We start from the raw sequence: 115343 nt of genomic DNA, 5'->3' as shown, positions 1-115343 counted from the left end.
GCCGGAAGAGAGTGCCGGGGTATACCACTGGCCGTCATCGAGGCGCAGATAGACATTGCTGCGGCTGCCTTCGCACAGCTCGCCGCGCTGGTTGAAAAATAGGACGTCGAACAGGCCGGGATGCCGGGCCAGCCAGGTGCCTGCCGGGGAATAGACAGGCCGTTGCGTGGTTTTGTGGCGCAGATAGGGTTCGTCGGAGTCCAGCGGGACATTGGCCAGGCCGACCTGCAGGCGCGGTTCCTGGGGCGGCAGCGGAGATGATTCTATGGTGTAGAGGCCGCTGCGCCAGAGCAGCAGCCGCAGGCGGTGGACTTCGCCGGGCAGGGACTGGGCGCAGCGCTTGAGCGCGCCGCCGATGTCACAGACCGGACAGACGTAGCCCAGCGCCTCGGCGGAAGTCCGCAGGCGCCGCATGTGCAGCGCCAGCAGCGGAATGCTGCCGTCAGGTTCCGTGCGCAGAGTCTCTATCAGTTGCGGCATGTCGTGGGCCCGGCGTAGGGGTTGTACGCGCCGACCAGCGCGACAAAACGCTGTCGTCGCGGCAGGCATCCAGGAGCAGGCGGGCCTTCCACAGGCACTCTTCCCATTCCATGGCGGCATCCGAATCATGCACGATGCCGCCGCCTACATGATAGGCGCCTTTGCCGGGCTCCGTCGATACCAGCGTGCGGATGGCCACGTTCAGCGAAAAATCGCCGCCGGGCGCAATCCAGCCGATGCTGCCGCAGTATTGCCCGCGCGGCCAGGGCTCCAGCGCCCGGATGCGCTGCATGGCGGCAATCTTGGGCGCACCGGTGATGGAGCCGCAGGGGAACAGGGCGCGCAGCACGCGGCCCAGCGGCAGGCGGGGGGCACTGGCGTGGACGGTGGAGGTCAACGTCCAGACCGAGGGGTAGCGTTCCAGTTCGAACAGCGGATCGACCTGTACCGAGCCGGTGCGGGCCAGCCGCCCCAGATCGTTGCGCAGCAGGTCGACGATCATCAGGTTTTCGGCCAGGTTCTTGGCGCTGGCGCGCAGTTCCTGGCCCAGCGCGAAATCGGTGGCCGGGTCGGGGTGGCGTGGCGCCGTGCCTTTCATGGGGCGGCAGGTCAGGGCGTCGCCGGTACGCGCCACGAACAGTTCGGGCGAGAAGGATAGCAGGCGATAGTCGCCGTCCTCGATATAGGCGGCGTGGGCGCAGGGGTGGCGGCTGGCCAGCTGGCGGTAGAGGGTTTCCGTGTGGCCCTCGAACGTGACGTCCAGCGGCATGGTGTAGTTGATCTGGTAGACGTCGCCCTGCGCGATATGGGCGCGTACCGCTTCGATGCGCTTCAGGTAGTCGGCGCGTGCCTGCCGGGGCGTGATGGCCGTGATACCGGCGGCGCGCCCGGTGTCGGGCTGCCATGGCTCCTCGCGCCTGGCGGAATCGAACACCCAGGCCCGCAGCCTGGGGGCGGGCGGCTGGCGTGGTGCAGGCTGGACGGCACCGGGCAGCAGGCTGGGTTCCAGCCATTCTCCCAGTTCGTATTCCAGGGCCAGCGCTATCCATTTTCCATCGGCGCTGGCGGCATCCAGCATGGCCAGGGTGTCGTCCAGGGTTGCCGGGCTGGAGACGGCGAGCCTGGTAGGCTCGCCTTCCATGACGAGCGCACCGCCACCCAGGCGGTCTTCGAAACGGCAGTGCATCAATGCGTCTCCCGGTGCTGCGCCAGGACCCTGCCGGTATGGGAGTAGGCCTGGGCGGCCACCAACTGCGAAGGCATGCCCTGCACCACCAGTTCGCCGCCCTGGTCGCCGCCTTCGGGGCCCAGGTCCAGCACCCAGTCCGCCTGGGCGATCACGTCGAGGTTGTGTTCGATGACCACGACCGTATTGCCGGCATCGACCAGGCGGTGCAGGACGTCGATCAGCTTTTCCACGTCGGCGGTGGATAGCCCGACCGTCGGTTCGTCCAGCACATACAAGGTATGCGGCGCACGCGACGCCCGGCCGGTGCGGATGACGCCGGCGTCCATGCGGGCCTTGGCCAGTTCGGTCACCAGCTTGATGCGTTGCGCCTCGCCGCCCGAGAGCGTGGGTGAAGGCTGCCCCAGCGTCAGGTAGCCCAGACCAACGTCCTGCATCAGTTGCAGCGGCCGGGCGATGCGCGGGTGCGCGGCGAAGTAGCCTATGGCGTCATCGACTTCCAGCGACAGGACTTCGCCGATATGCTTGCCCCGTGCCTGCACTGACAGCGTATCGTGGTTGAAGCGCTGGCCGCCGCAGGCGTCGCAAGGCACCTTGATGTCCGGCAGGAAGCTCATTTCGATGGTGCGCATGCCCTGGCCTTCGCAGACCGGGCAGCGGCCGTCGCCAGTATTGAAGCTGAAGCGGCTGGCGTTCCAGCCGCGCAGGCGCGCCTCGCGGGTATCGGCGAACAGCTTGCGGACCTCATCCCAGAAACCCACGTAGGTAGCGGGGCAGGAGCGCGGAGTCTTGCCGATGGGGGTCTGGTCGACTTCCAGCACGCGGTCGATCTGCTGCCAGCCGTCTATCCCCTGGCAGTGGCGCCAGGCCTGGTAGTCCGGGTTGGCGGCGGCGAGCGCCAGCGCCAGGTTGTCGCGCAGGACGTCACGGGCAAGCGAGGACTTGCCGGAGCCCGACACACCGGTGACGACGTTCAGGCGGCCCAGCGGGAAGCGGGCGTTGACGCCTTTCAGGTTGTGCAGCCGAGCATCGCGCACGATCAGCGCCGGGGTGGCGCCGTCTACCGGCCGGCGGGCTTCGGCGGGGGCGGGCAGTGGCCGGGAGAGGAATCGTCCGGTGACCGAATCGGGGGCCGCCATGATGTCTTCCAGGGTGCCGGTGGCAACGACGCTGCCGCCGCGCACGCCGGCACCGGGGCCAATGTCGATGACGTGGGCGGCGCGCCGGATGGTGTCTTCATCGTGTTCGACGACCACCAGCGTGTTGCCGTTGCCTTCCAGGCGTTGCAGGGCATCGAGCAGGATATGGTTGTCGCGTGGATGCAGGCCGATGGTGGGTTCGTCGAGGATGTAGCACACGCCTTGCATGTTGGAGCCCAGCTGGGCTGCCAGCCGGATGCGTTGCGCTTCGCCGCCGGATAACGTGGGTGCGCTGCGGTCCAGTGTCAGGTAGCCCAGGCCGACCTCGCGCATGAAGCGCAGGCGAGCCCGGATTTCCGCCATGATGTCGCGGGCGACTTCGGCATCGCGGCCCGTCAGGTTCAATTGCTGGAAGAACTGGTGCGCTTCGTTGACCGACAGGGCTGCGATATCGGCGATGTTGCGGTCCTGCCAGCGCACCGCCAGCGCGATGCGGTTCAGGCGCTTGCCGTGGCAGTCCGGGCAAGTGACGGCCTCGCCGTCGGCTTCGGTCCAGGCAAGTTCTTCGCCGGTAGCTTCGGCATCGAAACCCTTGACGATCACGCCGGTGCCGAAACAAGTGGGGCACCAGCCGTGCTTGGAGTTGTAGGAGAACAGCCGCGGGTCGAGTTCCGGGAAACTGACGCCGCTGATAGGGCAGGTACGCTTGGTGGAGAAAACCGCCTGTTGCAGCGGCCGGGCGATATCGCGCCGCGCCGGGTCCAGCGGCCACACCAGCGTCATGGTGCCCTTGCCGTGCTCCAGTGCTTCCTGCACCGCTGCGCGCAGCCGGGCTTCGGCCGAGGCATCGACCTGCAGGTCGGCCACCGGCAGTTCGATGGTGTGTTCCTTGTAGCGATCCAGGCGCGGCCACGGCCGCACCGGGGTGAATTCGCCGTCCACGCGCAGGTGGGTATAGCCCTTGCCTGAGGCCCATTTGGCGAGATCGGTGTAGTAGCCCTTGCGCGCCTGCACCAGCGGCGCCAGCAGTCCGACCTGCTGGCCGCCGTGTTCCTGGAGGATGCGGGCGACGATCTGTTGCGGGCTTTGCGGCACGACCGGCACGTTGTAGTCGGGCGAGTACTGCACGCCGAGCTTGACGTACAGCAGGCGCAGGAAGTGATGGATCTCCGTCATGGTGGCGACGGTGGACTTCAGGCCGCCACGGCTGGTGCGCTGGGCGATGGCGACAGTCGGGGGAATGCCGAAAATGGCATCGACGTCAGGCTTGCCTGCGGGCTGAACCACGGCGCGTGCATAGGCGTTGAGCGATTCCAGGTAGCGCCGCTGGCCTTCGTTGAAGAGGATGTCGAAGGCCAGGGTGGATTTGCCTGAGCCGGAAACGCCGGTAATGACGGTGAAGCGGTCACGCGGGATGTCGACGCTGATGTCCTTGAGGTTGTGCTCGCGCGCGTGGTGGATCTCGATGGCGGCATGTGCGGGAGCGGCCTGGTAGCGTGCCATGGGCTCGGCCACGGCCAGTGCGGCGCCGGGTGATGGCACCGGCGCCAGCGGTACGGGCACCAGCGCCTGCTGGTCTTCGCGCAGCGCGGTGCCGGTGTGCGAGCGCGGGTTGTCCATGAGCTGGGCGGGCGTGCCTACACCCACGACTTCGCCGCCCAGGTCGCCCCCCTCGGGGCCGAGGTCGATGAGCCAGTCGGCGGCGCGGATGACATCCAGGTTGTGCTCGATGACCAGCAGCGTGTGGCCGGCGTCGAGCAGCTTGCGGAAGGCGCGCATCAGGCGGGCCACGTCGTCGAAGTGCAGGCCGGTGGTGGGTTCGTCGAACAGGAACAGGCTGCCTTTCTTGGCAACCTTGGCCGTGCTGATGCCGCCGCGCGCGGCCTGCGCCAGGTGGCCGGCCAGCTTGAGGCGCTGGGCTTCGCCGCCGGACAGTGTGGGGACGGGTTGGCCCAGCTTGACGTATTCCAGGCCCACGTCCACCAGCGGCGCCAGCCCGGTCTGCACGTCGCGCAGTCCCTTGAAGAACTGGCTGGCTTCGTGCACGGTCATGTCCAGCACTTCGTCGATGGAGGCTTCCCGTCCCAGGTGCGACAGCGTGACTTCGCGGACTTCCGGGCGGAAGCGCTTGCCGTCGCAATCCGGACAGCGCAGATAAACGTCCGACAGGAATTGCATTTCCACGTGTTCGAAACCGGTGCCGCCGCAGGTCGGGCAGCGTCCGTCGCCGCTGTTGAAGCTGAACATGCCCGGCGTATAGCCGCGCTCGCGCGATAGCGGCGCCAGCGCGAACAGCTTGCGGATGGCGTCGAAGGCGCCGACATAGCTGGCCGGATTGGAGCGGGCTGTCTTGCCGATGGGGGTCTGATCCACCATAACGACGTCGGCGAGCTGTTCCGCGCCCAGCAACCGGTCATGTTCGCCGGGGGCCTCGGTGGGGCGGCCGAAATGCTTGAGCAAGGCAGGGTACAGCACGTCCTGGACCAGCGTGGACTTGCCCGAACCCGATACCCCGGTGATGCATACCAAGCGGCCCAGGGGAATATCCACGGAAATATCGCGCAGGTTGTGGGCGCGCGCGCCCTCCAGCAGCAGCCTGGGCGTGTTAGCGGCCACCGGCATGGGACGCGGCGCTTCCACGCGGCGCCGGCCGCCGAGGTAATCGCCGGTCAGGGTGGCGGCCCCGCGCAGGGCATCGGGCGAGCCATCGAAGACGATGTTGCCGCCGCGTTCGCCCGGGCCGGGTCCGATGTCGACGATGCGGTCGGCGGCCATCATGACCAGCGGGTCGTGTTCGACGACGGCCAGCGTATTGCCGGCATTGCGCAGCCGGTGCATGACTTCGACGATGCGGTGCATGTCGCGCGGATGCAGGCCGATGGATGGTTCATCGAGCACGAACAGCGTATTCACCAGTGACGTGCCCAGCGCTGTCGTCAGGTTGATGCGCTGTACTTCGCCGCCCGAGAGCGTGCGGCTCTGGCGGTCGAGGGTGAGGTAGCCCAGGCCGACATCACAGAGGAAACGCAGGCGCGCGTTGATCTCGTCCATCAGCAATTCCATGGCGGCATCCAGCCCGCCCTCGAAACGCAGGTCGAGGAAGAATTGCCGTACCCGGCTGATGGGCAGGCGCATCAGGTCATGGATGGACAGGCCGGGCAGGGCATCGAGCTGCGCCTGGCTCCAGCAGGCATGCGTGGGCAGGAAACGGCGGTAGCGCGTGTCGTTGCCGGGCAGGACGGCCTGCCCGTCGGCGGCGCTGCCCACGCGCCAGAGCAGGGCGTCCTGCTTGAGCCGCGAGCCCTTGCAGGCCGGGCAGGTGGAGTAGCTGCGGTACTTGGACAGCAGCACGCGCACGTGCATCTTGTAGGCGCGCGATTCCAGCCAGTCGAAAAAGCGCTGGACGCCATACCACTGGTGTTTCCAGGCCTGGTTGCCGCCCTTCCAGGCCGGGTCGCCATGCAACACCCAATGGCGCTCGGCGTCCGTCAGGGCCTTCCAGGGTACGCCCAGGCGTACGCCGGCAGCAGGCGCGTATTTTTCCAGGTCGTCCTGGCATTCTTTGTAGCTGGCGGTCTGCCAGGGGCGCACGGCGCCTTCGCGTAGCGTCTTGTTGCCGTCCGGAATCACCAGGTCGTGGTCGATGCCGATGACGCGGCCGAAGCCACGACAGCTTTCGCAGGCGCCCAGCGGCGAGTTGAAGGAAAAGGTGCTGGGCAGCGGGTCGCTGTACTCGATGCCGCTGTCCGGGTCGCTGAGGCGGTCGCTGTAGCGCCAGACTGCGGCATCTTCGCCGTTATCATCCAGCGCGTGCACGGCCACGTGGCCACGGCCCATGCGCAGCGCGGTTTCCAGGGCTTCGGCGATACGTTCGGGTTCCGCGCCCGACAGGCGGAAGCGATCCTGCACGACTTGCAGGATGCGTTGCGCCTCTGTGGCCTGGGCGCGCTTGCCCTTGGCGCCCTGAGCGGCTTTGGCGGCCTTGGGCGGTTCGGCCAGGGGCGCGGCCTCGGGGGCTGGCACCTGGCCATGTACCCGCGTGTAACCCTGGCCTTCCAGGAAGGCGCGGACTTCTTCTTCTGAGAAATTCGCGGGCACCGGCAAGGCGAAGGTAATCACCAGGCGAGGATCGCCGGCGGTGGCGGTACGCTCGCGCAGCGACGCCAGGATGGTCGTGGGGTTGTCACGGACGACCGGACGGGCGGTGACCCTGTCGAACAGCCGGCTGGCACGGGCGAACAGCAGTTTCAGGTGGTCGTTCAGCTCGGTCATGGTGCCGACCGTGCTGCGCGAATTACGGACCGGATTGGTCTGGTCTATGGCAATCGCCGGCAGGATGCCTTCGATGCGGTCGACCTGAGGCTTGTCCATGCGGTCCAGGAACTGGCGCGCATAGGGAGAGAAAGTTTCGACATAGCGCCGCTGGCCTTCCGCATACAGCGTGTCGAAGGCCAGCGAGGATTTGCCGGAGCCGGATACCCCCGTGAACACCGTCAGTTCGCCGGTGTGCAGCACGAGGTCGAGATTCTTCAGGTTGTTCTGGCGTGCGCCAGTGATGCGGATGTCGGAGCTCATGGCAGGACGAGGGTAAGGGATCGTGCCAGTTTACAGCGAGATGGGCGCTTTTGACTGTAAAAATAAACAGTAATCCGGCGGGACCGGCGAACGCTTCACATACAGCTATAGATTTCTTGCCAAAGTTGAGCCATGGCTAAATGTCACAAGCTCGCGGGCCTGACTACAATCGCTGCGCAACCGCCAGGCCGCCCGTATCGACCGTATCATACGGAAACGGCGGCATGGACGGACATAGGCGCCCGACCACTGATGGCGCGCCGGTTTTCCCATCATCTTTCACGTCTTAAGGGTTCGATATGAAATGCAGCCGTCTCTGGTTTGTGCTGTCCGCCATCGCGGGAGTTCTGGGAGTGCTCATGGGCTCCATCAAGGCGCACGGGCTGGCTTCCTTTGTGCCTGAGGAAAGCCTGCAGGCCGCTATCGTTTCCATGAGCTCCGCAGTGGAATACAACATGTTCCACGCCTTGGCCCTGTTCGGCGTGGCGCTCTGGTTCCGCCTGGGCAACCCCGGCAAGCTTGCCGGCATCGCCGGCATCTGCTTCGCGCTGGGCATCCTGCTGTTCTCCGGCCTGATTTATTTCAACACGCTGAACCAGGCCCGTTTCCTGCCCAACATGGTGCCGGTCGGCGGCATGTTCTACCTGATCGGCTGGATTTTCATCGGCCTGGCCGGCCTGCGCGGCGGCAACGAAGCCAAGGCCAGCTGATCCGGTGGCTGCCCCGCATCCGGGGCGGCCGGCGCAGGTTCAGGCACGCGAAGCCCCTGGCCGCGATAGAATGCCTGACCACGCGCCTGAGCGCTGCCCCGGTTCGCGAACCGGCAAGCAGCGTGGCGGTGTCCATACGGCGCCGAAGGCGCTACCGTATGGTGGCGCCAGGCGCCGGCATGATGGCCGGCGTTTTCGCGCCATTGCCCTGACAGAACGCCTCCTGGGGTAGCGCTGGAGGCGGTTTACCCTGGTGCCGCCGAATGACCATCAATAAAAGAGTGAGTCGCTTCAACCCCGTCAGCGAGGAATTCGTCAAGGAAGACTTTCCTTTCTACTGGGTCGCACGCCTGAATAACCTGTACGTGCAGCGCATGGAAAAGGCCCTGCGCAAGGTAGGGGCCGACGTGCCCACGTGGCGCGTCCTGTTCATCCTGAAAGAGAACGGCACCTCCAGCATGTCGGAAATCGCCCTGCATGCCGTGGCCAAGCTTTCCACCATTACCAAAATTGTCTACCGCATGAAGGCCGATGGCCTGGTGGATACCATGACGTCCGCCCAGGACGGGCGCGTGACCATCGTGGCGCTGACCGAACGCGGCCAGCAGATGATTACCGAGATGCGCGACGCCACGGCGCAGGTCTTTGCCCAGGGCTTCAGTGGCTTGTCTTCGGTCAAGATTGCCCGCCTGAACCAGATGCTCGAACAGATGTTCAACAACCTGCACGATGCCTGAAAGCCGGGTCGGCAGGCGGCCGGACTTGTTGCCGCAGCGCTTGTGTTGCAGAATTTCTCCCTGTCCGTTGATTGGCGGCCGGCGTCCGTGGGCCACGGGCATGGCAGAATGACGGGCTTAGCTTGAAAATCCGGCAACCGGCCATGGGGCTGCTGCCTGCCTATCGGAGAATGAAGATGAAAAAGCAACGCATGCTGTGCGGCCTGCTGGCCGGGCTGTTTCTGGCAGCGGGGGCGCAGGCCCAGGTCAAGGTCGGTGTGGTGACGTCTTCCTCGGGGCCTGTGGCGATGGTGGGCATTCCCCAGAAGAACACGATAGACCTGATGCCGACCCAGGCAGGCGATCTCAGCATTGAATACATTTCGCTGGATGACGCCAGCAATCCCACGGCGGCCGTGACGGCCTACAAGAAGCTGATCGCCGACGGCGTGGATGCCATCATTGGTACCAGCGGCACGCCCAGCTCCCTGGCCGTCATTCCGGTCGTGGCCGAGGCCGGCGTACCCATGCTGGCCCCGGTGGGCAGCGCTTCGGTGATCCAGCCGATGACGGAACAGAAGAAGTGGGTGTTCAAGACCACGCAGAACGACGACGTGATCGCGTCGGCGCTGGTGGACCATATGGTGCGCACCGGCGTCAAGACGCTGGGCTTCATTGGCACGGCCGATCCCTATGGTGAAAGCTGGCTGGCGGTGATCAAGGACCAGGCAGGCAAGGCCGGTATCGAGATCGTTGCCACCGAAAGCTTCCAGCGCCAGGATACCTCGCTGACCGCGCAGGCGATCAAGCTGATTTCGGCCAAGCCCGATGCCATCCTGGTGGGCGCGCCGGGCAGTTCTTCCGTGCTGCCCCAGACCACGCTGGCCGACCAGCGCTACCGCGGCCAGATCTACCAGACCCACGGCGCCGCGCTGAACGATTTCCTCAAGCTGGGCGGCAAGAAAGTGGAGGGCACCATCCTGGCCGCCAGCCTGATGCTGGTGATGGACGAAGTGCCGGACACGCATCCGTCCAAGGCGGTGGCCCGTCAGTACATCGACGCCTACAAGGCGAAGTACGGCCAGGAGCCCGCAACGTTCGGCGCCAATGTCTATGATGCCGGCCTGTTGCTGCAGGCGGCGATTCCAGTGGCGGCGCAAGCCGGCCAGCCGGGCACGGCGGAGTTCCGCCAGGCGTTGCGTGACGCGCTCGAACAGATCCGTGAATTGCCGGCCACCCAGGGGGTGTACAACATGACGCCGCAGGATCACAGCGGCTTTGACGAACGCGGCCGCGAACTGATCACGGTCAAGGACGGCGCCTGGCACCTGGTGCGGGAATAAGGCGTGCAGCAAGACGCCGGGCCGTGTTCCAGGCCCGGCCGTCCGTGAAACCCCGCGCGTCCGCCCGGGCTGTCGCAAGCAGCGGCGGGCGCGCCATCAGTCTACCGATATGTTGAATCCGCAAATCATCGTCCTGCTGGGCCAGGACGGTATCAGCAATGGGGCGATCTACGCCCTGGTGGCGCTGTCCATCATCCTGGTGTTCTCCGTGACACGGGTGCTGCTGATCCCCCTGGGCGAATTCGTCGCCTTCAGCGCACTGACCATGGCCGCCATTCAGTCTGGCCAGGTTGCCATCGGCTGGCTGGTTCTGGCCTTGGCATTGCTGGGAGCGGCGGCTGATGGCTGGGATTTGTGGAAGCGGGCGCGCCGCCGCCAGCGCCGTGTACCCCTGGGCCGCGCCCTGTTGCGGCTCTGTACTATGCCGGCCTATGCGGTGGCGCTGGTGATACTGCTGGCCTGGCTGCCGCTGGCGTCCCTGCCCATGGGCGTGCAGGCGTTGCTGACCCTGGCCGCCATCACGCCGCTGGGCCCCTTGATGTATCGCCTGTTTTTTCAACCCGTGGCCCATGCGTCCGGCTTGCTGCTGATGATTATCGCGATTGCGGTGCACGTCAGTCTGGTTGGCGTCGGACTGCTGGTCTTCGGGCCGGAAGGAATGCGCACCGAGCCGTTCTCCGAGGAAGGCCTGGAGCTGGGCATGGTCTATATCAATAGCCAGACTCTGTGGGTGCTGGGCCTGTCCTGCGTCGCCATTTGCGCGCTCTACCTGCTTTCCACCCGTACGCTGTATGGCAAGGCCCTGCGCGCCACGGCGGTGAACCGTATGGGCGCGCAGCTCATGGGCATTTCGCCGATGCTGGCGGGCCGCATCAGTTTTGGGCTGGCCGCTTTCCTGTGCGCACTTTCCGGCATCATGGTCGCGCCGCTGACCACGCTCTACTACGACTCCGGTTTCCTGATCAGCCTGAAGGGATTCGTCGGCGCCATTATCGGCGGCCTGGCAAGCTATCCGGTGGCCGCTGCCGGCGCCATCATTGTTGGCCTGGCCGAAGCCTTTTCCACCTTCTGGGCCAGCAATTACAAGGAAGTGATCGTATTTACACTGATCCTGCCGTTCCTGCTGTGGCGGTCGCTCAATAGCCGCCAGGAAGAGGAACACTGACATGCGCAAGTTTTCTCCCTGGTTGCCTGCCGGCCTGCTGGTGCTGCTGGTGCTGCCGCTGCTGGTGCCCGCCTTCTATGTGACGCTGCTCAACAATATCGGCATGTTCGCGCTGGCGACGCTCGGCCTGGTGCTTCTGACCGGCGTGGCCGGCATGACCAGTTTCGGCCAGGCTGCTTTCGTGGGCGTGGGGGCCTATGCGACGGCTGTGCTGGTCGCGCCTTCGACGCTGGACCTTGGGGCGCGGCTCGGTTCACCCTGGCTGGCGCTGCTGGCCGGCATCGCCGTGACGCTGCTGCTGGCGTTCGTGCTGGGGCAACTGACGCTTAGGTTGTCGGGCCACTATCTGCCGCTGGGAACCATTGCCTGGGGCATGTCCTTCTATTACCTGTTCGGGACGCTGGACGGCCTGGGCGGGCATTCCGGGATTCCCGACCTGCCGCCCTTGCGGATCGCCGGCTTCGAGTTCGGCGACGGGCCACGCATGTATTACCTGATATGGGTCTGTGTGCTGCTGGCCATCTGGCTGGCGCGGAACCTGCTGGCTTCGCGCACCGGGCGGGCGATTCGTGCGCTGCGTGGCGGGCAGGACATGGCGGCGTCCATGGGCGTAGATATCTTTCACGCCAAAATGACGGTGTTCCTGGTGTCGGCAGGCCTCGCGGCCCTATCGGGCTGGCTGTACGCCTATACCCAACGGTTCGTCAGCCCGGCGCCATTCAGCGTCCAGGCCGGCATCGACTACCTGTTCATGGCCCTGCTGGGCGGCGTGGGCAGCCTGTGGGGCGCCGTGGCAGGGTCTGCCGCAGTGGTCCTGCTGCGCGAATGGCTGCAGGACTGGTTGCCGCAATTGCTGGGCCGCAGCGGCAATTTCGAGAGCATTGTCTTCGGTCTGCTGATCGTGCTGGTCATCCAGCGCTGGCCTGGCGGCATTTGGTCCGCGCTGGCGCGGCGCCTGGGGCGGAAGCAACCGTCCGCGCCCGGCCTGGAGCGCCTGCCGGCTGCGAGCGCCGCCACGCCTGCCTTGCCTAGGCGGCCGCACCCCGAGCCCGGCGAGCTTATCCTGGACGTGCGGGGCGTGACGCGCCGCTTTGGCGGCCTGGTGGCCAACCGGAACATGTCGCTGCGCATTGCCTCCGGTGAAATCCTGGCGGTGATCGGGCCCAACGGCGCCGGCAAGAGCACGCTTTTCAACCTGGTGTCCGGCGTGGATACGCCGGATGAAGGCGAAGTGATGTTCCGTGGCCGCCGCATCAACGGCCAGCGGCCGCCCGCGCTTGCTGCGGCGGGGCTGGCGCGAACCTTTCAACACGTGAAGCTGTTGCCGGACATGACGGTGCTGGAAAATACCGCGTTGGGCGCACATTTGCGCGGCAGCAAGGGTGTCTTTGCGTCGGCGCTGCGCTTGGACGGCGCGGACGAGGCCGCCTTGCTCAACGAAGCCAGGCAGCAGCTTGAACGCGTGGGCCTGGGTGAATTCCTGGGCCGGCCGGCAGGCAGCCTGGCGCTGGGCCAGCAGCGTATCCTGGAAATTGCCCGTGCGCTGTGCGCCGACCCCTGCCTGCTGTTGCTGGATGAACCGGCAGCGGGCTTGCGCCACAAGGAAAAGGAAGCGCTGGCGGTCTTGCTGCGCAAGCTGCGCGCCGAAGGCGTGGCGGTGCTGCTGGTCGAGCACGATATGGATTTCGTGATGGGCCTGGTGGACCGCGTGGTAGTGATGGAGTTCGGGCAGCGGATTGCCGAAGGCCTGCCCGAAGAGGTGCAGCGCGATCCGGCGGTACTGCGCGCATACCTGGGAGGAGTGGAGGAATGAACACACCGGAAGCACAGGATGCAACGAACGCCGCCCTGCTGAGCGTGCGCGGCCTGGGCGCCGCATATGGGCATATCGCAGCAGTTTCGGATGTCAGCCTGGAGGTGCGCCAGGGCCAGATCGTGACGGTGATAGGCCCGAACGGCGCAGGCAAGACGACCACACTGGCCGCCCTGATGGGCGTGCTGCCGGCCACCGGCAGCGTGTGCTTCGAGGGCGAGGAACTGCTGGATGAGGGCGTGGAGCAGCATGTGGCGCGGGGGATCGCCCTGGTGCCGGAAACGCGTGCGCTGTTCGCCAGCATGAGCGTCGAGGACAACCTCGAACTGGGGACGTTCCGCTTCCGCCGTCAGGCTCGTCAGGAACGCATGCAGGCGCTGGAGGAAGTCTATGCCCTGTTCCCGCGTCTGAAGGAGCGCCGCCAGCAGGAAGCCGGGACGCTGTCCGGCGGTGAGCGCCAGATGCTGGCGGTAGGGCGGGCCTTGATGGGGCGCCCGCGCCTGCTGATGCTCGACGAACCCAGCCTGGGGCTGGCGCCCCTCATCGTGCGCGATATCTTCCGTATTCTGGTGGAACTGCGCCAGCGCGGTGTTTCCATTCTGCTGGTGGAGCAGAACGCGCGCGCCGCACTGAACGTGGCGGACTACGCTTATGTGCTGGAACTGGGGCGAGTCGCGATGCACGGTCCGGCCAGTGAGCTGGCGCATGATCCGCGCATCGTGGAAACGTATCTGGGCGCGGCCGGCAGGCACCAGCGCGCCCTGGTGTCGGGCTGAGACGGCCAGGCGCCGGGACCATTCCCCGGCACCCGGCCGTGGCTGGTGTCAGCCGATGTGCTGGTTGACGTAGCGCTGTCCGCCGGACTTGAACAGTACCGAGAACAGCAGGCCGAGCAGGGCGCCCGCCAGCGCTACGACGATCCAGCCCAGGCCGTTGTCATACAGCGGCAGGTTTTGGCGCAGGGTTTCTGCCACATGGGCAGGCAGCAGCTTGATGTCGTTCAGGCCGTCGATGAGGCCCATGATGGCCGCGCCCGTGACTGCGCCGATGTAGACCGCCTGGCGGCCGCCGAACCATTTGTTGGCGAACACCAGCACGATCAGCGTGATGGCGATCGGGTACAGGAACAGCAGGACGGGCGAGGCGAAGGTCAGGATGGTGGTCAGGCCGAAGTTGGTGATCACCAGGCTCAGCAGGCCCAACAGGATGACCCAGGCACGATAGGTCAGGCTGGGGAAAATACGACTGAAGTATTCGGCGACGGAAGCCAGGCAGGCGATGGCCGTCGTCAGGCCCGTGAGGAAAATGACGGTTGCGAGCATCACGACGCCCAGGCGGCCCATCAGCAGGTCAACGATACGCGTCAGCGCTTCGCCGCCGTTGCTGGAGACACCCAGCACGCTGGCGCTGCTGGCGCCCATGCCGGCCAGGGACAGCTGGATCAGGGCGAGTGCCACCACGGCGAAAATGCCGGAGCGCACGAACAGGCCGGTCATGTGCTTGGCGTCGATGCCGGCGTAATGCGCGGCGTCCAGGAAGATCTTGCCGAACACGAAGGCGGCCAGCACATCCATGGTGTAGTAGCCCTGCGTGAAGCCCTTGCTGAAGGCAAAGTCGATATACGGGCCGGAAGGTTCGCGGAAATCGCCGATGGGGTCGAAGTAGGCGACCAGCACAATGACCAGCAGCAGGATAAGGAAGATGGGCGTCAGGATATTGCCGATGCGCTTGACGAACTTCTTGGGTTCCAGCGACAGGTAGATCGTGGCCCAGATGAACAGCACGGAAAACACCAGCAAGGCCCATTGCATGTAATTGGCGACGATATTTTCCGAGAGGAAGGGCGTCACGGTGATTTCATACACCACGGCTGCGGTACGGGGCACCACGTAAATCGGGCCCAGCGTCATGAACAGCAGGATGGAAAAGAACACGGCAAAGCCTGGGCTGACCCGGCCCGACAGTTTCTCGACGCTGCCGCCGGAAATCGAGAGCGCCATGATGGCCAGCAAGACCAGGCCCACGCCGGTGATCAGGAAGCCCGACATGGCGACCCAGGTATTGGTGCCGGCGGCCTGGCCCAGCGGAGGGGCGAAGATGATGTTGCCTGCGCCCAGGAACATGGAAAACAGGAAAAACGATAGTGCAAGGAACTGCCGGAAGCTGATGGGTTGGGACATGTTCGGTGTACCTGTTTTTATTGGAAAGGCCGCATGAGCGGCCGGATACGGCGGGCAGTGCCGGAGCCGGACTCAGCGACTGGTGTGCAGCAAGCTTGCGGTTTGAAAGACGGGAATGCCGCTGTGGCAGGGCGCTTCAGGAGAAGCTGCCGGCCATCTTGAAGCGGGTGACGGCGTAGGGGGAAAGCTCCTTGGGAGAGGTGCCGGCGCTCATCTTCTGGCTGATGAGCTGAGCGGAGATGGCGGCCAGCGTGATGCCCATGTGCTGGTGGCCGAAGGCAAAACCGATATTGGGGTGGTGCGGGTGCGTGTCGATGACCGGCAGCGAATCGGGCAACGTCGGGCGTCGGCCCATCCATTCGTCGGCGGCGGGTAGCGCGGTGCGGGTCTGGGGCAGAATGCCGCCCAGGTGATGGCGCAGCGAATCGAAGCGGGCCGGCTGGGGCGGCAGGTCCACGCCGCCCAGTTCGCTGAAACCCACGATGCGCAGGCCGCTGTCGAGTTGGCTGATGAAGACATTGCGGTCTGCCGAGCAGATCGGCCCCTGCAGCAGGTCTCGTGTTTCAGGCAGGTGCAGGTGGTAGCCGCGTTCGGCCATCAGGGGAATGCTGACGCCGAACTGGCGCAGCAGGCGGGCGCTGTAGGCACCGGCGCATACCAGGGCCTGCCCGGCCAGAATGTCCTGTCCAGCGCTGACTCGGACCTGGCCGTTTTCGGCGCGTATGCGGCTGACGGCATGCTTGATGAAGTTGCCGCCACGCTGGCGGAAGGCCGCGAACAGCGCCTGGGCCAGCCAGTAGGGGTCCTGCAGGCGATGGGCATGGGGCAGTACGACCGCATGATTGATGGTTTCGCGCAAAGCCGGCTCCACGCTGGCGGTTTCTTCCTTGCCGATCAGCCGGGCCTCTATGCCCCATTTCTGGTAGAACTCGGCTTCCTGCGCTGCGGCCGCCTGTCCCGAGGCGTTTTCCCAGACGCGCAGATAATGCGAAGCCACCAGATGCCCGGCCAGGTTTTCGTCGGCCAGAATGCGTTGCCAGGCCGGTACGGCCTGGCGGTTGATCCAGGCCAGCGCCGAACGGGCATGGGCCACCTGGGCCGGGCGGGCTGCCAGTGCGAAGCGCGTCATCCAGGGCAGACTGTTGCCCAGGTTGGCGGCTGGCACGGCCAGTGCGCCATGGCGGCGCATCAGCAGGGCCGGAGCGCTCTTGATGGTGCTCCAGGTAGAAAGCGGGTCCACCAGTTCGGTGGCGATGAAACCGGCATTGCCGAAGGTGGCGCCCAGGCCGGGCTCGTCCTGGTCGACCAGGGTGACCTGGTAGCCGCGCTTGAGGAACTCCAGCGCGGAGCACAGGCCGAGCATCCCGGCACCGACGATGATGCAGGTCTTGTCATTTTTCATACATGCTTCCGAAGAAAGCGCCGGAGTGTAAGGGATGGCCGGCGCCAGGCAGGGCGTACAGGAAGGAAAACCGCTGTATCAGCGTGCTTCCCGCATGTAGGAGTCAAATGCGAGGGAGGCGGCGGCGATGTCTTCCAACGCGGTGCCGACAGCCTTGTATACGGTGATTTCCTGGGCATCGCGGCGGCCGGGATGCTGGCCGCGGCACAGTTCTTCCAGGTTGGCTGCCACGGCTTCGGGCTTGAGCGTGCCGGCCTTGATGGCTTCGAGCAGGTCGCCGGCCTTCATCAGCGCTTCAGGCGTATCGACGAAGGTGGTGGCGTGACGGAAGCATTCCGGATCGCTTTCGATCATGGTGGGCGTGAAGCTGCCGATGAGGTCCAGGTGCGTGCCGGGTTGCAGCCAGGCGCCGTGAATGAGTGGCGCATTGGACAGGGTGGCGCAAGTGACGATGTCGGCTTCCCGCACCGCACTTTCCAGGTCGGTGGCGACGCTGGCCCGCAGGCCGCTGGCTTCGAGCTGGCTGACCAGGCGGGCGGCGGCCTCGGCGTTGATGTCCCAGACCTGTACGGTATCTATGGGACGTACGCAGCGGTAGGCGTCGGCGAGCAGGCTGGCCACGCGGCCCGCGCCTACGACCAGCAGGCGGTGGGCATCGGGGCGGCTGAGCCAGCGCGCCGCCAGGGCGGACGCGGCGGCAGTGCGGCGCGAGGTGATGACGTCACCGTCGAGGATGGACAGCGGCTTGCCGGTGGCGGCGTCATACAGGATGAAGACCGAATGCAGGCCGGGCAGGCCTTTTGCCTGGTTGCCGGGGAAGATGGAGACGGTCTTGATGCCCAGGCGCTTGCCGCTTTGCCATGCGGGCATCAGCAACATGATCCCGCCGTTGTCGCCATCGGCACCTTCGACGCTATGGTTGTGGCGCAGGGGAACCGTGCATCCTTCGATGAACATCTGCTCGATGGCATCAATCAGGCCCGGGAAAGGCAGGTGTTGAAGAGTCTGGGCTTGATTTAAGGTTTGCACGTGATCTACCATCGTTGACGCGGTTCAATGCGCTTTGGGCGCATTTAAATTTTCGTATCAGAAATATATTTTCGTATCGGAAAAAACCATATAGGGGTTTTCCCATGGGTTCCTGTGTGCGCCTGGGCTGCATACTTCGGGTGAGTGAGATGGCTTTACAGAACAAGAATGTCGCCCCTGTTTTCCGTCAGGAGCCGGAAATCAGTGTCCTGGCAGGCAAGCTGCGCAGCCTGCGCCGGTCGGCCAAGCTGACGCTGCAGCAGCTCAGCGAGCGCTCTGGAATTTCGATCTCGGCCCTGTCGAAAATAGAAAACGGGCAGTTGTCCCCCACCTACGAGAAAATCGCCGCGCTGGCCAACGGGCTGGCGGTGAATGTCAGCGAGCTGTTCAGCAGCGAGCTGGCCGGGCAGGAGACGACCCGGCCGGGTCGGCGCAGCGTGACCTACCGGGGCCAGGGCGTCATTCATGATGCCCCCCAGTACATCTACGAAATTCTCAATGCCGACCTCGCGGACAAGCGCTTCATCCCCTTGCTGACTACCATCAAGGCGCGGGATTCGGCCGAATTCCCGGAACTGTTGCGGCACGATGGCGAGGAATTCATCTACGTGCTGGACGGCTGTGTGGTGCTGCATACCGACAGTTATGCGCCGCTGACGCTGCAGGCCGGGGATTCCTGTTATTTCGACAGCACGATGGGGCACGTCTGCGTCTCCAGCGGGGATGCAGATGCCACGATATTGTGGGTCTGTTCGCACCCGACGCTGCGCTGAAGCCGGCATGCAGCGTCGGGATATATGTTGCTGCCGGGCCGCATATTTGTCAGCAGCCCCCATTTGACGATAAAATGCCAGATTAGCCCTGGAAATGGGCCTGGTTTGGTTGCCGGTTGCCGTCCGTCGAATCTGGATTGTTCGGATGCGCGGGGGCTGCCGTGTCGATTTTTCTTTTGCCTTGAACTGCCAAGGGCGCAAGCCTGGGCCGGGAGAGGCTGACTGCTTACTACCGGAGTTTCTATCATGGCAGAACGTAAACGCGTACGCCGCAACACCCTGGAGCGTCGTTGCCTGGGCAAGGCTTTCAAGCGTCTTTTCATCAAGTCGCCCAAGAGCGTGTTCAAGATGCTGGAAAAGGTGAAGCGCGTCTAATCGACGGCTTCTGCCTGGTTGTCCACTGCTACGGCAAGCGGACGACACCTGAAAAAGCGGGCTTCATGCCCGCTTTTTTGCGTCTGCGGCCAAGGGGGCGTGCCAGTGTCTGCGGCAAGTGGCCGCGCAGCCATGCCGCCAGGTGCGGCCGGATTGATTTTTTACAAAAACAACGCAGAAAAAAAGACTGGGGAAGGCGGGGCCAGGAGCGGGAAGGGGCATAATGTTGCCATCAAAAGCGAATGTTTTTCATTTGCTTTAAGGTGTATGTAAGGATTGCCTGATGCTGGTCCCTTTTCTCATTATGCTGCGCGAAGGCCTGGAGGCGGCGCTGATCGTTGGCATCGTCGCCAATTATCTGCATCACACGGGTCGGCGCGCCCTATTGCCCGCGGTACTGCTGGGCATCTTGCTGGCAGTGGCACTCTCTTTGCTGGCAGGCGCTGGCCTGCAGTGGGCGGCCGCCGAGTTCCCGCAGAAACAGCAGGAACTGTTCGAAGGCTGCGTGGGCCTGATTGCTGTCGGCGTGCTGACTGGCATGGTGTTCTGGATGCGCAATGCCGCTGCCGCCGTCAAGCGCGGCCTGGAGTCCTCGGTGGAGCATGCCGTGGCCCGGGGCATGGGCGGCTGGGCGTTGGTGGGAATGGTCTTTCTGGCCGTGGCCCGGGAAGGCCTGGAATCGGTGTTCTTCCTGCTGGCCGTGTTCCAGCAAAGCCAGGATTGGCAGGCGCCGGTCGGCGCGTTGGCCGGCATCCTGGTATCGGTCGTCCTGGGCTGGGGAATCTATGCGGGCGGGTTACGGCTGAATTTACGTCGCTTTTTCCGCTATACGGGGCTTTTCGTCCTGGTGGTGGCGGCGGGGCTGCTGGCGGGTTCGCTGCGCAAGTTCCACGAGGCAGGCGTGTGGAATATTGGCCAGCAGGTGCTGTTCGATATTGGCGAGTGGCTGCCCATGGACAGCCCGCTGGGCACCATTCTGGCGGGCGTCCTGGGCTATCTGTCTGCTCCTGTATTGAGCGAAGTGCTGGTCTATGTCGTGTATCTGGTGGTGGCGCTGTGGCTGTTCCTGCGGCCGGTTGCCCGTCCCGCCGCTGCACCGGTAGCGGCGCCGGGGGACGCCATGCAGCCGGCCGTCAATGCAAGCGTACCCGTGGCGGGCAATCTGCCGGCATGGCGGCCCTGGATCATCCTGGGCGCCTTGCTGGTGCTGGCCAGCGGCGCGGCGTTCTATGCCGCTACCCTCGCGGTACGGGCGCGGCCGGCTGCGCCCCAGGGTACGCAAGTCACCATTACCATCGCCGGGCGCGAATGCACGCCCAATACCGTCGAAGTTCCCGCCGGGCTGACCACGTTCACCATCATCAACCAGACCGCGCGTGCGCTGGAGTGGGAAATCCTGGATGGTGTGATGGTCGTGGACGAGCGCGAGAACATTGCGCCGGGCTTTACACAGACACTTCGGACGCGGCTCAAGCCGGGTAGCTATCAAATGACTTGCGGCCTGCTTAGCAACCCCAGGGGCACGCTGGTCGTGGTGCCGTCCGAGGCGTCACGCGCGGCGGCAGCCCGGCCGGAGTTGGTGCAGTACGTGGGCATGCTGGCCGAGTACCAGGTGTTCCAGCGCCTGTCGCTGCGCCAGGCGCAGCGCGAACTGGCGGCGGCCGGCGAGGCGCTGGCCGGTGGCGATGCGGCCATGGCGTTGCAACATGCCGCCACGGCGCGCGCGGCCTATGCGCATCTGCGGCCGCTGGTGGCGCAGTTTGCCGGGATTGATGCCGTACTGGAGCCGGGCCTGGATGCGGATACGGGTTTTGCCGGCCTGATGTCGCGCTTGCGTGATGAAGCGGCGTCTCCCGGGGCGGCGGCACTGCTGCCGCCGCTGGAACAGGCGCTGGCGGCTTTGCAATCGCAAGCTGCCGGGCTTGAGGCGACCCCGGCGCGTCTGGTGCGGCGCACTGCAGCCGATTTGCGTGCCTGGGCCGATATGGCGGAAAACGCGTCGGCCTGGGTGCCGCTGCAGGGGGCGTATGCAGGCGGGCAGCGGGTTGCCACCTTGTTGCTGCCCTTGCTGGCGGACGCCGATCCCGAGCAGGGAATGGCCTTGAAACGGGCCTTCGAAGAGGCTGGGGAAGCCTTGTGCGATGCGGGCCAGTGCCGCGGCATCAGCCTGGATGCACCCGATACGCTGGCTTTGTCGCGCGCTGGCGGTTTCATGCGTGCGGCGACTGAGCAATTGACCAGGGCGGCGACATCCCTGGGCCTGGAGGAAGAGCAGTAATGAGTGATCACGGAGGTTGCAAACAGGACGACCGGCAGCCGGAAGGGGGCTCGCCCAGCGCGCCGGGACGGCGGGACATGCTGCGCCGCCTGGGGCTGGCGGGGATGGCGGGTGTGGCAGGTTCGGCGGCGCCGGCTTTTGCGGCGGCGCAGTCCGGCGGTACCACCGCCCATGCGAACCCGCACGACGCGGATGCCTTTGCGCAGCGCCATGACTGGCGCGGTCCGCATCAAGCGGGCATCGCCACGCCTCGTCCACTGGCCGGCATGGTGGCCGCATTCCATGTGCTGGCAGAGGATCGCACCGAGCTGGCGCGCCTGTTTCGCACGCTGAGTGAACGCATCGCCTTCCTGACGCAGGGAGGCGTGCCGCCAGCGCTGAACACGCGCCTGCCGCCTGCGGATTCGGGCATCCTCGGGCCAGTGATACGGCCGGATGCCCTGACGATCACCGTGGCGGTCGGGGATTCGCTATTCGATGAGCGCTACGGGCTGGCCGCTGCCAAGCCCCGGCATCTGCAACGCATGGCGCGTCATCCCAATGATGCCCTCAATGCCAGCCTGTGCCATGGCGACCTGGCGCTGCAGATTTGCGCGAATACGCCCGACACCATCATTCACGCCCTGCGCGACATCATCAAGAACATGCCCGACCTGCTGGTGTTGTCCTGGAAACAGGAGGGCAGCGTGGCGCCTACGGTGCCGGACCCTGGGCATACCGAGCCGGCCAGCGCCCGCAACTTTCTGGGCTTCCGGGATGGTTCGGCCAATCCGGGCGCCGGGGATGCGTCAGAGATGGAGCGCGTGGTCTGGGTGCAGGCCGGCCAGGGCGAGCCGGTCTGGGCCGTAGGTGGCAGCTATATGGCGGTGCGCATCATCCGCAATTTCGTGGAGCGCTGGGACCGCACCCCGCTGGGCGAACAGGAGGCCATCATCGGCCGCCGGCGCGACAGCGGCGCGCCGCTCGACGCAGCGGCGGGCGCATCGGAATTCGGTTCACCGGATTACCGGCACGATCCCGACGGCGAGCGGACGCCGTTGGATGCGCATATTCGCCTGGCCAATCCCGCAACCCGCGCCCATGCCGGGCAGGGCAATCTGATGCTGCGCCGTGGCTACAACTACTCCAACGGTGTGACCCGTTCCGGCCAGCTGGACATGGGGTTGTTGTTCATCTGTTTCCAGTCCAACCTGGAGCAAGGCTTCCTGGCCGTGCAGCGGCGCCTTGATGGCGAGCCGCTGGAGGAATACATCAAGCCCATCGGCGGCGGCTTCTTCTTCGTTCTGCCCGGCGTGACGGAGCCGGGCGACTGGCTGGGCCGCAGCCTGCTGGAGGCTGGCGCATGAGGTGGAGGAGGCCCGCGCCTGGCATGGCCTGTATCCGGCTGCCTGCCACATGGCAATACGTGGCAGGCAGCCCTGGTGTCCTGTTTTCTTTCCATTGAAACCAAAAGGGGTCGCAACCCATGAACTACCGACGTTTTTTCATTTCCGCATGCGTGGCCGGTGTGGCCGGCCTGACATCCCTGGGCGCCAGCGCCGAAGTGGCGCCGCTGCAACTGGTGCAGCCGGTGGCCGAGTACAAGCTGTACGTCATCGAAAATGCCGGCGACCTCGTCAAGCAGACCAAGGCGTTTACGGACGCGGTCAAGAGTGGTGATGTCGAGAAGGCCAAGGCGCTGTATGCCCCGACGCGTACTTACTACGAGAAGATCGAGCCGGTTGCCGAACTGTTCAGCGACCTGGATTTCGCCATTGACTCGCGCGCCGACGACCACGAAAAGGAGGAACAGGACCCGGCATTCGGTGGCTTCCACCGCATCGAATACGGTCTGTGGTCACAGCAATCGGCCGCTGGCCTGGCACCGGTCGCCGCCAAGCTGCAAGCCGATGTCGAAGCGCTGGAACAACGCCTGGTCGACCTGACCTTCCCGCCGGAAAAAGTCGTGGGCGGCGCGGCGGCGCTGATGGAAGAAGTGGCGGCCACCAAGATTTCCGGAGAGGAAAACCGTTATAGCCAGACTGACCTGTGGGACTTCCAGGCCAATTTCGAAGGCGCCTACAAGATCGTGGACCTGCTGCGTCCGCTGGTTGCCAAGGAAGATGCGGCTTTCCTGGCCAAGACTGATGCCAATTTCAAGGTCGTGTTCGATACGCTGGCGAAGTACCGTACTGCTGATGGCGGCTTCGAGAGCTATGGCAAGCTGAGCGATACCGACCGCAAGGTGTTGGCGGCGCGCGTCAATACGCTGGCCGAAGACCTGTCGCAATTGCGCGGCCTGCTCGGCCTGGATTGAGGTCGGCAGTGCCCGGCGGCGCAGCCTGCCGGGCTGCCGCCGTCATGGTCTCACGGCCTGCCGGGTTTCAGTGCAGGGTGACGCCCGGCGGGAGCGCATCGTCGTCCTCGTCGTCGTCATCCTCTTCATCGTCGTCCGGCAATTCGGCTTCGGTGAAGCCGAAGGGCAGCAGTTCCGCCAGGTCGTCGGAAACATCGGCGACATCGCCTTCCTGGTCCAGTTTCACGAAACGGGCGCCTTCCTCATCACTGATCTGGATAGCCCACAGGAACACGCAGTCATAGAGCGCATGGGGGTCGTCTTCCACGCCACCCCGGGAGCCCAGCCACTGGGCTTGCTCGCCCCCCATCTGGATATGCATGGTTTCCTCGTCGGCCTCTTCCTCGGGCGCCAGGGGGATGCCGAAGGCCACCCATTCCATGCCGTTTTCGGCAATGCCCGTCTCGGCGAAGACTGGCTTGCCGCTGTAGGCCGTCAGGGCGTCTGCGGTCTTGGCCAGCAGCTCGCGTTCTTCTTCGGTAAAGCGGAAAGCGTCGTTGTCATGCATGGTGGAAACTCTTGTCTGGGACGAAACTCGTTCTTGGCAGGCGCCATCATAGCGCGGCTGGCTGGTGCGCGCGTGGCGCAGGAAAAGACTGCGGCCCCGGCAGCCAGGCAATGGCCTGGCCAGCGGGGCCGGCGGGCAGGGCGCTGGCGTTTTACTTCAGGGCCTTGTAGCGCAGGCGCCGGGGCTGGGCATCTTCGCCCAGGCGGCGCTTCTTGTCCGCTTCATATTCCTGGTAGTTGCCATCGAAGAACTCGACATGCGAATCGCCCTCGAAGGCCAGGATATGCGTGGCGATGCGGTCCAGGAACCAACGATCGTGGCTGATCACCAGTACGCTGCCAGGGAATTCCAGCAAGGCATCTTCCAGGGCGCGCAGGGTTTCCACGTCGAGGTCGTTGGACGGTTCATCCAGCAGCAGCACGTTACCGCCGGCGATCAGCGTCTTGGCCAGGTGCAGCCGGCCGCGTTCACCGCCGGATAGTTGGCCGACCTGCTTGTTCTGGTCGCCACCCTTGAAGTTGAAGCGGCCCAGGTAGGCACGCGCCGCCATTTCGAATTTGCCGACCGTGAGGATATCCGCACCGTTGGAAACGGCGTCGAACACGGTCTTGCCGTCTTCCAGCGAGCCGCGCGACTGGTCGACGTAGGCCAGGCGTACTGTCTGGCCGATATTCACGTCGCCGCTGTCGGGCTTTTCCTGGCCGGCGATCATGCGGAACAGCGTGGATTTACCCGCGCCGTTGGGGCCGATGATGCCGACGATGGCGCCGGCTGGAATCTTGAAGCTCAAGTTCTCGATCAGCAGGCGGTCGCCATAGCCCTTGTTGACGTTGTTGAACTCGATGACTTCATTGCCCAGGCGCTCGCCCACGGGAATGAAAATTTCCTGGGTTTCGTTGCGCTTCTGGTACTCATGCGAGGACAGTTCCTCGAAGCGGGCCAGGCGCGCTTTGGCCTTGGCCTGGCGGCCCTTGGGGTTCTGGCGCACCCATTCCAGTTCCTTGCGTATGGTTTTCTGGCGTGCCGATTCGGTGGCCTCTTCCTGCTCCAGGCGCTTTTCCTTCTGTTCCAGCCAGGAGCTGTAGTTGCCTTTCCAGGGAATGCCATGGCCGCGGTCCAGTTCGAGGATCCATTCGGCGGCGTTGTCGAGGAAGTAACGGTCGTGGGTGACGGCAACCACGGTGCCGGGGAACTTGTGCAGGAACTGTTCCAGCCATTCGACGCTTTCGGCATCCAGGTGGTTGGTCGGTTCGTCGAGCAGCAGCATGTCGGGCTTGGACAGCAGCAGGCGGCACAGCGCCACGCGGCGTTTTTCACCGCCGGACAGCTTGCCGACATTGGCATCCCAGGGCGGCAGGCGCAGCGCATCGGCGGCGATTTCCATCTGGGTTTCGATATCGTCGGAGCCGCTGGTGGCGGCTGCAGCGATGATCGCTTCCAGCTCGGCCTGTTCGGCGGCCAGCTTGTCGAAATCGGCGTCTTCGTCGGCGTAGGCGGCATAGACTTCGTCCAGACGGCGGCGGGCCTGGAACACGGCGCCCAGGCCTTCTTCGACGGACTGGCGAACGTTGTGTTCTGGGTTGAGCTGCGGTTCCTGGGGCAGGTAGCCGATGTTCAGCCCCGGCATGGGAATGGCTTCGCCTTCGATATCCTTATCGAGGCCGGCCATGATGCGCAGCAGCGTCGATTTGCCGGAGCCGTTCAGGCCAAGCACGCCGATCTTGGCGCCAGGGAAGAAAGACAGGGAAATATCGCGCAGGATCTGGCGCTTGGGCGGCACGATCTTGCCGACCCGGTTCATGGTGAATACGTATTGAGCCATAAGCTTGTCGAGGGAAACCCTGGAAGGGAACTGGGAAGCGCCCATTGTAGGCGGGACGCAGGCGCAATGCACCCATCGCCGGCAGGGGCCGGATGCAACAACGCCGGCCCCGGATGTCATCCCGGGCCGGCGCTGGCGGCGTTGCTGGCCTGGGGCATCGGCTGCTGACGCAAGCCGGGTACCCTGGCATGCGTTCAGTCCTTGTAGATCATCGGGACACGCTTGACGTTGCACAGCAGTTCATACGAAATGGTGCCAGCTCCCGCTGCGACCTGATTGATGTCCACCAGCGGCCCCCAGAGCTGCACAGCGCTGCCGATGCCGGCTTCGGGCAGATCGCTCAGGTCGATGGTCAGCATGTCCATGGAGACGCGCCCGACCAGGCGTGCCGGCTTGCCGTCCACGGCAACCGGGGTGCCGTTGGGGGCAGTGCGCGGATAGCCGTCGGCATAGCCGATGGCCACCAGGCCGATGCGGGTGGGCTGATCGGCCACGAAGCGGGCGCCATAGCCCAGGGCTTCGCCCGGTTGCAGGATGCGGGTGGCGAAGACCTGGCTTTCCAGGCTCATGACAGGCCGCAGGCCATGGGAAGCTTCCGGCATCGGGTCGGCGCCGTAGAGCAGGATGCCGGGCCGCGCCCATTCACAGTGTGCCTGGGGCCAGGCCAAGGTGGCTGCCGAGTTGCTGAGGCTGCGCGCGCAGCCCAGGCGCTGTGCGACGGCCTGGAATTGTGCAATTTGCCGCAGGGTGGCGGGCTGGTCCGGTTCGTCTGCCTGCGCCAGGTGCGAAATCAGTGTGATCTCGCCCACGTTCCGACAGGCGCGCAGGCGGGCATGCACCGCGTCGGCCTGCTCTGGCGCGAAGCCGGCGCGGTGCATGCCGGTATCTACCTTCAGCCAGACATGCAGGGCAGCAGCGCCGGTAGCTGCGCGGGCCGCGTCTTCGATCAGACGCAGTTGTGATTCCTGGTGCACGACCATCCACAAGTCGTGACCCTGGGCCAATTGCAGGTCATCAGCGTCGAAGATGCCTTCGAGCAGCAGGATGGGATGCCGTATGCCTGCTTCGCGCAGCACCAGCGCTTCTTCGAGGAAGGCCACGGCATAGCCGTCGGCCTCGGCTGCGAGCGCCTGTGCGCAACGTACGGCGCCATGGCCGTAGGCATTGGCCTTAAGTACGGCCAGCGCCTTGCCGCCATGCAGGCGTTTGGCCACCCGGTAGTTGTGCCGCAGGGCATCGAGGTCGATCAGGGCAAAAGAGGGGCGCATCAGTCTGGCCTATCGGGTTTGATTGGCAGGGGAAGTGGTGGCTGGTGCGCTGCGACGCTGCTGGTAGCGGTCCAGTGCCAGGCCTTCGGTGCTGATTTCCGGTTCGCGGCCGCTGACGAGGTCCGCCATCAGTCGTCCCGAACCGCAGGCCATGGTCCATCCCAGCGTACCGTGGCCGGTATTCAGGAACAGGTTGGGATAACGGGTGGCACCAATGATGGGCGTGCTGTCAGGGGTCATGGGGCGCAGGCCGGTCCAGAAGGTCGCGGCGGGTACATCGCCGCCGGGGAACAGATCCTTGACGACCATTTCCAGCGTGGCGCGGCGGCGCGGGTCCAGCCTCAGGTCGAACCCGGCCAGTTCGGCCATGCCGCCCACGCGGATGCGCTGGTCGAAGCGGGTGACGGCGATTTTATAGGTTTCGTCCAGCACCGTCGATTGCGGTGCCAGCGCAGGGTCGACCAGCGGTACGGTCAGGGAATAGCCCTTGACGGGGTAGACCGGTAGGTCCAGTTCCAGCGGCTGCAGCATGGCGCGCGAATAGCTGCCCAGCGCCAGCACATAGCGGTCGGCCTGGAAGACCTGCTGCCCGGAACGCACGCCGGTGATGCGGCCGCCTTCGACCTGCAGGCCGTCGATGGGGGTGTTCCAGTGGAATTCCACGCCTTCGCGGGCGGCGATCTCGGCCAGCGCACGAGTGAACAGGTGGCAGTCGCCGGTTTCGTCGTTGGGCAGGCGCAGGCCGCCGGTGAGACGGTCCTTGGCCTGGGCCAGCGCCGGTTCCACGCGCGGCAGTTCATCGGGCGTCAGCAGTTCGTAGGGCACGCCGCATTCCTGCAGCACGGCGATATCGCGTTGCACGGCTTCGATCTGCGCCTGGTTGCGGAACAGTTGCAGCGTGCCGCCGGTGCGGTGTTCGTATTGGATGCCGGTGTCGGCGCGCAGCTGGCGCAGGCAGTCGCGGCTGTACTCCGCGACGCGTGTCATGCGCTCCTTGTTGATTGCATAGCGTTCGGCGTTGCAGTTGCGCAGCATGTCCAGCATCCAGCGCAGCTGGTACATGCTGCCGTCCAGCCGGATGGCCAGGGGCGCATGTTTCTGGAACAGCCACTTGATTGCCTTAAGCGGAATGCCCGGCGCTGCCCAGGGCGTGGAATACCCCGGGGAAATCTGGCCTGCGTTGCCGAAACTGGTTTCATCGGCGGCACCCGCCGCGCGGTCGATCAGGGTGACCTGCATACCGGCGCGTGCAAGATAGTACGCGCTGGTGACGCCAATCACGCCGCCGCCGAGGACTATGACTTTCATGGGAAAAACTCCGTTCTATGGCTTCCGGGCGGCCTGCTGCGGCCGTCACGTTCTACCTATGCAAAAGCCTCTGCATTGAGGTATGGGGGCGGCGCGGATAGCCAGGGGCTGGGCGCGCCGCACGGTAATCACTTCACTGCTGCTGCAACAGGCTCTTCTTGCGGCCGTACAGCGCGTAAACGACCAGGCCGATGGCGCTCCAGATGAAGAACCACATCAGGGTCTTCGTGGGCAAACTGAAGAACAGGTAGAGGCAGCCGCCCATGGCGCCCAGGCCGACCACCCAGACCAGCGGGGCGCGGAAGCGGCGTACTCGGTTGGGTTCGCGCTTGCGCATGACCAGCAGGCTGGCGCCCACGGCGACGAAGGCCATCAGGGTGCCCGCGTTGGCGAGCGCAGCGATTTCGTCCAGGCGGGCGACGCCCGCCAGGCTGGCCACCAGTACCGTGGTCATCAGGGTGATGGCGACCGGGGTGCCGGTCTTCGGGTTGACCGAAGCCAGTTGCTTGGGCAGCAGGCCGTCACGCGCCATCACGAAGAAGATCCGGCTCTGGCCATACAGGAAGGCCAGCAAGACTGTCGGCAGCGCGATGACGGCTGCGCCAGCAATGACGACTGCCATTTTTTCCTGGCCGATATTGCGCAGGATCAGGGCCAGGGGTTCGGCGCTGTTGCCCAGTGCCAGATAGCTCATGGCGCCCAGCGCAGCCAGCGAAACAATGATGTAAATGGTGGTGCAGCCCAGCAGGGAACCAACGATGCCGATGGCCAGGTCGCGGTCGGGGTTCTTGGCTTCTTCGGCCGCGGTGGCGACGGCATCGAAGCCGGCGTAGGCAAAGAACACGATGGCGGCGGCTGCCATGACGCCACGTTCCACGCCGTCCTCGCCTACGGATTTGAAGAAGCCGTAGGGCATGAAGGGTTCGATATTGGTGAGGTCGAAGTGCCGTATGGCGATGAAGACGAACAGCGCCAGTGCGGAAAGCTTGATCAGGACCAGGACGGCATTGAAGGTAGCGCTTTCCTTGGTGCCGCGGATCAGCAGGCCGGCAACCAGGAAGGTGATGAGCACGGCAGGCAGATTGATGACTCCGCCAGCATCAGGCCCGGCGGAAATGGCCAGGGGCAGGTTGATGCCCATGCCGGTCAGGAAGCCGACCATATAGCCGGACCAGCCCACTGCGACAGTACTGACGATGAGCGAGTATTCGAGGATCAGGCACCAGCCCACCACCCAGGCGACGATTTCCCCGAGGGCGACGTAGGAGTAGGTATAGGCCCCGCCGGCGGCGGGCATCATCGTTGCCATTTCGGCATAGGCCAGGGCCGCGCAGACGCAGACCAGCCCGGCCACCATGAAGGACAGCAGGACAGCCGGGCCGGCGCGCTCGGCGCCGACGCCGACCAGGGTGAAGATACCGGTACCCACGATGGCGCCGATACCCAGCGCCACGAGGTGTACCCAGGTCAGGGACCTTACCAGGCGATGCCCGGGGGCGTGCTGCGTCAGGGTATCCAGCGATTTACGTCGAAACATTCATGTCTCCATTCTTATGATTGTGCTGACAGGGGCCAGGCACACGCTCTGCCATTGCATGCCGGCCCGAGTGAGGCGGGCTGGCATGCAAATGAGAGAGCGGGGCTAGACTGGCGCCTCAGGCTCCTCCGCCAGCCTGGTCGCATTCATGGCATCAGGTTTGTTCTGATTGCCATTCCCATTCATTGCGCAGCTGCAAGAGAACTTGCCTGACGGCCACGGTGGCCGCAGCGGAGGCGGTCTCGTGGTGCGGCCAGTGCTGCGCATGGCAGGGCCTAGTTTTTTGCATCGGTGGCGGCGGGTTTTGTGTCCCACTGCTGTCAAAGCGTAAAAAATCCAGTAAAAACAGGATTGTATGGCTTTGATAGCAGTTTGTTTAACTAAAATGATAGGTAAATAAAGTGAATATTGCTGGGGGAGAAATCGGCCGTGAATGATAAAAGTGAAAAACACTCCCTGGACCGCATGGATAGGAAAATCCTCGCCATCCTGCAACGCCAGGGACGTATCCCGATGACGGAGCTTGCTACCCTGGTGGGCCTGTCGACGACCCCATGCGCCGAGCGTGTGCGGCGCATGGAACGGGCCGGGGTCATTACCGGCTATCACGCCAGTGTGTCGCCCGAAGCGCTGGGCAAGCCCTTGCTGGTTTTCGTCGAGCTGCGCCTGTCGTCGAAATCCGAGGAAATTTTCGAGAAGGTTCGCAAGGAATTGATGCTGGTGCCGGACGTGCAGGCCTGCCATCTGGTCGCAGGCAGCTTCGATTATCTGGTCAAGGCGAGGCTGGGCGGCATGCGTGAATACCGGCGCTTGTTGGGCGATATCCTCAAGAAGCTGCCGGTGGCGGCCGAATCCCACAGTTATATCGTCATGGAAGAGATCAAGGAAACCCTGGCCCTGAACATCTAGGGAGCCGCGCCAGGCACGCCGCGTGCGGTTGCAACCGGTAGATGTACAGTCATGGCCCTGCCACCTTGGCTGCCTAGACTTGCGCTTTTCGTCCACTTTGGTGCCTTGTTCCATGAAAATCGCGCAACTATCTCTGACCCTTGCCATGTCAGTCCTGCTGGCTGCCTGTCATTCATCGGATGACGATGTGAATGATCCGACACAGCCGCCGGTCGAGGAACCCGGCAACGGCGGGGAAAATCCCGGCAACGGCGGTGAAACACCGGAACCCGAGCCGAAGCCCGAACCGGAGCCTGCCGTTCTGCTGCAGGAGAGCTTTGCCGGCACGGCCTTGCCCGACGGCTGGAAGCAGAACAACGGCGCGAGCGGTGCTGCCTATGTCAAGGATGGTGCGCTGTTTGTCGATGGCCGTGGTGACAACTACACGGCAACGGCTGTCACGCTGCCCTTGCCGGCCACCCAGAATTTCCGTCTGGAGGCCGAATTCACGGTCACTGCCGCCAACAACAATTCGCGCTGGGTATCCTTTATGTACCGGGTGTCGGATACGGCGAACCTGGAACCGTACTACCAGGCGGCATTCCGCCAGAATGCCGCGGCCTCGAATGGTACGGAACTGGCCTATCGCAGCAACAATGCCTGGAACGTGACGCATACGGCGGCGTTCTCCGAAGCGCTGGATGCCGGCAAGACCTACAAGGTGGCTATCGAAGCCTACAATGGCCGAGTGCGCCAGTATCTCGATGGTGTGCTGCTGCACGATGCGGAAATCAGTGATGTCCGACCCGGCACCTTCGGTATCCAGGCCGCAGGCGCGGTGATCCGTGTCGAGGAAATCACCATCAAGGAACAACTCAAGGCGCTTCCCAGTATGGGCGATATCTATCCGACGCCGCAGGTGGAGAGCGGCGTGGTCATGGCGCCGACGTTGATTGCGGCCCATGATGCTGCGGGTGCCGAGCCTGGCGGCGCGGGCGGGGTGCTGCTTGCCCTGGATGCTTCCCTGAACCTGGCGAGCGCAGGTGGCCAGAGTGCGGGTACCCTGGCGCAATTGCTGGATCAAGGCCCGGCGGCACTGCCTGCATTGCGGATTGCCGACAAGCAGACGGTCGAGGCACTGGCGCTGGTCGCCACCGAGCGCAACCTGGTGGACCTCACGCTGATTTCTGGCGATGCCAGCCTGCTGTCCCTGGCGCGTGAGCACATTCCGATGGCGCGTACGGCGCTGGACCTGAGTCAATCGGCGCTGCGCAATACGCGCCAGGACCTGCTGGCAGTCGTGCAGCAGACCAACCGTTCCGGCAGCAAGATCGCCATCCTGCCTGAGCGCATGGTGGAACGCGATGCCGTTGCCTACCTGCAGCGCATGCTGATCACGCCGTGGGCCGTGTCGGAAAATACGACGCCGCAGCTGGCCGCGCAGATCCTGACGACGGGTATCAACGGCATCATCACGCCGGATGTCGACGTCTTCACGGCATTGCTGCAACGCTTCCCGGCCAACACTCTGCTGCGCAAGCCGCTGGTGGTCGGCCATCGTGGCGTTCCTTCGCAAGTGGACGAAAATACGCTGGAAGGCGCCGTGAAGGCTGTCGAATTGGGCGCTGATGCGGTCGAGTCGGATATCTACCTGACCACGGACAACCGCCTGGTCATCATCCACGATGACACGCTGGACCGCACGACAACCGGCACCGGTAGTGTGGAAAGCTACTCCCTGGCTGAATTGCAGGCCTTGCGCACCAAGCCCCAGGGCCTGGCGATTCCGACCCTCGACGAATTTTTCGAGGCCTTGCGCGGCAAGCCCGTGACGCAATTCGTTGAAATCAAGACGGCCAATCCGAACATCATTGCCCCGCTCAAGGCGTTGATCGAAAAGCATGGTGTTCAGGATCAGGTCATCGTGATCTCGTTCCACCAGGACCAGCTGCGCCGCATGCGCGACATCATGCCGGAAATGTCGGCAGGCCTGCTGACCAGCACGCCTGCCGGCTCCACCGCTGCGGTACTGCGCAGTATCCTGGCCGGTACGCAGGCCATGTCGTCCACTTTCAACCCCAGCTATGGCAACCTGAGCGGTGAGATCATGGAGGCGGCCAAGCATCGCGGCACGACCTTCTGGCCGTGGACTTTCCGTGATCAGGCCGTGGCTGAAAACTACTACCTTTACGGCACCAATGGCCTGACGACGGATTACGCGCAATGGTTCAGCGAGTATGCGGTGCAGGTGGCGCCGGTCTCGGCCGCCCCGGTGCTGGCGCAGAACACGCCGGCTGCGCTGGCGGTGGCGTTGCAGCTTCAGAATGGCAGGACTGCCTCCGCACAGAGTTCGTCCATGGTGGTGGTGGACAGTACGGCCAGCTACCGCGATGAAGCGGGGCAGCTGATCTTCACCAGTGCCGGTCAGGCGACGGTGCTGGTTGGCCATACCCAAAAGCTGGGCGGGGAGCGCCAGTACACGATCTTCTCCGAGCCGGTGGTCGTGACGGTGCAGTAAGGCTATCTGAAGGGAAATGAAAAGCGGCGCGGGGAGTCATCCACGCGCCGCTTTTTGCCTGACCACGGGCCTAAGCGCAAGCCTCGGCCTTCAGGCCGAGGTCAAGCGAGGCATTATCCATACGGCGCCGCAGGCGCCCCCGTATGGTGGCGGAGAAGCTCCGGCCCTCGGGCCGGAGTTCTTCACTGGCTGGGAGGTCAGTCGCGGAAGTTGTTGAACTGCAGCGGCAGTTCGACATCCGTGCCGCGCAGCAGGGCGATGGCTGCCTGCAGATCGTCACGTTTCTTGCCGGTAACGCGCAGCTTGTCGCCGGCAATCTGGGTTTCCACCTTGAGCTTGGCGCCCTTGATGGCGGCAATCAGTTTTTTGGAAACCGCTTGCTCTATCCCTTGCTTGACCGTGACTTTCTGGCGCGCACCGCCCAGGTTCTCGATCGGGTCGGCCACTTCCAGGCAGCGCGTGTCTATATTGCGCGCACTCATGCGGCCGCGCAGAATGTCACGCATCTGCCCTAGCTGGAATGCGCTGGGGGCCGACAGGTTGACCACGAATTCCTCCAGCTCGAAGGAGGCGGCCACGCCCTTGAAGTCGAAGCGGGTGGAAAGTTCGCGGTTGGCCTGGTCGACCGCATTGCGCAGTTCGTGCTTATCGACTTCGGAAACGACGTCAAAACTCGGCATTCCTATTCCTTCTGGTCTGCGGAGGGCGTGTTTTGCGGCATTTCGATCTTCACTTCCAGGATTTCGAAGCTATCCTGGCGTTCGACGTTGACCTTGATGTCGTCCGGATTGATGTTCACATACTTGGAAATCACCGCCAGCAACTCCTGTTGCAGCTGCGGCAGGTAATCAGGCGAATCGCGGCCGGAGCGTTCATGCGCCAGGATGATTTGCAGGCGCTCCTTGGCCACATTGGCCGTGGGCTTTTTCTGGCCCAGCAGGAAGGAGAGGAAAGACATGAGTTACTTCCCTCCGAACAGGCGCTTGAGCAGCCCGGGTTTTTCGTAGTCCGTGAAACGCAGGGGTTTGTCTTCGCCCAGGTAGCGGGCCACGACGTCCTTGTAGGCTTCCGACACGTCCTCGCCTTCCAGGTGAATGCTGGCGATACCCTGGTTGGAGGCCTGCAGCACGGCTTCGGATTCCGGAATGACACCGATCAGGCGGATGCGCAGGATATCCTCGATGTCCTGCAGCGACAGCATTTCACCTTCGGAAACACGCTTGGGGTTGTAGCGTGTGAGCAGCAGGAACTCGCGGACCGGTTCGTCGCCGTCGATGGCGCGCTTGGACTTGGCCGACAGAATGCCCAGGATGCGATCGGAGTCGCGCACCGAGGAAACTTCGGGGTTGGTCACCACCAACGCGTCATCGGCGAAGTAGGCGGCCATCAGCGCACCGGTTTCGATACCGGCAGGCGAATCGCAGACGATGTACTCGAAACCCATTTCCTTCAGTTCGTCCAGAACTTTGCCCACGCCTTCCAGCGTCAGGGCATCCTTGTCGCGGGTTTGCGAGGCGGGCAGGATGAAGAGGTTGTCGGTCTGCTTGTCCTTGATCAGCGCCTGCTTGAGCGTGGCATCGCCCTGGATGACGTTGACGAAGTCATAGACGACGCGGCGCTCGCAGCCCAGGATGAGGTCGAGGTTGCGCAGGCCGACGTCAAAGTCGATGACAACCGTCTTGTGGCCGCGCAGGGCCAGGCCTGAAGAAAAGCTGGCGCTGGTGGTGGTCTTGCCTACCCCGCCCTTGCCGGATGTCACCACAACGATGCGAGTCATGAATCAGGAACCTTCTGAGGAATGAATGGAAGTACAAGCCTGTATCGTAAAGCAAAAGTAACAAAAACCACTGCTTTCAGGCGTAAAGCGGTGTTACTGCGGCCACATTAGAGTGGCGAAACCGTCAGGGTTTCGCCATCCAGGCTGACGCTGGCAGGTTTGTTGTGCACATCGCTGGGCAGCTTTTCTTCCACGACACGGTAAATGCCGGCAATGGCGATGAGTTCCGGGTCCAGTTGCGTGGCGAAGATCCGGGCCTCGGTGTCGCCGCGCGCACCTGCCATGGCCTTGCCGCGCAGGGGGCCATAGACATGGATATTGCCGTCGGCAATGATTTCTGCGCCGCTGCTGACCATGCCGATGATGACGAGGTCGGCATGGCGGGCATAGACCCGTTGGCCGGAACGCAGCGGCCGGCGCAGCACCATGGCCGGCAAGCGCGAGGCCTGGGGTATGGCGGCACCGGCGCCGGTGGCGGGAGCTGGTGGTTCGCCGGCTTCGGCGGGGGCAGCCTTGCTGGCCACGACTTCGCCTTGCTGGTGCGGCACCGGCGCGGACGCCGCGTCGGCGGGTTCGATTGCAGCGGGGCGGGCGGCAGGCAGCGGCGACAGGTCCACCGGCACCAGGCCGGCGGCGCGCGCCGCGCCATGCTGGGCCTCATCGGCAATGAAGCCGATGGGAGGCAGACGATGCTCGCGCAGCGTTTCGGCCAGCGCTTGCCAGTCCAGCGGGGCGGCAATACCGCTGGCGTCGATCACCACGGGTTCGTTCTCGAACAGCGCGCCGACATCGGCCATGCGCTTTTCCAGGTCAGCCTTCAGCGTGTCGAGCGCGGCGTCGCGCAGCACTAGGCGCACGGCATAAAGAGTGGCGCTCTTGAAGTCCAGCGCGGAGTCAGGTTGCTTGGCGCTCATGCTTGTGCCCAGGAATCCCGCAGTGTGGTGATGCGATTGATGACGGGAGCATCCACGCGTGACAATTCGCGGTCTGCGGCGAAATAGCCCATGCGCTCGAACTGCCAGGCACGGCCAGGCTCGGCCTGCAGGCCGGGCTCCAGCCAACCGCGCACTACCTTGATTGAATCCGGGTTGAGGAAGTCCAGGAATTCCTTGTCGCCGGCATCGGGGAAGGCGTCGGAGAACAGGCGGTCGTACAGGCGGATCTCGGCAGGCACCGCATGGGCCGCGCTGACCCAGGTGATGTTGCCCTTGACCTTGACGCTGTCGGCGCCGGGGGTGCCGCTCTTGGTGTCAGGCAGGTACTCGGCGTGGACTTCCGTGATGTTGCCGTTGGCGTCCTTGCTGAAGCCCGTGCATTTCACGACATAGCCGTATTTCAGGCGCACCATGTTGCCGGGGAACAGGCGGAAGTATTTCTTCGGTGCTTCTTCGCGGAAATCGTCGCGTTCTATCCACAGTTCGCGGGAGAACGGGAAATGGCGCTGGCCGGCAGCCGGATCGTGCGGGTTGCGCGGGGCATGGCACGGTTCGGTCTGGCCTTCAGGGTAATTGGTGATGATCAGCTTGATCGGATCGAGCACCGCGACGGCGCGTTCTGCGACCGGATCGAGGTCGTCGCGCAGCGCTTGTTCCAGCAGGCTGTAGTCGATGCGCGAGTCGGCGCGTGCGACACCGATGCGTTCGCAGAACAGGCGGATGGCCGAGGGCGTATAGCCGCGGCGGCGCAGGCCGACCAGCGTAGGCATGCGGGGGTCGTCCCAGCCTTCCACCAGGCCGTCCTGCACCAGCTTGAGCAGCTTGCGCTTGCTGGTGACGACGTAGCTCAGGTTCAGGCGGGCGAATTCGTACTGGTGCGGCAATGGCTCGGCCAGTTGGCCGAGCTCCGCCAGGCGCGCCAGGATCCAGTCGTAGAACGGCCGCTGGTCTTCGAACTCCAGCGTGCAGATACTGTGCGTGATGCCTTCCAGCGCGTCTTCAACAGGGTGGGCCCACGTGTACATCGGGTAGATGCACCATTTGTCGCCTGTGCGATGGTGATGGGCATGGCGCACGCGATACAGCACGGGATCGCGCAGGTTGATATTGGGCGAGGCCATGTCGATGCGGGCACGCAGCACCAGGCTGCCGTCCGGATGTTTGCCGTCGCGCATTTCGCGCAGGCGTTGCAGCGATTCCGCCGCCGGGCGGTCGCGCCAGGGTGAATCGGTGCCGGGTTCGGTCAGCGAGCCCCGGTTGGCGCGGATTTCCTCGGCGCTTTGTTCGTCCACATAGGCGTAGCCGGCTTCGATCAGGGCTTCGGCAAAGCCATACATGTAATCGAAATAGTCGCTGGCGAAGTAAAGATGGTTTTCACCGCTCTCGGCCTGCCAGTCGAAGCCCAGCCAGTGGACGGTGTCCTTGATGGCATCGACGTACTCCTGGTTTTCCTTTTCAGGATTGGTATCGTCGAAACGCAGGTGGCAGACGCCGCCATAATCGCGCGCCAGGCCGAAATTCAGGCAGATGCTTTTGGCATGGCCGATGTGCAGGTAGCCGTTGGGCTCCGGCGGGAACCGGGTGCGGATGCGCGCGGGGTCCTGCTGGCCCTGGGCCTGCACGGAGGCAGGGCCGGGCGCGCCGGCCCAGAGCTTGCCGCGAAAGCGGTCTGCAGCCAGGTCGGACTCGATGATTTGACGGATAAAATTGGAAACCGGCGCTACCGGCGGAACTTGGCTCATAACGCAGTGAGATTCGCGCAAAAGAAGTCGAAACATCAATTTTGCCACGGCTGCGGGGACAGACTGTTATTCTCGCGAAATTGTCTGTTTTCCGGCAACGTCCGGGGACGCTGCCGGAAACGGGTGTATACGCAGCGGGGCAGGCGGGGGGCGGCCTCCTGGCAATGGCGCGCAGGCGCCAGCCGGAAGACCGCATCTATCCCTGACGATACGACAAAGACGCACGACTGACCATACGGCTGTTGTACATTCAGGCCCGTTGCACTGTTGAGGACTTGGACTTTCATCCATGACGGATTTCACTGCCCTGGCGCTGGCCCAGGTCCAGTTCCTGGGGGGGCTGGGATTCCATCAGGCCTTTCTGGCGCTGGCTGTGGCGCTGGCGTGGCTGCTTTGTGGCATGAAATGGCGGGCCCGGCAGGCAGCCGCCTGGATGCCTGCATATCGTTTCTGGGTGCGTTTCTTCGCCTTGGCGTGGGTACTGGCGTTCGCCTCGGGCCTGCCCGTGCTGTTCCAGGCCGGCAGCCTGTGGCCGGGGCTGGGCGAGCGTGTCGGCAATGTCGCCGGGCCCCTGCTGGCAGCCATTGTGCTGACGGTGTTCCTGTTCAAGACTTGTTTCCTGGGGGTGATGCTGTTCGGCCAGATGCGGGTATCGGCTCGTGTGCACGCGCTGAGCGTATTCATGACGGCCATGGGCCTGACGCTGACCCTGTTCTGGGAACTGGCCTTGCTGGCCTGGACCCACGCCCCGGTCGGTTCTACCTGGTTCAACGGCCAATATTATGTGGATGACTGGCGGACGCTGCTGTTCGACGGCCTGGCGCCGTGGATGATGCTGCGAGTTTTGGCTGGCGGCTTTTTTGCCGTCGCCTGTTTGATGACGGGCATTTCCGCCTGGCAGTCGCTACGGCGGGAATTGTCTGAGAGTGAAACGCGGGTGTGCCGCCTGGGTATCTGGATGGCGCTGGCCAGTCTGCTGGCCTGGGGCGCAGCCTTGCTGGCGCAGGTGCCTTTGCTCGCTGCCTGGCAGCCGGTGCAGTTGGCGGCGCTGGCCGGTCTGTGGGAGAGCGGCAGTGAGTCCGCCTTCCTGCTGTTCGCCTGGCCGGACCCGGCGGCGCAGGTCAATCTGGCCGAATGGCGCTTGGGCGTGGCCGGTTGGCCCTGGCTGGCGCAGCAGGACGAAGGCACCTGGGTGGGGCTGGACCAGGCGTCGGGCATGTTGCCGCCGGTGTCGGCCGTTTTTCTGGTGGCGCGGGTGCTGGGCTTGTTGATGCTGGTGGTCGTCCTGGCATTGATGCTGGCTTTGTGGATGGCGCAGCGGCGCGGCTGGCAGCGGATGTCGGCCTGGCCGGTGGGCTTGCGTCGCGTGCTGGCATGGTTGACGCTGGCGGGCCTGCTGATGCTGCTGCTTTCGCTGTGGCTGGGGGAAATGGGACGCTTGCCCTATTTCGTTCATGGCACCATCACTTTTGCCGAAGTCGGCAATAATCTGCCTGTCGCCGGGTTGGTGGCCAGCCTGGCAGCCTATGTCCTGGTGCTGGGGTTGGGAGTCTGGGGTTTTGCGCGCATGCTGTTCCAGGCCGCCCGTCATGGTGTCGTTCCGGTGCGCCGGGCCGGGGAGACGCTGCGATGATCATGGGGCTCGCCAATTCGCTGGGCATGCAGGTTCAGGATCCGGCATTCTGGTTGCCGCTGGCGTGCCTGGCCGTGCTGTGGGTGTTGTTGATCGCCGGCGCCATCCTGGACGGTTTCGATCTGGGCGTCGGGGTGCTGCTGCCGCTGGCGCCGCCGGCCGCCAGGCAGCAGTTGTGGATGCACCTGGGCGCCTGGCGCGATGCCAACGGCGCCTGGCTGCTGTTGGCTGCCGGTCTGTTTGCCAGCGCCTTTCCCGCCGCCTGGGGGCAGGTCATGGGGCGGCTGTACGCGCCGCTGACGCTGGTGTTGCTGGGCGGCATTCTGCGGTCGGTCTGCTTCGAGTTCCGCTACCGTGCGCGCCCTGCGGACCGCGAACGCTGGCTTAATGGCTTCTGGGTAGGTGCCGTCCTGAGCGCGCTGGGCCATGGCTGGGTCATGGGCCGCATCGCCACCGGCTACCAGGGGGGCGTGACCTATCTCCTTTTCGACCTGATGTGCGGCCTGTGCGCATTGGCGACCTATATCGTGCTGGCGGCCAGCTGGCTGTCGGCCAGGCTGCACGGCGGCCTGCAGCAGCGTGCCGTGAATTGGGCCAGGCGCATGATTCCCTGGAGCGCCACCGGCATGTTGGCCGTCGCAATGACGCTGGGCCTGCTCAATGGCGGCGTGCTGCACCGCTGGAGCAATGGCGGCGATTGGCGCGGGGCGCTTGCCTTCTGGGGGGCGATGCTGCTTTGCATGATCGCGCTGGATTTCTCATTGACTCGCCGCCGGGGGCTTCGGCGCAGCTGGATGCCCTGCATCCTGACGCTGCTGCTGTTGTTTCTGATGCTGATTGGCGTGGCGTTCAGCCTGTTCCCCTATCTGATCCTGGACGAGGTCACGATCTGGGATGGCTCCGCCGATCCCGCTTCGCAGCGCCTGGCGCTTGCTGCTGCCGTGGTGGCAGTGCCGGTGCTGCTGGTGGTCAGTCTGATGAACTATCGGAGTCTGTTTGCTCGTCCGAAAGAGAGCGAGGAATACTGACACGCACGCGCAGGCCGCCGCTGGGCGCGTCGTCGAGTTTCAGCCTGCCGTGATGGGCGCGGGCGATGGTATCGGCCAGCGCCAGCCCCAGCCCGACGTTGCCGGTACGGGTACGGGCGTCATCCAGGCGCAGGAAGGGGCGCAAGGCTTCCTGGCGGCGTTCCATCGGAATGCCCGGACCGTGGTCGTCCAGAATGATGTACGCGTGCCGGGCGTCGGCCTGCAGCGTGATCCGTATCGGCGGTTTGCCGTGATGCATGGCGTTGCTGACCAGGTTGTCCAGCAGGCGGCGCAGCGCACTATCGTCCAGCCTTAGCCGGACTGGCGCATTCAAGGGGTCGTGCAAGGTGATGTCCAGCCCGCTGTTCTGCCAGTGCTGTGTGTACTCCTGCAGCCAGTTGCGGATATCCAGGGACATGGGCCGGTAGGCGGTCGGGTCGCTGCCCCGGACGAAATCGAGGAACTGGCCCACCATATGTTGCATATCGTGCAGATCCTTGCGCATGCCTTCGCAGAAGGTTGTGTCGCTGGACATTTCGATACGCAGCCACATGCGTGAAAGTGGGCCCTTCAGGTCGTGCGGCAGTCCGGCCAGCAAGGTGCGGCGCACAGCATCCGATTCGGCCAGAGCGTCCAGCATGGCATTGAAGCGTTCTCCGAGCAGCCGGGTTTCGTCCGGGCCGGAGGGTTCGACGCGGCTGGGCTTGCCTGCGGCCAGTTGGTCGGCAGCTTCCGCCAGGCGTGTCATGGGGCGCGAAATATGCCAGGAGAACCAGCCTGCAAGCATGAGGACGCCGCTGAGCGACAGCAGCCAGATGACGATGATATGCGCCGCCAGCGGCGGGTCCAGGCGGTCCAGCGGCACGACCAGCCAATCCGTATTGGTGCCGCTCTGAGAGGGAACCTGCGATAGGGAAATATAGAGCCTGGCGGCTTGTCCCTGGCTGGCGGCTACCAGGGTGCCGTCGCCCAGGCTGGCGTTGACTCGCTCGACGAAGGCTTCCAGCTGCGGCGAAGCATTGACCGTGCGCGACAGAGTGCCGGGCATGCCTGCTTGTGGATGCAACTGGACGTCGGCCGGCAACTGGCGGTTCCACAGATACCATTGGCCGTGTGAGGCGCGGTGCACGAAATCGGCACGTTCGTCGGGCGGGATATGGGTGACGGCCGCCTGCAGCGTATGCAGGGCAGTGATGATCAGGTCGTACTTGACGGGATCGACATAGCGTTCCTGGTAACGGTCGATCATGATCATGGTGACCGTGTGGGAAAACAACACTGCGCCAAGCACGAGAAAGGCGACCCGTGCGCGCAGCGAACGGGGGAAGAGATAACGGCAGACCAGGCTGCGGAAACGGCTCATTGCAGGATTCAGGGAGCGAAGCGGTAGCCGATGCCCCAGACGGTCTGGATCCAGCGCGGTTGCTTGGGGTCTTCCTCTAGCACCCGGCGCAGGCGCAGAATGGCGATATCTATGGCGCGGTCGTTGCGTTCGCCGTCGTCATCGCGAGCCAGCGCCAGCAGTTTTTCCCGGCTCAGGGGCTTGCCGGGGTTATTGACGAAGGCTTCCAGCAGATTGATTTCACCGCCGGTCAGGTGCATGGGTTCGTTGTCGCGGAACAGTTGGCGCCGGATCGGGTCATAGGTGAAAGGCCCGAAGTTGACCGGGTTGGTGCGGTTCAGTGCGGACGGGCCGACTTTGCGCCGTAGCACGGCCTCGATGCGCGCCAGCAGTTCACGCGGGTCGAAGGGCTTGCCGAGGTAGTCGTCGGCGCCAGCCTCCAGGCCGCTGATGCGGTCCAGGGTTTCGTCGCGGGCGGTCAGGAGGATAATCGGAATGTCTTCTCCTTGCTCCCGCAACTGGCGGCAGGCCTGGGCGCCATCACCGCCCGGCAGCATGCGGTCCAGGACGATCAGGTCCGGGGAGTAGCGCGCGATGCGGGCCGGCAGATCGGTGGCATCGGGTGCCAGCAAGGTGTCGTAGCCATGGCGGTTCAGGTACTCGGCAAGAAGCTGGCGCAGGGCAGGGTCGTCATCGACGACCAGCAGTTTGCTGGGAAGTTTGTCCATGGCGTGCAGTCAAAGAGAATCAAGGATGCGAGCAGTGTCGCTTGCGCGGGCGTGGTGATCAAGATGTGGAAACGCTTTGAAATGTCCCGCACCCTGGGTGAGGCTCGGGAAAATGAGTATCCAGGCGGGTTTGCGGCGATGGCCGGAGCCACGGGACAGGCCAGAAAAATGAAGTGCTCCAGTGTGAAACAGAAATGGATGGTCTGGGCAAGCGGGTGCTTGCTGGCGGGCCTGGCCGGTATGACGCAAGCGGCCTGGGACGATGCGCGTGGCCTGGAACGCCTGTCGCCGGTACGGCTTTACGCCGTACCGGAACCCAAGCCGCTGGCCGCGCAGGCGCTGCCGCCGGAAGGCGAGCCGCTCGATGCGCCCGCCGATACGGCGCCCGGCACGCTGGATGTTTATGGCCTGACCTGGCAGCCGACCCCAAAGCCGCAGGCGCGCGGCAGTGCGCAGAACAGCGCGGCCAGCGGCGCGGGCGCCAACCGCCGGCAACTGGCCGGCCGCCTCGGCTTGCAGACCGAAGGCATGGCGCGCTGGATTTACCGGGGGTCGGAGGGGCCCGACGTGGCATTCGGCGTCCTGCCAGGCAGTGGGTTGAAGATCTCGGGTAGTGCGCCTATCGCCGGCGTGCGGTTGCAGAGCGGTGGCATGGAGGATGCCGCCTTGCTGGACAGCGGGGTTGTCGGCTATTCATCGGCGGTGGGCTGGCTGGATTATTCCCCCTGGACGGCGGGCACCGGTGCGGTCGAGTACGGCGTTTCGGCCGGACAGACGGCGGTGCGTTACGGCTGGCGGCCTGACCTGACACTTGAAGGTCAGGTGCAGACCGCTGCCAAAATGCGCAATGTCGGCCTGGGCGGGGTGTACTCCCTGGGAGAGTGGGGGCGCTTGAGGGCCGGTGCTGCTCACAGCCGTTACGAAAATGTCGAAGGGTCGCGCTATAACCTGGGCTATGTCGTGAGCCTCTACGACTGGCTGGAAGTGGGCTACCGAGCGGAATACGCCATGAGCGGCTACAGCGACCTGAGCCGGTATGCCTCCGGGCCGCTGTCGCAGGCGCGGGTGCAGGGCACCCTGGAAACCGGGGTGCCGCTGGCCGGCTGGGGAACGATCAGCGGTACCTACTCTGACGTACGCTACGGCAATACCACGGTGCAGCGCATGGGTATCGCTCACAGCCTGGCGCTGCGGCGCAATGTGCAGCTCAAATGGGAGGCCGATCGCGACATCGTGTCCGGTGATTATGGGATGCGCCTGAATCTCAGCCTGCCTGTCAATCTTCTCGGAGACTGACACGAATGTCACGCTGCCGGATTGCGGTACGATCCGGCAGGTAAAATGCTTGCATGTCTAATTCGAATCCTGCGCCAGGTCTGGCGCTTCCTCATCATGCCGAAGTCTGAGGCCCTGGAAATCCTGCGGCGGGTCTTCGGCTACGAGTCTTTCCGCGGCGAACAGCAGGATATCGTCGAGCACGTGATTGATGGCGGCGACGCCCTGGTGCTGATGCCCACTGGCGGCGGCAAGTCCATGTGCTACCAGATTCCCTCGCTGGTACGCGAAGGCACGGGCATCGTGGTTTCGCCGCTGATCGCGCTGATGCAGGACCAGGTGGATGCCCTGACCGAACTGGGCGTGAGCGCCGCCTACCTGAATTCCTCCCAGGATTGGCGTGAGGCCAGGGCGGTGGAACAGCGGTTCCTGGCGGGTGAACTGGATTTGCTCTACGTGGCGCCCGAACGCCTGCTGACCGAGCGCTGCCTGGACCTGCTGTCGCGTGGCCGGCTGGCGCTGTTCGCTATCGACGAGGCCCACTGCGTCAGCCAGTGGGGGCATGACTTCCGCCCGGAATACCTGGGCCTGTCGATGTTGCAGGAACGCTGGCCGCAGGTGCCGCGCATTGCCCTGACCGCCACCGCCACAGAGGAAACCCGGCGCGAGATCGCCCAGCGCCTGGCGCTGACTGACGCCCGGCATTTTGTTTCCAGCTTCGACCGTCCGAACATCCGCTACCGCATCGTCGAGAAAGACGATGTGCGGCGCCAGCTGTTGGCCATGATACGCGCCGAGCACGAGGGCGAAGCCGGCATCGTCTATTGCCTGTCACGCGCGCGAGTTGAGGAAACGGCGGACTTCCTGTGCCGCCAGGGCGTGCAGGCATTGCCCTACCACGCCGGGCTGAGCCAGGCCGTGCGCGCAGAAAATCAGTCGCGTTTCCTGCGCGAAGATGGCCTGGTCATGGTCGCCACCATCGCTTTCGGCATGGGCATAGACAAACCCGACGTGCGTTTCGTGGCGCATATCGACTTGCCCAAATCCATCGAGGGCTATTACCAGGAAACAGGCCGCGCTGGGCGCGACGGCATGCCGGCCTCGGCCTGGCTGGCCTATGGTCTGCAGGACGTGGTGCAGCAGCGCCGCATGCTGGAAGAATCCCCTGGAGATGAAACCTTCAAGCGGCGCCAGGGGGCCAACCTGGACGCCATGCTGTCACTGTGCGAAACCGTATCGTGCCGCCGGCAGCAGCTGCTGGCCTATTTCGGTCAGCGCATCGGGCCTTGCGGCAATTGCGATACCTGCCTGGAACCGCCGGAATCCTGGGACGGCACGGTGGCGGCGCAGAAGCTGCTGTCTACTATTTACCGGCTCTGGCGCGAGCGCGGCCAGCGCTATGGCGCCGGGCATATCATCGACATCCTGCGCGGCAAGCGCAGCGAGAAAATCACCCAGCAGCAGCATGACACGCTCAGCGTGTTCGGGGTGGGGGCGGATCTGTCGGACAAGGCCTGGCGTAGCATCATGCGGCAATTGCTGGCGCAGGGGTTGGTCATGACTGACGCCGACGGCTACGGTACGCTTGCGTTGACCGAGGCCAGCCGGGCCGTGCTCAAGGGCGAACGGCAACTGATGCTGCGGCGCGAAAGCGAAAAAGCGGCAAGATCCTCGCGTGCCAGCGCCAAGGCGCGTCCAGCGCTGCTGGACCTGCCGCCGGAAGCACTCAAGGTCTTCGAAGCCCTGCGTGCCTGGCGCGCAGAGATCGCCCGGCACCACGGGGTGCCGGCCTATGTCATCTTCCATGACGCCACGCTGCGGGAAATCGCGCTGCAGGCGCCGGAATCCCTGGAAGAGCTGGGCCAGATCAGCGGTGTGGGCAGCCGCAAGCTGGAAGCCTACGGCGAGGAAATCCTGCAGCGCGTACTGCAGCCGGTGCTGTAGCGCCGGCAGGTTCGTCCAGGTTGCGCCAGCGCGCCCAGGGTGCGCGGGGCGCGTTGGCGCAGGCTCAGTCGTCCGCCTGTTGCTGCAGGGCGGCGATGGCTTCGTCTTCGAGTACGGGCAGGAAGCCGCCACTTTCCGCATCACGCAGGAACAGCAGGCCGGTCGCGACGCCGAAATACGTGCCATGCAGCTTGAGCGTGCCGGCTTCCACCCGTGTGCGGATCGACGGGAAGGTCAGCAGGTTCTTCAGGCTGTGTTCGATGACGGCCAGTTCCAGCTTGCGCAGCGCGTGCGTACGATCGTCAGGCAGCGTGCCCAGCTGATCGGCGGTAGTGGCGATCTGCGACATCCATTTGCCTATGAAATTACCGGCAGTCAGGGGCTGGGCCCGGTCGTAGAACGAGGCGATGCCGCCGCAGGAGGCATGGCCGAGCACGACGATGTGCTTGACTTCCAGGCCTTCCACGGCGAACTCGATGGCGGCGCTGGTGCCGTGATAGGACTCGGAATCGGGTTCGTAAGGGGGAACCAGATTGGCAACGTTGCGGACGACGAACAGTTCGCCGGGGCCTGCATCGAAAATCACTTCCGGGGAGACCCGGGAATCACAGCAACCGATGACCAGAATTTCAGGGTGTTGTCCTTTCTCGGCCAGGTTCTTGTAGCGTTTGCGTTCACTGGGAAAGCGGCCGGAGAGGAAGGAACGATAGCCTTCGGTGAGGCGTGTGGGGAAATTTCGCATGGAAAGTATCGTGTGTGAAAGCCCTGCCATTGTAAAACGCGGCAGTCTTGAACGTACGTAACATTTCCAAATTCCGGAATTTCCCGGCAGGTACATGCCTGCGGGCAATGATGCGGGGCAGATGCCGTTCCACGGCGGTTCGCGCACGGCTTTGCCGCGTCGGCAGAGGAGGAGCAGAGGAACGGAACAGGTGATGCCGGCGGCATGCCCGGCAGGGGGGCTAGCGCGAGCCGACGACCAGAACTTCGGCGTCCTGGCGGCTGACGGTACGCATGCGGTGCGGCAGCGTGGCGTCGAAATACACGGCGTCACCGCTTTCCAGGCGCCAGACACGCGAGCCCACCATGAGTTCGACTGCGCCATGGATGACCAGCATGAATTCCTCGCCCTCATGGGGCTGGGCGGCTTGGCGGTCGGGAAATTCCCGAGGCGGTACAACCACTACGGGCTGCATGGAACGGATGCGGCGCTTGCCAGCCAGTGCCTGGTATTGGTAACCAAGCGAACTGCCGGTCCGTATCATGGGCTGGCGATCCGCCACACGGACCACGCTGACGATTTCATCCAGGCCTTCGGGGCCGGAGCCCAGCAGTTGGTCGCGCGTCAGGCCATAGGCATGCGCCAACTGCTCGATGGTGGTGTCTGAAGGATTGCTGAGGCCGCGTTCCAGCTTGGACAGGTAGCTGCGGGTCAGTGATGTACGCAGTGCCAGCGCTGCCAGAGAAAGCTGGTGCTGGCGGCGCAATGTGCGCAGCCGGAACGGCAGGTCGATCAGGGTATAGCGTGGGTCTTCACGGTGCCCGCCTGAGTGCTGGCCAGCGTCGGCTTGCCTGTCGGCGGTCGCCGCTGTGGCGCGGCGTGTGTCGGCGGGCGTATTTCTTGGAGCTGGCAAGGTATCAGAGCAGTTGCAGGCGCTTGGCGGCAGTTTCGGCCGCCGGCGTCGTGGGGTAGTCTTTGACGATGCGCTGCAGCGCCGCCTTGGCGCCGGCGCGATCGTTCAGTTCCACTTTGCTGCCGGCAATGACGAGCAGCGCATCCGGGGCGCGCTGGCTGCTGGGGAAGGTGTTGACCATGTCTTCCAGCAGCGTCACTGCGCCCTTGTAGTCCTTCTGTGCATAGCGGCTGCTGCCCTGATAGAACCGGGCGCTGGGAGCCAGCGAGCTGTCGGGATAAAGCACGACAAACGCGTTCAGGGCCTCGGAGGCTTCGCCGTACTGACCATTGCGGAACAGGTTGATGGCGCCGTCATAGGCAGCCTGTTCCTGCGGGTCGGCTGCACTGTCCTCGGTATTCGCGGCGGGCTTGGGTGCGCTTTGCTCCATGGCCTGTTGCGCCGAACGGGAGGCATGCTCGACCTGGTCGCGCAAACGCATCACTTCCAGCTGCAGGGCGTCGATCTGGTCGGCCAGCTGCAGCTGCGCGCGTTGGTTCTGCTCGGTCAGCTGCCGGACTTGCTGGCGCAGTTCCAGGATTGCGCGTCGCGCATCGTCATCAGCGAAGGCATGCGCCGTCAGCGGGGTGGCCAATATGGCCAGGATGCTGGCTGACAGCAGGTGCTTGCGCAGGGATGAAGTCGATACGGTCATGATCACGGTGCTCCTGGATCTGCGAGGCGCGCCACGAGGGCGCGCCGTTGGGCTTAGCGGCGATACTGGATATCGACGCGGCGGTTTTCAGCGTGGTCGGCTTCGGACGTGCCGGTGCTGCGCGGCTTTTCCTTGCCCAAGCTGATGGTTTCGATCTGGCCGTCGTTGACGCCCAGCAGCGTCATCATGCGGCGCACGGCTTCGGCACGGCGCTGGCCCAGGGCCAGGTTGTACTCGGCGCCGCCACGGACGTCGGTGTTGCCTTCCAGCACGACTTGCTGGTTGCCGTTGGCGCGCAGGTAGCCGGCGTGCGTTTCGATCAGTTCACGGTATTGCTCAGGCACAGCGTAGCTGTCGAACTCGAAGAACACCGAGCGTTGCTGGGCCAGCACGCTTTGCGGGTTGAACGGGTCCAGGATCTGGCCGGAGGCGTTGCCGCCGCCGATGGCGCCGGTGGACGAACCGGTCGAGCCCTGGTTTGCGCCGCTGTTGGCGGAATCATCGAGCGGTACGCTGCTGCAGGCGGCCAGCGCTGCACTCAGGGCCAGCAGGGAGGAAAATTTGACGAAGCGCGATCTCATGTTATTTCCTTAAATCAGATAGGGGAGATACACACGTTTGTAAGCATGGTGCCAGCAGGTTCTCCTGCCCGCATTGCCGCACGATCGGTTGGTCGTGTATTAGAGGCTGCGCGGACAGGCACTTCCTGTTGGCATGTTAGCCATGGCCATTAGTCTTTAGTTACTGCGGAAACGGTCCCCAGGTCGGCTCACGGACTTCCCCGTTCAACACGGAGAGCGTCTGGCGGACGCGGCCATCGCTGGATACGGCTGACAGAACACCACGACCGCCATTCACGGCAGCGTACAACACTTGCTGGCCGTTGGGCGAGAAACTGGGGGACTGGTCATCGCTGCCGTTGGTCAACAGCGTTTCCGTTCCCGTGGCCAAGTCAAGCATGGCGACCCGGAAACCGCCTTCGCGCCTCGAAATGTACAGCAAGCGTCGTCCGTCGGGGGAAACCCTCGGAGAAATGTTGTAATTTCCATTGAATGTGACACGACGAGTGTTGCTCCCATCCAAATTTACTTGATAAATCTGGGGGCTTCCGGCCCGATCACTGGTGAAGTACAGGCTTTGACCGTCGGGGGCGAACACAGGTTCCGTGTCGATCAGCGGCGAACGGGTCACGCGCCGCAGGTTGGAGCCATCCGCATTGACCACGTAGACCTGAGACAGGCCGTCGCGCGTCAGGACCACGGCCAGCTGGTTGCCGTCGGGCGACCAGGCCGGGGCGGAGTTGCTGCCCTTGTAGTTGGCGACGGCATGGCGTTCACGGGTGGCCAGCGTGTGGGAATACACCACGGGCTTGCCGGATTCGAAGCTCACATAGGCCAGCTTCTTGCCGTCGGGCGACCAGGTCGGCGAAATGATGGGTTCGCGCGAACGCAGCGCCACGCGCGGGTTCTGGCCGTCGGCGTCCGCAATCTGCAGTTCATAGGTGTTGCCTTGCTTGAGTACATAGGCCAGACGGGTGGAGAACACGCCGCGCACACCGGTGATCTTTTCATAGATGCGGTCGGCGATTTGGTGAGCGATGCGGCGCAGTTCCTGCGCGGTGCCGGAGAACACGGCGGCATCCAGCTGGCTGGCCAGCACGGTGTCGACCAGGTGATAGCGCACTTCGTAGCGGCCGCCAGCCTGGGTGACGGTGCCATAGGCCAGCGTGTCGGCGCCACGGTCACGCCACTCGGCGAAATTGATTTCATCGCCCGAGCGCGGTTGCGCCGCCCCGGTGGAAATCAGGCGGAACTGGCCGGTGCGGGACAAGTCTGCGCGGATGACCTGGGAAATTTCCCGGCCTGCGGGGTCGTCGCTGAAGTCGGCAATGGCGATCGGATATTGCTGCGCGCCGGTGCCGGAGATATCCACGCGCAGTTGCGCATGGGCGGTGGGCAGGGCCAGGAACATGGCAGCCAGCACCAGCAGGCCGAGCAGCCGTTGCATCCAGCTTGCCAGCAGATTCTGCCGGTTTCGGTAGGCCAGTATGAGAGGCGGGAAAGTCATGTTGTTGCGCTCCTGATCTTCAATCGTATAGACGATAGCTTACATCTATCGTTTCAGGGTACTTGCCGGATACCGGCGGGGAACGTCGCCATGGGGCCGGAGCCGCCGTGGCGTATTCGAATAGGGGGAAACGGGCCTTCCTGCCGCCAGGCCGTACCGCTTGCTGTTGGCTGTCGGGACGGGCGGTGAGGCATGGATGCCGGGCGGATAGAATACCTCGGGCAGGGGCGGGCCAGTATGACGCAGCTGTCACGATTCGTTGCGCGTGTATCGCAGGCAGCGACGCCCCGGCACGGGGCTCGGCTGCCTGCGGGACGTTTGCGTGAAGGCTGTTCATCGCACCGGCTCCGCTCAGTCGTTCGGACGATAAATGACGTCGATGCGCTCGGGGTACTTGCCCGACGGCGGGCGCGGGAAGCTGCAACGCCGGATGCCGGTCTCCACTGCGCGGTCGAAGGTGGCTATGCCTGACGAGCGCCGCAGGCCGACATTCAGCACCTGGCCGCTCTGGTTCAGCTGCACCACGAATTCGGCCGCCGGATTGCCGCCGTTCAATTGTTCGGCGGTCGGGTGGAAGGAGACGCCGGCCTTGATGCACGCCCGGACTTGGGCGGCGTAGCCGCTGTCGTCGCCGCCGCCAGCCTGGTTGCGGTTGGCAGCGCCGCCCGGCAGGCCGGCAGCACCCAGCACGTCACCGCGCATGGCGTCGCGCAACTGGCGGTCGCGTTCTGCCTTGGCTTCGGCTGCCTTGCGGGCGGCTTCTGCCTTGCGCGCTTCTTCTGCCTTGCGGGTTTCTTCGGCGCGGCGCGCCTGCTCGGCGCGACGGGCTTCTTCTGCCTTGCGGGCGTCCTCGGCTTTCTTGGCCTCTTCAGCTTTCTTGGCTTCTTCTGCGCGTCGGGCTTCCTCGGCTCGCCGGGCCTCGGCAGCGCGGCGTGCCTCTTCGGCCTTGCGGGCATCCTCGGCCTTCTTGGATTCTTCTGCCTTGCGCGCTTCTTCCGCCTTGCGGATTTCTTCGGCGCGGCGCGCCTCTTCCGCGCGGCGGGCTTCCTGCGCCCGGCGGTTTTCCTCGGCCTTCCTGGCCTCTTCTTCCTTGCGTGCTTCTTCCGCCTTGCGGGCGGCCTCTGCCTTGCGCGCATCTTCCGCCTTGCGAGCTTCCTCGGCCTTGCGTTTTTCTTCAAGGGCGATTTCAGGGTCGGGCGCCTGTTCCTCGGGAGGCTTGGGCGGTGGCGGGGGAGGCGGTGGTGGCGGAGCGGGAGGCTCCGGCTTCGGTTCTGGTTGCGGCTCGGGTTTGGGGGCAGGCTTGGGCGGCGCCGGTTCGGACGGTGCCGATTCTGGCTGGCCGGCATTGGGGCTGTCGCCCGGCGCCCACATTTCTACCTGTATCGGGCGCGAATCGTCCTTGCTGCGCCACATGCCGACGACGACCAGCAGCGCCAGCACGCCGTGCGCCAGCAGGGATTGCACCAATGCCTTGCGCGGCAGCTTGGGCGCGTCGTCGTCAGGTATCACGTTAGGATCGGGATCGCGTGAGGATTTCATGATTCAGGGCTCAGCGCTTGCCAGTCTTGCTGTTGTCGGACGCCTGCTGGTCCACCAGCAGGCCCAGGCGCGCGACACCGGCGGCGCGCAGGGTATCCATGACTTTCATGACCTCTTCGTAGGGCACTTTGCCGTCGGCGGCAATGACGACCGGCGTATCCGGGGTCAGGCGACCCAGTACGGCGGACACCAGGTCGGCGCGGTTGATGCTTTCGACTTCGGCGCCCGCTTCGCGCATGCGCAGGCCGAGCTTGCCGTCCGCTTCCAGCTGGATTTCCAGCGGTGTGCTGGGAATCTGGTCGGCCTGTCCCACCGTGGGCAGGTTGATCAGCCCGGGCGTGATCAGCGGCGCGGTCACCATGAAGATGACCAGCAGCACCAGCATGACGTCGATATACGGAACGACGTTGATCTCGTTTTTCAGGCGGCGGCCGCCGCGGCCACCACGCGAGCGTAGTGATGCCATCAGCGCACCTGACGTTGGAGGATGTTGAGGAACTCGTCCATGAAGTTTTCGAACCGCAGCGCCAGACGGTCAATGTCGTGGGTGTAGCGGTTGTAGGCGACCACGGCGGGAATGGCTGCAAAGAGGCCGATGGCGGTGGCGATCAGGGCTTCGGCGATGCCGGGCGCGACCGATGCCAGCGTGGCCTGTTGCACATGGGCCAGGCCCACGAAGGCGTGCATGATGCCCCAGACCGTGCCCAGCAGGCCGATATAGGGGCTGACGGAGCCGGCCGACGCCAGGAAGTTCAGGTTCGATTCCAGGCTGTCGACTTCGCGCTGGTAGGCGGCGCGCATGGCGCGGTTCGGGCCGTCCAGCAGGGCGGCGTGGTCGGCGGGCGGATTGCGGCGCACTTTGGTGAATTCCGTCATGCCGGCGTCAAAGATGCGCGCCAGGGCGCCATGTTCGTTGCGGTGGGTGCTGATGGATTGCTGCAGCATGTTGAGGTCGCCACCGGACCAGAAATCGTTTTCGAAGCGGCGCGTCAGTGCCTGCTCGCGGCGCAGCGTGCTGCGTTTGCCGAAGATGAAGGTCCAGGACAGGATGGAAATCAATACCAGCAGCAGCATGATGACCTGAACCGGAATGCTGGCGTTCAGGATCAGTGACAGTATCGACATATCGGCGGAGGAGGATGCCATGGAGGGTGATTCCGTTATTCCGAAATGAAAGTGAGCAAAGTGGAGCGCAGCGGCTCAGGCACAGGCATGGGCCGCATGGTGTCAACGTTGACGCAACAGACTTGGATGGTGCTGGTGGCCAGCAGTTCCGTACCGCGCAGGACTTCCTGAAAAAAATCGACGGATGCGCCGCCGATGCGGGTGATGCGGCTGCGTATCGTGAGCAGGTCATCGAGGCGCGCAGAACGCCGGTACTGGATGCTGACTTCGCGCACCACGAACACGGCGCCCGTCTCGCGGGCATATTCGGCCTGGTTCACGCCCAGCCGGCGCAGCCATTCCGTGCGGGCGCGTTCCATGAACTTCAGATAGTTTGCATAGAAGACGACACCACCGGCGTCCGTGTCTTCGTAGTAGACACGGACTGCCAGCGTTTCGCCTGCAGGGGTAGCTTGGGAGGGAACCATGGTTGAGTCCTGCGGACGGGGTAAGGGATCAATAAGCGTCGAGCGTGGCCAGGATGGCTTCTACCGCCTGGGCCACCGGGATGTGCTCGGCATTGCCGGCGCGGCGGCTCTGGACTTCGACGATGCCGTCCTTGAGGCCGCGCTCGCCGATGGTGACGCGTACCGGCACGCCGATCAGTTCCCATTCGGCGAACATGACGCCGGGGCGCTGGTCGCGGTCGTCCAGGATCACGTCGATGCCGCGGGCCTGCAGCGCGCCGTAGATGGCTTCGGCTTGCTCGCGCACCGCTTCGCTCTTGCCCCAGCCCACCGGGCACAGGACGACTTCGAAGGGCGCCAGCGCGCGCGGCCAGACAATGCCCTTGGCGTCGTGGTTCTGTTCGATGGCGGCGCCGACGATACGGGTGATGCCGATGCCGTAGCAGCCCATTTGCATCAGCGCGGGCTTGCCGGTTTCGTCCAGGAAGGTGGCTTTCAGCGCTTCGGAATACTTGGTGCCCAGGTAGAACACGTGGCCGGTCTCGATGCCGCGCTGGATGGCCAGGCGGCCGCCCGACGGCGCCGGGTCACCGGCCACTGCATTACGGATGTCCGCAACCAGTTCCGGCTCGGCAAGGTCACGGCCCCAGTTCGCGCCGCTGTAGTGGAAGCCATCGGCATTGGCGCCGACGACGAAGTCGCTCATGTTGGCGACGGTCGTGTCGGCCACGACGCGTACTGGCAGGGAGGTACCGATCGGACCCAGCGAACCGGGGCGGGCACCGAAATGCTCGAGGATCTCGGCTTCGGTGGCGAAGCGCCAGCCGTTCTTCAGGCCCGGCAGCTTGCCGACCTTGACTTCGTTGAGCTCGTGATCGCCGCGGATCAGCAGCAGCCACAGCGTGGCCTTGCCGGTTTCGGCGTCATCGGTGGCGAGCACCAGGGATTTTACGGTCTGCGTCAGCGGCAGGCCGAGTTGCGCAGCCACTTCCTCGCACTTGCTGGCGTTCGGGGTGGCCACTTTTTCCAGGGCCTGGGCGGCTGGCGCGCGTGCCGGCAACAGGCAAGGCGCTTCGGCCAGTTCCATGTTGGCGGCGTAATCGCTGTCCGGGTCATAGACGATCAGGTCTTCGCCGGTGTCGGCAATGACCTGGAACTCATGGCTGCGGCTGCCGCCGATGGAGCCGGTGTCGGCGGCCACGGCGCGGAAAACCAGGCCCAGGCGCGTGAAGATGCGCATGTAGGCTTCGTACATCGTGTCGTAGCTGGCTTGCGCGCCGGCTTCGTCGCGGTCGAAGGAATAGGCATCCTTCATCGTGAATTCCCGTCCGCGCATGACACCGAAGCGGGGGCGGCGCTCGTCGCGGAACTTGGTCTGGATGTGATAGAAGTTCACCGGCAGCTGGCGCCAGCTCTGGATTTCGTTGCGGGCGATGTCGGTGATGACTTCCTCGGACGTGGGCTGCAGCACGAAGTCGCGGCCATGGCGGTCCTTGATGCGCAGCAGTTCGGGGCCATATTGTTCCCAACGGCCGGATTCCACCCACAGCTCGGCGGGCTGGACGACGGGCATCAGCAATTCCAGTGCGCCGGCCTGGTTCATTTCTTCGCGCACGATCGCTTCGACCTTGCGGATGACCTTCAGCCCGAGCGGCATGTAATTGTAGATACCGCCGGCCAGCTTGCGGATCATGCCGGCGCGGGTCATGAGCTGATGGCTGGTGACCTCGGCGTCGGAGGGGGCTTCTTTGAGGGTGTTCAGATGGTAACGTGAAGCGCGCATGGTAAGAGTGAGGCTCGAAGTAAGGGTCGAATCGGATCGGCAGAAGAAAAGGCTGACCGTATAATCACACGTAATTGTATTGAATTCGCTGGGGGTGGCTGATGCTTGACCGTGAAGGCTATCGTCCCAATGTCGGCATTATCCTTGTCAACCACAAGAACGAGGTGTTCTGGGGCAAGCGTATACGAGAGCACGCATGGCAGTTTCCGCAGGGCGGTATCAAGCACGGGGAAAGTCCCGCGCAGGCAATGTACCGCGAACTGCACGAGGAAGTCGGCCTGCTGCCGGAGCATGTCCGCATTCTGGGGCGTACGCGCAACTGGTTGCGCTATGACGTGCCGGAGCGCTTTTTGCGTCGTGATTCGCGCAGTCACTACCGGGGCCAGAAGCAGATCTGGTTCCTGTTGCGGCTGGTCGGACGGGACAGCGATGTTTGCCTTCGGGCGAGTTCGCACCCGGAATTCGACGCGTGGCGCTGGAGTCATTATTGGGTGCCGCTGGATTCTGTCATAGATTTCAAGCGGGATGTCTATTCGCTGGCGCTCAATGAGCTGGCGGCGATCCTGTTCCGGCGGGCGCAGCATAACAAACGTTATCTGCGGCATCGTCCGGGCGGGCGTCAGGACCAGGACGCAGGAGCGGGAACGCCGCTGTTGCTGTAGTCTGTAGGGAATGCGGCGCGAGGCGCCACCCGTTGCGGCGGGTGGCGCTTTCGCGGAAATGCCGGGATGGTTTACGATAGCGAATATGTTGGAAGATCTCGATCGACTCGTTGCCCGTATCGGGCAGTTGACTCAGTACTCGGCACGCCTCAAGGCCGAGCGCGTTGCTGCGCTTGAACGCGAGGCAGCCGCCGTGCGGCGCGGCTCACAGTTGCAAAGCCAGTTGCTCGAGCAGCGCGAACAGGCGGAAACGCTGCAGCAGTTGCTCGATGAGTGCGAGGCTTCCCGCCTGAGCCTGCAAACTGAAGTGGACAACGCAACAGCCGGTCTGCGCGCAGAGGTGGAACGCCTGTCGGCGGAAAACCAGCGCATGCGGGTGGAACTGGGTGTGCGCGAAGGCCAGCTGGTGCGCCTGCAGGCAGTGAATGAAGAAGCGCGGCAACGTATCGACGCCGTGCTGGAACGCTTGCCTGGTGCGCTGGTCGCGGCCCAGGAAACTGGCTCGGAGGCTAGGCAATGGAACGCGTAAATGCCACCATCCTGTCGCGTGATTACTCCCTGGCCTGCTCGGCCGAGGAAAAGCAGACCTTGCAGGCTGCGGTCAATCATGTGGCACGGGTGACCAACCACATCCAGGCCAGTGGCCGGGTGTCCGGCAATGAGCGCATCGCCGTGCTGGCTGCGCTGCAGATCGCCAGTGAACTGCTTGCCATGAAAGCGCCGGACGGGCCGCTGGGCAGTTTGGCAGTGGGTGATTTCAAGCGTAAAATTGAATCCGTGCACCAGATGATAGATGCCGCGCTGGCAGAGGAAAATCCTGCCTCCTGAGCCATCTGGCGCCGTACTTAGTATCCATTTTTACATGCAGTGAAGAATTGGGCGGGCTGTACCATCACACAGCTGGCCAGCAGGTTGTCCCTGCGGTGTTCGTGACTTGGCCATATTCTCTGAACCGATGCTTTTATGGCATAGGTTGTAAGGGCGTCCGGTAGGTGCGATCGTCTCTTGTCAGACGAACCCGAAGCCAGACCACGAGCGACCAACTTGAACTCTCTGGGTTCGAGATGCCGGCCTGGACGGCACACGCGGGGCATTCAATGTCGCGGGAACAAAACGCGTTTCCCGCAGTCAATCAAGGCGGTGTCGTGTAGCGGCACCGCCTTTTTTCTTTGGCGGCCGCTTCGTGACGGCAGGCGGCCGCCTGTAGGCCTTTGCTGCCGGGCGGGTGCCTGTTCGGCACGGGTTATTCTCGCCGTATTCTATTTTCCCTGTAGATAAAGGAGCACTCCATGCAGCGTACCCGACAACGTATGATCCGCCGTGGCGCCGCACTGGCCCTGGCGCTGGCCTTGCCCGCAGCGACTGCCTGGGCAGGCAACGGTGAAGACCGCCAGCCGCGCGATCGTGCGCCGCAACTGACCCTGCAGGCTCAGGCTGCAGCCAAGGTTCAACAGGATACGGTCTTGCTCACGCTGGCGTATGAGTCGGAAGCCGCCAGCCAGACAGATGTCAGCCGCGCGCTCAATGAGCATCTGGAAGCGGCCATGAAGATGTTGCGTGATGAAAAAGGCGTGAAGGCGCGTAACGGCAATTACCGCATCTGGCCCCAGACCGACCGCGACGGCCGCATCAGCGCCTGGCGCGGCCGGGCTGAAATCCTGCTGGAATCGACTGACTTTGCCAAGGCGTCCGGGCTGGCCGTCAAGGTACAAGATCAGATGCCCCTGGATAACATCGCTTTCATTCTCTCGGACGAGGCGCGCGCCAAGCACGAGGAGCGCCTGTTGCAACAGGCGGCGGACGCCTTCCGCCAGCGTGCCGGGGCCGCGGCCGAGGCCTTCGGCTTCAAGGGCTATGAGATTCGCAAGATCGACCTGGGCGGCAGTGGCGTGCAGTATGAAATGGCGCCGCGTCCTCAGATGATGATGGCCAAGGCTGCCGGTGCGGCCGCTGACAGCGTGCCGCTGGAAGCCGACACCGTGACGGTGTCGGTGTCGGTCAGCGGGACGGTTGCTCTGAAGCCCTGAAGAGAAGCCAGGCGCCGGCAAGGATCATGGGCAGTGACAGCCACTGGCCCATGCTCAGGCCGCCGGCGAGCAGGCCCAGGAAGCTGTCGGGTTCACGGGTGAACTCGACAGCGAAGCGGAAGATGCCGTAGCCGGCCAGGAACAGGCCGCTGATCTGCCCGGCGGGCCTGGGCCGCAGCGCGAAGAACCAGACGATCACGAACAGCGCCAGGCCTTCCAGGCTCATCTGATACAACTGCGACGGGTGACGTGCAATGCCATCCTGCGCCTGGGGGAACACCATGCCCCAGGGTACATTGGTTGCGCGCCCCCATAATTCACCATTGATGAAATTGCCCAGGCGGCCGAATGCCAGCCCGAGGGGGATCAGCGGGGTAACGAAGTCGCCGACTTCCAGCACCGAATACTTGCGGCTGCGTGCAAACAGCAGCAGCGCGATGACCACGCCCAGCAGGCCGCCATGGAAGGCCATGCCGCCTTCCCAGAGGTAAAAGATTTCCAGCGGATGCGACAGGTAGTAGGCAGGTTTGTAGAACAGCACATAGCCCAGGCGGCCGCCCAGGATTACGCCGATGACGCCATAGAAAATGATGTCGTCGAGATCGCGTTCGGTCAGGCGGGTCAGTCCGCCATGGCGGATACGCCAGCGGCCCAGCAGCCAGGCGGAAACGAAACCGCATAAGTACATCAGCCCGTACCAGTGCACGGCCAGCGGGCCGAGCTGCAGGGCAATGGGGTTGAATTCCGGATGTTGCAGCATGATATGAGGGAGCAGGGAGCCAGAGGAGCAATGCGGCGATCATACCAGCCGCTGCTGGACTGGAAAGTGACCATGGCCCGGCAAGCAAGTTCCCTGCCGGCAGGCTCGGGACTGGCGGTATCCGTCCCGAGCCTGCATCAGGTGCTTCAGTCCTGGCTGCTGCGGTAGGCCGCAGGCAGGCCGCGCTGTTCGCAGCAATTGCCCCAATGCTTGAGCTTGGAGGTATGGCCGATGCCGGGATTGAAGGTATTGGTCGGGTCGAGCTGGCGGTAAAAGTCGGCCAGCGCCGGCTTGGCGACGTAAAGATGGCCGACATTGTGCTCGGCCGGGTATTCCGCCTGGCGCGCATCCAGCAGTTTCCACATGCTGTGTTCCATTGCCAGCGGGTCCACGCCCTTGCGAACAATGTAGTCCTGGTGGAAGACGTGGCAGAAGAAGTGGCCGTAGTAAAGCTTGTGGATGATGTCGCCTTCCATCTCCTGGGGCAGTTGTTCTACCCAGTCGCGGTCGTTGCGGCGCAGCGCGATATCCAGGGCGACGATGTCCTGGACCGAGCGGCGATGCGTGTCGCGGTAGCGGATGGCTGCCCCGGCGATGGCAAAGCGGTGTAGGAAGGCCTTGCGGCCTTCTTCCGCGTCGCACTCGAAATAGGCGCCGCTGCTGCTGCCGCCGAAATGCTGTTGCAGGAAGGCGCGCGTGGCGTCGGCCGTATCGTTGGAGACGCGCAGCAGCAGGTGGTGCTCGTAGCGTTCGCGGTAGTCGCGCATGCGGCGCGGCAGGTGATTGGGCAGCAGCGCGGTGAAAGCCTGCAGCACGTGGTCGGTGAGGCCTGGCAGACCCAGGCGTTCGCAGACGTCGTCAATGCGGCTTTTGATGGCGAAGGCCTTGGGGACGCGCGCCGTGCCGAACTTGTCGATCAGCAGGAACACATCCTTGCCGTACTTCGCGCCGATGTCGAACGCCGTGCGGTGGATGTATTCGCCGGCGATGGGCAGGCTGGGCAGTTCAGTCAGCAGGTGGCGGCGCACCTCGGTGAGGTCGTCGGGGTTGTTGCTGCCGATATAGAACACCGTGCTCGGTTCGCGCGGGAAGGTATCCAGGCGCACCGCAAACAGGCAGATGCGCCCGGCAGAGCCGGACGCTTCGTGCAGTCGCGAGGGGTCGGCATTGAAACGCGCGGGCGTGGGCTCGTCTACCTGCCGGACGTGTTCGGCATAGCGCGGGTCCGATGCTGCACCGGCGTCGTTGGCGATGTCCTCGGGCTGGTAGTCACCGGATTGCAGGCGGGTCAGGATTTCCTCGGGCGTGTCACCCAACCGGATACCGAGGTGATTGACGAGCTCCAGTTCGCCGTCTTCCCGGACCCGGGCGTACAGGGCCAGTTCGGTGTAGGCCGGGCCGCGCCGCACCAGTGCGCCACCGGAATTGTTGCAGACTCCGCCCAGCACCGACGCGCCTATGCAGGAGGAACCAATCACCGAGTGTGGCTCGCGGCCCAGGGGGGCCAGGGTTTGCTCCAGGCGGTCCAGCGTGGCGCCGGGCAGGCAGACAACTTGCTCGCCGCCACGTATGACCTGCACGCCAGTGATGCGCATCGTGTTGATCAGGACGATTTCGCGGTCGTAGTCGTTGCCGTCCGGCGTCGAACCGCCGGTCAGGCCAGTGTTCGCTGCCTGCATCAGGACAATGCGGCCCGAAGCGACAATGGCCTGTACTGCCTGCCATTGTTCGAGCAGCGTGCCGGGCCGCACGACGGCGAGGACTTTGCCTTCGCCGGTACGATGCCCCTTGCGGAAGCGCCGGGTGGCGGAGGCATGGGTCAGGACGTTGTCGGCGCCGACCAGCTGGCGCAACCGGGACAGCAGCTGGGTGCCGTCACTGGCGGTGCTGTCAGTGCTTTCGGTGGTCATGCGAGTCCCTCCTTGACCAGCAGGTCGGAAGTGATTTCACCGATATTCCGCGCGCCGGTCAGGGTCATGGCGACGCGGATTTCCTTGTCGAACAGGTTCAGCAAGTTTGCCACAGCTTCCTGGCCGCCGGCAGCCAGCGCGTAGATATAGGCGCGGCCTATCATGGCCAGGTCTGCGCCCAGCGCCATCATGCGGACCACATCCAGGCCGCTGCGTACGCCGGAATCGACCAGGATCTTCAGTTGCCCCTTGACTGCGTCGGCAATGGGGGGCAGTGCCTTGGCGGCGGAGAGCACGCCGTCGAGCTGGCGGCCGCCATGGTTGGACACGACGATGCCATCGGCGCCGAAACGGACGGCATCGCGAGCGTCTTCAGGATCAAGAATACCCTTGATGACCATGGGGCCTTGCCAGAAATCGCGTATCCATTCCAGGTCTTTCCAGGAAATGGTGGGGTCGAAGTTGGCGCCCAGGTAGCCCATGTAGTCTTCCAGGCCGGTGGGCTTGCCCAGGTAGGCCGAGATGTTGCCCAGATCATGGGGACGGCCAAACAGGCCGACGTCCCAGGACCAGCCCGGGCGGGTGACGGCCTGCAGATAACGGCGCAGGTTGGCATTGGGGCCGCTCATGCCTGAATGGGCGTCGCGGTAGCGTGCGCCGGGGATGGGCATGTCCACCGTGAAGACCAGCGTCGAGCAACCGGCATCGCGGGCGCGTTCCAGCACATTGCGCATGAAGCCGCGGTCTTTCAGGACATACAGCTGGAACCACATGGGGCGCTTGATCTTGGGCGTTACTTCCTCGATCGGGCAGACCGAAACGCTGGACATGGTGAAGGGGATGCCCTTGGCATCCGCCGCGCGTGCGGCCTGGACTTCGCCACGGCGCGCATACATGCCGGTCAGGCCGACGGGCGAGAGCGCCAGCGGCATGGACAGCGTTTCGTCGAACAGCCGGGTGCTCAGGTCCAGGGTGGCCGTGTCTTTCAGGATGCGCTGGCGCAGCAGGATCTCTGACAGGTCGCTGACATTGTGGCGCAGGGTGTCTTCGGAATACGCGCCGCCGTCGATGTAGTGGAACAGGAAGGGCGGCAGGCGTTTCTTGGCGGCCAGGCGGTAGTCGGAGGGAGAAGAGATGATCATGGCTGTATTTCCAGAGAGGGCAGGCGGGCGGAGCGCTCGCGCCTGGCAATGTCGTCATCCATTTTGTGCAGCGTGACTCGCACGTACTCCAGGTGATCGCTGATGATGCTGCGGGCACGCTCGGGGTCTCCTGCAAGAATGGCCTGCATCAGGCTTTCATGCTGGATGGTGAGTTTGTCCTGTGAGGACGGGCTATCGTGGATGAACATGACGCGGCGGTTTTGCGCCACGGTAGAAAGAACCAGGTCGAACAGGCCGCGCATGACCTGCAGCAGGACCAGGTTGTGGGAAGCTTCGGCGATGGCCAGGTGGAATTGCGCATCGGCATGCGCGGATTGCGTGACGTCGCCGCGCTGCTGGTGGGCAATCATCTGCTCATAGCAGCGCTGGATTTTTTCCTTGTCTTCGTCGGTGGCGCGCAGTGCTGCCAGGGCGGCCGTATTGGATTCCAGCGCAGCGCGGGCTTCCAGGACGTCGTAGCGGTAATGCGGGTCTTCCAGCATCAGCGCTGCCAGCGGTGAGATCGACTGTTGCGGCCATTGGTGCGCGGCGGCCTGAAGAAACGTGCCGGAGCCGATTTTGCTCACGAGGATGCCATGGCTGGACAGCTTCTGGATCGCCTCGCGCAGCGCCGTGCGCGACACCCCCAACTGTTCAGCCAGGCTGCGTTCCGCAGGCAGGCGTCCACCGGGCGCGATCCCCTGGGCCTGGATCAGTGAAAGCAGTTTTTCGGCAACTTGGTCGGAAAGGCGCATGGTCGAGAAAATCAATATTCCTCAGCGGCAATGCCCCCGTCTGGCGCCTTGCGCTGACGGGGGCATTGCCGGCCTCGGTTTTACGGGATCATCCAGGGCACGACATAAGCCTGCAGGGTCGTGATGCAGCCGATGATGACGGCGAACACGAGGCTGTGGCGGACGGTGAAGCGGAACAGGTCCGACTCCTTGCCAACCAGGCCGACGGCCGCGCAGGCGATGGCGATGGATTGCGGAGAGATCATCTTACCCGTCACGCCGCCGGTCGTGTTGGCGGCGACCATCAGTACTTCGGGAATCCCGATCTGCTGGGCCGTGGTGGCCTGCAATGCGCCAAATAAGGCATTGGCAGAAGTGTCTGAACCCGTCAGGAAAACGCCGATCCAGCCCAGGAAGGGAGAGAAGAAGGTAAAGGCGTCGCCAGTGTGGGCCAGCGCCAGCGCCAGCGTGGCGGACAGCCCGGAATAATTGGCGATGAAGGCGAAAGCCAGGACCATGCCGATGGAGTAGATGGGCAGGGCCAGTTCCTTGAAGGTTTCGCCCAGCGTTGCCAGCGCCTGCGCGGGTTTCATGCGCAGGATCAGAATGGTGATGAGCGCGGCGATCAGAATGGCGGTGCCGGTGGAGGAGAACCAGTCGAAGCGGTACTCGGCTGCATAGGGCGTCGCGGCGGCGACGATGGGCGGGGTTTTCTCGACCAGGTTGTGCAGGTAGGGCACCGGCATGCTGAGAATCCAGTTGGCCAGTGGGCCGCCTGCGGCAAATAGCGCCTTGAAAGGCTTCACGCTCCAGATCGTGACCATGGCGGTCAGGATGATGAAGGGGGACCAGGCTTTGATAATGCTGCCCGCATTCAGGGGGGCGCTGCTGGCGGGCACGGCCTGTGCGGTGTTTGGCTGCTGGCTGCCGGCCTGGCCTTCGGCTTCATCGAAGCGGAAAATGTGCTTGGGCTTCCAGACCTTCAGGAACAGCGTGAGTGCAATCAGCGACACGATGGCGGAAGTGATGTCCGGCAGCTCCGGGCCGATGTAGTTGGCCGTCAGGAATTGCACGATGGCAAACGAACCGCCGCCAACCAGCACCGCTGGCCAGGTTTCGCGCACGCCGCGCCAGCCGTCCATGATGGCCATCAGCCAGAACAGCACGAGAATCGTCATGAAGGGCAACTGGCGGCCGGCCATCTGGCCGATGGCAAAGGGGTCCAGGCCGGAGACCTGGCCGGCGACGATGATGGGAATACCCATGGCGCCGAACGCCACGGGGGCCGTATTGGCAATCAGGCACAGGCCGGCGGCGTAGAGCGGCTTGAAGCCCAGCCCGGCCAGCAACGCGGCGGTAATCGCCACCGGTGCGCCGAAACCAGCTGCGCCTTCGAGGAATGCGCCAAAACTGAAACCCACCAGGATCAGTTGCAGTCGCTGGTCTGGCGTGATGGACAGGATGGAGGCGCGGATGATGTCGAACTGCCCGGTCTTGACCGAGACTTTGTAGAGGAAGACCGCCGCGACGATGATCCAGGCAATGGGCCACAGGCCGTAGAAGAAACCGTAGACCACGGACGCCAGCGCGCCGCTGATGGGCATGCGGTAGAACAGCAATGCCACGCCCAGGGCCAGCAATACCGTGATGGTGCCTGCGATGTAACCCTTCAGGCGCAGTTTCGTCAGCGCCAGGAAAAAGAAAATGATGGGTATCAGTGCGACCAGTGCGGAGAGCCAGATATTGCCCGCCGGATCATAGTTTTGTGGCCAAGCCTGTGGCATTGCGGAGTCTCCTTTTGGGAAGTGGTCGTACCAATTTTGTGGTTTGGTGAAAAGGTGAGCAATTATATGCAGGGCTTATTCACCGTTAGCATCAAGGTTTTCCCTAGTTTTCAGCAATTTCTGTGACTTTTTGAGGATATATTGGTATTACCAATTATCGGGCGGCTAGGTGGGTAAACCTTCCGTGCCGGACGGCCGCCGCAGGCGGCATCCGGGGCCGGGCAGCGACAGGCAACGCACCCTGCTGGAGCGGGCGTGAGGGGGCACATATGCGTCAGCCCAGATGGGGGGCTGCACGGCGTGCGGGCTCGCCTGCGGGGCGGGCGGTGCGCGGGGCTAGTGACGGGGGTGTTGTCGCAGCAGATGGTGGATTTCGTTGGCCACCAGTTCGGGTTCGCTCAGAAGCACGGCATGGCCGGAGTGCCGGGCGGGAATGAACCGGCCTTGGCGGCAGTGGGCAGCGCGCAGGCGGTGTGCTCCGTTGGCGGCTGCACGCAAGCGCTTGCTCATGCCGAAATCGGCCTGCATGCCGGAAATCACGCTGACAGGAATGTCCGGCAGGCGCGGGGGCTGATGCCGGAAAGCGTGCATGGCATCGACCAGGCCCTGCAATTCGGCGGCACGGGTTTTCATGACGGCCCGCGTGAAGCCCTCCCGGCTCAGGTCATGCCGCACATCGGCGGGCAGGCCGGCAATGGCGCTGCGGTAGCAGGCTTCCAGCAGGCCCAGGCGCGCCAGCAGGACGCTGGCGCCGTGCGCTGCTTTTTCCATGAGGCGGAAGGTTGGGCTGAAAACCGGTGTGCAGCCTTCGTCGGTGACATCCACCAGTACCAGGCCGGCAATACGGGCTGGGCAGGCGGCCGTTGCGGCACGCACGATCAACCCGCTGCCGCTGTGGGCAATCAGGATGAAGGGGCCGGCACCCAGGTGATCCAGCAGCTCGTTGAGGTCGCTGGCCATGCGCTCTATGGTGCGAGGCTGGGAGTCGGCGGGACTGCGCCCCAGCCCGCTGCGGTCATAGGCGATGGAACGTGCCCATTGGGCGCATTGCGGCTGCACCAAGCCCCAGAACGACCGCGATGCGGCCATGCCTGCATCGAAAACCAGGGTGGGCCCGTAGCCTGCCCCGGTGTTATCCGTTGCGCCGGGCCCTGGCAGCTCCTGATAATGCAGCTGGCGGCCATCCCGTGTCGTCGCAAAGGCCGATGAACCCTGGGTATGGGAGGGTGGAGTGGCGGTGGCAGGAATGCTGGGCATAGGGTTTCACCGGGCGGATGTCATCACGGGATAGAAATCATATATGAAAAATAATGAGAATCGTTACATTGTCATGATCGAATATGACAATAGGGGAAATCCGGTGGCGCGGTGAAGGCATCTGGAATAATGCTGTACCCGCCCGCGCCGGGCGCCTGAGATCAGTGATGGGAAAGAAGGACGGAAGGACGATGAGCGAACAGAAAGAAACCTTGATTGTCGGCGGCGGCTGCTTCTGGTGCACGGATGCCGTATTCAGCTCCCTTGATGGCGTTGAGTCGGTAGAGCCGGGTTATGCCGGCGGACGGACGGAGCACCCGACCTACGAGGAAATATGCCAGGGTGGTACGGGGCATATCGAGGTGGTGCGTGTCACTTTCGACCCCAGCCGCATCCAGGCCGAACAGTTGCTGGAGGTGTTTTTTGCTTCGCACGATCCGACCAGCCGTGACCGTCAGGGAAATGACGTCGGCGAACAGTATCGTTCAGTCATCTTCTATGCTTCCGAGGCCCAACGCGTGGCGGCGCTGGCGGTACGGGACCGGCTGCAGGTCGAAGGCTTGACCGACGGCGTGCCTATCGTGACGGAAATCCTGCCGGCGCCAGTGTTCTGGCCGGCGGAGTCTGAACATGACGATTATTTCGCGCGCAATCCCTGGCAGGGTTATTGCCAGTTCGTGATTGCGCCGAAGGTCAGCGCAATGCGCAAGAAATTCGCCAGGCTGCAGCGCAGCGAGTAGGGCGGCAAGGCGTCGCGGCGTTTAGCCCAGCGCACTGCGCAGGAAGTCGGCCAGCACCAGCGCATGGTTGCAGTGAGGGTCGTGCGCGGCATAGAGCAACGTGACATCGCCCTGGCGCACGTATGGCTCCATCTGCGCGATGGCCTGTGGGTTGCCGGCGAGTTCGGCTTCATAGCGCTGGCGGAACTCGTCGAAACGTCCGGGGTCATGGCCGAACCATTTGCGCAGTTCCGGCGTCGGCGCGATATCCTTGAACCAGAGGGTCAGGGCGGCGTTGGCCTTGCTGATGCCGCGCGGCCAGAGCCGGTCGACCAGAATACGCGCGCCATCCCCGGCGCTGGCAGGTTCATAGATGCGCTTGATGTGAATCTCGTGCTGCATGACGCCTCCTTGCCAGGGGGATGGGTGTGCCTCAGAAGGGCAGTTGCGCCTGCGGCGCCAGGGCCAGGATCTGCTCCTTGAAGGCCTGCTTGATGCGTTCCAGTGCGGCAGGGCTGTCGGCTTCGAAGCGCAGTACCACGACAGGCGTGGTGTTCGACGCGCGCGCTAGGCCGAAGCCGTCGGCGTACTCGGCGCGCACCCCATCTATCGTATGCACGTGCAGTGCACCGGGAAATTGCGCTTTTTCCTGCAGGGCGGCGACCAGCGCATGGGGTTCACCTTCCTGCATGGGCAGTTTGAGTTCAGGCGTGGACAGCGCGTCGGGCAAGGCTTCCAGAACTTCGGACGGGTTGGCGCTGCGCGACAGGATTTCCAGCAGGCGCGCCCCGGCGTAGAGGCCATCGTCGAAGCCGTACCAGCGTTCCTTGAAGAAAATGTGCCCGCTCATTTCCCCGGCAAGCGGGGCGCTGGTTTCCACCAGTTTGGATTTGATCAGCGAATGGCCGGTGCGCCACATCAGCGGCTTGCCGCCTGCGGCTGCCACGGCCAGGGCGACGTGGCGGGTGCATTTGACGTCGTAGATGATCTGGGCGCCAGGCTGGCGCGCCAGAATGTCACGGGCATAGAGAATCAGCTGGCGGTCGGGCCAGACGATGTGGCCGGATTTGGTGACGACGCCCAGGCGGTCGCCGTCGCCATCGAAGGCCAGGCCGATTTCGCAATCGGTGTCCTGCAGCGTGCGGATCAGGTCTTCCAGGTTGTGCGGATCGGCGGGGTCGGGGTGGTGGTTGGGAAAGTCGCCGTCGATATCGCAGAACAGCGGGGTGACTTCGCAGCCCAGGGCTTCGAACAGGCGCACGGCTGTGGGGCCGGCCACGCCGTTGCCTGCGTCCAGCGCGATTTTCATCGGGCGTTGCAAGCGGACATCGCTGGTGATGCGTTGCACGTAGTCGCCTGCCAGGTCGCGGTTTTCCACTTTGCCTTGCGGGCCGTCGTAGGGTTGCGGCGCTGCCATGCGGGCTTTCAGGCCGAGGATGTCTTCGCCATGCAGCGTGCGGCCGCCGAGCATGATCTTGAAGCCGTTGTATTGGGGCGGGTTGTGACTGCCGGTGATGGCAACGCCAGAGCCGGTATTCAGGATGAAAGTGGCGAAGTACACCAGCGGCGTCGGGACGGAGCCGATGTCCACGACATCCACGCCGCCCTGGCGCAGGCCTTGCTGCAGCGCCTGGGAAAGAGCCGGGCCACTATGGCGCCCGTCACGGCCGACGACCACGGTGGCGACGCCCAGCTCGCGGGCTTGTTCCGCGAGCGCGCGTCCCAGGCGGATGGCGAAGGCGTCGTTGAGCTGTTCGGGAACCGTGCCGCGGATATCGTAGGCTTTGAAAACGGCATCGGGCAGGGCAGGCAGCGAGGTAGCGGTCATGTGTGTGGTCGGGTCTGAAAAGGAAAAGAGCGGCAGCGGCTTCGGCGCTGCAGCGTCGGTACATTGGCGATTCTACCCGCTGCCAGACGTAGAATAGGGAGCACCGGGGTTGCCTGCCCGGTCAGGGTGGCAGGCCTGGGCGCGATATCAGGAGAGCACGTGGAAGGTTTGCTGGAAGAGTTGCGCGCCATCGTTGGCGCAGCACATGTGTTGCAGGGAGAGTCCCTGGCACCCCTGCTGGGGGATTGGCGTGGCCGCTACCATGGCCAGGCGCTGGCGGCGGTGCGACCGGACAGCCCCGCGGCCGTGGCGCAGGTCGTGCGGGCCTGCGCACGTCATGGTGCGCCGCTGGTGCCGCAAGGCGGCAATACCGGTCTGTGTGGGGGCGCGACGCCCGGAGATGCGCGCGCCATCGTATTGCTGACGACGCGGCTCAACCGGGTGCGTGATATCGACACGGCCAATGACACTATTACCGTCGAAGCCGGCTGCCTGCTGAAAAGCGTGCAGGATGCCGCGCAGGCTGCCGGGCGGCTGTTTCCGCTCAGTCTGGCGGCCGAGGGCAGTTGCACCATAGGCGGCAACCTGGCCACCAATGCGGGCGGCACCCAGGTGCTGCGCTATGGCAATACCCGCGATCTCGCGCTGGGCCTGGAAGTCGTGACGCCCCAGGGGGAAATCTGGCATGGTTTGCGTGGCCTGCGCAAGGACAACACCGGTTATTGCCTGCGTGATATATACATAGGCAGCGAAGGCACGCTGGGCATCATCACTGCGGCGACGCTCAAGCTGTATCCGCAGCCGCGTGCGCAACGTACTGCGTTGCTGGCCCTGCCTTCGCTGATGGCTGCCGTGGCGGTACTGGAACGGGCGCGCGCCGGCTTCGGCGCCGGCCTGACGGCTTTCGAGCTGATGGCCGCCATCACGCTGCAAGCGGTGACGCATTATTTCCCGGAACAACGCCTGCCGTTTGCCCCGGATACCGCGCCCTGGTATGCCTTGCTGGAATTCTCGGATAGCGAGGATGAAGCTCATGCCCAGCAGCGCCTGGAAACCGTGCTGGGTGCCGCCCTGGAGGCAGGCGAGGCGCTGGATGCCGCAGTGGCCGGCAGTGTGGCGCAAAGCCGGGCCTTCTGGCATTTGCGTGAGAGTATCCCGCTGGCCGAGTTCCGCATGGGCAAGGCCATCAAGCATGACATCGGCGTGCCCGTTTCGCGTATTGCCGCCTTTGTCGAGACTACCAATGCCGCCTTGCAGGCGGCGTTCCCGGGTGTGCGACACATCATTTTCGGGCACCTGGGCGACGGCAACCTGCACTACAACGTGGCGCCGGCCGTGGGGCAGGGCGAAGCGGAATTGCTGGCGCTGCAGCCGCAAGTCTATGACATCGTGCATGGCAGCGTGATGGCGCATGGCGGCAGCATTGCCGCCGAGCACGGTGTGGGCCAGCTCAAGCGCGATCTGCTGCCGCGCTACAAGGATGCCGTGGAAATGGACCTGATGCGGCGGCTCAAGGCCGCGCTGGACCCTGACGGGCTGATGAATCCCGGCAAGGTGTTGGCATGAGGCCGTAAAGCAGTTCGGTAGTTTGGCCCGGTGGGCTGTCAGGCCCTCAAGCCCTCAAGCCCCGGCGGCGGGCCGGGGCGCAGGGCTGGCCGCGCATGGTGTGCCGCCTGGACAGGGCCGTATTGGCGGCAGGGGTGGCAGGCTGCATCGCGGTAGTCAGCTGCGTTGGCAGCGCGGGCAGTAGTAGGTGGCGCGTTGCCCCTGGACAATTCGCTTGATGGCCGTGCTGCAGATTCGGCACGGCTGGCCCTCGCGGTCGTAGACCGCGGCATGGATATCGAAATAGGCGCCGGGCTGGCTGTCCGGGTTGACGTAGTCGCGCAGCGTACTGCCGCCCGAGGCCAGGGCATCCGTGAGCGTGGCCGTGATCGCTGCCGCCAGGCGCTTGCAGCGCGGCAGGGATAGCTTCCCTGCTGGGGTGGCAGGGTGGATGCGGGCCCGGAACAGGCTCTCCGATGCGTAGATATTGCCAACGCCGACGACTGCCTGGCCTGCCAGCAGGGCTTGCTTGATGGCTTGGGATTTGCCGGTGAAATGCCGGTGCAGCCAGTTGCCGTCGAAACGCGGGTCGAAGGGTTCTATGCCCAGGTGGGCCAGTAGCGGGTGCTGTTCCACGGGTGTGCCGCCATCCGGGTGCCAAAGCACGGCGCCGAAGCGGCGCGGGTCATGCAAGCGCAGGATGGTGTCGCCGAAGTCCCATTCCACATGATCGTGCGGACGCAGGAAGGCGTCGCGGGCAACGACGCGCAGCGCGCCAGACATGCCGAGATGCACGATCTGCACACCGTGGTCGAAGCGCAGCAACAGGTATTTGCCACGGCGGCCGCATTCCAACAGCGTATGCCCTGGCAGAATGGCGGGCAGTTCGGCGGGAACGGGCCATCGCAGCCGTGGTTCTCTTACAACGAATTCCCGTAGCGGTTTGCCGCTGACCAGCGGCGCGATGCCCCGGCGGGTGGTTTCGACTTCTGGTAGTTCGGGCATGCGGTCCTCAGTGGCGTCGCCAGTGCTAAGATGGCCCTTCGTTCGTGACGGCAGGATTGTGCCATCAACAAGGCGGGTCGCGTGAAATCCCTCAAAGTTGTGAAATTCGTTACGGTAGCGCTGTTCCAAGGCAGCGCGGCTTTGTTATGCGCTGCACAGGCAGACAGATTGCCGGGCAGCGATGCGCAGATACGGGATAGGCTCGATGAGCAGCCAGTAGAGGTGATTCGCTTGCGCGCAGGCGAGTTGCCCGAGGTGACGCTGTCTGCCGACATCCTGTACCGCATCCTGGCGTCCGAGATCGGCGCACAGCGCGGAGTGTTCGATATTTCTTCGCGCACGATGCTGGGTCTGGCGCGCGATACGGGCGACCCCCGTCTGGCGCGACGCTCGCTGGAATTCGCGCTGGCCAACGGCAATATGCGCGGCGCACTGGAAGCCGCGCGCTACTGGAGCCGCTTGGCACCCAATGACGCGGAAGCCAGTGCCACGGAACTGGCGCTGGCCGCAGCGGCCGGACAGACCAGCGGTCTGGGCGAGGCGCTGCGCGAACGCATCGACAAGGCGCAGGACAAGGCGGAGGCCATCGGCCAGGCCGTTGGCGTGCTGAGCCGCGTGAATGATCGCCGCATGGCCTTGCGGGTGCTGGAAACCGCGCTGGAAGGGCGTGCCCGCCAGGTGCCGGAATCCCATCTGGCCTTGTCAGACGTGGCCTTCAGCGCCGGGGAATACCAGCGTGCGCTCGAAGAGGCCAAGGCGGCCCAGGCCTATCCCGCCCTGCGCGAGGAAGGCGCATTGCGGCGCCTGCAATATGGCATCGTCGTCGATCCCGAACAGGCCGTGGCCGACACGCGTGCCTTCATCAAGACCCACCCGGGCGCTCGTAATGTGCGCCTGATGCTGGCGAGCTTCCTGTCCGAGCGCGGTGAATACGACGCGGCGCTGGAGGAAGTCCGTGACATGGCGCACCAGGCGCCGGAGGATTTCGAACTCATCTATATCCAGGCGCAGCTCAATTACCGGGCTGGTCGGCTGGATCAGGCCGATTCCCTGTTGCAGCAGTTCGTTGGTGTGCAGGCGCAGCGCCAGGAAGCGGTGGCGCCGGGCGCCAGCGATGCCGGCGAGGCGCTGGCTGATGCGCGCCTGTTGCGTGCCGCCATTGCCGAAGACCAGGGCCGGCTGGACGACGCCATCATGGAGCTGGGCCGTATCGACGACCCGGCCATGCGTTTCCCGGCGCGGTTGCGCCAGGCCAGCCTGCGGGCCAAGCAGGGCAATCTGGACGAAGCGCTGGCCATGCTGCAGTCGGTCGAGCCCATGGACGAAGACGAGCGCATGCAGCAAGTGATGCTGGGCGTGCAGTTGTTGCGTGGCGCCGGGCGGCATGAAGAAGCCGTCACCCTGCTGCGCGAAGTCGAAGCCGAAATGCCGGATTCGACGGACATCAAGTATGAACTGGCAATGGCGCTGGAGCCCCTCGACCGTATCGGCGAAATGGAACAGCTGCTGCGCGAAGTGATAGAGCTGGACCCCAGCTACGCGCATGCCTATAACGCGCTGGGCTATACCTTTGCGGAACGCAACATTCGCCTGGACGAAGCGCGCGAACTGATAGACCGGGCGCATGAGCTGTTGCCGGACAACCCCTATATTCTCGACAGCATGGGTTGGGTGCGCTACCGCCAGGGTGATGCGCTGGATGCCTTGACCTACCTGCAACGGGCCTATGCGCAAAGCCCGGAAGTCGAAATTTCCGTGCATCTGGGCGAAGTCCTGTGGGCCCTGGGCCGGCGCGGCGAAGCCAGGGCCATGTGGCGCGCTGCGGCTGCCAAGGATGCTGGCAACGAATTGCTGCGTGAAACCCTGCAACGTCTGGGGGTCAAGCTGTGAGGCTGGGCCTGCGGCGCTGCCTGGGCTACCTGCCGTTGCTGGCAGTGGCCGCCTGCGTGACGCCGCCGCCTGTCGCTGAGCAGCAATCCGATGGTTTTGCCCGAACCGGGCGCTTTGCGCTCAACGTGGAAGAAGTGGGGCGCAAGCCTGAAGCCGTCCAGGGCGGCTTTGCCTGGCGCGACGAAGGCAGCCGGCTCGTGCTCGACCTGGCGAATCCGGTGGGCAGTACGCTGGCCCGGCTGGAAGCCACAGCTGGGGGAGCGACGCTGACCCACGCCGACGGGCGGGTGGAATATGCCGCCGACGTCGAAACCCTGCTGGCCCAGGTGTTGGGCGGCCCCATGCCGGTCACGGTGCTGCGCGCCTGGTTGCGCGGCAAACTGGCCGAAGGGAGCCGGGCGGAAAATGTCGAGCGCGATGCCGACGGGCAATTAATGTCGTTTACCCAGCAAGGCTGGGAAGTGCGTCTGTGGCGCTACGATGCGCAGGGCCCGCTGAGGCTCAATGCCAAGCGCCAGGACGGCCTGCAATCCATAGACCTGCGCCTGGTTGTCCAGGCTTCCTGATTTTTCCTTTCATGCTCTACCGTCCTGGCATTTGCCTGCATGATGTACCCGCGCCGGCCAAGATCAACCTGTTCCTGCATGTCGTGGGACGCCGGGAAGACGGCTACCATTTGCTGCAGACTGCGTTCCAGTTCCTGGACCTGGCCGATACCCTGCATTTCGATCTGCGCACCGATGGCCGCATCGTGTTGCAGGATGCCACGGCCGGGGTGAAGCACGACGACAATCTCGTGGTGCGTGCGGCGCGCAACCTGCAGGCCGCCTGCGGCACGACGCTGGGCGCGGATATTCGGCTGGAAAAACGCATTCCCATGGGGGGCGGCCTGGGCGGCGGTTCCAGCGATGCGGCCAGTACCCTGATTGCGCTGAACCGCCTGTGGAACGCCGGCCTGGACCGCCAGGCCCTGATGCGCCTGGGCCTGGTGCTGGGAGCGGATGTGCCCGTTTTCCTGTTTGGCGACAACGCCTTTGCCGAGGGCGTGGGCGAAAAATTGCAGGCGCTGGTCTTGCCGCCACGCGTTTATCTGGTCCTGCGGCCGGGTGTCTCGATTCCGACAGTAGAAATATTTTCTGCAAAAGACTTGACACGTGATTCTGAGAGGATCATAATGGCGTTCTTTTCCGAGATGACGAAAACAAACGAAGGAAATATTTCCGAGTTTGGCCGGAACGATCTGGAAACGGTAGCATTCAGTCGCTACCCCGCCGTCAGGCAGGTGGCTGAGTGGATGTCCGAAGAAGGGTTCCCGGTTCGCATGTCAGGGTCTGGAAGTTGTCTTTTTGGCGAATTTCACGATCTAGACAAAGCAGTTTTGGCAGAACGGAAATTTGCCGCTAAAATGCGTGCTGTGCAGTTTCCCGGTAACGGTGAGGCTGCCCCGGTAGAGACATATGTTTGCCGGGGATTAAGCGAGCATCCATTGAAGCAGTGGGTTGTTTGAGCAGTTGGGGAGTCGCCAAGTTGGTTAAGGCACCGGATTTTGATTCCGGCATTCGAGGGTTCGAGTCCTTCCTCCCCAGCCACTAACCCATATATACCAGGCATTGACTGCAAAAAATACGCAAAGCTGTTGAACCCGCCGATTCATCATAGTTGGCTCAGTTCGACGGCTTTTTCTTTTTCTGACGTCCGGAACCGTCACCATCATGTCCTCCAACGACAGCTTCATGATTTTCACCGGCACAGCCAACCCCAGGCTTGCTGCCGATGTCGCCAGTCATCTCGATATGTCCCTCGGCAAAATGTCCGTCGGCCGTTTCTCAGACGGTGAGGTGGCAGTGGAAATCAATGAGAACGTGCGCGGCAAGGACGTATTCGTGCTGCAGCCCACCTGTGCGCCTACCAATGACAACCTGATGGAAATCATGGTCATGGTTGACGCGCTGCGCCGTGCATCGGCAGGCCGCATCACTGCCGCCATTCCCTATTTCGGCTATGCCCGCCAGGATCGCCGCCCGCGTTCGGCGCGCGTTGCCATCTCGGCCAAGGTCGTGGCCAACATGCTGCAAGTCGTGGGTGTCGATCGCGTCCTCACGATGGACCTCCACGCCGACCAGATCCAGGGCTTCTTCGACATCCCCGTTGACAACATTTACGCGTCGCCGGTGCTGCTGAAGGACATCTGGACCCACGAATTCGAGAACCTGGTGGTCGTGTCGCCCGATATCGGCGGCGTGGTCCGCGCCCGCGCGCTGGCCAAGCAGCTCGAAGCCGACCTGGCCATCATCGACAAGCGCCGCCCGCGCGCCAATGTCTCCGAAGTGATGAACATCATCGGTGAAGTGGATGGCCGCACCTGCATCATCATGGATGACATGGTGGATACTGCCGGTACGCTGTGCAAGGCTGCCCAGGCGCTCAAAGAGCGCGGCGCTGGCAAGGTCTATGCCTATTGCACGCACCCGGTGCTGTCCGGCGGCGCAGTCAAGCGCATCAGCGAATCCGAACTGGACGAACTGGTCGTGACCGATACCATCCCGCTGAGCGCGGAAGGCGCGGCCTGCGGCAAGATCCGCCAGCTGTCGTGCGCATCGCTGCTGGGCGAGACCATGCTGCGTATTTCGCACGCCGAGTCGGTCAGTTCCTTGTTTGTCGATTAAACCGTTTCTGACGGGGTGCTGGTCGCGGCACCCCGTCTTTTTGTCCGCCACACAGGGTGGCGGACGCTTACCCGGCGGTTCGCCGCCTATCAAGTCTGGAGTTATCCATGCAATTCAACGCCACTACGCGTAGCGTCCAGGGTTCGAGTGCGAGCCGCCGCCTGCGCCGCGCCGGCCGTGTTCCCGCCATCGTTTACGGCGGCACCGAACAGCCGCTGAACATCGAACTGGATCACAACGAGATCTATCACGCACTGCGCAAGGAAGCCTTCCACGCTTCCATCCTGAGCATGCAACTGGATGGCAAGAGCCACCCCGTGCTGCTGCGTTCCGTGCAATGGCACGCTTACAAGCCGCAAGTGCTGCACGTTGACTTCCAGCGCGTGCTGGCCAACGAAGCGATCACCACCAAGGTTCCCCTGAACTTCATCAACGGCGACCAATCGCCTGCCGTGAAGCTGGGCGGTGCGATGATCAGCCACGTGGTCACCGAAGTTGAAGTCAAGAGCCTGCCGGCTGACCTGCCGGCCTCCATCGACGTCGATCTGTCCAGCCTGCAATCCGGCGAATCGCTGCACGTCAGCTCCCTGGTTCTGCCTGCTGGCGTGACCGTGATCGGTGATGCTGCCCAAGTGGTCGCCACCGCCATCGTGCCGGCTGGCGGTGCCGCCGAAGGTGAAGGCGAAGGCGCAGCCGAGGCCTAATCAGCCAGAAAACGGCCGAGTGCAGGCTGGCTTGCCAAGCCTGCACTCACAGTCTGTAGAATCCCTGTCTGGCCATTTGGCCTGACAGGGATTTTTTTCATGGATACATGCGCGGCTTCCATGCGCATGACAGGAGTTGCAATGAATGCCGCGCCGATACGGCTGATCGTAGGCCTGGGAAATCCGGGGGCTGAATATGAACGTACCCGCCACAATGCCGGCTTCTGGCTGGCGGATACCTATGCCGCGGATTTGCGTGCCAGCTTTTTCGTGGAAAAAAGCTTCATGGGCGAAGTCGCCAAAGCGCGGGTGGATGGCGAAAACGTCTACCTGGCCAAGCCCATCACATTCATGAACCGTTCCGGCCAGTGTGTCGGGGCGTTGGCGCGTTTTTACAAGCTGGCGCCGGAGCAAGTCCTGGTGTTGCACGACGAGCTGGACCTGCTGCCGGGACAGGCCAAGATCAAGCAGGGCGGCGGACACGCGGGACACAATGGCTTGAAGGATATTCAGGCTGCGCTGGGCGGACCAGGTTTCTGGCGCCTGCGCATCGGCATTGGCCATCCGCGTACGCTGGGCCTGGCCCAGCAGGTCGCGGACTTCGTGTTGCACCCGCCGCGCCGCGAAGAGCAAGACCAGATCGACGACGTCCTGGCTCGCTGCCGCCCCTTGCTGCCGCACTTTCTGGCAGGGGATTTCGAGCGCGCCTTGCGCCAGTTGAACGAAGGCAAGCGCGCATGAGGCTGGTTCAGCGGCTGGACGCGAGGCGGGCTTACCTGGGCCTGGAGATGCGGCGATGAGCAGCGGGCGGCCGGCAGGCCTGGGCAATGATCTGCGTGAATTCCTGGCGTTCGTGCGGCGTCCGACGCTGGCACGCCGTCGGCCGACTGCCATGGGCCTGCCGGTGGACAATGGCCGGGCTGACTGGCTGCGGCTGCCGCGCTTGCGCCGCATGTTGCTCTGGGCCGGATTGCTATGGCTGATTTCGCTGCTGGTTTTTGCCCCTATGATCGTGGGCGTGACGGAGCGAGGCGGTGCCACGCATAGGCTGGTGCTGCATCAGTGGCTATGGTTGCACGCCATCGTCTGGGCGCCTGTGACCGAAGAGCTGGTGTTCCGCTACTGGCTGCGCCGGCCATGGCTGGGCGCGGCCTTGTTGCCGCCGCTGATCGTCGTGCTGGTCAATGGGCCGACCTGGTGGACAGGCAGCCTGCTGACGCTGGTTTTGGCCGTGCTGTGGTGGCCGCGTACGCGCCATCACGTGCCGCGTCGTGCCTGGCGGCCGTTGCGCTGGTACCGGCGTTTCTTCCCGTGGATATTCCACTTGTCGGCGCTGGGCTTTGCCAGCATGCACCTGATCAATTTCAACCTGGGGCACCTTTCCTGGTGGTTGATGCCGGTGCTGGTGCTGCCGCAATGGTTGGCGGGCCTGGCGCTGGGCTGGATACGCGTTCGCGCAGGCATAGGCGCAGCCATGGTGCTGCACGGCATCTATAACGCCGGGCCGGTCCTGGTGTTGATGCTGGTGATGTGGCTGCTTCCATCAGGCAGTATGTCTGGCATGTAACGTATTGCTGGTGCGTGCAATGCGGGTGGTTTTCAATGTGTTGTTGGCAGACAATGGCGCAGTTTCCAGTGGAGATCGGGCCTCGGTCGAACTATCATGACGCATGAAAACCGGGAGCCCCCGGAGTCGTTGCCAAGCTGATACCTAAGGAGCTGCCATGGCCAAGAAAGAAGAGTTGGATCCGGACCTGGAGGCATTGATTGCCTGGTGTGGCGAGGTAGAGAAATTGTTGGTTGAAGCTGGGGCGACACTGGCCGAAGCGCGTGCCTATATTGAAGAAGAGGCAGAGTGGTTTACCGACCAGTTCTATGAGGGCTGGACGCCGGAGCAGGCAGCCAAGGAATCCTTGAATGATTGATGGCTGTTCAATGGCCGGATATTGAAATAATGGCGCCTGCCTTTTAAGCACAACCTGGCTAAGGACCGGCCGCCGCCAACCGGCGCAGGCGCTATGCGGCCGGTTATTGGGGGAGCGTCATCCCGATGTGCGGTTTGACGGCCTGTCGGGGCAGGCCCGCGTGCTTTGTCTGCCTGCGGCATGCGCCATTTCGGTGCGAGGCTTGGCTGCTGGCCTGGACCGGCGGCGCATGCAAACCCTTATACGCGCCGGGCGAGGGGAGTCGGGAAGACCAGGGTCTGTTCAGTCGGGGCGGCGGGCCATGGGCGGTGTGCCCGAAAACCAGGGCTGTTGTCGCCCTTTGTCTGTGATCTGACGGGCAAGTTGCCGGTTTCTGTCCGGCTTTCACGCTAAAATGCCGGACAACAAACTGCTGTTCCGCCTCTATGGCCGATGCCTGTCTGCATCGGCTTTTCTTCATACAGGATTCTCATGGCTTTGCAATGTGGCATCGTCGGCCTGCCCAACGTGGGCAAATCGACGCTTTTCAATGCGCTTACCCGTGCCGGCATCGCGGCGGAAAACTATCCCTTCTGCACCATCGAGCCCAACGTCGGCGTCGTGGAAGTGCCCGACCCCCGCCTGGACAAGCTCGCGGAGATCGTCAAGCCCGAGCGCATCCTGCCGGCCACCGTCGAATTCGTGGACATTGCCGGCCTGGTGGCCGGCGCCAGCAAGGGTGAAGGCCTGGGCAACCAGTTCCTGGCCCACATCCGCGAAACCAATGCCATCGTCAACGTGGTGCGCTGCTTCGAAGACCCCAACGTCGTGCACGTTGCGGGCAAGGTAGACCCGATCGCCGACATCGAAGTCATTGAAACCGAACTGGCGCTGGCCGACCTGCAGACCGCTGAAAAAGCCCTGCACCGCTTCCAGAAAAGCGCCCGCGCCGGCGACAAGGATGCGCAGAAGCTGGTCGCCATCCTGGAAAAAGCCATCGGCGAACTCAACGAAGGCAAATCCATCCGCAGCCAGGGCTTGAGCGAAGACGACCTGAAACTGCTGGCGCCGCTGTGCTTCATCACGGCCAAGCCGGCCATGTACGTCGGCAACGTCAGTGACGACGGCTTCGACAACAACCCCATGCTGGACCGCCTGAAGGCCTACGCCGCCGAGCGCAACGCGCCGGTCGTGGCCATCTGTGCCGCCATCGAATCGGAAATCGTCGACCTGGAAGACGAAGACCGCAAGGCCTTCCTGGCCGACATGGGCATGGAAGAACCGGGCCTGAACCGCCTGATCCGCGCCGCCTTCAAGCTGCTGGGCCTGCAAACCTACTTCACCGCCGGCGTGAAGGAAGTCCGCGCCTGGACCGTGCCCATAGGCGCGACCGCGCCCCAGGCCGCTGGCGTCATCCACACCGACTTCGAACGCGGCTTCATCCGCGCCCAAACCATCGCCTATGAAGACTTCATTTCCTTCAAGGGCGAGCAGGGCGCCAAGGACGCGGGCAAGATGCGCGCCGAAGGCAAGGAATACGTGGTCAAGGATGGGGACGTGCTGAACTTCCTGTTCAACGTCTGACCGCACGCGGCGCAAGGCCGCGTTGCAGGGTGAATCAGGGCGGCGTGCCGATGAGGCGCGCCGCTTTTTTTTATGGCGTGCGCAGGCATGTCTTGGCGGTATGGCCGCATAGGCCCCGGCGCAATATCTGGCGGGTGCCTGGGTGATTCTAGAAAATCCTCTAGTAGTATGACAACGTATTTTATTTCATGGTTCTTGGAATGAGGTACGAAATCCCGCCTGTCTTCCAGGAAGGGATTGGGAATTGTTGATTTATCAATGATTTTTATGGGTATTTTGGTGTTTTTCAGGGTTTTGTTTTCAGGGAAAACCCTCTGGAATAAGAGGTGTACAGGCCAAATTTCATGTTGTTATACTCCACTAAGACATCAGTCATCTTATCTTTGTAGTGCGTTATACCTATAAAAAATAGTGTCACCAACAGGAGAGAGGCATGAAGGATTTGGGATTCCGTAAGGATGTGCGCCGCGCATCCGGCAAGTGGCTGGCGGGGGTTTCTTTCGCTTTGCTGGCGGTTGCGGCGCCACAGGCAAAGACTTTGCGCGCGGCCGATGTGCACCCGATCAATTACCCGCCGGTGCAGGCAGTGGAGTTCATGGGGCAGCGTTTGAGCGAGCTGACCAATGGTGAGCTGGATATCAAGGTGTTTGCCTCGGGCCAGTTGGGCAACGAGAAGGCAACCGTGGAGCAAACGCGTTTTGGCGTGATTGATATCAACCGTGTGACCTTGGGCGAGATCAATAACCTGATCGACGAAACCGTGGTGTTTTCATTGCCGTATGTGTTCCGTTCCGTGCAGCACATGCGCGATGTTGTCGATGGCCCCATTGGCCAGGAAGTGATGGATGCGCTGGAGCCGCACGGCCTGGTCGGGCTGGCGTATTTCGATGCCGGCATGCGCAATATCTATAACTCCAAGAAGCCGGTGAAAACGCTGGCCGACCTGAAGGGGCTGAAGATCCGGGTGCAGCCTTCGGATATTTTCCTCGACATGATCAATGCCATGGGGGCCAACGCCGTGCCCATGGGATTCAATGAAATGTATTCCGGCCTGCAGACCGGGGTGATCGACGGCACCGAGCAAAGCTGGCCGACTTATGAGTCCACCAATCACTATGAAGTGGCCAAGCATTATTCGCTGACTGAGCATTTGATGCTGCCGGAAATGCTGGTGATGTCCAAGCGCACTTTCGATGCCTTGTCCGATGACCAGAAGCAGGCCGTGAAGCAGGCTGCCGCAGAGGCAACGCAGAAGATGCGCGAGTTGTGGGATGCCCGCGAAGTGGAGTCCGAGCGCATCGTGCGCGAGAAGGGCGCCATGGTGGTTGAGGTGGACAAGGCCGAGTTTGCCGCCGCCGTGGAGCCTGTGCGCCAGAAGTACCTGAGCAACGACAAACTGCGTTCACTGTACGAGCGTATCCAGGCCGTTCAATAAGCCTTCGGCTTGTATCGGGAAGGGCGGCCCGGCGGTGCCCGGGCGCGCTTCTCCAACCATGGCGTCATTCAAAATGAATGCTTTCAAACGTACGGCAGACTGCCGCACGCCGGGATGGGCGTGCCTGCTCAATGGCGTTGCCAATGCGGCGCAATGGGTAGCAAGGGTGGCGCTGGTCAGCATGACGCTGATTATTGGCTGGCAGGTTTTTGCGCGCTTTGTGCTGAATGATTCGCCCAGCTGGAGCGAAACCACGGCGATTCTGCTGATGGGCTGGTTCATTCTGATCGGCGCGGCGGCTGGCGTCAGGCATCAGGATCACATTGGTTTTGTCGTCGGGCAAATGATGATGCCCGGGCCGCTGCGCCGGGCTGTGCGCAGTTTCAGCCATTTGCTGACGGCGGCCTTCGGCGTTGCGATGGCGTATTTCGGCATGGATCTGGTGATCGGGTCCTGGCATGTCCTGATGCCGGGCAGTTATGTCGTTCAAGGCGCAACGTATATCCCGCTGGTACTGGGCGGCGTGTTGATTGCGGTGTTCTCGCTCGAAAACCTGCTGCGCCAGGCGCCGGAAGACGGCTTCGGCGAGGGAGAGTAAGCATGGAATTGATGATTCTTTTCGGCGTGTTCCTGGGCCTGATGATTCTGGGTGTGCCGATTGCCTTCTGCCTGGCGGTCGCCGCTTTGTGCACGGCAATGTATATGGGTTTGCCGCCGCTGATCGTGTTCCAGCAGATGAATGAGGGCATCAGTTCCTTTGCGATGATTGCCATTCCGCTGTTCATTTTTGCTGGCGAATTGATGATGCGCGGCGGGGTGGCGGACCGCATGATTAATTTCGCCGGCACGCTGGTGGGCCATATCCGTGGCGGGCTGGGGCAGGTCAACATCACCTCGTCGGTGCTGCTGAGCGGGATTTCCGGTTCGCCGATTGCAGACGCTTCGGCCATAGGCGGCATCATGGTGCCGCAGATGGTCAAGCGCGGCTACGCCAGAAGCTATGCGGTCAACGTCACCATCAGCAGCGCCGTCATTGCTCTGATGATTCCGCCTTCGCCCAATCTGATTCTGTATGCCGTGGCCGGTGGCGGCGGGATTTCCATTGCGGATTTGTTTACGGCCGGCATTCTGCCTGGGCTGCTGCTGGCGGCGGCGCTGCTGGTGACGGCCTATGTTCAGGCGGTGCGCAAGGGCTACCCGGCAGAGCCGTTCGCTGGTGTGGCTGCCATCGGGCGGGCGCTGGTGGCAGCCACCCCGGCCATTGTTCTGGTCGTGGTGATTTTCGGCGGAGTGCGCTTCGGTGTCTTTACGCCCACTGAAAGCGCTTGCGTTGCTGTGCTGTATGTCTTCGGCCTGATGCTGGTGGTGATGCGCATGCAGTCCTGGCACGTCCTGATGGAGGCCTTGAGCGCGGCAGTCAGAACCACCGCCATGGTGTTGTTCATTATTGCGGCTGCCGCGTCCTTCGGCTGGTTCATGGCCTTTCTGCAAGTGCCCAGTTATGTGATCAGCGCGATGACCAGCATGTCGGACAGCCCTTATGTCGCCATGGCGCTGATTCTGGTCACCCTGCTGTTGCTGGGCACCTTCATGGATTTGTCCCCGATGATCATTATCACCACGCCGATTTTCCTGCCGGTGGCGCAGAACTTCGGCGTGGACCCGGTGCATTTCGGCATTGTGATGATTCTGGCGGCGGGGATAGGCCTCTATACGCCGCCGGTAGGCACCTTGCTGTTCGTGGGCTGCGCGGTGGGCAAAATCAGTGTTTCGGAAGTGTTGCGCACCATTTGGCCGTACTACATCGCCAGCGGCATCGTGCTGTTGATGGTGGCGTATATCCCGGCAATTTCGCTGTGGCTGCCGGCCTTGTTCCGCTAAGGAGCGCGCGCTTTGGCGCGGTATTCGAGAGTTGATAACGAGAGGATGTAATGGCTCAGGAAAATAAACAGACCGCCGCTGTGACGGCGGGGCCGGTGGTGTTGATTACTGGCGGCGCCGGGACGATAGGGCTGGCCATTGCGCGGCGCTTTGCGGCGCAAGGCGCGCGCGTGGCGCTGATGGATCGCCAGCCCTTGGCGGCGATGCAGGCTTTGCGGCAGGAGCTGCTGCAAGCCGGTGCTGCGGGCGTGACGCTGATTTCCGGCGATCTGGCCGAGCTTGAGGCGCATGAAGACTGGCTGCGGCAGATAGAAACCGAATTGGGCGACAGCGTGCATTGCCTGGTGAACAACGCAGGTGTGGGCGCGGTGCAGCGGGCCGACATGCTGGCGCTGACCCCGGAAGCATTCGATGCGGTCATGGATATCAATCTGCGCGGCACTTTCTTTTTGACGCAGGCCGTCATGAAACGTTTTCTGGCGCAAGAGCAGGCCGCGCACCCGCGTTCCATCATCACGGTGTCCTCCATCAGTGTCGAGGCCGCGTCAACGGAGCGGGCGGAGTACTGCATTTCGAAGTCGGGCCTGGGCATGCTGACCCGGCTGGCAGCGCTGCGCCTGGCCGCCGCAGGCATTCCCGTGTTTGAGCTGCGGCCCGGCATTACGCACAGCGGCATGACGCAAGTCGTGGCGCCGCGCTATGACCGCCTGATCGCCGACGGCCTGGTGCCTGCCGGGCGCTGGGGGGAGGGCGAAGACATGGCCGGCATGGTGACGGCTCTGGCGAGCGGCGCTTTTGCCTTTGCGACGGGAACCGTCATTCAGGCCGATGGCGGCCTGATGATTCCGCGTCTGTAGTTTCAATCAGCTGGCCGCCAGAGAGCCAGGATTCAAAAGGTGGAGAGGATGCAATGAGCAACAAAAAACAATCCGTAAGAGTGGGCGTGGACATAGGCGGGACGTTTACCGACGTCGCCCTGGAAGTGGATGGCAGCCTGCATACGACCAAGGTACTGACGGATTACACCGCCCCGGAACGGGCCATTCTGAAAGGCCTGAAACAGGTGCTCGATCAGGTGGGCCTGGGGTATGCGGATATTGACGTGATTATTCATGGCACGACGCTGGCGACCAATGCCTTGATCGAGCGCCGGGGCGTCAAAACCGCGTTCATCACGACGGCCGGGTTCCGCGACGTGATCGAAATGCGGACGGAAAACCGCTTCGAGCAATATGACCTGGATATCGTGCTGCCTGCGGCGCTGATAGAGCGGGCCGACCGCCATGTGCTGCGCGAGCGTGTCGCCGCCGATGGGCGGGTGCTGCTGGCGCCGGATGAGGCCGAGATCAGCGCTTTGATCGACACCATCGCGGCAGGCGGTTATGAAAGCGTGGCGATAGGTTTTCTGCACAGTTATATGAATGGCGCGCATGAACAGCAGATGCGCCAGGCACTGAGCCAGCGCCTGCCGAATGTCAGCGTGTCCATCTCTTCAGAGGTGTCGCCGCAGATCCGTGAGTACGAGCGTTTCAATACGGTTTGCGCCAATGCGTATGTCAAACCGCTCATCAAATCGTATCTGGAACGCTTGCGCAGCGAACTCAAAGGCTGCGGCGCGGTTTGCGATGTTTTCATGATGCACTCCGGCGGCGGCATTATTTCCGTGGAAACCGCTGCGGATTTCCCCGTGCGCCTGGTGGAATCCGGCCCCGCGGGCGGCGCGATTTTCGCGGCCAATATTGCCGAGCGCTATGGCATCGAATCGGTTGTGTCGTTCGACATGGGCGGCACGACGGCCAAAATCTGCCTGATTGAGCAATACAACCCGAAAACCGCCAAAACCTTCGAGGTGGCGCGTACCTACCGCTTTAAGAAGGGCAGTGGCATGCCGATCTCGATTCCGGTGGTGGAAATGGTGGAAATCGGGGCTGGCGGAGGGTCTATCGCTGCTGTCGATGGCATGAACCAGATCCGCGTCGGCCCGCGCAGCGCCGGTTCAGAACCGGGCCCGGCATGCTATCAGCGCGGCGGCAAACTGCCGACCGTGACAGATGCCAATGTCTTGCTGGGCAAGCTCGATCCGGATTACTTCGCTGGTGGCCAGATGAAATTGTCCAGCCCGCTGGCTGCCGATGCGATCCGCCAGGAAGTGGCGGACCGCCTGTCCCTGACGGAGACCTCGGCGGCCTATGGAATCATCGAAGTGGTGGATGAAAACATGGCCAATGCCGGCCGTGTGCATGCGGTGGAAAGCGGCCATGATATCGGCGGTTTCACCATGATCACTTTTGGCGGCGGCGGGCCGGTGCACGCGGCCCGGCTATGCGAAAAAATGGGCATACGCGCTTTTATCGTGCCTTACGGCGCTGGCGTGGGGTCGGCGCTTGGCTTTTTGCGCGCGCCCTTCGGTTTCGAGTCGGCCCGCAGCGGTTTCATGCGTCTGAGTGCCTTTGATGCGGGCAAGGTCAACCAGCTGCTGGCGGCGATGGAAGACGAGGCTGGCACTTTTGCCCGCCAGGGCCTGCGCAATGCCGAGCCAGTGATAGAGCGGACGGCCTATATGCGTTATGCCGGGCAAGGCTGGGAAATTCCCGTGAGCTTGCCGGTGAGGGCATTTACCCAGGCTGACCGGGATTACCTGGCGGCCGAGTTCGAAAAAGCCTATGTGCGTTTCTTTGGCCGTGCCATTGACCGGCTGGACATCGAAATTGTCAGCTGGTCGGTGCGTGCCGCCAGCGCGCCCCAGCCGGTCACGCGGCTTGAACGCCAGCAGCAATACCGCGATGCGGCGCCTATGGGCACGCGCCAGGTGTTCGAAGCCAAGCTCGAAGCGTTCGTGGCGGCTGCCGTGCATGACCGCGAGCAATTGGCGGTCGGGGACAGGGTCGTCGGGCCAGCCGTCATCGTGGAGCGGGAGACGGCCACCATCGTACCGAGCAAATTCGTGGCCACCGTGCAGGCTGATCTGTGCCTGTTCGTGGAAATGCAGCAAGACAGCCAGGCTTGAAGGAGACAGGGAACATGTCAGGAAACGTTAGCAATATCCAGCGCCAGGTGATGTGGAACCGCCTGATTTCGGTCGTCGAGGAACAGGCGCTCACGCTGATCCGGACGGCGTTCAGCACGAGTGTGCGCGAAGCGGGGGATTTGTCCGCCGGTGTGTTTGATGAACAGGGCCGGATGCTGGCCCAGGCCGTGACCGGCACGCCGGGCCACGTGAATGCGATGGCCGAGGCCGTGGGCCATTTCATGCGTGACCTGGGGGTGGAAACCTTTGCGCCGGGAGACGTGTACATCACGAACGACCCCTGGAAAGGCACTGGCCATTTGCATGATTTGACGGTGGTCTCGCCCGTCTTCCGGGGCGGGCGCCTGATCGGGTTTTTTGCTTGCACGGCGCACGTGGTTGATATCGGCGGCCGGGGGTTCGGCCCGGATGGCCGTGAGGTGTACGAAGAAGGCCTGTTCATTCCCATCATGCGTTTCGCTGACCGTGGCGAGGTCAATCGCGATCTGGTCAATATCGTGCGCAACAATGTGCGCGAGGCGGATCAGGTGGTGGGCGATATCTATGCGCTGGCGGCCTGCAACGAGATCGGCGAACGGCGCTTGCAGCAAATGATGGACGAGTTCGGTCTCGACAACCTGAATGACCTCGGCGAGTTCATTCTGGAAAACAGCAGGATAGCGACACTGGCCAAGATCGCGGCGCTGCCGCGCGGGTCGTTTTCGAATGAAATGCGGGTGGACGGCTACGAAGATCAGGTGCTCATGAAAGTGAAGCTGACGATAGAGGCCGACCGGATCCTGGCGGATTATGCAGGCACCTCGGGGGTCAGCAGCTATGGCATCAATGTGCCGATGATCTACACCAAGGCCTATACCTGCTACGGCCTGAAATGTTCGATTGCCCCGGAAATTCCGAATAATGCGGCCTCGCTGGCGCCCTTCGAAGTGGTGGCGCCGGAGGGTTGCATCCTGAACGCGCAGCGCCCCAGCCCGGTCGCTGTGCGCCACGTGCTGGGCCACTTTGTGCCGGACGTGGTGCTGGGCGCGCTGCATCAGTTCCTGCCGGACCGTATCCCGGCGGAAGGGGCGGGGACGACCTGGAATATCCAGATCAGCGCGACCCCCAAGAACCCTCAGGATGCCGCGGCCCGCAGCGCGCAGATTCTGATGTTCAACAGCGGCGGCGGGGGCGCGCGGCCCAGTGTGGATGGGCTGAATGCAACGGCCTTCCCCAGCGGTATTCATACCATGCCGGTGGAGGCGACCGAGCAGGTCGGGCCTATCGTGGTCTGGCGCAAGGAATTGCGGCCGGATTCCGGCGGGCACGGCAAGTTTCGCGGCGGCCTGGGACAGGTGATGGAAATCGAAGCCGCGGATGGCTATGCGATAGCCTTCAACGCGATGTTCGACCGCATTCTCAACCCGGCACGCGGGCGCGTCGGCGGCGCTGCCGGTGAGGCTGGCTCGGTGCAGCTCAGCGATGGCACGCGGCTGAAGGGCAAGGGGTCGCGGGTGGAAGTGCCGGACGGCTTGCGCATCATGCTGGCCTTACCTGGCGGCGGCGGGTATGGTGATCCCGCCGGGCGCGCTGGCGAGCAAGTCGCCAGCGATGTGCATAACGGCTATGTCGCGCCGGAAACGGCGCGCAGCGTTTACGGTTTTCGCGGTTGAGGCAGGGGTGCCGCGTTCATCGTGAGGGCTGTGACGGCAGCGCGGGCCGTCTCTAGGCCCGCGTTGTGTGAAGATGCCATGGCCGGTTTGCGCCGGCCATGGCCCTGTAAGGAAGCATGCATGATGGAAATGAAAGTGGCGGACGGAATGCCTTTGTATATTGCCGATGCCGAGGTGGAGCGGATTCTGCGCGCCGGAGATCTGGCGCCAGTGCTGACGCGGGCGTTTTTGTCCTGGCGTGAGGGCCAGGTCAATATGCAGCCGCGTTTTCGTACCGATCAAGATGGTTTCCGGCTGGTCAGCATGGGGGCTGTCATGCCGGCGCTGGGGTATGCCGGCGTCAAGGTATATAGCCATGTCGCTGGCCGCCTGTGCTTTCGCATCATGCTGTTTTGCACGCGGACAGGGGCCATGCTGGCGACGGTCGAGGCCAACGCGCTGACCAAGTTCCGGACGGCAGCCTGTTCTGTGCTGTCGGCCCGCCGCTATGCCGATCCCCAGGCTGATACCTTGGGCCTGTTCGGGCTGGGCCCGGTCGGCTATGAGCATGCCTTGCAATTGAGCCGCGCTTTTCCTTTGCGCCGGATTTTGCTGTGTGATCCGCGTGCCGGAGAAACGCTGCGCGCTGCCCTGGAGCGCGATACGGGTGTGCGAGTGGCGCTGGCAGATGCCGATGCCGTGGCGCGCCAGTCCAATATCATCGTGACGGCCACCCGGTCGCTGGTGCCGGTGTTTGATGGCGCTTTGCTTCGTCCAGGAACGTTTGTGGCGGCCGTGGGTTCATGCCTGAAGCATGCCAGGGAAGTCGATGCTGTGACGGTGGCGCGCGCCGGCGTGGTGGTGCTGGAGTGGCCGGAGCAGACTTTGCAGGACACCGGGGACTTATTGCTGTTTGACGATCAGGCGGCATTGCGCGCCAAAGTGGAAAGCCTGGCGGATATGCTGGCGGCAGGGCAGGCGTCAGCCTACGAGCCTGGGCGGATTGTGATGTATAACGCCGTCGGGGTGGCGCTGGAAGATATTGCGGCGGCCAGTATGATCTATGAAACGGCGTTGGAAGCGGCCTGACCCAGGAATCAATGACGGCTTGCGCAGGGCGGGCAGGCAGTGATTTTCTTGTATGTCGTCGGATCACTTAAAATACAGGCAAGCGTATTGCGCCGCTGGCGCAGAAGACCTTGTCCGGGCCTGCAGGCTACTATTCACTCAGACGTCTTGCCAGGCGTTCCGCTAACTTTGATCCAGCGTCTATGAACTTTCCAAGCACACCGCGCAAACGAAGCCGCAGCCTCACTCAGGAGGTTGTGCTGTCCCTGACCCGGCAAATCCGCCAGGGGGAGTTCCCGGTGGGCTGCAAGCTGCCCACCGAGTCGGAGCTGATGCAGCGCGAAGGCGTCAGCCGCACTGTCGTGCGCGAAGCGATTTCCAAATTGCAGGCCGCGCGGCTGGTAGAGACGCGGCATGGCATCGGCACGTTTGTGCTGGATCTGCCCGAGGCCGCGCATGGCGACATCAATCTGGATGTCAGCCTGGTGACCTTGCTGGATGTCATGTCCATTCTGGAATTTCGCATCAGCATCGAATCCGAGGCCGCGGGGCTGGCGGCGCAGCGCCGCACGGCAGATGATGTGGCGGCGATGCGTGCCGCGCTGGATCAGTTCGATCTGGACAGTGATGCGCGCAGCGAAGGCAATGTCGAAGCGGATATCGCTTTTCACACGGCCATTGCGGTGGCGACCGGCAACCGTTATTTCTCCGATGTGCTGAAGCAGCTGGGGGCGGCGATCATTCCGCGCAACCGCATTAATGCCGTGCAGCGCACGGCGGAAGCGCAGCAGGAATATCTGCGGCAGATCAATGGCGAGCACAAGGTTGTGCTGGCGGCCATAGACCGCCAGGATGCCGAGGCGGCGCGGGCGGCGATGCGCACGCACCTCAGCAATAGCCGGGAACGCCTGCGGGCGGTGTGGGAAAACATGGTCGATCATCAGGACGCAGGGACAACAGGCGTGTTGTAGGACGTCTGTGTTGTCAAAGTAGAAGAGGGCCAGGCAGTTTGACTGCGGCCCTCTTTTTTTACGCCATCATCGCTTAACTATCTGCATAAGGGTCTCTACCTAGCTTGTCTTTCATCTCCTATATTGTATGATGACATATCTCTATGTTGTTGTAGTACATCCTTGTGGCCCGATTATTGGAGAAAGCTGTGACTACCCCTTTGGAACTTAAAAATATTCTTTCGCAGGGTTTGCTGTCGTTTCCGCTGACGGATTTCGACGAGCAAGGCAATTTCAATGAAAAGTCGTATGCCGCCCGGCTGGAGTGGCTGGCCCCCTATGGCGCCAGCGCCTTGTTCGCCGCTGGCGGGACTGGCGAACTGTTTTCCATCAGCGGCGACGAATACAGCGGCATTATCCGCACTGCCGTGCAGGCTGGTGCTGGCAAAGTGCCTATCCTGGCAGGCGTGGGCGGCCCGACGCGCACGGCCATCGCCCAGGCGCAGGAGGCCGAACGCCTGGGCGCGCATGGCATCTTGCTGCTGCCGCATTACCTGACCGAAGCCAGCGAAGAAGGGATTGCCGCTCACGTGGCCGAGGTATGCCGTTCGACCCGTATCGGGGTGGTGTTCTATAACCGGGCCAACTCGCGCCTGAGCGCCGAATCGCTGGAAAAACTGGCGGATGCGCATCCCAACCTGATCGGTTTCAAGGACGGGGTAGGCGATATCGAGCCCATGGTGCGGATTCGCCGCAAGCTGGGCGATCGTTTCACTTATCTTGGCGGCTTGCCCACGGCAGAGGTTTACGCGGCGGCTTACAAGGCCATCGGGATTCCGGTGTACTCGTCGGCGGTGTTCAACTTCATTCCGCAGACAGCGATTGATTTCTACAACGCGCTGGCGCGGGGCGACGACGCCTTCACGACGCGTCTGATTGATGATTTCTTCCTGCCTTACCTGGATATCCGCAACCGCAAACAGGGCTATGCCGTCAGTATCGTGAAGGCGGGCGCCCGTCTGGCGGGGCATCCGGCTGGGCCTGTGCGCACGCCGCTGACGGATCTGGAAGCCGAGGAAGTCCAGGCGCTGAAGGCGCTGATGGATAAGGTCGGCGGCAAGTAAGCGGTTTTGTGACGGGACGGAATCATGACGATGATCGGTAAGATGTTTATCGGCCATCAGCGTATTCTCGGTACGGCGGGGGGCCAGAAGGCCGTTAACCCCGCCACCGGCGAAAATCTTGAGCCGATGTTCGGATTCGGTTCGGATGCTGATGTAGAACGGGCCGCGGCGCTGGCGCAAGCGGCGTTCGATGACTATCGCAGTCTGCCGCTGGCGCAGCGGGCGCAATTCCTCGATGAAATTGCCAACCGCATTCTGTTGCTGGGCGAGGATTTGCTGGAACGGGCCCATGCGGAAACCGGCCTGCCCTTGGCCAGGCTGGCTGGCGAGCGCGGCCGGACGGTTGGGCAGTTGCGCCTGTTCGCGCAGGTGGTGCGTGACGGACGCTTTCTGGCAGCCAGCGTCGATCCGGCAGAGCCGGAGCGCAGCCCCTTGCCGCGCAGTGATCTGCGTTTGGCGAAAATGCCTTTGGGGCCCGTGGCGGTGTTTGGCGCCAGCAATTTCCCGCTGGCGTTTTCGGTCGCCGGGGGCGATACGGCATCCGCCTTGGCGGCGGGGGCGCCGGTCATTGTGAAAGGGCACAATGCGCACCTGGGCACGTCGGAGCTGGTCGGGCAAGCCATCGCCGAGGCCGCGCAAGTGACAGGCATGCCGGAAGGCGTATTTTCCTTGCTGTTTGGCGCGGGCACTTCCTTGGGCAGCGCGCTGGTGTCTCACCCCGCGATCAAGGCTGTCGGTTTTACCGGATCGCGCCAGGGCGGGCTGGCGCTGGTGCGCCTGGCCCAGGCCAGGCCGGAACCCATACCGGTATATGCGGAAATGAGCAGCATCAACCCGGTCTTTCTGTTTCCCCAGGCATTGGCCGAACGGGGCGCGCAGCTTGGCCAGGCGTTTGTGGCGTCGCTGACGCTGGGGTGCGGCCAGTTTTGCACCAACCCCGGCCTGCTGATCGCGCCTGCCGGGCCTGGTCTGGATGCCTTTCTGGCATCGGCGGCGCAAGCGCTGGCAGCGCATCCGGCAGGGGTAATGCTGACGGCGGGCATTCAGCGCGCCTATGACGAGGGCGTTGCCCGCCTGACGGCAGCCGCGCAAGTGCAGTGTCTGGCGCAGGGCCAGGCTGCACAGGCGCAGACGCCGCCACGGGCGCAGGCCATGTTGTTTGCCACCGATGCGGCAGGCTTTCACGGCAATCCGGCCCTGCGCGAAGAGGTGTTCGGGCCGGCGGGGCTGGTGATTCGTGTTCAGGACACCGGGGATTTCGTCACGGTGGCGGAACAGCTGGAAGGGCAGTTGACGGCGACTTTGCTCATGGATGAAGCCGACCATGCCGCCGCCAGGCCGCTTGTGCCTATCCTGGAACGCAAGGCTGGCCGCTTGCTGGTCAACGGCTTTCCTACGGGTGTGGAAGTGTCGCATGCCATGGTGCATGGCGGCCCCTTTCCGGCAACCTCGAATGCTGCCTTCACCTCGGTGGGCGCCACGGCCATAGACCGTTTCCTGCGGCCGGTCTGCTATCAGGACTTTCCTGAGGCGTTGTTGCCGGCGGCCTTGCAGCCAGGCAACCCGCTGGGGATTGCCCGGCTATGTGATGGGCGGCCGGAAGCAGCGGTTTAACGGCAGGAGGGGCGGCGCAACAGGGCAAAATGGCCGGTATGATGTCATGGCTGCTGTCATTGTTGCGCCCCCTGTTTGCGCCCCCTGTTTGCGCTCTTTTTGGCGCCCTTTTTTGCCGCTCCTTCTTGCTGCGGATCTTGCCCGCTATCCTGACCATGATCCAGACCGCTCGCCTAAGCTTGCGCCCGTTTGCGGCAGCTGATGCCAATGAGGCATTTGCCTGCATGACGCCCACGCTGACCCGCTATATGGCATTTGAGCCTCCGGCCTCAGCGGCGGTGTTCGAACTGATCTGGCGCCAATGGTTATGGAAAATCGCCGAAGGCAGTGATTTTGTTTTTACGATCCGGACGCTGGCCGATGGGCAATTCATGGGGTTGGCGGGTTTGTACCGGACGGCGGAGCCAGAGCCGGAACTGGGTATCTGGATCCGGGAGGATGCGCACGGGCAAGGCTATGGCGGCGAAGCCGTGGCCGCGGTCGCGCACTGGGGCGCGCAGCGTTTGCCTGTTGCGGCCTTTATCTATCCGGTTGCCGAGGAAAATCATGCCAGCCGGCGGATTGCGCAAGCCTTGGGCGGCACCGTGTTTGCCAGCGAAAGCACCCCTAAATACCAGGCTGTGATTTACCGGATTCCGCGTCCGGAGCCGCGTCAGGAATAAGCCTGAAAACGCCTCAAAACCTCAGGGGCGGCCACGGTTTGCCGCGCGTGGAGGCAGGCCTGCGCGGGTAAATCCCGATTCGGCAGGCAGCCCTGTTGGCTTCAAGTTGCCGTAGCGTCATGCGGTACGCTATTTGTTTGGCCGGGCCTGTCGCGCCGGCACGGTTTGCCTGGAGCTTGCATGACCGCCATGATTGTTTCCGATTTCAGCGTGGATACCGCATTGGGCCGGCTCGCCGCCCGCCAGTGGGAGCCGGCGGACGCTGGCCGTACCTTGGCCCCCATCGTCATGCTGCATGATTCCCTGGGCAGTATTGCCTTATGGCGGGACTTTCCGGAACGCCTGGCTGCTGCCGCAGGCAGGCGGGTGATTGCCTATGACCGCTTGGGCTTCGGCGGCTCCGACCCGCATCCGGGGCAGCTGTCCATGGACTATGTGCAGGATGAATCACGCACATTTTTGCCCCAGGTATTGGCGCAGGCCCAGGCTGATGCATTTCTTGCGCTAGGTCATAGTATTGGCGGCTGCATGGGAATTGCCAGCGCGGCCCAGCATGCCCGCTGTCAGGGTTTGATTACGATCGCGGCGCAGGCCTATGTGGATGAGCGCATTGTGGCGGGCATTGTTGATGCCAGGAATATGTTCAGGGATCCCGCCCAGTTCGCGCGCCTGGAGAAATACCATGGCGCCCAGGCGCGCTGGGTACTGGATTCCTGGGCGGATACCTGGACGTCCCCGGATTTTTCCAGCTGGAATATGGGGGCGGAATTGCCGCAAGTGCGATGCCCAGCGCTGGTGCTGCATGGCGACCGTGACGAGTACGGTTCACTGGCCCAGCCCCAGCGTATCGCTGACAGTATTCAGGGGCCGGTGACTTTCCGCGTGCTGGAAGATTGCGGCCATATTCCCCACCGGGAAAAACCGCAGGTCTTGCTGGCAGCCATCACTGCGTGGCTGCAAGACCTGCCTCCCGCGTAATAAGTTACATGGGGGCTGCCGGGCCGCCGGGCTGTCAAAACGCTCAGGACTGATTTTTCATGGCACTGCCGGTTCAGCCGGCAGTGCCATGATGGTTTATGGGCCCAGGTTTTGGGCAGCGCCGTCGCCGGTCATTCAGTGTTTTGATGTTCAAGCGGGTACTTATGTTCATCTGGTGAATTATTTTTCCTGCCAGATCCTGGCGGGAAGCTAGGGTTATTCCCAGTTCTGTGTTTACCAGGTGAACGCATCAAGGATTTCGATTGCTCTGCGCTGGGCGAGTGTGTGTAATCCACCGAACCTGCCGGACAGACCGATCTGTTAGAAAAAAAACAGTTGGATCGCGCGGCAGGGCACCGGGGGCAGGCAAGGCGCCGCCCAGGCAAAGCCAGGCCCGGTAGCCCATCAAAATACGGAGATAAAGATGAAACGAATTCTCATGGCGGCAGTCTGTTCCCTGTCGATGGCATGCGGAACGGCAGCACTGGCCCAAGCCAAACCCACGACCTTGAAGTTTTCCAATTTCGCTGGCCCGACGGCCTATCTGACCAAGGGAATGTTCGAGCCGCTGATCAAGGACATTGAAGCGGATTCGCAAGGCACGCTGAAAATCCAGCTGTATTCCGGCGGTTCGCTGGTCAAGGCCGAGGATACTTTTGACGCTGTGCGCCGAGGCCTGGTGGACATGGGCTGGGGGGTGACGGGCTATACCCCGGGCCGCTTCAAGGTTGCCGATATCCCGGAGATTCCGTTTCAGGCGCAAACCGTGCGCGAAGCATCGACGGGCGTTTGGCGCCTGCATGAAGAAGGCCTGATGGATGGCTTTGACGATGTGAAAGTGTTCGCGCTGGTGTCGTCGGGTATTTTGACGGCGCACGGCGTCAGCGAAATCAAGTCGCTGGATGATTTCAAGGGCCAGCGCATCCGCGCGGCCGGCCCGCTGGCCAGCGCCTCGGTGGAAGCCCTGGGCATCATCCCGGTCGGCCTGCCTGTGCCGCAGACGGCGGAAAACCTGTCCAAGAAGACGCTCAGCGGCAGCCTGAATGACTGGAACGCGGTCTATACCTGGCAGGTACTGGATTTCGTGCCCTATCACATCGACGTGCCCATGGGGTCCAGCACGGTGTTCCTGGTGATCAATAAACGCGCGTACGACCGCCTGGCGCCGGAAGCCAAAGCGGCGCTGGAAAAACATGGCGGCGCCAACTTTGTTGGCCGCTGGTCCGAAGGCCTGGGGGGCGAAAACGAACGCCTGAAGCAACTGTTGCAGCAGAATCCCGCGCATACCATCGTGACGCCTGACGCTGCGGATGTGGAACGCTGGACGGCAGCCGTGCAGCCGGTGATCGAGAAATGGGTGGGCAGCGTGCCGCAGGGCGAGCGCGTTTGGGAAGTCTATACCGAAGCCCTTGAATCGCAACGCGGAGCGCAATAAGCATGAGCTCGGCCAATATCGCGGAAATTCCCGCCAAGGCTGATTGGCAGGACCAGTTCTGCAAAGTCATGGCCTGGGCAGCGCTGACGCTGCTCCTGGCCGTGTCGGCCGGGACGCTGGTGGATATCATCCTGCGCGCTTTCACGCCATACACGGTGCGCGGCCTGTTTGAACTGAACGGCTTGTTCATGGCCATTATTGTGTCCGGGTTTTCCGGGCTGGTATTCGTGCGCCATCTGAACATCCGCATGGATGTGATGAAGGCGGTCGCAGGCAGCAACCAGATGGCGGTGCGCCTTTTGTGCGAGCTGGCGGAGGTCGCGGTATTTGGCTGGCTGGCGGCTGTCTTGCTCTTCCGCGCGCAGGACGCGCAGGAGTATGGCGAGAAAACCATGGTGGTCGGCTGGCACACCGCAGGCTGGTGGGCGGTGGCCGGTGTACTGATGTCGCTGGCGGCGCTGCTGGTGCTGATTCAGGCGTTGCAGCGCTGGTATGCGATGCTGCGCACCCGTGCTTATGCGCAGCCCGGATTCTGGCGTGGCGCGCTGGTGACAGCCGGCACGATTGCCGTGTGCGCTGTGCTGACCGTGCTGTTCATCAATGAAGATAGCAGCCCGGGCATGCAGGCCAGCATGGCGTTTGTGGTGCTGTACCTGCTGATTGCCGCGCAGATTCCTATCGGTGTTTCGCTGGCGCTGGTCGGCGTGGCCAGCCTGGCTTTGACGCTGGGGGCGGAGCAAGCGCTCGTGGTGTCGCAGAATGAAGTGGGGCGCGCTCTGACGAGTATGGATATGGCGGCGATTCCGCTGTTCCTGCTGATGGGTAATTTCGCCACCTGGGCCGGCCTGTCGGGGGATATTTTCAATTCCGGCACGGCGCTGCTGGGGTCGCGCCGCGGCGGCCTGGCCATGGCCTCGGTGCTGGGATGCGGCGGTTTTGGCGCGATCTGCGGTTCGTCGATTGCCACCACGGCTACCTTCGGCAAGGTCGCCTTTGTGGAAATGGAGCGCCGCAATTACGCGCATAGCCTGGCGGCAGGCTGTATTGCCGCCGGCGGCACGCTGGGCGCCTTGATTCCGCCATCGGTGGTGCTGATCGTCTATTGCGTGGTGGTGGAGCAATCCATTCAGGTGGCGTTCCAGGCGGCCTTGATTCCGGGCCTGTTGGCGCTGTCCATGTATGTCGTGGCCATTTTCATCTCTGTGCGGCTCAAGCCCAGCCTGGCCCCGGATGTCGAACAATTCGACTGGCAGGTGGCGCGCGCGGCCATGATCAAGGCCTGGCGGCCGGTGCTGCTGTTCGCGCTGGTGCTGGGCGGGCTGTATGGCGGCATGTTCACCACGCAGGAAGCTGCTTCTGTCGGCGCTTTGCTGGCTTTTGTCTTTGCCGTTGGCACCAAAGGGTTCACGCTGGAGAAGTTCAAGGCTTCGCTGATTGATACGGCGATCAATGCCGGCGCCATTTATGTGATCTTCATTGGCGCGAACATTTTCGCCAGTTTCATGAGCTTCACGGATATCACCCAGCTGGTCTTGAGCCTGGTAGATATCAATGTCATGCCGCATTGGCTGATCCTGTTCGGGCTGGTGCTGTTCTATCTGCTGCTGGGGACGGTGTTCGATACGCTGGCCGCCGTGCTGGTGACCACGCCGCTGGTGGTGCCCCTGATTGTCGGCATGGACTATGACCTGATCTGGTGGGGCGTCGTGACCTTGTCGCTGGTTGAAATCGGCATGATTACGCCGCCGCTGGGAATGAACGTATTCGTTATGCGCAGTGTGGTGGGGGACCGCTTGCCGCTGGCTACCATTTTCCGCGGCGTGACGCCGTTCCTGATGGCGGATCTGGTGCGCGTCATTCTGCTGACGGCATTCCCCATGATCACCATGTGGCTGCCTGGCTTCTTGAGCAGCAGTTGAGGAGCAAACTATGAGTGAAAATCGTATTGCCCTGGTGACTGGCGCGGCTGGCGGCATTGGCCAGTCGGTTTGCCGGACATTGGCGCAGCAGGGCTTGCAGGTCGTCCTGGCCGACTTGGATGCCGCGCCCTTGCAGGCGCTGGCAGCGGCTTTGCCCGGCCACGGCCACCGCACCGCAAGCGTGGATATCAGCAATATGGCTTCGGTGGAGTCTTTGTTCGCCCGCCTGCGTGATGAAGGGGTGCAGTTGTCCGTGCTGGTGAACACGGCGGCGGTCTCGCCTGTTGGTGAGGGCGGCGCGGTGATAGACGTGCGCAACACGACCCCGGAACTGTGGGAAAAAGTTTTTGCGGTCAACGCTTTTGGCACCTATGCCGTATGCCGGGCGTTTGTGATGCAGGCCGATGCCTCCATCCAGCACGGCCGCATCATCAATTTCGCCTCGACAGCGGCGCAACTGGGCGGTTACCGCTCTTGCACCGCCTATGTGGCCAGCAAGGCCGCCGTCATTGCGTTCACCAAGGCGCTGGCGCGTGAAATGGCGCCCTTGAACATTACCGCCAACGTGGTGGCGCCCGGCCTGATTGATACGCCCATGCTGCGCACGCGCCTGGACCGCAAGGATGATGCGGGGGCCGTGGGCCTGGTGCCGCTCGCGCGCGTGGGCCAGCCGGACGAGGTAGCGGCGGCCGTGACCTATCTGGTGAATCCGCTGGCGGCCTATGTGACGGGTAGCACGCTGGACGTCAACGGCGGCTATTACATGGTCTGAGGGGGCAGGGATGAAAATCTGGCATCAGTCCAGCGTGGATCTGGACAACTATCCGGTTTACCGGGAATCGCTGGCGCGGCACTATGCGCGCATTGCCAATCCCGGCACGGAAATCATCCTGCATGGCGTGCCGGAATCCATGTGGCATGGCAAGTCGCCCAGCGAAGTGATGAAAGTGCCATACGCCTATCACAAGGCCATGAGCCGGCAATTGCTGCATAACGTGCACCGCGCTGAACAAGAGGGCTATGACGCCTTCGTGATCGGTACCTATACCGAACCCTTGTTGCGCGAGTGCCGTTCGCTGGTCGATATTCCGGTGATTTCCATGCCGGAAAGCACGGTGCTGATTTCCTGTTCCATGGCGCAGCAGATCGGCCTGGTGACCTTGAACGAGGAAAACCAGTGGTTCCTGAAAAATGCCATGCAGCGCCATCGTCTGGAAGCGCGCATCAGCGGCATTTATGTCATTGAACCGCAGTTGCCCGAACGCGCCATCGAGCAGATGTTCCTGGAGCCGGGCGATTACATTGCTGCTTTCACGGCAACGGCGCGGCGCGCCATTGCCGCAGGGGCGGACCTGATTGTGCCCGCCGAAGGGCTGGTGGCAGAAGTGCTGGCGGCCAATGATATTTATGAGATTGACGGCGTCAGTGTGCTGGATGGCGTGGGCGCGCCCTTGTCCTATGCGGAAATGCTGGCCAAGCTGCACCGGTTGACCGGCCTGCATGCGGGCCGGCGCTGGCATTACATCAAACCCAGTGCGGAACTGCTGGCGCTGTATCCTCCCGACTGAGGAGAAAAACGTGGCAGAAACCGATGTTTATCCCAGGGTCCGCGCCCTGGAGCGCGGCCTTGAATTGATAGGGGCGTTGAGCGACCTGGGCTGGGCCAGCCCAGGTGAATTGGCCAAATACACAGGCATTCACCGGGCCACGGTGTATCGCCTGTTGTTCACGCTGGAACAGGCGGGCTATGTGTATCTCCGGCCAGGTGACGGACGCTATTTTCTGACGACCCGCTTTCGCCGTTTTGCCGATAGCGTCAAGGACGAGGACTGGGTGGTGCAGGTCATCGGCCCCTATCTGGGGCGCCTGCTGTCGCAGGTGCAATGGCCTAGCGACTTTGCCACGTTTTCTTCGGGGCACCTGGAAATCCGGGAATCCACGCACCGTTTCAGCCCGATGTCGGTCAATCGCGCCATGGTGGGCAAGACCCGGCCCTTGCTGCGTTCTGCGCTGGGGGTGGCCATCCTGAGCGAAGTGGCGGACGACAGCCTGGAGCAGATTCTGGATCTGGCCAGCATCATGAAGCATGACGGCTTTGCCAAGGAGGCTGTGCGCCATGAGCTGCAGCAACTGCGCCTGCAGGCCCGCGAGCGCGGCTATTCCGAATCGTCAGGCGGCACGGAGCCGAATATCAGCGCCATTGCCTATCCGGTGTGCTGGCGCAATCGCGTGCTGGGCGCGATCAACATCATGTTTTTCAGAAGCGCCATGACGCCGGCCAAGGCGGCCGAGCGCTACCTGGATGCCTTGCATGAATGCGTGCACGACATCGAGCGTGAACTGGACCCGCTGCCTTTGGGAGAATACGGATGGCTCAGGTACAAGCATTGAGGGTATCGACCCCCTGGGCGTCGGACAGCGCCGTTGTGGAAGACTGGGACGGCGCCGAGGAAGCCTCCAGCTACCGGCCTATCGAAAGTTTGCGGCGCGGCCTGGAAATCCTGCTGTGCCTGAACCAGGCGCTGGGCGGGCGCGCCTCGATCAAGGAAATCAGCGCTGCCACCGGCCTGCACCGGACCACGGTGCGGCGCATGCTGGAAACCCTGCAGAATGAAGGCTATGTGCGCCGCAATGCTTCGGATGAACATTACAGCCTGAACCATAAAGTCCGGCAGTTGAGCGACGGCTTCACGGACGAGGACTGGGTGTCCGAGGTGGCGGGCCAGGCCTTGGGGCGGCTATTGCAAAAGGCGGTCTGGCCTTCCGACCTCTGTACGCTGGATGGCGACAGCATGGTGGTGCGGGAAACCACGCACCGCTTCAGCCCGCTGTCCTTTCACCGGGCCATGATACGGCGGCGCCTGCCCATGCTGTTCACGGCGGCGGGGCGCGCCTACCTGAGCGCCTGTCCGTCAGCGGAGCGGGAGGAAATCCTGCGGCTGCTGCAGCAGGGCAATGATGAACAGGCGCGCCTGGCGCGCAATCCGCAACTGGTGGCGGCGCTGTTGCAGAAAACCCGGGAACAGGGCTTTGGTTCCAATGATGGCGATTGGACCGAACAGGCGCGCATGAGCGCCATTGCCTTGCCGATTCACCACGGTGATCGGGTGCTGGGCTGCATCAATATTATTTTCACCAAGAAGGCGATGACCACGCGTGAAGCCGAGCAGCGCCTGTTGCCCGCCTTGCAGACGGCAGTGGCGGAAATCGAGTCTCATCTGATGCCGGAGGGCGCTGCCGCCGTGCCTGCCGCAGCACCCGCAGCGCCCGCCCTGGCGCCGCATCGGGAAACCCTGCCGGACCTGTTGCTGACGGTGTAGGGGACGGCTGAAGGAGGGACGGCGCGCGGCAGCTGGCCGAGTTCACTGGCGCGCCGGCCGGGTGGCCGTCATCAGCAGATAGCACAGCGCTGCCGCAGAGAGCATGCCGCCGTACCATAGCGTGAGGTTCGCGTCCGTCTGCATGGATTGGCTGCCTATGGCTGTGCCCATGGAAATGCCCAGGTAGATGGCCGAGGAATTCAGCGCAATAACGAATGCCGTTTCCTGCGGAGCGCTGGCAATCAGCCTGTGTTGTTGCGCAGGGGTTTGCGCCCAGCTGCTTGCGCCCCAGCCTATCATCAGCATGGCGGCCCAGACGGGGGCGACAGGGGGATGGCGCCAGGCCAGCGCCATGGCGCTCAAGGCGCAGAACATCAAGGCATAGGCGCCGGTGAGTACCGTGACAGGCCCGAGTCTATCAGTGGCCCAGCCCGACAGGTAATTGCCTGCTACGGCGCCAAGCCCATAGCAAAGCAGCATGGCGGTGACGGATTCCGAATGCCCCAGCAGCCCATCCAGGATAGGGAGGGTGAAGGCGTAAGGCGCGTAGCAGGCAGCCATGCCCAGGACAGTCAGCGGCAGGATGCGCCGTACCTGGCGATGCTGGAGAACCGCCAGGCGTTGCCGTAAGGTCACGCGCGCGCCGCCAGGCATTTCCGGCATGGCCATTCCTATGCAGAGGGCAGCGGCGGCGCAGAGGGCGGCTATCAATAGGAACGTGGCGCGCCAACTCAAGGCGGTGCTGACCCAATGGCCTAAGGGGATACCGAAAGCTGTGGCAGCGGTCAGGCCGCCAATCACGATAGCTAGGGCGCGAGCGCGGCTATCAGGGCGGACCATTGCCGCCGCGGCAGCGCCCGCATTGGGGGTGTAAGCCGCGGCTGCCGCGGCGGCGGCCACTCTGGATGCGATCAGGAGGCCAAACGAATTCGCCATGGCAGACCCCAGATTCGCCAGGCCAAGAAGTATTAATGCCAGGACAAGCAGCCGCCGCCGTTTGACCGTGGCGCTCAAGACGGCGATGACAGGAGCGAGGACGGCATAGGCGAGCGCGAAGAGGGTGACGGATTGACCCGCCATGGCTTGCGTCACCCCGAGTTCTTGCGCCATTGAGGGGAGAAATGCCGCCACAATGAATGCGTCGGTGCCGACAACAAACGTGCCCAGCGCCAGAACGGCGGCGGCATTCAAGCCATAAACCGATACCGCGCCGCGATCCGTGGCGTTTGTTCCGGGAAACAATGGCGTGCGCTTCATGGGATTCAGTCCGGTGCGCGTGTGTTATTGGCGCATGCCAATCGCCAGCCGGTTAAAGGCGCTCATCAATGCAATGGCAAAACTCAGGTCTGAAATTTCCTGGTCATTGAAATGGAGGTTGAGCTGCTCGAAATCGGTATCCGAAGCATGGCTTTGGGCCACGTTTACCAGGGATTCAGCCCAGGCCAGCGCGGAACGTTCGCGTTCGCTGAAAGACGGGCTGACTCGCCAACCGGCCAGGCCATCGAGTTTTTTGTCAGGCACGCCCGCCGCGCGCAATGACGCCGCGTGCATCTCCAGGCAGAAGGCGCAGCCATTCATCTGCGAAACCCGCAGATAGATCAGCTCTATCAACGGTTTTCCGAGGCTGCTCTGATCCAGGGCTTTCTTGGTGAGGGTCAAGCCCTGATAAGCCTCAGGGGAGAGTGTCTGGTAAGGAAGGCGAAGGGGCTTCATGAAGTATCTCCAGCAAAAGGGGAAGGTGGGTGCAGCGGTTTGCTTTACTTGTGCATTCTGCCCGGCTAATGTCCTATTCATAAGTGGCAAGAATTGAAAAAATGGATAGGACATAGCGCATGGATTTGCATCCGTTGAAACCCAGCCGGGAACCAGGCGTGCCGCTCTATCAGCAGTTGTATCGGCGTTACCGTGATGCCATTGCCGCGGGGCAATTGCAGCCCGGTGACAGAGTGCCGTCTGTGCGCAGCCTCGCGAGTGAACTGAATCTGGCGCGCGGCACGGTCGAACAGGCTTATCAAAGGCTGACCAGCGAGGGCTATTTCCTGGCGCGTGGCCCAGCGGGTACTGTCGTCTCCCCTCAATTGGGGAATCTGGGCCAGCCGAAAACTGCCAGGGCCTGCGCGCCTTTGGCGCGGCCATCGTTGCATTCGCCGTCGGATGACGGAACGCCACGGCCTTTTCAGATGGGATTGCCAGCGCTGGATGCCTTTCCCCGCAAGACGTGGGCACGCTTGGCCGGCCACAACTTGCGCGCCTCGGGTATCAGCGCCATGCGCTATCCGGATCCGGCGGGGTATGCGCCACTGCGCCGCGCCATCGCAGCCTATCTTGGCGTGTCGCGCGGCATCGTTTGCATGCCGGAGCAGGTATTCATCACAGCAGGTTATTGGGGGGCGCTAGACCTGGTGTGCCGCACCTTGCTGCAAGCTGGCGATACCGGGTGGTATGAAGACCCCGGCTACCTTTTTGCCCGCCAGTTTCTGGAGCGCATGGGCATGCGCCTGGAACCTGTTCCTGTCGATGCAGAGGGTCTGAATGTGGAGGCTGGCCAGCAGCGGAATGATGAGGCACGGTTCGCTGTCGTCACGCCTACGCATCAGAGTCCGATGGGCATGGCGATGTCTTTGCCCAGGCGCTTGCAATTGCTGGACTGGGCCAGCCGCCGCGAGGCGTGGATTATCGAAGATGACTACGACAGCGAGTTCCGCTACCACGGCCATCCCTTGCCGGCGCTGAAAAGCCTGGATCACGATGGGCGCGTGCTGTATGCCGGCACATTCAGCAAAGTGCTGCATCCGGGTTTGCGTCTGGCCTATCTGGTCGTCCCGGACGCGCAGGTCGAACGATTCAGGCAGGCTGGCGACTATGCGGGCGGCCCCGGTTCCATCCTGCCGCAGGCCACGGCGGCGGATTTTATGGAGCAAGGCCACTTTGCCCGCCATCTGCGCAAAATGCGTGCCTTGTATGCGGCGCGGCGCGGCTATCTGGTGGATGCGCTACAGCAAACATGGGGTTCGCGCCTGCAGGTTCATCCTCAGGCCGGCGGCATTCATCTGTTGTGCAAGCTGACAGCAGGGGATAAGGACACGTCCATGGCTGCGGCCGCGCAGGCGCATGGCCTGGCGGTTCAGGCGCTGAGCCGCTGGCAAATGCGCAAGCCGACGCACCGGGGGCTGCTGATGGGCTTTGCCAATGTCACGAACCCGGACATGGCGCAGGAATGGGCGCGCCGTTTAATCACCGCCATGGGAGGATGATGTCCCATGGCGGTGAGGCTTAATCCTGGGTGAAGAATTCCAGCACCATGCGGTTGAATTTATCCGCATGTTCCCATTGCGCCCAATGGCCGCAGCGGCTGAAGATGTGCAGTTCGGCGTTGGCCATGCCCCACAGCAGCCGCAGGCCGATGTCCATGGGCACGAAGCGGTCGTCGCGGCCCCAGATAACCAGCGCCGGTGCCTTGATTTCGCCCAGGCGCGGGCCGAAGTCGGGGAATTGGCGCGGGTTGGCTTCCAGGCTCTTGACGAAATTTTCCAGGTGGTCGCGGCGCGACAGCATATTGTTCAGGCGGGCCTGGAACAGTTCTTCGGTCAGATGGCTGGTATCGAAAACGAAGACTTGCATCATGCGGCGCAGGTTTTCGATGGTCGGTTCGCGGTAGAGCGCCTGCAGCAGCTTGATGCCTTCGGCGGGCATGGGCACGAACTGGCTGGGGCCGCCAGTGCCGCCGCCCATCAGAACGAGCTTGCCTATGCGTTCCGGGTGGGCCAGCGAGAAAGCCACGGTGCTATGGCCGCCCATCGAATTGCCGATGATATGGGCGCGTTCGATATTCAGCGTATCCAGCAGGCCTTTGAGCGCGCGGGCATTCAGGTCGGAACGCGAGCCAGTGCAGACGATGGGATCGCTCTTGCTCCAGCCCGGGCAATCCAGCAGGATGACGCGGAAACCGGCATCGGCCAGCGGCTGGACGTTGCGGTTGAAGTTGGCCCAGCCGCTGGCGCCGGGGCCGGAACCGTGGAGCATGACCACGACAGGGCCGTTGCCGCCAGTGTCGTTGTAATGCACCTGCAGGTCCAGATCCTGTTCCTTGATGCGGGCAAAGCGGCTGGTGCTGGCTTCGGTATGAATCGTGGGGCTTGTTGTCATGGCAATTCCTGGTGGTGAATGGCGAAGCAAAGGGGACGGGAAGACCGTGCGGATGGCGGGCTTCCCGTGAGAGAGGGAGGGCTTATTCGAAACTGACCGATACGTGCCCCATACCGGCGATATGCACACTGAAGTGCTGGCCGCCGCGGACGACGGCCATCGGGCCCAGCGCGCCGGTCAGCACGATGTCGCCGGCCTGCAGCGGACGCCCGCAGCGCACCATCGTGTTGGCGAGCCAGACGGCGGCATTGAGCGGATTGCCCAGACAGGCGCGGCCATTGCCGCGTGATACCGGGACGCCGTCGCAGTGCATTTCCATGGCGCAATCCGTCAGGTCGATGTCGCGCAGCAGCACCGGGCGGCTGCCCAGCACAAACAGGCCGCTGGACGCGTTGTCTGCCACGGTATCGACAAAACGGATGTTCCAGTCGGCAATCCGGCTGTCCACCACTTCGATGGCGGGCAGGCAATATTCGGTCGCGCGGATCAGGTCGGCATAGGTATGGCGTTCGTGGCTCAGGTCGCGGCCCAGCACCAGCGCGACTTCCGCTTCGGCCTTGGGCTGAATCAGGCGGCCAGCGGCAATGGTTTCGCCGTCGCCGACAGACATATCATCGAACAGCATGCCAAAGTCGGGCTGATCCACCCCCAGTTGCGCCTGGACTGCCAGCGAGGTCAGGCCGATTTTCCGCCCTGCCAGACGGCGGCCTTGTTCCAGCCAGAGACTGGTATTGGCTTCCTGGATGGCATAGGCGGCTTCCGGGCTGGCGTCCTGCAAGCGGTCGCGCAAGGGGGCGATGGCCTGCAGCTGCTCGGCGGCCAGGCGCAAGGCGCTGGCCGCGCCTTGCGGGTCCAGTGCTGCGGGGAGAGGGGCTTGTGTCATGTCTTGCATGTCCTGAAAAAGGGCGCGGAAAATCGCGTCAGACCGCAGCCGGTTCGGCGCTGACGACGCCATACCCGGCAATCCATTCATTGACCGGGCGGTAGTAATCGCGCCGGCCTTCATACGCGCCGATGGCGGACATGGCGGCAAAGGCGGCGACCCAGGTGCGGACTTCGTGCGTGGAGCGGCCGGCCGTTTTGGAGATGACGTCGATTTCGAAATCATCGACTTTGCTCAGATCCTTGCCGATCAGCAGATCCATGAAGGCATGGTCCCATTCTTGGTTCAGCGGGGTGAGGTCGCAGGCTGGCGTGCCGAAAATCTGGCCGGTTGCCAGCGTGCGCGCCTGGCGTGCCGCACGCGCTTCGGGGCTAGGGTTGCGCCCAGAAATCAGGAATTCGGCGATTTCCGGCTTGGCGCCGGAATACACCGGCACTGGCGGTTCATGCGACAGGCCGCCAGAGCCCAGGATCAGGACGCGCTTGCCCAGCCCCGCGATGAAACGGCCCACTGCCTCGCCCAGCAGGCGGATGCGGCGGTACGGACAGAAGGGGGGCGCCACCGAGTTGATGATGACGGGAATGACCGGGTAGCGGGTCAGGCTGCCTGTCATTTCTTCCAGAATCTGGGTGCATCCGTGATCCACCTGCAGCCGGTGCGACATGGCGACGTCCAGGTCGCTGTTGAGTACATGGCGCACGAGATCCAGCGCCAGATCATCGGGGATGGATAGCGGGCCTGGCAGCGTTTTGTAGTCCGCCACGGATTCGGCTGCCGTGGCAATCACGAAAGGAGGCATCAGGTCATAGAACAGGCCGTTGTAGTGATCGGGCGCGAAGACGACGATCAGTTCCGGGTCAAAGGCCTCGACCTCGGCGCGCGCGGCAGCGATGACGGCATCGACTTCGGCGACGACGCCAGGCGCCGGGTCATTCAGACCGCGCAGGGGGGTGTGCGACAGGCACTTGAGTTTGACGATGCTGGTACTCATGGAATCTCCGGATTTCATGGCTGCACCGGCGGCAGGTTTGCTTGGGCCGCAGATACAGGGGGCTGACGCTTGAGCCAGGCTTGGCCGGAACATGCGCCTTAGGCAGCGGCGCGTTGCCGCAGCTGCTTGCGCGAGGGAAATTCCGTCACGCCTGTCTCCGTATTTATTCATCCAGCCGGCGGTGTTTCCGCCTGCTGATTTGTCTGAACCGATTGTAGGAATGGCCTCTGAAGCGCCCAAAAAAAGTTGGTGCGAGGTGCACACTGCGCACCGCACCGCACCGCACCGCACCGCACCGCACCGCACCGCACCGCACCGCACCGCACCGCATGGCGTGGCATGGCATGCCATGGCGCTGCTGCGCCGCAGTCGGCCAGGCTGGCCTAGGGGCGGGTGCCGGGCAGGGCGCGCAAAGGTAGGCGCGATGGGAAAGGCCTTGGAGATTTTCTTGTCGCCGCAGGGCGCAGCCAATCAGGCAGGGAATGGGCTGGGCATGGCGCGCGCGAGGATGCGCAGACAGCAGAAAGCAGACAGCAGAAAGCAGACAGCAGAAAGCAGACAGCAGAAAGCAGACAGCACGCCGAAGGCAAGCCGAGGGCGCTCAGGTCTCTCAGTGCAGTTCAGTGCGGCTAGGAGGGAAGAGAAGAAAAGGCGGGCTGGGGAGGTATTGTTGTGTTCATGCGGCGGCCCTTGGCGAGCCGCCGCATGATGCCCGGCATGCCAGGCGCATGCCGGGCGGCGGGCTTAGGCGGTGGCCGGATAGACCCAGGCTTGTTGCGGGTCTATGCGCACCGGGTGGTGTCCGGCAGCCAGGGGCTCGCGGCCGAACGCGCGCAGCGGAACCGCCTGGGTACCGGCCTCGCCCAGCCGGAAGACGTGTTCCCAGCGGTCACCCAGATACATGCTGGTGCTGAGCGGCAGGCTGAATTCGCCGGATGCGTCATCACCGGCGCCAACTTTCAGGCTTTCAACCCGGACGACGACCACGACCGCCTGGCCTTCCTTGAGTTCGCCGACAGGCGTGCCCCAGAAGCGCCAGCCATCGCCCTGGACTTCGACGCGGCCATGCTCGATGCGTCCGGCCTTGCCAGGCAAGCGGTTGTTGCTGCCCATGAATTCCGCCGCGTACAGGCTTTGGGGGCGGCTATAAATATCCTGCGGCGTACCTTGCTGCTCGATGGCGCCGCCATTGAGCAGCAGAATGCGGTCGGAAATCGCCATGGCTTCGCTCTGGTCGTGCGTGACCATCAGGGCCGACAGGCCCAGGCCTACGATCAGTTCGCGCAGGAAGACCCGTGCCTCTTCGCGCAACTTGGCATCCAGGTTGGACAGCGGTTCGTCCAGCAGGATGACCGGCGGGTTGTAGACCAGGGCACGGGCAATGGCGACGCGCTGTTGCTGGCCACCGGAAAGCTGGCTGGGATAGCGGCTGCCCAGGGCACCCAGGCCAAGCTGGTCGAGAATCGCCTGTACTTTCTGCTTGAGTTCCGCCTTGGGCACTTTGCGCAGCGTCAGCGGATAGGCGACGTTCTGTTCGACGGTCTTGTGCGGCCAGAGCGCATAGGACTGGAATACCAGCCCGAGATTGCGGGCCTCGGCGGGGACGTCGATCCGCCGGGCGGAATCGTAGATGTCGGTGCTGCCGATGGTGATGCGGCCCTGGCTGGGGGCTTCCAGGCCGGCGACGGCGCGCAGCAGTGTGGTCTTGCCGCTGCCGGAGGCGCCCAGCAGCGATACCACTTCGCCGCGTTCCAGCGACATGGACACGCCCTTGAGTACGGGGTTGCGATCGTAGGCGAGGTGGATGTTTTCGACGGTCAGTTCACTCATCGCAGTTTCACTCCGAAGCGTAAGGCAATGCCCAGGCCGATGACGACCAGGACGATATTGATGAAGGACAGGGCGGCGACGATGTCGATGGCACCCGAGGCCCACAGCGAGACCAGCATGGAGCCGATGGTTTCCGTGCCCGGCGTAAGCAGGTACACGCCGGTGGAGTACTCGCGTTCAAAGATCAGGAACATCAGTAGCCAGGCGCTGATCAGGCCGAATTTCGCCAGTGGCGCGGTGACGTGGCGGGTGACCTGTCCGGGCCGCGCGCCAGCGCTGCGGGCGGCTTCTTCCAGTTCCGGACCGACCTGCAGCAGCGTGGACGAAATCAGGCGCAGGCCATAGGCCAGCCAGACCACGGTATAGGCCAGCCAGACGCTGAAGATGGTGCTGCGCAGCGCCCGCATGGGTTCGACCAGGTTGACGCTCAGCCATCCGGCAAACGGCAGCGCAGACAATATGCCGTCTTCCAGCGACTGGTTCAGCCACATCGGGATGAACAGGAAGCACCACAGGAAGGCCAGGCCGGCCAGCAGCCCCGGCACGGCGCGCGGCACCAGCACGCTGTAATCCAGGAAGCGCGTCACGTTGTCGGGCTTGCGGTGCATGGCCAGGCCGATGAACAGGTAGCAGATGACGGCCAGTGCGCCGCCGAATACGCCGATGGCGACTGAGTTGACGATGGCGCGCAGCAGGCTGGCCTGCGCGAAGACCTGACGGAATGCGTCCAGCGACAGCACGTCCAGCAGCGAAATGCCTATGCCCCAGTTGGAGACGAAGGCGCGCAGCATGACGCCGACGATAGGCACGATGATGGTCACGACCAGCCAGATGGCCACGACGGTGCCGGCCACCCAGCGCCAGCGGCCCAGCGGCAGCGGGCGGGAGCGCGTGGCCTTGCCCTTGATGGAAACGAAGCGGTTGGCCGAGCGCATCAGGCGGCGTTGCAGCATCACCAGGGGGATGGTCATGGCGATCAGCACCACGGCCACGGCAGCCATCAGGTGATAGGACGGAATGCCCAGCTTGTTGGTCAGCTTGTACAGATAAGTTGCCAGCACCAGATGCCCTTCCGGGTCGCCCAGCACCAGCACCAGGCCGAAGACTTCCAGGCCCAGGAAGAACAGCAGGACTATGGCGTACAGGATTGCGGGCCGTACCATGGGCAGGCTGACGGCACGCATGACCTGCAGGGGGCTGGCACCGGCGGTGCGGGCGGCTTCCTCGACATCCGAGCCTATGCTGCGCAGCGCAGCGGAGATATAGAGGTAGGCGTGCGGAACGTGGGTCAGCCCCGCAATGATGACGATGCTCGTGAAGGAATAAATATTCCAGGGCACGAAGCCGATCAGGTTCTGCGTCCAGACGGAAAAAAATCCGACCGGGCCGGCCGAGACGATGTACCCGAAACCCAGCACCATGGGAGAGACGAAGATGGGCACCAGGATCAGCGGCTCGATCCAGGTCCTGCCGGGCAGGTCGGTGCGCACCATCAGGAAGGCCAGGATGCCGCCCAGGGGAATGGCGATGGCGGCCAGGCCGAATGCCATGATGAAGCCGTTGACCAGCGCATCATAGAAATCGGGGTCGTCAAAAATGAAACGGAAGGCTTCCAGGCTGAAGTATTTGTCCGGGGAGAAAAAAGGTTCGGACAGGAAGCTCTGGATGATGATCAGGCTCAACGGCACGTAGATCGCCAGCGCCGTCAGCAGTACGACGATACGGCGCGGCCATGCCTGCAACCTTGCATATAAGGCTTGCATAGTCTGGTGGTCCCGAAAGTAGGAGTGGGGATGCCGGCAGGCTGGCTGCGCGTCAGTCAGCCTGGAAAATGCGGGCCGGCATCCGGGCGGACGCAGCCACGGATGCGTGGCTGCGGCGCAGGAAGCGCTTTACTTGCCTGCGGCGTTGCGCCAGCTGCGGATGAAGGCCAGCCGCTCTTTCTGTTCCAGGTACTGCAGCAGGCTTTCGTCGACGGGGATGGGTACCAGGGTCGTTTCCGTCAGGCGGCTGGTCAGCCCCTTGACGTCATTGTCGCCTTCGACATCTTCACGGATGGAGGTCAGGTTGGACTGGTTGGCGAGCACGCCCTGGCCTTCGGCCGACAGCATGAAGTCCAGGAACAGGCGGGCGGCGTTGGGGTTGGCAGCCTTCTTGCTGACGAAGGCCACGCGCGACAGTACCGGGGTGTAGTCGGCGGGATAGACGATGCCGATGGAAGGATCATTGGCTGCGCGCGTCTCGGCATAGGAACCAAGCAGGTTGTAGCCGATCAGGTTCTCGCCTGAGGAAACGCGTTCCATCATGGTGCCGGTGGAGGATTGCAGCACCAGGTTGGCTGCGCCCACGCCCTTGATGAAGTCCAGGTAATCCGGGTTGCGGAGGTTGTCCTGGGCCGCCAGCATGTATCCGACCGCTGATTTTTCGATGTCGTAGGTCGTGACCTTGTTGCGGAAGCGGTCGGGCTGGTTCTTCACCAGTTCGGCCAGTGCCGCGTGCGTGCGCGGCACTTCGTCTTCCTTGATCAGGCGGGTGTTATAGATGAAGGCGATGGGCTCGTAGGTCGTGCCGAACGCCGCATTGTTCCAGACGGCCCATTCTGGCAGGGAGGGGATTTCAGGGGATTCATAGCTGTCCGCGTAGCGAGTCGCCAGGCGCATGGCCGAATCCATGGAAGAGCTCCACAGCAGGTCGGCGCTGCCACCGCCCGCTGCCTGTTCGCTGATGTAGCGGTTATAGAGCTCCGTGCTGTTCATGTCGTGGTATTCCACCTTGACCTTGCCGTGCTTGGCCTCGAAGGCTGCGATCAGTGGCGCGGCGGCCTTGGTGTCGGTGGTGGAATAAATGATGACTTTGCCTTCCGCTTCGGCCTTGCTGGTCAGGTCGTCCGCCTGGGCGGCAAAGGCAAGTCCGCCGCCAAGCGCAGCGGCAAGCACCAGGGAGGCCGAGTGTGTCGGATGCAGTCTCATATTGTCTCCTCATGTATTTTTCATGTTGGCGTCTATCGCGCCGGATGCCCGGCTATGCCCGGGGCTGGAGACTATTATGGTTGTGCACGCTGTCACCGACCTGTCATCGGCGTTTGCAAGTCCGGCGTATCTGTGACCAGACGCGTCCAGTTGTCCAGGAAGCGGCGCCGGCGCGTCTGGTCCAGGCCAACCAGCAGTGCCGGGCCAAGCACGATGGGTTGCAGCAGGCCTTGTTTCAGCTCGCCGAGCAGCGGATCTTCCAGGCCGGTGTCGTCCGGCAGCAGCGGAGGCAGGCCCGCCTGCTCCATGGCGGCGCGCTGGCCGCGTGGCGAGAGCAGGTAGTCGATGAAGGTGCCGGCGATTTCCGGGGAGGGCGCATCGCGGTGGATCAGGGCGCTGCGTGTCAGCACGGTAATGTAGTCTTCCGGCACCACGACGGCGATATCTGCACCGGCACGCTGACGGCCGAGGGCATACGGGCCCAGCACGTTATAGGCGATATCCAGTTCGCCACTTTCCAGGCCATCGAGCAGTTCGGCGGTCGTGCCATAGAGGCGCACGCCGGCCTGCCCCAACTGGTTGGCCATGCCCCAGAAGTTTGCCGAGGTGCGTTCGTCATACAGCGCGAGCAGATAACCAGCGCCGCTGATGTGGATATCGTAGGTGCCGATGCGATGGCGCAGGCGCGGCCCTTCTGCTTCCAGCAGGCGCAAGAGTTCATTGCGGGATTTCGGGCGCTGGCCGGGGGCGAAGCGGGAGCGGGAATAGGCAATGACTACCGGTTCCTGTGTAAAACCGTAGACCTCGTTGCGCCAGCGCGCCCAACCCGGCACGCGCTGGGTATACATGGATTCGTGGGCCCGGGCGTAGCCATCATTGGCCAGTTTCAGTTGCAGGTCTGCGGCGGAACTGATCAGTACATCCACCGGGGGCATCTGCCCGGCAAGCACCCGCAGATACAGGCCCATGCTGTCGATTTCCAGATAATCGACGGCAATCTGGGGGTGGAGCTGCTGGAAATCCTGTACCAGCCACTGGAACAGTTCCGTGTCGGTCGGTCCAGCCACGCGCAGGCGGGCCTGGGCCGCGCTGCCATCGCCCTGGCGGGCGGGATAGTGGGTCAGGCGGATAGTGAAATCGGAACCCTGGCGATCGTTGCCCATGGCGGCAGGGGTGTCGCCCGTGTTGCCGGGCGGATGCCGGGGCGCCGGCATGGCAGCACCAAAGGATGGAGTGGCGCTGGTATCCGCCGGCATGTCGGGGCTGGCCAGGGTGGGGGCGGCAGGCAGGGCCAGCACCAGGCCCAGCAACAGGCATGGCAATACCGCGCCCAGGCTGCCGGACAGAACGCTGGCCGGGCCGTGTTCGCGGGCGACGAGCCTGGCGGGCAGGACGATGCGTACCGTCAGGCCGCCGCCAGGCCGGTCGCGCAGCAGCAATTCGCCATCATGGGTGCGGACGACGGATTGCACGATGGACAGGCCCAGCCCGGAACCTATCCGGCCGCCGCTGGTGCTGCCGCGCGCGAAACGCTGCAACACCAGCGGTTTTTCTGCATCCGTGATGCCAGGGCCGCGATCGGAGACATCGAACACGATATAGCCTTCGCGCCGGCTGAATACCTGGATTTCGACTTCGCCTTCGCCGCCATAGACCAGGGCGTTGTCCACCACATTGCGCAGCATTTCACGCAGGCTGACATGGTCGCCGTGCAGGATCGCCCGTCTGGCTGAGGGCGTGACATGCCAGCGGATGCGGGGGGTGTCATCCGGGTTCAGGCGTTGCATGACTTCTTTCACGACGGCCCGCACGCGCAGTTCGCTGGACAGGGCGCTGTCCCGCCGGTGCGAGATGGTTGCATCCATCAGCAGCTGGTTCAGGAGCTGCGTGGTGTGGCCGGCGTTGGCGTGGATGCGTTGCACGCGCGGTTGTATGGCTTCCAGGCTGGTTTCCTCGAGAGCCAGTTCCGCTTGCATTTTGAGCGCGGCGAGCGGGGTGCGGATCTGGTGGGCCGCATCGGCGACCAGGCTGTTGAGCGTGCCAATGGCGCCCTTGAGCCGCAGCATGAAATCATTGAGCGCATGCACCAGTCCGCCGATTTCTATAGGGACGGCCTGGGTAATGGCCTGCAGGTTGTCGGGCGAACGCTGCCGCAGCTCCTGTTCCAGTGCGGCCAGCGGCCGGAAGGCGCGGCGCATGCCGAAGCCCAGCAGGGCAACGGCCACCAGCATGATCACCATCAGGGGCACCACGCTGCGCTGAAACAGGGTGTCGCTCAATTGCTGGCGCGTGCCCAGGGTCTCGGCAACGCGTATGGTCACCCAGCCGCGGCCATGCATGCCGGTGACCAGGCGGCCGGCCGTGACCATGCGTACCGGCTGGCCCAGGAATTCCATGACGGTGAACACCGGTTTTTCCGATTGGGCCGGCGGCAGCGCCGCGCCGAGATCGGCATAGCCGGAAATCAGCCCGCCATCGCCATGGATGGCGTAATAGATATGCTCCTGGTCCGACAGCATGGCCATGGCGGAATATGGCAGTTCCACGGTCAGTTGGCCATCTTCGGCCTGGACGGCATTGGCGATGGTCAAGGCGGACGCGGCAAGCAGGCGGTCGTAGGCGGCATCCGCAGCGCGCTGGGCGTAATGATGGGAAAGCCAGCAAAGCCCGGCGAAGCACAGCGCCAGGATGCCCAGCGCCATGAGCAGCAGGCGGCGCTGTATCGAATACGGCTGGCGCTTCATGCGCCATCAACCAGGACGGCGCTGTAGCCCGTTCCGCGGATGGTATCTATCCGTATGGCGGCATTGCCCAGCTTGCGGCGGATGCGGGAAATCAGCAACTCCACGGCATTGGGGCTGCTTTCTTCATCGAAGTTGAAAAGCTGGGTCATCAGGCGTTCCTTGGAGACCACCTGGCTGCGTTTCTGTACCAGGATCTCCAGCAGGCAGAATTCACGGCGCCCGAAGTCTATCGTCGCACCGTCCACGGTTACGCGCCGGGCAGCGCTATCGAGCACCAGGTTGCCCAGCACCGTCAGGCTGCCTGTCTGGGCATGGTCCTGCCGCCGCAGCAGCACGCGCAGGCGGGCTTCCAGTTCTCGCAGGTCGAAGGGCTTGACCAGATAGTCGTCCGCGCCGAGGTCCAGCATGCCTACCTTGTCCTCGATCTCGGCACGTGCCGTCATGACCAGGGTGGGGATGTGCTGCTGTCGTTGGCGCAGCTGCTTGATGATGGCAAAGCCGTCTGAGTCGGGCAGCATGATGTCCAGCAGCATGCCATCCCATTCCTCGTGTTGCAGGTAGCTCAGCGCATCCGCGCCGCTGCATACCCACTCGACGGTATGGCCGATACGGCGCAGCCGGCTTTGAATGGCTTCGCCCAGGTCACTGTTGTCTTCGACGACCAGTATCCGCATTTTGTCTCCTCGCCGCGCCATATAAGCTGTGTTTTTTTGGGGCGGCGGCGCCGGTATGGCCGGCACCGCCAGCGACAGGTCGGAATCATTCTATCCTCTTTGCCTGTCAGCACCCTGGCGTGATGGATGGCGCCGGGGCGGCTGTCAGGAGGGAAAGGAAGGGTCGTTGAGCGGAGCGGGCTGTAGCCGTGTCTATATATAGATAGAGGGCGCTCTGTATATAGGGCTGCGTATATAGGGCTGCGTATATAGGGCTGCGTATATAGGGCTGCGGGCGGCCCTTTTTCCGGAGTCTCGGTAGTAGGGAGATGGCGGCTCGTGGCGGGCGTTGGGGCGGCCGGGGGCGGGACGCGCCGCTGCCGGCGTGGGCGGCACCAGGGCGAGGAGGCACCCTGGCCCGGAAAGGCGCCAGGGAAGGCGTCGTCAGGCTGGCTGACGGCCCGTCGGGCGGCTTTTTGGGGAAAAAGAAGATTTTCTTCGAAAAGTTTTACACGGTGATGAAAAGCGTGCTATATTTCATTTTCTGTTGAGCAGCACAGCAAATCTTTCCCAGCGAAAGGGGCGCAGTAAAGTTCAACGGGGCCGGAAACGGAGTTTGTTTTCAGGCGCAGCGGTTTGATCCCTAAGGGACGGCCAAGCAGCGCTAGGAAGCGGATTCGGCAGGGGAGTGAAGCGGTTTAGCAAGTGTTGACAAACTTCAAAATCCCATGTTATAGTTTCCGACTCGGTTGCTTGGTAACTCAGGGTTAACCCGAAAGGGGCGGTTCTGATAAGCAACTGGAAACGAGGTCTGGTGGGTTTACCTAGGCGGCGTTTTTCAAGTAGGGATTCAGTGGATAGCCGCTAAGTGGCAAACGAAACTGAGTTGACAAACCTGAAAAACTGCTTCATAATCTCGTT

Annotated in this window: 97 protein-coding genes, 1 tRNA gene, 1 other RNA gene and 1 pseudogene (1 of these 100 running past the window's edge); 53 read left to right on the top strand and 47 right to left on the bottom strand. The window is 63.4% G+C overall.

Features of this window, described 5'->3' with window-relative positions; translation table 11 throughout:
* The 3 genes in view from EV679_RS15440 to uvrA are tightly spaced (each overlapping or abutting the next) and all read right to left on the bottom strand, a layout consistent with a single transcriptional unit that may run on beyond the window.
* Positions 1-480: the 5' portion of an aminotransferase class IV family protein gene (locus EV679_RS15440; protein WP_130487688.1), read on the bottom strand. It extends 162 nt beyond the left edge of the window; only the first 480 of its 642 coding nucleotides appear in the window; it begins with the start codon at positions 478-480; the stop codon falls past the left edge of the window.
* Positions 443-1666 carry an aminodeoxychorismate synthase component I gene (locus tag EV679_RS15435; RefSeq protein ID WP_130487687.1) on the bottom strand — a complete coding sequence of 408 codons (1224 nt, stop codon included), beginning with the start codon at positions 1664-1666 and terminating at the stop codon, positions 443-445. Before EV679_RS15435 ends, EV679_RS15440 begins: the two co-directional genes overlap by 38 nt.
* The gene (gene uvrA / locus EV679_RS15430) at positions 1666-7380 is read right to left on the bottom strand and encodes an excinuclease ABC subunit UvrA (protein ID WP_130487686.1); all 5715 of its coding nucleotides are present in this window, start codon (positions 7378-7380) and stop codon (positions 1666-1668) included. Before uvrA ends, EV679_RS15435 begins: the two co-directional genes overlap by 1 nt.
* A gap of 299 nt (positions 7381-7679) precedes the next feature.
* On the opposite strand from uvrA, the gene EV679_RS15425 reads away from it, so the two are divergent.
* The 6 genes from EV679_RS15425 to EV679_RS15400 all read left to right on the top strand — a co-directional run bounded on the left by EV679_RS15425 (position 7680) and on the right by EV679_RS15400 (position 13903).
* A complete protein-coding gene (locus EV679_RS15425) occupies positions 7680-8090 on the top strand; it encodes a DUF423 domain-containing protein (protein ID WP_068374295.1) in 411 nt (136 codons plus the stop codon).
* A gap of 263 nt (positions 8091-8353) precedes the next feature.
* Positions 8354-8827, top strand: a complete 474-nt coding sequence (locus tag EV679_RS15420) for a MarR family winged helix-turn-helix transcriptional regulator (protein WP_068374292.1) — start codon at positions 8354-8356, stop codon at positions 8825-8827.
* 170 nt (positions 8828-8997) lie between these two features.
* Positions 8998-10149 carry an ABC transporter substrate-binding protein gene (locus EV679_RS15415; RefSeq protein WP_415777554.1) on the top strand — a complete coding sequence of 384 codons (1152 nt, stop codon included), beginning with the start codon at positions 8998-9000 and terminating at the stop codon, positions 10147-10149.
* Positions 10150-10261: 112 nt separating this feature from the next.
* Positions 10262-11314, top strand: coding sequence for a branched-chain amino acid ABC transporter permease (locus EV679_RS15410; RefSeq protein WP_130487733.1), 1053 nt, complete (start codon positions 10262-10264; stop codon positions 11312-11314).
* A 1-nt stretch (position 11315) separates the two neighbouring features.
* Complete coding sequence (locus tag EV679_RS15405) at positions 11316-13127, top strand: branched-chain amino acid ABC transporter ATP-binding protein/permease (protein ID WP_130487684.1); 1812 nt, start codon at positions 11316-11318, stop codon at positions 13125-13127.
* Positions 13124-13903 carry an ABC transporter ATP-binding protein gene (locus tag EV679_RS15400; RefSeq protein ID WP_130487683.1) on the top strand — a complete coding sequence of 260 codons (780 nt, stop codon included), beginning with the start codon at positions 13124-13126 and terminating at the stop codon, positions 13901-13903. The genes EV679_RS15405 and EV679_RS15400 overlap by 4 nt, the downstream gene beginning before the upstream one ends.
* A 48-nt stretch (positions 13904-13951) precedes the next feature.
* On the opposite strand, the gene brnQ is transcribed toward EV679_RS15400, so the two are convergent.
* The 3 genes from brnQ to lhpI form a co-directional block, all read right to left on the bottom strand.
* The gene (brnQ, locus tag EV679_RS15395; protein ID WP_130487682.1) at positions 13952-15307 is read right to left on the bottom strand and encodes a branched-chain amino acid transport system II carrier protein; all 1356 of its coding nucleotides are present in this window, start codon (positions 15305-15307) and stop codon (positions 13952-13954) included.
* Between the two features lie 136 nt (positions 15308-15443).
* On the bottom strand, positions 15444-16709 hold the full coding sequence (locus EV679_RS15390) for an NAD(P)/FAD-dependent oxidoreductase (RefSeq protein ID WP_130487681.1): 1266 nt from the start codon (positions 16707-16709) through the stop codon (positions 15444-15446).
* Between the two features lie 78 nt (positions 16710-16787).
* Positions 16788-17738 (bottom strand): bifunctional Delta(1)-pyrroline-2-carboxylate/Delta(1)-piperideine-2-carboxylate reductase, encoded by a 951-nt coding sequence (gene lhpI / locus EV679_RS15385; RefSeq protein ID WP_238591436.1) that lies wholly within the window; start codon positions 17736-17738, stop codon positions 16788-16790.
* A 149-nt stretch (positions 17739-17887) separates the two neighbouring features.
* On the opposite strand from lhpI, the gene EV679_RS15380 reads away from it, so the two are divergent.
* The 5 genes from EV679_RS15380 to efeO all read left to right on the top strand — a co-directional run bounded on the left by EV679_RS15380 (position 17888) and on the right by efeO (position 23460).
* Positions 17888-18511, top strand: coding sequence for a helix-turn-helix domain-containing protein (locus tag EV679_RS15380; RefSeq protein ID WP_130487680.1), 624 nt, complete (start codon positions 17888-17890; stop codon positions 18509-18511).
* Positions 18512-18757: 246 nt separating this feature from the next.
* Positions 18758-18886: a hypothetical protein gene (locus EV679_RS17980; RefSeq protein WP_257741111.1), complete on the top strand. Its 129-nt coding sequence runs from the start codon at positions 18758-18760 to the stop codon at positions 18884-18886.
* 283 nt (positions 18887-19169) lie between these two features.
* Positions 19170-21164, top strand: coding sequence for an iron uptake transporter permease EfeU (efeU, locus tag EV679_RS15375; protein ID WP_130487679.1), 1995 nt, complete (start codon positions 19170-19172; stop codon positions 21162-21164).
* Positions 21164-22510: an iron uptake transporter deferrochelatase/peroxidase subunit gene (efeB, locus tag EV679_RS15370; protein WP_130487678.1), complete on the top strand. Its 1347-nt coding sequence runs from the start codon at positions 21164-21166 to the stop codon at positions 22508-22510. Before efeU ends, efeB begins: the two co-directional genes overlap by 1 nt.
* 119 nt (positions 22511-22629) lie before the next feature.
* On the top strand, positions 22630-23460 hold the full coding sequence (gene efeO, locus EV679_RS15365) for an iron uptake system protein EfeO (protein WP_068374268.1): 831 nt from the start codon (positions 22630-22632) through the stop codon (positions 23458-23460).
* Between the two features lie 94 nt (positions 23461-23554).
* Here efeO and EV679_RS15360 read toward each other — a convergent pair.
* From EV679_RS15360 to EV679_RS15340, 5 genes and pseudogenes are all read right to left on the bottom strand, one after another.
* Positions 23555-24007: pseudogene (locus tag EV679_RS15360) on the bottom strand (hypothetical protein); the annotation flags it as partial.
* A gap of 151 nt (positions 24008-24158) precedes the next feature.
* Entirely contained in the window at positions 24159-25829 is a 1671-nt protein-coding gene (gene ettA, locus EV679_RS15355) for an energy-dependent translational throttle protein EttA (protein ID WP_068374262.1), read from the bottom strand.
* A gap of 194 nt (positions 25830-26023) precedes the next feature.
* The gene (gene alr / locus EV679_RS15350) at positions 26024-27097 is read right to left on the bottom strand and encodes an alanine racemase (protein ID WP_130487677.1); all 1074 of its coding nucleotides are present in this window, start codon (positions 27095-27097) and stop codon (positions 26024-26026) included.
* Between the two features lie 9 nt (positions 27098-27106).
* On the bottom strand, positions 27107-28405 hold the full coding sequence (locus EV679_RS15345; protein ID WP_127773178.1) for a D-amino acid dehydrogenase: 1299 nt from the start codon (positions 28403-28405) through the stop codon (positions 27107-27109).
* A 133-nt stretch (positions 28406-28538) separates the two neighbouring features.
* Positions 28539-29942: an amino acid permease gene (locus EV679_RS15340; RefSeq protein WP_130487676.1), complete on the bottom strand. Its 1404-nt coding sequence runs from the start codon at positions 29940-29942 to the stop codon at positions 28539-28541.
* A 465-nt stretch (positions 29943-30407) separates the two neighbouring features.
* Between EV679_RS15340 and EV679_RS15335 the strand changes: the two genes are divergently transcribed.
* Positions 30408-30851, top strand: a complete 444-nt coding sequence (locus EV679_RS15335) for a winged helix-turn-helix transcriptional regulator (protein WP_068374510.1) — start codon at positions 30408-30410, stop codon at positions 30849-30851.
* A 187-nt stretch (positions 30852-31038) separates the two neighbouring features.
* Positions 31039-33348, top strand: a complete 2310-nt coding sequence (locus tag EV679_RS15330; protein WP_165390067.1) for a glycerophosphodiester phosphodiesterase family protein — start codon at positions 31039-31041, stop codon at positions 33346-33348.
* Positions 33349-33545: 197 nt separating this feature from the next.
* Here the strand turns inward: EV679_RS15330 and EV679_RS15325 are convergent, their stop codons facing one another.
* The 5 genes from EV679_RS15325 to EV679_RS15305 form a co-directional block, all read right to left on the bottom strand.
* The gene (locus tag EV679_RS15325; protein ID WP_068374248.1) at positions 33546-34028 is read right to left on the bottom strand and encodes a YajQ family cyclic di-GMP-binding protein; all 483 of its coding nucleotides are present in this window, start codon (positions 34026-34028) and stop codon (positions 33546-33548) included.
* A 2-nt stretch (positions 34029-34030) separates the two neighbouring features.
* A complete protein-coding gene (gene minE, locus EV679_RS15320) occupies positions 34031-34306 on the bottom strand; it encodes a cell division topological specificity factor MinE (protein ID WP_068374245.1) in 276 nt (91 codons plus the stop codon).
* Positions 34307-34309: 3 nt separating this feature from the next.
* Positions 34310-35125 carry a septum site-determining protein MinD gene (gene minD, locus EV679_RS15315; protein WP_068374242.1) on the bottom strand — a complete coding sequence of 272 codons (816 nt, stop codon included), beginning with the start codon at positions 35123-35125 and terminating at the stop codon, positions 34310-34312.
* A 107-nt stretch (positions 35126-35232) separates the two neighbouring features.
* Entirely contained in the window at positions 35233-36039 is an 807-nt protein-coding gene (gene minC / locus EV679_RS15310; RefSeq protein WP_068374239.1) for a septum site-determining protein MinC, read from the bottom strand.
* Positions 36036-37802: a glutamine--tRNA ligase/YqeY domain fusion protein gene (locus tag EV679_RS15305; protein WP_130487675.1), complete on the bottom strand. Its 1767-nt coding sequence runs from the start codon at positions 37800-37802 to the stop codon at positions 36036-36038. The genes minC and EV679_RS15305 overlap by 4 nt, the downstream gene beginning before the upstream one ends.
* Before the next feature lie 289 nt (positions 37803-38091).
* Between EV679_RS15305 and EV679_RS15300 the strand changes: the two genes are divergently transcribed.
* Positions 38092-39435 carry a cytochrome ubiquinol oxidase subunit I gene (locus EV679_RS15300; protein WP_130487674.1) on the top strand — a complete coding sequence of 448 codons (1344 nt, stop codon included), beginning with the start codon at positions 38092-38094 and terminating at the stop codon, positions 39433-39435.
* Positions 39432-40463, top strand: a complete 1032-nt coding sequence (locus EV679_RS15295) for a cytochrome d ubiquinol oxidase subunit II (RefSeq protein WP_068374231.1) — start codon at positions 39432-39434, stop codon at positions 40461-40463. Before EV679_RS15300 ends, EV679_RS15295 begins: the two co-directional genes overlap by 4 nt.
* Here EV679_RS15295 and EV679_RS15290 read toward each other — a convergent pair.
* Both EV679_RS15290 and EV679_RS15285 read right to left on the bottom strand, forming a co-directional pair.
* Positions 40405-41826: an ATP-binding protein gene (locus EV679_RS15290; RefSeq protein ID WP_130487673.1), complete on the bottom strand. Its 1422-nt coding sequence runs from the start codon at positions 41824-41826 to the stop codon at positions 40405-40407. The two genes, EV679_RS15295 and EV679_RS15290, sit on opposite strands and share 59 nt — an antisense overlap.
* Before the next feature lie 8 nt (positions 41827-41834).
* Complete coding sequence (locus tag EV679_RS15285) at positions 41835-42533, bottom strand: response regulator (RefSeq protein ID WP_068374226.1); 699 nt, start codon at positions 42531-42533, stop codon at positions 41835-41837.
* An 81-nt stretch (positions 42534-42614) separates the two neighbouring features.
* On the opposite strand from EV679_RS15285, the gene EV679_RS15280 reads away from it, so the two are divergent.
* Positions 42615-43829, top strand: a complete 1215-nt coding sequence (locus EV679_RS15280) for a fimbria/pilus outer membrane usher protein (RefSeq protein WP_134838054.1) — start codon at positions 42615-42617, stop codon at positions 43827-43829.
* Positions 43830-43925: 96 nt separating this feature from the next.
* On the top strand, positions 43926-45752 hold the full coding sequence (gene recQ, locus EV679_RS15275; protein WP_068374220.1) for a DNA helicase RecQ: 1827 nt from the start codon (positions 43926-43928) through the stop codon (positions 45750-45752).
* Positions 45753-45816: 64 nt separating this feature from the next.
* Here recQ and EV679_RS15270 read toward each other — a convergent pair whose 3' ends face one another.
* The 10 genes from EV679_RS15270 to EV679_RS15225 form a co-directional block, all read right to left on the bottom strand.
* Entirely contained in the window at positions 45817-46494 is a 678-nt protein-coding gene (locus tag EV679_RS15270; RefSeq protein ID WP_068374217.1) for a carbonic anhydrase, read from the bottom strand.
* A 220-nt stretch (positions 46495-46714) separates the two neighbouring features.
* Positions 46715-47386, bottom strand: a complete 672-nt coding sequence (locus EV679_RS15265) for a helix-turn-helix domain-containing protein (protein ID WP_242611508.1) — start codon at positions 47384-47386, stop codon at positions 46715-46717.
* 4 nt (positions 47387-47390) lie between these two features.
* The gene (gene ybgF / locus EV679_RS15260) at positions 47391-48080 is read right to left on the bottom strand and encodes a tol-pal system protein YbgF (RefSeq protein WP_068374214.1); all 690 of its coding nucleotides are present in this window, start codon (positions 48078-48080) and stop codon (positions 47391-47393) included.
* Between the two features lie 53 nt (positions 48081-48133).
* Positions 48134-48661, bottom strand: coding sequence for an OmpA family protein (locus tag EV679_RS15255; RefSeq protein ID WP_068374211.1), 528 nt, complete (start codon positions 48659-48661; stop codon positions 48134-48136).
* A 160-nt stretch (positions 48662-48821) separates the two neighbouring features.
* Complete coding sequence (tolB, locus tag EV679_RS15250; protein WP_068374505.1) at positions 48822-50087, bottom strand: Tol-Pal system beta propeller repeat protein TolB; 1266 nt, start codon at positions 50085-50087, stop codon at positions 48822-48824.
* A 411-nt stretch (positions 50088-50498) separates the two neighbouring features.
* Complete coding sequence (gene tolA, locus EV679_RS15245) at positions 50499-51686, bottom strand: cell envelope integrity protein TolA (protein WP_130487671.1); 1188 nt, start codon at positions 51684-51686, stop codon at positions 50499-50501.
* A 10-nt stretch (positions 51687-51696) separates the two neighbouring features.
* On the bottom strand, positions 51697-52152 hold the full coding sequence (locus EV679_RS15240) for an ExbD/TolR family protein (RefSeq protein ID WP_068375273.1): 456 nt from the start codon (positions 52150-52152) through the stop codon (positions 51697-51699).
* The gene (tolQ, locus tag EV679_RS15235; protein WP_068375270.1) at positions 52152-52832 is read right to left on the bottom strand and encodes a protein TolQ; all 681 of its coding nucleotides are present in this window, start codon (positions 52830-52832) and stop codon (positions 52152-52154) included. Before tolQ ends, EV679_RS15240 begins: the two co-directional genes overlap by 1 nt.
* A gap of 14 nt (positions 52833-52846) precedes the next feature.
* The gene (ybgC, locus tag EV679_RS15230; RefSeq protein ID WP_068375268.1) at positions 52847-53278 is read right to left on the bottom strand and encodes a tol-pal system-associated acyl-CoA thioesterase; all 432 of its coding nucleotides are present in this window, start codon (positions 53276-53278) and stop codon (positions 52847-52849) included.
* 28 nt (positions 53279-53306) lie between these two features.
* The gene (locus tag EV679_RS15225) at positions 53307-55040 is read right to left on the bottom strand and encodes a proline--tRNA ligase (RefSeq protein ID WP_130487670.1); all 1734 of its coding nucleotides are present in this window, start codon (positions 55038-55040) and stop codon (positions 53307-53309) included.
* Positions 55041-55141: 101 nt separating this feature from the next.
* Here EV679_RS15225 and EV679_RS15220 point away from each other — a divergent pair, with 101 nt between their 5' ends.
* From EV679_RS15220 to EV679_RS15200, 5 genes are all read left to right on the top strand, one after another.
* A complete protein-coding gene (locus EV679_RS15220) occupies positions 55142-55702 on the top strand; it encodes an RNA pyrophosphohydrolase (RefSeq protein ID WP_068375263.1) in 561 nt (186 codons plus the stop codon).
* 85 nt (positions 55703-55787) lie between these two features.
* On the top strand, positions 55788-56231 hold the full coding sequence (locus EV679_RS15215; protein WP_127773190.1) for a hypothetical protein: 444 nt from the start codon (positions 55788-55790) through the stop codon (positions 56229-56231).
* Positions 56219-56530: a cell division protein ZapA gene (locus EV679_RS15210; RefSeq protein ID WP_068375257.1), complete on the top strand. Its 312-nt coding sequence runs from the start codon at positions 56219-56221 to the stop codon at positions 56528-56530. Before EV679_RS15215 ends, EV679_RS15210 begins: the two co-directional genes overlap by 13 nt.
* Positions 56531-56614: 84 nt before the next feature.
* A non-coding RNA gene (ssrS, locus tag EV679_RS15205) (6S RNA) lies at positions 56615-56798 on the top strand.
* Between the two features lie 193 nt (positions 56799-56991).
* Positions 56992-57729: an SIMPL domain-containing protein gene (locus EV679_RS15200; protein WP_068375254.1), complete on the top strand. Its 738-nt coding sequence runs from the start codon at positions 56992-56994 to the stop codon at positions 57727-57729.
* Here the strand turns inward: EV679_RS15200 and lgt are convergent.
* From lgt to EV679_RS15170, 6 genes are all read right to left on the bottom strand, one after another.
* Positions 57701-58489, bottom strand: a complete 789-nt coding sequence (gene lgt / locus EV679_RS15195; RefSeq protein ID WP_068375251.1) for a prolipoprotein diacylglyceryl transferase — start codon at positions 58487-58489, stop codon at positions 57701-57703. The genes EV679_RS15200 and lgt overlap by 29 nt on opposite strands.
* A 146-nt stretch (positions 58490-58635) precedes the next feature.
* Positions 58636-60399 (bottom strand): D-lactate dehydrogenase, encoded by a 1764-nt coding sequence (gene dld, locus EV679_RS15190; protein ID WP_130487669.1) that lies wholly within the window; start codon positions 60397-60399, stop codon positions 58636-58638.
* Complete coding sequence (gene lldD, locus EV679_RS15185; protein WP_068375245.1) at positions 60396-61541, bottom strand: FMN-dependent L-lactate dehydrogenase LldD; 1146 nt, start codon at positions 61539-61541, stop codon at positions 60396-60398. The genes dld and lldD overlap by 4 nt, the downstream gene beginning before the upstream one ends.
* Positions 61538-62296: a transcriptional regulator LldR gene (gene lldR / locus EV679_RS15180; RefSeq protein WP_068375293.1), complete on the bottom strand. Its 759-nt coding sequence runs from the start codon at positions 62294-62296 to the stop codon at positions 61538-61540. The genes lldD and lldR overlap by 4 nt, the downstream gene beginning before the upstream one ends.
* A gap of 80 nt (positions 62297-62376) precedes the next feature.
* Complete coding sequence (gene lldP, locus EV679_RS15175) at positions 62377-64059, bottom strand: L-lactate permease (RefSeq protein WP_130487668.1); 1683 nt, start codon at positions 64057-64059, stop codon at positions 62377-62379.
* Between the two features lie 336 nt (positions 64060-64395).
* A complete protein-coding gene (locus EV679_RS15170; protein ID WP_068375238.1) occupies positions 64396-65316 on the bottom strand; it encodes an alpha/beta fold hydrolase in 921 nt (306 codons plus the stop codon).
* A 191-nt stretch (positions 65317-65507) separates the two neighbouring features.
* Between EV679_RS15170 and msrA the strand changes: the two genes are divergently transcribed.
* Positions 65508-66056 carry a peptide-methionine (S)-S-oxide reductase MsrA gene (gene msrA / locus EV679_RS15165; protein WP_130487667.1) on the top strand — a complete coding sequence of 183 codons (549 nt, stop codon included), beginning with the start codon at positions 65508-65510 and terminating at the stop codon, positions 66054-66056.
* A gap of 21 nt (positions 66057-66077) precedes the next feature.
* Here the strand turns inward: msrA and EV679_RS15160 are convergent, their stop codons facing one another.
* Both EV679_RS15160 and EV679_RS15155 read right to left on the bottom strand, forming a co-directional pair.
* Complete coding sequence (locus EV679_RS15160) at positions 66078-66437, bottom strand: DUF488 domain-containing protein (protein ID WP_127773196.1); 360 nt, start codon at positions 66435-66437, stop codon at positions 66078-66080.
* A gap of 31 nt (positions 66438-66468) precedes the next feature.
* Positions 66469-67863 (bottom strand): phosphomannomutase/phosphoglucomutase, encoded by a 1395-nt coding sequence (locus EV679_RS15155; RefSeq protein ID WP_130487666.1) that lies wholly within the window; start codon positions 67861-67863, stop codon positions 66469-66471.
* Positions 67864-68022: 159 nt separating this feature from the next.
* Between EV679_RS15155 and EV679_RS15150 the strand changes: the two genes are divergently transcribed.
* Positions 68023-69429, top strand: coding sequence for an FAD-binding oxidoreductase (locus EV679_RS15150; RefSeq protein ID WP_242611507.1), 1407 nt, complete (start codon positions 68023-68025; stop codon positions 69427-69429).
* A 156-nt stretch (positions 69430-69585) separates the two neighbouring features.
* Here the strand turns inward: EV679_RS15150 and mutM are convergent, their stop codons facing one another.
* A complete protein-coding gene (gene mutM / locus EV679_RS15145; RefSeq protein WP_068375224.1) occupies positions 69586-70413 on the bottom strand; it encodes a bifunctional DNA-formamidopyrimidine glycosylase/DNA-(apurinic or apyrimidinic site) lyase in 828 nt (275 codons plus the stop codon).
* Between the two features lie 81 nt (positions 70414-70494).
* Between mutM and EV679_RS15140 the strand changes: the two genes are divergently transcribed.
* The 28 genes from EV679_RS15140 (at position 70495) to EV679_RS15005 (ending at position 100206) form a co-directional block, all read left to right on the top strand.
* The gene (locus EV679_RS15140) at positions 70495-72303 is read left to right on the top strand and encodes a tetratricopeptide repeat protein (RefSeq protein WP_238591451.1); all 1809 of its coding nucleotides are present in this window, start codon (positions 70495-70497) and stop codon (positions 72301-72303) included.
* Positions 72300-72869: a lipoprotein insertase outer membrane protein LolB gene (gene lolB, locus EV679_RS15135; protein ID WP_068375218.1), complete on the top strand. Its 570-nt coding sequence runs from the start codon at positions 72300-72302 to the stop codon at positions 72867-72869. Before EV679_RS15140 ends, lolB begins: the two co-directional genes overlap by 4 nt.
* 29 nt (positions 72870-72898) lie before the next feature.
* Positions 72899-73810: a 4-(cytidine 5'-diphospho)-2-C-methyl-D-erythritol kinase gene (gene ispE / locus EV679_RS15130; protein WP_068375287.1), complete on the top strand. Its 912-nt coding sequence runs from the start codon at positions 72899-72901 to the stop codon at positions 73808-73810.
* Between the two features lie 5 nt (positions 73811-73815).
* Positions 73816-73892, top strand: a tRNA-Gln gene (locus tag EV679_RS15125).
* A 123-nt stretch (positions 73893-74015) separates the two neighbouring features.
* On the top strand, positions 74016-74969 hold the full coding sequence (locus EV679_RS15120; RefSeq protein ID WP_257741122.1) for a ribose-phosphate pyrophosphokinase: 954 nt from the start codon (positions 74016-74018) through the stop codon (positions 74967-74969).
* A gap of 107 nt (positions 74970-75076) precedes the next feature.
* Positions 75077-75673: a 50S ribosomal protein L25/general stress protein Ctc gene (locus EV679_RS15115; protein ID WP_068375215.1), complete on the top strand. Its 597-nt coding sequence runs from the start codon at positions 75077-75079 to the stop codon at positions 75671-75673.
* Positions 75674-75814: 141 nt separating this feature from the next.
* Complete coding sequence (pth, locus tag EV679_RS15110) at positions 75815-76414, top strand: aminoacyl-tRNA hydrolase (protein WP_068375212.1); 600 nt, start codon at positions 75815-75817, stop codon at positions 76412-76414.
* 55 nt (positions 76415-76469) lie between these two features.
* Positions 76470-77240, top strand: a complete 771-nt coding sequence (locus EV679_RS15105) for a CPBP family glutamic-type intramembrane protease (RefSeq protein WP_130487664.1) — start codon at positions 76470-76472, stop codon at positions 77238-77240.
* Between the two features lie 157 nt (positions 77241-77397).
* A complete protein-coding gene (locus EV679_RS15100) occupies positions 77398-77598 on the top strand; it encodes a hypothetical protein (RefSeq protein WP_127773201.1) in 201 nt (66 codons plus the stop codon).
* Between the two features lie 471 nt (positions 77599-78069).
* The gene (gene ychF, locus EV679_RS15095) at positions 78070-79161 is read left to right on the top strand and encodes a redox-regulated ATPase YchF (protein ID WP_130487663.1); all 1092 of its coding nucleotides are present in this window, start codon (positions 78070-78072) and stop codon (positions 79159-79161) included.
* A gap of 433 nt (positions 79162-79594) precedes the next feature.
* Positions 79595-80596 carry a TRAP transporter substrate-binding protein gene (locus EV679_RS15090; RefSeq protein WP_130487662.1) on the top strand — a complete coding sequence of 334 codons (1002 nt, stop codon included), beginning with the start codon at positions 79595-79597 and terminating at the stop codon, positions 80594-80596.
* Between the two features lie 73 nt (positions 80597-80669).
* Entirely contained in the window at positions 80670-81194 is a 525-nt protein-coding gene (locus tag EV679_RS15085) for a TRAP transporter small permease (RefSeq protein WP_134838062.1), read from the top strand.
* A gap of 2 nt (positions 81195-81196) precedes the next feature.
* Positions 81197-82477, top strand: coding sequence for a TRAP transporter large permease (locus tag EV679_RS15080; RefSeq protein ID WP_130487660.1), 1281 nt, complete (start codon positions 81197-81199; stop codon positions 82475-82477).
* A gap of 50 nt (positions 82478-82527) precedes the next feature.
* Positions 82528-83334, top strand: a complete 807-nt coding sequence (locus EV679_RS15075) for a 3-ketoacyl-ACP reductase (protein ID WP_130487659.1) — start codon at positions 82528-82530, stop codon at positions 83332-83334.
* Between the two features lie 53 nt (positions 83335-83387).
* A complete protein-coding gene (locus tag EV679_RS15070) occupies positions 83388-85484 on the top strand; it encodes a hydantoinase/oxoprolinase family protein (RefSeq protein WP_130487658.1) in 2097 nt (698 codons plus the stop codon).
* 14 nt (positions 85485-85498) lie between these two features.
* Entirely contained in the window at positions 85499-87157 is a 1659-nt protein-coding gene (locus tag EV679_RS15065; protein WP_127773208.1) for a hydantoinase B/oxoprolinase family protein, read from the top strand.
* A 120-nt stretch (positions 87158-87277) separates the two neighbouring features.
* Positions 87278-88225: an ornithine cyclodeaminase family protein gene (locus EV679_RS15060; protein WP_165390066.1), complete on the top strand. Its 948-nt coding sequence runs from the start codon at positions 87278-87280 to the stop codon at positions 88223-88225.
* A gap of 236 nt (positions 88226-88461) precedes the next feature.
* Positions 88462-89175, top strand: a complete 714-nt coding sequence (locus EV679_RS15055) for a FadR/GntR family transcriptional regulator (protein ID WP_242611506.1) — start codon at positions 88462-88464, stop codon at positions 89173-89175.
* A gap of 188 nt (positions 89176-89363) precedes the next feature.
* A complete protein-coding gene (gene kdgD / locus EV679_RS15050; protein ID WP_127773211.1) occupies positions 89364-90278 on the top strand; it encodes a 5-dehydro-4-deoxyglucarate dehydratase in 915 nt (304 codons plus the stop codon).
* A gap of 24 nt (positions 90279-90302) precedes the next feature.
* Complete coding sequence (locus EV679_RS15045; protein WP_130487655.1) at positions 90303-91892, top strand: aldehyde dehydrogenase (NADP(+)); 1590 nt, start codon at positions 90303-90305, stop codon at positions 91890-91892.
* A gap of 155 nt (positions 91893-92047) precedes the next feature.
* Positions 92048-92554 (top strand): GNAT family N-acetyltransferase, encoded by a 507-nt coding sequence (locus tag EV679_RS15040; protein ID WP_130487732.1) that lies wholly within the window; start codon positions 92048-92050, stop codon positions 92552-92554.
* A gap of 180 nt (positions 92555-92734) precedes the next feature.
* The gene (locus EV679_RS15035) at positions 92735-93532 is read left to right on the top strand and encodes an alpha/beta fold hydrolase (protein WP_130487654.1); all 798 of its coding nucleotides are present in this window, start codon (positions 92735-92737) and stop codon (positions 93530-93532) included.
* A 424-nt stretch (positions 93533-93956) separates the two neighbouring features.
* Positions 93957-94967 (top strand): TRAP transporter substrate-binding protein, encoded by a 1011-nt coding sequence (locus EV679_RS15030; protein ID WP_130487653.1) that lies wholly within the window; start codon positions 93957-93959, stop codon positions 94965-94967.
* 2 nt (positions 94968-94969) lie between these two features.
* Positions 94970-96886 carry a TRAP transporter large permease gene (locus EV679_RS15025; protein ID WP_130487652.1) on the top strand — a complete coding sequence of 639 codons (1917 nt, stop codon included), beginning with the start codon at positions 94970-94972 and terminating at the stop codon, positions 96884-96886.
* Positions 96887-96896: 10 nt separating this feature from the next.
* A complete protein-coding gene (locus tag EV679_RS15020; RefSeq protein WP_127773216.1) occupies positions 96897-97658 on the top strand; it encodes an SDR family NAD(P)-dependent oxidoreductase in 762 nt (253 codons plus the stop codon).
* Positions 97659-97668: 10 nt separating this feature from the next.
* The gene (locus EV679_RS15015; RefSeq protein ID WP_130487651.1) at positions 97669-98454 is read left to right on the top strand and encodes an aspartate/glutamate racemase family protein; all 786 of its coding nucleotides are present in this window, start codon (positions 97669-97671) and stop codon (positions 98452-98454) included.
* A gap of 10 nt (positions 98455-98464) precedes the next feature.
* On the top strand, positions 98465-99277 hold the full coding sequence (locus tag EV679_RS15010; protein ID WP_165390065.1) for an IclR family transcriptional regulator domain-containing protein: 813 nt from the start codon (positions 98465-98467) through the stop codon (positions 99275-99277).
* Positions 99256-100206, top strand: coding sequence for a DNA-binding transcriptional regulator (locus EV679_RS15005; RefSeq protein ID WP_130487649.1), 951 nt, complete (start codon positions 99256-99258; stop codon positions 100204-100206). The genes EV679_RS15010 and EV679_RS15005 overlap by 22 nt, the downstream gene beginning before the upstream one ends.
* A 42-nt stretch (positions 100207-100248) precedes the next feature.
* On the opposite strand, the gene EV679_RS15000 is transcribed toward EV679_RS15005, so the two are convergent.
* Together EV679_RS15000 and EV679_RS14995 are read right to left on the bottom strand one after the other, a co-directional pair.
* Entirely contained in the window at positions 100249-101463 is a 1215-nt protein-coding gene (locus EV679_RS15000) for an MFS transporter (RefSeq protein ID WP_130487648.1), read from the bottom strand.
* A 24-nt stretch (positions 101464-101487) separates the two neighbouring features.
* Positions 101488-102033 (bottom strand): carboxymuconolactone decarboxylase family protein, encoded by a 546-nt coding sequence (locus EV679_RS14995; RefSeq protein ID WP_341272971.1) that lies wholly within the window; start codon positions 102031-102033, stop codon positions 101488-101490.
* A gap of 5 nt (positions 102034-102038) precedes the next feature.
* Between EV679_RS14995 and pdxR the strand changes: the two genes are divergently transcribed.
* Positions 102039-103460 (top strand): MocR-like pyridoxine biosynthesis transcription factor PdxR, encoded by a 1422-nt coding sequence (gene pdxR / locus EV679_RS14990; protein ID WP_130487647.1) that lies wholly within the window; start codon positions 102039-102041, stop codon positions 103458-103460.
* Positions 103461-103479: 19 nt separating this feature from the next.
* Here the strand turns inward: pdxR and EV679_RS14985 are convergent, their stop codons facing one another.
* From EV679_RS14985 to EV679_RS14950, 8 genes are all read right to left on the bottom strand, one after another.
* Positions 103480-104352, bottom strand: coding sequence for an alpha/beta fold hydrolase (locus EV679_RS14985; protein WP_130487646.1), 873 nt, complete (start codon positions 104350-104352; stop codon positions 103480-103482).
* Between the two features lie 82 nt (positions 104353-104434).
* Complete coding sequence (locus EV679_RS14980) at positions 104435-105235, bottom strand: 2-keto-4-pentenoate hydratase (RefSeq protein WP_130487645.1); 801 nt, start codon at positions 105233-105235, stop codon at positions 104435-104437.
* A 37-nt stretch (positions 105236-105272) separates the two neighbouring features.
* Entirely contained in the window at positions 105273-106226 is a 954-nt protein-coding gene (locus EV679_RS14975; protein WP_130487730.1) for a 3-carboxyethylcatechol 2,3-dioxygenase, read from the bottom strand.
* 744 nt (positions 106227-106970) lie between these two features.
* Positions 106971-108056 (bottom strand): ABC transporter ATP-binding protein, encoded by a 1086-nt coding sequence (locus EV679_RS14970; RefSeq protein WP_130487644.1) that lies wholly within the window; start codon positions 108054-108056, stop codon positions 106971-106973.
* Positions 108053-109819, bottom strand: coding sequence for an ABC transporter permease (locus EV679_RS14965; protein ID WP_130487643.1), 1767 nt, complete (start codon positions 109817-109819; stop codon positions 108053-108055). The genes EV679_RS14970 and EV679_RS14965 overlap by 4 nt, the downstream gene beginning before the upstream one ends.
* Positions 109820-109948: 129 nt before the next feature.
* Positions 109949-111025 carry an ABC transporter substrate-binding protein gene (locus EV679_RS14960; protein ID WP_068375144.1) on the bottom strand — a complete coding sequence of 359 codons (1077 nt, stop codon included), beginning with the start codon at positions 111023-111025 and terminating at the stop codon, positions 109949-109951.
* 92 nt (positions 111026-111117) lie between these two features.
* On the bottom strand, positions 111118-113769 hold the full coding sequence (locus tag EV679_RS14955) for a sensor histidine kinase (protein ID WP_068375141.1): 2652 nt from the start codon (positions 113767-113769) through the stop codon (positions 111118-111120).
* Positions 113766-114443, bottom strand: coding sequence for a response regulator transcription factor (locus tag EV679_RS14950; RefSeq protein WP_068375138.1), 678 nt, complete (start codon positions 114441-114443; stop codon positions 113766-113768). The genes EV679_RS14955 and EV679_RS14950 overlap by 4 nt, the downstream gene beginning before the upstream one ends.
* Between the last annotated feature and the right edge of the window lie 900 nt (positions 114444-115343).

Origin of the sequence: Kerstersia gyiorum (assembly GCF_004216755.1) — a bacterium.
In the GTDB taxonomy this organism is placed as follows: Bacteria; Pseudomonadota; Gammaproteobacteria; order Burkholderiales; family Burkholderiaceae_B; genus Kerstersia; species Kerstersia gyiorum.
The sequence above is the reverse complement of the archived record's forward strand: the minus strand, read 5'-3'. Positions and strand labels throughout refer to the sequence as shown.

Coding starts and splice junctions, on each gene's coding strand:
- EV679_RS15435 (WP_130487687.1), bottom strand. CDS start 1,666: ATGCACTGCCGTTTCGAAGACCGCCTGGGTGGCGGTGCGCTCGTCATG.
- uvrA (WP_130487686.1), bottom strand. CDS start 7,380: ATGAGCTCCGACATCCGCATCACTGGCGCACGCCAGAACAACCTGAAG.
- EV679_RS15425 (WP_068374295.1), top strand. CDS start 7,680: ATGAAATGCAGCCGTCTCTGGTTTGTGCTGTCCGCCATCGCGGGAGTT.
- EV679_RS15420 (WP_068374292.1), top strand. CDS start 8,354: ATGACCATCAATAAAAGAGTGAGTCGCTTCAACCCCGTCAGCGAGGAA.
- EV679_RS15415 (WP_415777554.1), top strand. CDS start 8,998: ATGAAGATGAAAAAGCAACGCATGCTGTGCGGCCTGCTGGCCGGGCTG.
- EV679_RS15405 (WP_130487684.1), top strand. CDS start 11,316: ATGCGCAAGTTTTCTCCCTGGTTGCCTGCCGGCCTGCTGGTGCTGCTG.
- EV679_RS15400 (WP_130487683.1), top strand. CDS start 13,124: ATGAACACACCGGAAGCACAGGATGCAACGAACGCCGCCCTGCTGAGC.
- brnQ (WP_130487682.1), bottom strand. CDS start 15,307: ATGTCCCAACCCATCAGCTTCCGGCAGTTCCTTGCACTATCGTTTTTC.
- EV679_RS15390 (WP_130487681.1), bottom strand. CDS start 16,709: ATGAAAAATGACAAGACCTGCATCATCGTCGGTGCCGGGATGCTCGGC.
- EV679_RS15380 (WP_130487680.1), top strand. CDS start 17,888: ATGGCTTTACAGAACAAGAATGTCGCCCCTGTTTTCCGTCAGGAGCCG.
- EV679_RS17980 (WP_257741111.1), top strand. CDS start 18,758: ATGGCAGAACGTAAACGCGTACGCCGCAACACCCTGGAGCGTCGTTGC.
- efeU (WP_130487679.1), top strand. CDS start 19,170: ATGCTGGTCCCTTTTCTCATTATGCTGCGCGAAGGCCTGGAGGCGGCG.
- efeB (WP_130487678.1), top strand. CDS start 21,164: ATGAGTGATCACGGAGGTTGCAAACAGGACGACCGGCAGCCGGAAGGG.
- efeO (WP_068374268.1), top strand. CDS start 22,630: ATGAACTACCGACGTTTTTTCATTTCCGCATGCGTGGCCGGTGTGGCC.
- ettA (WP_068374262.1), bottom strand. CDS start 25,829: ATGGCTCAATACGTATTCACCATGAACCGGGTCGGCAAGATCGTGCCG.
- alr (WP_130487677.1), bottom strand. CDS start 27,097: ATGCGCCCCTCTTTTGCCCTGATCGACCTCGATGCCCTGCGGCACAAC.
- EV679_RS15345 (WP_127773178.1), bottom strand. CDS start 28,405: ATGAAAGTCATAGTCCTCGGCGGCGGCGTGATTGGCGTCACCAGCGCG.
- EV679_RS15340 (WP_130487676.1), bottom strand. CDS start 29,942: ATGTTTCGACGTAAATCGCTGGATACCCTGACGCAGCACGCCCCCGGG.
- EV679_RS15335 (WP_068374510.1), top strand. CDS start 30,408: ATGGATAGGAAAATCCTCGCCATCCTGCAACGCCAGGGACGTATCCCG.
- EV679_RS15325 (WP_068374248.1), bottom strand. CDS start 34,028: ATGCCGAGTTTTGACGTCGTTTCCGAAGTCGATAAGCACGAACTGCGC.
- minE (WP_068374245.1), bottom strand. CDS start 34,306: ATGTCTTTCCTCTCCTTCCTGCTGGGCCAGAAAAAGCCCACGGCCAAT.
- minD (WP_068374242.1), bottom strand. CDS start 35,125: ATGACTCGCATCGTTGTGGTGACATCCGGCAAGGGCGGGGTAGGCAAG.
- minC (WP_068374239.1), bottom strand. CDS start 36,039: ATGAGCGCCAAGCAACCTGACTCCGCGCTGGACTTCAAGAGCGCCACT.
- EV679_RS15305 (WP_130487675.1), bottom strand. CDS start 37,802: ATGAGCCAAGTTCCGCCGGTAGCGCCGGTTTCCAATTTTATCCGTCAA.
- EV679_RS15300 (WP_130487674.1), top strand. CDS start 38,092: ATGACGGATTTCACTGCCCTGGCGCTGGCCCAGGTCCAGTTCCTGGGG.
- EV679_RS15295 (WP_068374231.1), top strand. CDS start 39,432: ATGATCATGGGGCTCGCCAATTCGCTGGGCATGCAGGTTCAGGATCCG.
- EV679_RS15290 (WP_130487673.1), bottom strand. CDS start 41,826: ATGAGCCGTTTCCGCAGCCTGGTCTGCCGTTATCTCTTCCCCCGTTCG.
- EV679_RS15285 (WP_068374226.1), bottom strand. CDS start 42,533: ATGGACAAACTTCCCAGCAAACTGCTGGTCGTCGATGACGACCCTGCC.
- EV679_RS15280 (WP_134838054.1), top strand. CDS start 42,615: ATGTCCCGCACCCTGGGTGAGGCTCGGGAAAATGAGTATCCAGGCGGG.
- recQ (WP_068374220.1), top strand. CDS start 43,926: ATGCCGAAGTCTGAGGCCCTGGAAATCCTGCGGCGGGTCTTCGGCTAC.
- EV679_RS15270 (WP_068374217.1), bottom strand. CDS start 46,494: ATGCGAAATTTCCCCACACGCCTCACCGAAGGCTATCGTTCCTTCCTC.
- ybgF (WP_068374214.1), bottom strand. CDS start 48,080: ATGACCGTATCGACTTCATCCCTGCGCAAGCACCTGCTGTCAGCCAGC.
- EV679_RS15255 (WP_068374211.1), bottom strand. CDS start 48,661: ATGAGATCGCGCTTCGTCAAATTTTCCTCCCTGCTGGCCCTGAGTGCA.
- tolB (WP_068374505.1), bottom strand. CDS start 50,087: ATGCAACGGCTGCTCGGCCTGCTGGTGCTGGCTGCCATGTTCCTGGCC.
- tolA (WP_130487671.1), bottom strand. CDS start 51,686: ATGAAATCCTCACGCGATCCCGATCCTAACGTGATACCTGACGACGAC.
- EV679_RS15240 (WP_068375273.1), bottom strand. CDS start 52,152: ATGGCATCACTACGCTCGCGTGGTGGCCGCGGCGGCCGCCGCCTGAAA.
- tolQ (WP_068375270.1), bottom strand. CDS start 52,832: ATGGCATCCTCCTCCGCCGATATGTCGATACTGTCACTGATCCTGAAC.
- ybgC (WP_068375268.1), bottom strand. CDS start 53,278: ATGGTTCCCTCCCAAGCTACCCCTGCAGGCGAAACGCTGGCAGTCCGT.
- EV679_RS15225 (WP_130487670.1), bottom strand. CDS start 55,040: ATGCGCGCTTCACGTTACCATCTGAACACCCTCAAAGAAGCCCCCTCC.
- EV679_RS15220 (WP_068375263.1), top strand. CDS start 55,142: ATGCTTGACCGTGAAGGCTATCGTCCCAATGTCGGCATTATCCTTGTC.
- EV679_RS15215 (WP_127773190.1), top strand. CDS start 55,788: ATGTTGGAAGATCTCGATCGACTCGTTGCCCGTATCGGGCAGTTGACT.
- EV679_RS15210 (WP_068375257.1), top strand. CDS start 56,219: ATGGAACGCGTAAATGCCACCATCCTGTCGCGTGATTACTCCCTGGCC.
- EV679_RS15200 (WP_068375254.1), top strand. CDS start 56,992: ATGCAGCGTACCCGACAACGTATGATCCGCCGTGGCGCCGCACTGGCC.
- lgt (WP_068375251.1), bottom strand. CDS start 58,489: ATGCTGCAACATCCGGAATTCAACCCCATTGCCCTGCAGCTCGGCCCG.
- dld (WP_130487669.1), bottom strand. CDS start 60,399: ATGACCACCGAAAGCACTGACAGCACCGCCAGTGACGGCACCCAGCTG.
- lldD (WP_068375245.1), bottom strand. CDS start 61,541: ATGATCATCTCTTCTCCCTCCGACTACCGCCTGGCCGCCAAGAAACGC.
- lldR (WP_068375293.1), bottom strand. CDS start 62,296: ATGCGCCTTTCCGACCAAGTTGCCGAAAAACTGCTTTCACTGATCCAG.
- lldP (WP_130487668.1), bottom strand. CDS start 64,059: ATGCCACAGGCTTGGCCACAAAACTATGATCCGGCGGGCAATATCTGG.
- EV679_RS15170 (WP_068375238.1), bottom strand. CDS start 65,316: ATGCCCAGCATTCCTGCCACCGCCACTCCACCCTCCCATACCCAGGGT.
- msrA (WP_130487667.1), top strand. CDS start 65,508: ATGAGCGAACAGAAAGAAACCTTGATTGTCGGCGGCGGCTGCTTCTGG.
- EV679_RS15160 (WP_127773196.1), bottom strand. CDS start 66,437: ATGCAGCACGAGATTCACATCAAGCGCATCTATGAACCTGCCAGCGCC.
- EV679_RS15155 (WP_130487666.1), bottom strand. CDS start 67,863: ATGACCGCTACCTCGCTGCCTGCCCTGCCCGATGCCGTTTTCAAAGCC.
- mutM (WP_068375224.1), bottom strand. CDS start 70,413: ATGCCCGAACTACCAGAAGTCGAAACCACCCGCCGGGGCATCGCGCCG.
- EV679_RS15120 (WP_257741122.1), top strand. CDS start 74,016: ATGTCCTCCAACGACAGCTTCATGATTTTCACCGGCACAGCCAACCCC.
- EV679_RS15115 (WP_068375215.1), top strand. CDS start 75,077: ATGCAATTCAACGCCACTACGCGTAGCGTCCAGGGTTCGAGTGCGAGC.
- pth (WP_068375212.1), top strand. CDS start 75,815: ATGAATGCCGCGCCGATACGGCTGATCGTAGGCCTGGGAAATCCGGGG.
- EV679_RS15105 (WP_130487664.1), top strand. CDS start 76,470: ATGAGCAGCGGGCGGCCGGCAGGCCTGGGCAATGATCTGCGTGAATTC.
- EV679_RS15100 (WP_127773201.1), top strand. CDS start 77,398: ATGGCCAAGAAAGAAGAGTTGGATCCGGACCTGGAGGCATTGATTGCC.
- ychF (WP_130487663.1), top strand. CDS start 78,070: ATGGCTTTGCAATGTGGCATCGTCGGCCTGCCCAACGTGGGCAAATCG.
- EV679_RS15090 (WP_130487662.1), top strand. CDS start 79,595: ATGAAGGATTTGGGATTCCGTAAGGATGTGCGCCGCGCATCCGGCAAG.
- EV679_RS15085 (WP_134838062.1), top strand. CDS start 80,670: ATGAATGCTTTCAAACGTACGGCAGACTGCCGCACGCCGGGATGGGCG.
- EV679_RS15080 (WP_130487660.1), top strand. CDS start 81,197: ATGGAATTGATGATTCTTTTCGGCGTGTTCCTGGGCCTGATGATTCTG.
- EV679_RS15075 (WP_130487659.1), top strand. CDS start 82,528: ATGGCTCAGGAAAATAAACAGACCGCCGCTGTGACGGCGGGGCCGGTG.
- EV679_RS15070 (WP_130487658.1), top strand. CDS start 83,388: ATGAGCAACAAAAAACAATCCGTAAGAGTGGGCGTGGACATAGGCGGG.
- EV679_RS15065 (WP_127773208.1), top strand. CDS start 85,499: ATGTCAGGAAACGTTAGCAATATCCAGCGCCAGGTGATGTGGAACCGC.
- EV679_RS15060 (WP_165390066.1), top strand. CDS start 87,278: ATGATGGAAATGAAAGTGGCGGACGGAATGCCTTTGTATATTGCCGAT.
- EV679_RS15045 (WP_130487655.1), top strand. CDS start 90,303: ATGACGATGATCGGTAAGATGTTTATCGGCCATCAGCGTATTCTCGGT.
- EV679_RS15040 (WP_130487732.1), top strand. CDS start 92,048: ATGATCCAGACCGCTCGCCTAAGCTTGCGCCCGTTTGCGGCAGCTGAT.
- EV679_RS15035 (WP_130487654.1), top strand. CDS start 92,735: ATGACCGCCATGATTGTTTCCGATTTCAGCGTGGATACCGCATTGGGC.
- EV679_RS15030 (WP_130487653.1), top strand. CDS start 93,957: ATGAAACGAATTCTCATGGCGGCAGTCTGTTCCCTGTCGATGGCATGC.
- EV679_RS15025 (WP_130487652.1), top strand. CDS start 94,970: ATGAGCTCGGCCAATATCGCGGAAATTCCCGCCAAGGCTGATTGGCAG.
- EV679_RS15020 (WP_127773216.1), top strand. CDS start 96,897: ATGAGTGAAAATCGTATTGCCCTGGTGACTGGCGCGGCTGGCGGCATT.
- EV679_RS15015 (WP_130487651.1), top strand. CDS start 97,669: ATGAAAATCTGGCATCAGTCCAGCGTGGATCTGGACAACTATCCGGTT.
- EV679_RS15005 (WP_130487649.1), top strand. CDS start 99,256: ATGGCTCAGGTACAAGCATTGAGGGTATCGACCCCCTGGGCGTCGGAC.
- EV679_RS15000 (WP_130487648.1), bottom strand. CDS start 101,463: ATGAAGCGCACGCCATTGTTTCCCGGAACAAACGCCACGGATCGCGGC.
- EV679_RS14995 (WP_341272971.1), bottom strand. CDS start 102,033: ATGTCCTATCCATTTTTTCAATTCTTGCCACTTATGAATAGGACATTA.
- pdxR (WP_130487647.1), top strand. CDS start 102,039: ATGGATTTGCATCCGTTGAAACCCAGCCGGGAACCAGGCGTGCCGCTC.
- EV679_RS14985 (WP_130487646.1), bottom strand. CDS start 104,352: ATGACAACAAGCCCCACGATTCATACCGAAGCCAGCACCAGCCGCTTT.
- EV679_RS14980 (WP_130487645.1), bottom strand. CDS start 105,235: ATGACACAAGCCCCTCTCCCCGCAGCACTGGACCCGCAAGGCGCGGCC.
- EV679_RS14975 (WP_130487730.1), bottom strand. CDS start 106,226: ATGAGTACCAGCATCGTCAAACTCAAGTGCCTGTCGCACACCCCCCTG.
- EV679_RS14970 (WP_130487644.1), bottom strand. CDS start 108,056: ATGAGTGAACTGACCGTCGAAAACATCCACCTCGCCTACGATCGCAAC.
- EV679_RS14965 (WP_130487643.1), bottom strand. CDS start 109,819: ATGCAAGCCTTATATGCAAGGTTGCAGGCATGGCCGCGCCGTATCGTC.
- EV679_RS14960 (WP_068375144.1), bottom strand. CDS start 111,025: ATGAGACTGCATCCGACACACTCGGCCTCCCTGGTGCTTGCCGCTGCG.
- EV679_RS14955 (WP_068375141.1), bottom strand. CDS start 113,769: ATGAAGCGCCAGCCGTATTCGATACAGCGCCGCCTGCTGCTCATGGCG.
- EV679_RS14950 (WP_068375138.1), bottom strand. CDS start 114,443: ATGCGGATACTGGTCGTCGAAGACAACAGTGACCTGGGCGAAGCCATT.